At 69.6% G+C, this 113,636-nt stretch carries 103 protein-coding genes, 5 tRNA genes and 1 pseudogene (1 of these 109 running past the window's edge); 66 read left to right on the top strand and 43 right to left on the bottom strand.

The genetic code is table 11. The annotated features are described in order from the left end of the window. On the top strand, positions 1-54 hold the final stretch of the coding sequence (locus C9J87_RS14030; protein ID WP_107705822.1) for a helix-turn-helix domain-containing protein. It extends 144 nt beyond the left edge of the window; only the last 54 of its 198 coding nucleotides appear in the window; the start codon falls outside the window, past its left edge; its stop codon occupies positions 52-54. A 101-nt stretch (positions 55-155) separates the two neighbouring features. Here C9J87_RS14030 and C9J87_RS14025 read toward each other — a convergent pair. From C9J87_RS14025 to C9J87_RS14015, 3 genes are all read right to left on the bottom strand, one after another. Beyond that, a tRNA-Val gene (locus C9J87_RS14025) sits at positions 156-227 on the bottom strand. A gap of 27 nt (positions 228-254) precedes the next feature. Beyond that, a tRNA-Cys gene (locus tag C9J87_RS14020) sits at positions 255-328 on the bottom strand. A 48-nt stretch (positions 329-376) separates the two neighbouring features. Then, a tRNA-Gly gene (locus C9J87_RS14015) sits at positions 377-449 on the bottom strand. 135 nt (positions 450-584) lie between these two features. Here C9J87_RS14015 and C9J87_RS14010 point away from each other — a divergent pair. The 13 genes from C9J87_RS14010 to pyk all read left to right on the top strand — a co-directional run bounded on the left by C9J87_RS14010 (position 585) and on the right by pyk (position 15,029). Next, positions 585-1,409, top strand: a complete 825-nt coding sequence (locus tag C9J87_RS14010; protein ID WP_107705821.1) for an aminotransferase class IV — start codon at positions 585-587, stop codon at positions 1,407-1,409. Between the two features lie 10 nt (positions 1,410-1,419). Continuing rightward, on the top strand, positions 1,420-1,761 hold the full coding sequence (gene hisI / locus C9J87_RS14005; protein ID WP_107705820.1) for a phosphoribosyl-AMP cyclohydrolase: 342 nt from the start codon (positions 1,420-1,422) through the stop codon (positions 1,759-1,761). Beyond that, positions 1,754-2,350, top strand: a complete 597-nt coding sequence (locus C9J87_RS14000) for a Trp biosynthesis-associated membrane protein (RefSeq protein ID WP_107705819.1) — start codon at positions 1,754-1,756, stop codon at positions 2,348-2,350. The genes hisI and C9J87_RS14000 overlap by 8 nt, the downstream gene beginning before the upstream one ends. Before the next feature lie 38 nt (positions 2,351-2,388). Continuing rightward, positions 2,389-2,589: an HGxxPAAW family protein gene (locus C9J87_RS13995; RefSeq protein WP_036490862.1), complete on the top strand. Its 201-nt coding sequence runs from the start codon at positions 2,389-2,391 to the stop codon at positions 2,587-2,589. A gap of 16 nt (positions 2,590-2,605) precedes the next feature. Continuing rightward, entirely contained in the window at positions 2,606-3,010 is a 405-nt protein-coding gene (locus tag C9J87_RS13990; RefSeq protein WP_010833373.1) for a DUF2752 domain-containing protein, read from the top strand. A 43-nt stretch (positions 3,011-3,053) separates the two neighbouring features. Continuing rightward, positions 3,054-3,833 carry an indole-3-glycerol phosphate synthase TrpC gene (gene trpC / locus C9J87_RS13985; protein WP_107705818.1) on the top strand — a complete coding sequence of 260 codons (780 nt, stop codon included), beginning with the start codon at positions 3,054-3,056 and terminating at the stop codon, positions 3,831-3,833. Beyond that, entirely contained in the window at positions 3,830-5,056 is a 1,227-nt protein-coding gene (gene trpB, locus C9J87_RS13980; RefSeq protein WP_010833375.1) for a tryptophan synthase subunit beta, read from the top strand. Before trpC ends, trpB begins: the two co-directional genes overlap by 4 nt. Continuing rightward, on the top strand, positions 5,053-5,850 hold the full coding sequence (gene trpA / locus C9J87_RS13975) for a tryptophan synthase subunit alpha (RefSeq protein ID WP_010833376.1): 798 nt from the start codon (positions 5,053-5,055) through the stop codon (positions 5,848-5,850). The genes trpB and trpA overlap by 4 nt, the downstream gene beginning before the upstream one ends. Continuing rightward, the gene (locus C9J87_RS13970; protein ID WP_010833377.1) at positions 5,843-6,463 is read left to right on the top strand and encodes an SCO family protein; all 621 of its coding nucleotides are present in this window, start codon (positions 5,843-5,845) and stop codon (positions 6,461-6,463) included. The genes trpA and C9J87_RS13970 overlap by 8 nt, the downstream gene beginning before the upstream one ends. A gap of 5 nt (positions 6,464-6,468) precedes the next feature. Further along, on the top strand, positions 6,469-7,347 hold the full coding sequence (gene lgt / locus C9J87_RS13965; RefSeq protein ID WP_036492984.1) for a prolipoprotein diacylglyceryl transferase: 879 nt from the start codon (positions 6,469-6,471) through the stop codon (positions 7,345-7,347). Between the two features lie 142 nt (positions 7,348-7,489). Next, complete coding sequence (gene gltB / locus C9J87_RS13960) at positions 7,490-12,079, top strand: glutamate synthase large subunit (RefSeq protein WP_036490864.1); 4,590 nt, start codon at positions 7,490-7,492, stop codon at positions 12,077-12,079. Then, positions 12,072-13,529 (top strand): glutamate synthase subunit beta, encoded by a 1,458-nt coding sequence (locus C9J87_RS13955; RefSeq protein ID WP_010833380.1) that lies wholly within the window; start codon positions 12,072-12,074, stop codon positions 13,527-13,529. The genes gltB and C9J87_RS13955 overlap by 8 nt, the downstream gene beginning before the upstream one ends. A 51-nt stretch (positions 13,530-13,580) precedes the next feature. Continuing rightward, positions 13,581-15,029, top strand: coding sequence for a pyruvate kinase (gene pyk / locus C9J87_RS13950; protein WP_036492986.1), 1,449 nt, complete (start codon positions 13,581-13,583; stop codon positions 15,027-15,029). Position 15,030: 1 nt separating this feature from the next. Here the strand turns inward: pyk and C9J87_RS13945 are convergent, their stop codons facing one another. Together C9J87_RS13945 and C9J87_RS13940 are read right to left on the bottom strand one after the other, a co-directional pair. Beyond that, the gene (locus C9J87_RS13945) at positions 15,031-15,810 is read right to left on the bottom strand and encodes a hypothetical protein (protein ID WP_036490866.1); all 780 of its coding nucleotides are present in this window, start codon (positions 15,808-15,810) and stop codon (positions 15,031-15,033) included. A 34-nt stretch (positions 15,811-15,844) separates the two neighbouring features. After that, positions 15,845-15,927 (bottom strand) — tRNA-Leu (locus C9J87_RS13940). Between the two features lie 39 nt (positions 15,928-15,966). Here C9J87_RS13940 and C9J87_RS13935 point away from each other — a divergent pair. The 7 genes from C9J87_RS13935 to C9J87_RS13905 all read left to right on the top strand — a co-directional run bounded on the left by C9J87_RS13935 (position 15,967) and on the right by C9J87_RS13905 (position 22,392). Beyond that, entirely contained in the window at positions 15,967-16,584 is a 618-nt protein-coding gene (locus tag C9J87_RS13935; protein WP_010833383.1) for an ANTAR domain-containing response regulator, read from the top strand. Between the two features lie 165 nt (positions 16,585-16,749). Continuing rightward, positions 16,750-17,910, top strand: a complete 1,161-nt coding sequence (locus tag C9J87_RS13930) for a branched-chain amino acid ABC transporter substrate-binding protein (RefSeq protein ID WP_051204205.1) — start codon at positions 16,750-16,752, stop codon at positions 17,908-17,910. Positions 17,911-18,012: 102 nt separating this feature from the next. After that, positions 18,013-19,008: a branched-chain amino acid ABC transporter permease gene (locus C9J87_RS13925; RefSeq protein WP_010833385.1), complete on the top strand. Its 996-nt coding sequence runs from the start codon at positions 18,013-18,015 to the stop codon at positions 19,006-19,008. Further along, positions 19,005-20,156 (top strand): branched-chain amino acid ABC transporter permease, encoded by a 1,152-nt coding sequence (locus C9J87_RS13920; RefSeq protein ID WP_051204206.1) that lies wholly within the window; start codon positions 19,005-19,007, stop codon positions 20,154-20,156. The genes C9J87_RS13925 and C9J87_RS13920 overlap by 4 nt, the downstream gene beginning before the upstream one ends. Next, positions 20,149-20,952 carry an ABC transporter ATP-binding protein gene (locus C9J87_RS13915; protein ID WP_010833387.1) on the top strand — a complete coding sequence of 268 codons (804 nt, stop codon included), beginning with the start codon at positions 20,149-20,151 and terminating at the stop codon, positions 20,950-20,952. The genes C9J87_RS13920 and C9J87_RS13915 overlap by 8 nt, the downstream gene beginning before the upstream one ends. Continuing rightward, positions 20,942-21,661: an ABC transporter ATP-binding protein gene (locus tag C9J87_RS13910; RefSeq protein ID WP_010833388.1), complete on the top strand. Its 720-nt coding sequence runs from the start codon at positions 20,942-20,944 to the stop codon at positions 21,659-21,661. Before C9J87_RS13915 ends, C9J87_RS13910 begins: the two co-directional genes overlap by 11 nt. A 164-nt stretch (positions 21,662-21,825) precedes the next feature. Beyond that, positions 21,826-22,392 carry a GNAT family N-acetyltransferase gene (locus C9J87_RS13905; RefSeq protein WP_157953209.1) on the top strand — a complete coding sequence of 189 codons (567 nt, stop codon included), beginning with the start codon at positions 21,826-21,828 and terminating at the stop codon, positions 22,390-22,392. Positions 22,393-22,398: 6 nt separating this feature from the next. On the opposite strand, the gene C9J87_RS13900 is transcribed toward C9J87_RS13905, so the two are convergent. After that, complete coding sequence (locus tag C9J87_RS13900) at positions 22,399-22,836, bottom strand: hotdog fold thioesterase (protein ID WP_010833390.1); 438 nt, start codon at positions 22,834-22,836, stop codon at positions 22,399-22,401. Between the two features lie 63 nt (positions 22,837-22,899). On the opposite strand from C9J87_RS13900, the gene polA reads away from it, so the two are divergent. Then, the gene (gene polA / locus C9J87_RS13895; RefSeq protein WP_198652363.1) at positions 22,900-25,608 is read left to right on the top strand and encodes a DNA polymerase I; all 2,709 of its coding nucleotides are present in this window, start codon (positions 22,900-22,902) and stop codon (positions 25,606-25,608) included. Here polA and C9J87_RS13890 read toward each other — a convergent pair. Further along, the gene (locus C9J87_RS13890) at positions 25,605-26,858 is read right to left on the bottom strand and encodes a lipopolysaccharide biosynthesis protein (RefSeq protein WP_107705816.1); all 1,254 of its coding nucleotides are present in this window, start codon (positions 26,856-26,858) and stop codon (positions 25,605-25,607) included. The two genes, polA and C9J87_RS13890, sit on opposite strands and share 4 nt — an antisense overlap. 183 nt (positions 26,859-27,041) lie before the next feature. Between C9J87_RS13890 and C9J87_RS13885 the strand changes: the two genes are divergently transcribed. Continuing rightward, complete coding sequence (locus C9J87_RS13885; RefSeq protein WP_051204208.1) at positions 27,042-27,602, top strand: hypothetical protein; 561 nt, start codon at positions 27,042-27,044, stop codon at positions 27,600-27,602. A 74-nt stretch (positions 27,603-27,676) separates the two neighbouring features. Then, positions 27,677-30,235, top strand: coding sequence for a YhgE/Pip domain-containing protein (locus tag C9J87_RS13880; RefSeq protein WP_198652362.1), 2,559 nt, complete (start codon positions 27,677-27,679; stop codon positions 30,233-30,235). A gap of 53 nt (positions 30,236-30,288) precedes the next feature. Here the strand turns inward: C9J87_RS13880 and C9J87_RS13875 are convergent, their stop codons facing one another. From C9J87_RS13875 to C9J87_RS19700, 4 genes are all read right to left on the bottom strand, one after another. After that, complete coding sequence (locus tag C9J87_RS13875; RefSeq protein WP_232820054.1) at positions 30,289-31,101, bottom strand: class I SAM-dependent methyltransferase; 813 nt, start codon at positions 31,099-31,101, stop codon at positions 30,289-30,291. A 92-nt stretch (positions 31,102-31,193) separates the two neighbouring features. Then, positions 31,194-32,750, bottom strand: a complete 1,557-nt coding sequence (locus C9J87_RS19705) for a binary toxin-like calcium binding domain-containing protein (RefSeq protein WP_157953208.1) — start codon at positions 32,748-32,750, stop codon at positions 31,194-31,196. Between the two features lie 224 nt (positions 32,751-32,974). After that, positions 32,975-35,014 (bottom strand): Ig-like domain-containing protein, encoded by a 2,040-nt coding sequence (locus tag C9J87_RS13865; protein ID WP_157953207.1) that lies wholly within the window; start codon positions 35,012-35,014, stop codon positions 32,975-32,977. Then, on the bottom strand, positions 34,969-35,574 hold the full coding sequence (locus C9J87_RS19700) for a hypothetical protein (protein WP_157953206.1): 606 nt from the start codon (positions 35,572-35,574) through the stop codon (positions 34,969-34,971). Before C9J87_RS19700 ends, C9J87_RS13865 begins: the two co-directional genes overlap by 46 nt. A gap of 424 nt (positions 35,575-35,998) precedes the next feature. Between C9J87_RS19700 and rpsA the strand changes: the two genes are divergently transcribed. Continuing rightward, positions 35,999-37,489 carry a 30S ribosomal protein S1 gene (gene rpsA / locus C9J87_RS13860; RefSeq protein WP_010833398.1) on the top strand — a complete coding sequence of 497 codons (1,491 nt, stop codon included), beginning with the start codon at positions 35,999-36,001 and terminating at the stop codon, positions 37,487-37,489. 68 nt (positions 37,490-37,557) lie between these two features. On the opposite strand, the gene C9J87_RS13855 is transcribed toward rpsA, so the two are convergent. Together C9J87_RS13855 and C9J87_RS19695 are read right to left on the bottom strand one after the other, a co-directional pair. Then, complete coding sequence (locus tag C9J87_RS13855; RefSeq protein WP_107705812.1) at positions 37,558-38,826, bottom strand: class I adenylate-forming enzyme family protein; 1,269 nt, start codon at positions 38,824-38,826, stop codon at positions 37,558-37,560. Between the two features lie 34 nt (positions 38,827-38,860). Further along, positions 38,861-39,019: a hypothetical protein gene (locus tag C9J87_RS19695; RefSeq protein ID WP_157953205.1), complete on the bottom strand. Its 159-nt coding sequence runs from the start codon at positions 39,017-39,019 to the stop codon at positions 38,861-38,863. Between the two features lie 93 nt (positions 39,020-39,112). Here C9J87_RS19695 and C9J87_RS13850 point away from each other — a divergent pair, with 93 nt between their 5' ends. The 3 genes from C9J87_RS13850 to C9J87_RS13840 all read left to right on the top strand — a co-directional run bounded on the left by C9J87_RS13850 (position 39,113) and on the right by C9J87_RS13840 (position 42,274). Next, positions 39,113-40,060 (top strand): GlxA family transcriptional regulator, encoded by a 948-nt coding sequence (locus tag C9J87_RS13850; protein ID WP_107705811.1) that lies wholly within the window; start codon positions 39,113-39,115, stop codon positions 40,058-40,060. A gap of 90 nt (positions 40,061-40,150) precedes the next feature. Next, positions 40,151-41,416 (top strand): aminotransferase class I/II-fold pyridoxal phosphate-dependent enzyme, encoded by a 1,266-nt coding sequence (locus C9J87_RS13845; protein ID WP_107705841.1) that lies wholly within the window; start codon positions 40,151-40,153, stop codon positions 41,414-41,416. Positions 41,417-41,419: 3 nt separating this feature from the next. After that, positions 41,420-42,274 carry a sulfotransferase domain-containing protein gene (locus C9J87_RS13840; RefSeq protein ID WP_107705810.1) on the top strand — a complete coding sequence of 285 codons (855 nt, stop codon included), beginning with the start codon at positions 41,420-41,422 and terminating at the stop codon, positions 42,272-42,274. 34 nt (positions 42,275-42,308) lie between these two features. On the opposite strand, the gene C9J87_RS13835 is transcribed toward C9J87_RS13840, so the two are convergent. Continuing rightward, positions 42,309-44,120 (bottom strand): ABC transporter ATP-binding protein, encoded by a 1,812-nt coding sequence (locus C9J87_RS13835; protein WP_107705809.1) that lies wholly within the window; start codon positions 44,118-44,120, stop codon positions 42,309-42,311. An 88-nt stretch (positions 44,121-44,208) separates the two neighbouring features. On the opposite strand from C9J87_RS13835, the gene C9J87_RS13830 reads away from it, so the two are divergent. The 4 genes from C9J87_RS13830 to C9J87_RS13815 all read left to right on the top strand — a co-directional run bounded on the left by C9J87_RS13830 (position 44,209) and on the right by C9J87_RS13815 (position 47,157). Further along, a complete protein-coding gene (locus C9J87_RS13830) occupies positions 44,209-44,631 on the top strand; it encodes a MarR family winged helix-turn-helix transcriptional regulator (RefSeq protein WP_036490879.1) in 423 nt (140 codons plus the stop codon). 2 nt (positions 44,632-44,633) lie between these two features. After that, a complete protein-coding gene (gene coaE, locus C9J87_RS13825) occupies positions 44,634-45,224 on the top strand; it encodes a dephospho-CoA kinase (protein ID WP_107705840.1) in 591 nt (196 codons plus the stop codon). Between the two features lie 73 nt (positions 45,225-45,297). Continuing rightward, the gene (locus tag C9J87_RS13820) at positions 45,298-45,822 is read left to right on the top strand and encodes a DUF2231 domain-containing protein (RefSeq protein WP_157953204.1); all 525 of its coding nucleotides are present in this window, start codon (positions 45,298-45,300) and stop codon (positions 45,820-45,822) included. Positions 45,823-45,876: 54 nt separating this feature from the next. Further along, entirely contained in the window at positions 45,877-47,157 is a 1,281-nt protein-coding gene (locus C9J87_RS13815) for a glycoside hydrolase family 3 N-terminal domain-containing protein (RefSeq protein ID WP_107705807.1), read from the top strand. 76 nt (positions 47,158-47,233) lie between these two features. Here the strand turns inward: C9J87_RS13815 and C9J87_RS13810 are convergent, their stop codons facing one another. Together C9J87_RS13810 and C9J87_RS13805 are read right to left on the bottom strand one after the other, a co-directional pair. Then, positions 47,234-48,247 carry a sigma-70 family RNA polymerase sigma factor gene (locus C9J87_RS13810; RefSeq protein WP_010833408.1) on the bottom strand — a complete coding sequence of 338 codons (1,014 nt, stop codon included), beginning with the start codon at positions 48,245-48,247 and terminating at the stop codon, positions 47,234-47,236. A 582-nt stretch (positions 48,248-48,829) separates the two neighbouring features. Next, complete coding sequence (locus tag C9J87_RS13805; protein WP_107705806.1) at positions 48,830-50,134, bottom strand: DNA polymerase IV; 1,305 nt, start codon at positions 50,132-50,134, stop codon at positions 48,830-48,832. Between the two features lie 143 nt (positions 50,135-50,277). On the opposite strand from C9J87_RS13805, the gene C9J87_RS13800 reads away from it, so the two are divergent. Beyond that, positions 50,278-51,243, top strand: coding sequence for a DUF4192 domain-containing protein (locus C9J87_RS13800; RefSeq protein WP_084622862.1), 966 nt, complete (start codon positions 50,278-50,280; stop codon positions 51,241-51,243). A gap of 48 nt (positions 51,244-51,291) precedes the next feature. After that, positions 51,292-52,755: a glutamate--cysteine ligase family protein gene (locus tag C9J87_RS13795; RefSeq protein ID WP_010833411.1), complete on the top strand. Its 1,464-nt coding sequence runs from the start codon at positions 51,292-51,294 to the stop codon at positions 52,753-52,755. On the opposite strand, the gene C9J87_RS13790 is transcribed toward C9J87_RS13795, so the two are convergent. Further along, positions 52,756-53,193: a hypothetical protein gene (locus C9J87_RS13790; protein ID WP_010833412.1), complete on the bottom strand. Its 438-nt coding sequence runs from the start codon at positions 53,191-53,193 to the stop codon at positions 52,756-52,758. It lies immediately after the preceding gene. A 132-nt stretch (positions 53,194-53,325) separates the two neighbouring features. Between C9J87_RS13790 and C9J87_RS13785 the strand changes: the two genes are divergently transcribed. From C9J87_RS13785 to C9J87_RS20275, 4 genes are all read left to right on the top strand, one after another. Next, the gene (locus tag C9J87_RS13785; protein ID WP_010833413.1) at positions 53,326-53,727 is read left to right on the top strand and encodes a universal stress protein; all 402 of its coding nucleotides are present in this window, start codon (positions 53,326-53,328) and stop codon (positions 53,725-53,727) included. A gap of 37 nt (positions 53,728-53,764) precedes the next feature. Further along, on the top strand, positions 53,765-54,337 hold the full coding sequence (locus C9J87_RS13780; protein WP_036490883.1) for an HhH-GPD-type base excision DNA repair protein: 573 nt from the start codon (positions 53,765-53,767) through the stop codon (positions 54,335-54,337). A 124-nt stretch (positions 54,338-54,461) separates the two neighbouring features. Then, complete coding sequence (locus tag C9J87_RS13775; RefSeq protein ID WP_036490887.1) at positions 54,462-55,994, top strand: RNA polymerase sigma factor; 1,533 nt, start codon at positions 54,462-54,464, stop codon at positions 55,992-55,994. A gap of 12 nt (positions 55,995-56,006) precedes the next feature. Then, positions 56,007-57,338, top strand: a complete 1,332-nt coding sequence (locus C9J87_RS20275) for a M28 family metallopeptidase (RefSeq protein WP_232211500.1) — start codon at positions 56,007-56,009, stop codon at positions 57,336-57,338. A 4-nt stretch (positions 57,339-57,342) separates the two neighbouring features. On the opposite strand, the gene C9J87_RS13765 is transcribed toward C9J87_RS20275, so the two are convergent. The 4 genes from C9J87_RS13765 to C9J87_RS13750 all read right to left on the bottom strand — a co-directional run bounded on the left by C9J87_RS13765 (position 57,343) and on the right by C9J87_RS13750 (position 60,060). After that, the gene (locus tag C9J87_RS13765; protein WP_010833417.1) at positions 57,343-58,407 is read right to left on the bottom strand and encodes a CapA family protein; all 1,065 of its coding nucleotides are present in this window, start codon (positions 58,405-58,407) and stop codon (positions 57,343-57,345) included. A gap of 16 nt (positions 58,408-58,423) precedes the next feature. Beyond that, the gene (locus C9J87_RS13760) at positions 58,424-59,254 is read right to left on the bottom strand and encodes an EamA family transporter (protein ID WP_010833418.1); all 831 of its coding nucleotides are present in this window, start codon (positions 59,252-59,254) and stop codon (positions 58,424-58,426) included. Next, complete coding sequence (locus C9J87_RS13755; RefSeq protein WP_010833419.1) at positions 59,254-59,733, bottom strand: DUF456 domain-containing protein; 480 nt, start codon at positions 59,731-59,733, stop codon at positions 59,254-59,256. The genes C9J87_RS13760 and C9J87_RS13755 overlap by 1 nt, the downstream gene beginning before the upstream one ends. Positions 59,734-59,808: 75 nt before the next feature. Beyond that, positions 59,809-60,060: a DUF7455 domain-containing protein gene (locus C9J87_RS13750; protein ID WP_198016834.1), complete on the bottom strand. Its 252-nt coding sequence runs from the start codon at positions 60,058-60,060 to the stop codon at positions 59,809-59,811. 256 nt (positions 60,061-60,316) lie between these two features. Here C9J87_RS13750 and C9J87_RS13745 point away from each other — a divergent pair, with 256 nt between their 5' ends. Together C9J87_RS13745 and C9J87_RS13740 are read left to right on the top strand one after the other, a co-directional pair. Then, a complete protein-coding gene (locus C9J87_RS13745) occupies positions 60,317-62,389 on the top strand; it encodes a DNA gyrase/topoisomerase IV subunit B (protein WP_232820053.1) in 2,073 nt (690 codons plus the stop codon). A 72-nt stretch (positions 62,390-62,461) separates the two neighbouring features. Further along, a complete protein-coding gene (locus tag C9J87_RS13740) occupies positions 62,462-62,680 on the top strand; it encodes a hypothetical protein (RefSeq protein ID WP_198652361.1) in 219 nt (72 codons plus the stop codon). 59 nt (positions 62,681-62,739) lie between these two features. Here the strand turns inward: C9J87_RS13740 and C9J87_RS13735 are convergent, their stop codons facing one another. The 5 genes from C9J87_RS13735 to C9J87_RS13715 form a co-directional block, all read right to left on the bottom strand. Beyond that, entirely contained in the window at positions 62,740-63,525 is a 786-nt protein-coding gene (locus C9J87_RS13735) for a helical backbone metal receptor (protein WP_332248892.1), read from the bottom strand. A gap of 40 nt (positions 63,526-63,565) precedes the next feature. Beyond that, positions 63,566-66,751 (bottom strand): fused isobutyryl-CoA mutase/GTPase IcmF, encoded by a 3,186-nt coding sequence (gene icmF / locus C9J87_RS13730; RefSeq protein WP_107705803.1) that lies wholly within the window; start codon positions 66,749-66,751, stop codon positions 63,566-63,568. 60 nt (positions 66,752-66,811) lie between these two features. Continuing rightward, positions 66,812-67,330, bottom strand: a complete 519-nt coding sequence (locus tag C9J87_RS13725) for a MarR family winged helix-turn-helix transcriptional regulator (RefSeq protein WP_010833424.1) — start codon at positions 67,328-67,330, stop codon at positions 66,812-66,814. Positions 67,331-67,393: 63 nt separating this feature from the next. Beyond that, positions 67,394-67,888: a beta-class carbonic anhydrase gene (locus tag C9J87_RS13720; protein ID WP_010833425.1), complete on the bottom strand. Its 495-nt coding sequence runs from the start codon at positions 67,886-67,888 to the stop codon at positions 67,394-67,396. Between the two features lie 10 nt (positions 67,889-67,898). After that, a complete protein-coding gene (locus C9J87_RS13715; RefSeq protein WP_157953203.1) occupies positions 67,899-69,101 on the bottom strand; it encodes a sigma-54-dependent transcriptional regulator family protein in 1,203 nt (400 codons plus the stop codon). Positions 69,102-69,189: 88 nt separating this feature from the next. Here C9J87_RS13715 and C9J87_RS13710 point away from each other — a divergent pair, with 88 nt between their 5' ends. After that, on the top strand, positions 69,190-71,025 hold the full coding sequence (locus C9J87_RS13710) for a flavin-containing monooxygenase (protein ID WP_107705801.1): 1,836 nt from the start codon (positions 69,190-69,192) through the stop codon (positions 71,023-71,025). A gap of 15 nt (positions 71,026-71,040) precedes the next feature. Here C9J87_RS13710 and C9J87_RS13705 read toward each other — a convergent pair whose 3' ends face one another. From C9J87_RS13705 to C9J87_RS13680, 6 genes are all read right to left on the bottom strand, one after another. After that, positions 71,041-72,843, bottom strand: coding sequence for an MFS transporter (locus C9J87_RS13705; protein ID WP_332871071.1), 1,803 nt, complete (start codon positions 72,841-72,843; stop codon positions 71,041-71,043). Then, complete coding sequence (locus tag C9J87_RS13700; protein WP_157953202.1) at positions 72,840-73,538, bottom strand: LppX_LprAFG lipoprotein; 699 nt, start codon at positions 73,536-73,538, stop codon at positions 72,840-72,842. Before C9J87_RS13700 ends, C9J87_RS13705 begins: the two co-directional genes overlap by 4 nt. 17 nt (positions 73,539-73,555) lie before the next feature. Beyond that, positions 73,556-76,051: a DNA gyrase/topoisomerase IV subunit A gene (locus C9J87_RS13695; protein WP_107705799.1), complete on the bottom strand. Its 2,496-nt coding sequence runs from the start codon at positions 76,049-76,051 to the stop codon at positions 73,556-73,558. A gap of 446 nt (positions 76,052-76,497) precedes the next feature. Further along, positions 76,498-76,914, bottom strand: a complete 417-nt coding sequence (locus C9J87_RS13690; protein ID WP_010833431.1) for a VOC family protein — start codon at positions 76,912-76,914, stop codon at positions 76,498-76,500. Next, positions 76,907-77,305, bottom strand: a complete 399-nt coding sequence (locus tag C9J87_RS13685; RefSeq protein WP_010833432.1) for a VOC family protein — start codon at positions 77,303-77,305, stop codon at positions 76,907-76,909. The genes C9J87_RS13690 and C9J87_RS13685 overlap by 8 nt, the downstream gene beginning before the upstream one ends. Further along, a complete protein-coding gene (locus C9J87_RS13680; protein ID WP_010833433.1) occupies positions 77,302-77,586 on the bottom strand; it encodes an ArsR/SmtB family transcription factor in 285 nt (94 codons plus the stop codon). Before C9J87_RS13680 ends, C9J87_RS13685 begins: the two co-directional genes overlap by 4 nt. Positions 77,587-77,970: 384 nt before the next feature. On the opposite strand from C9J87_RS13680, the pseudogene C9J87_RS20565 reads away from it, so the two are divergent. The 10 genes and pseudogenes from C9J87_RS20565 to C9J87_RS13630 form a co-directional block, all read left to right on the top strand. Then, positions 77,971-78,255 (top strand): annotated as a pseudogene (locus tag C9J87_RS20565) (hypothetical protein); the annotation flags it as partial. Positions 78,256-78,619: 364 nt separating this feature from the next. Further along, complete coding sequence (locus tag C9J87_RS20270; RefSeq protein ID WP_107705798.1) at positions 78,620-79,492, top strand: MEDS domain-containing protein; 873 nt, start codon at positions 78,620-78,622, stop codon at positions 79,490-79,492. A 100-nt stretch (positions 79,493-79,592) separates the two neighbouring features. After that, positions 79,593-81,482: a molecular chaperone DnaK gene (dnaK, locus tag C9J87_RS13665; RefSeq protein WP_107705797.1), complete on the top strand. Its 1,890-nt coding sequence runs from the start codon at positions 79,593-79,595 to the stop codon at positions 81,480-81,482. A 5-nt stretch (positions 81,483-81,487) separates the two neighbouring features. Then, entirely contained in the window at positions 81,488-82,030 is a 543-nt protein-coding gene (locus tag C9J87_RS13660) for a nucleotide exchange factor GrpE (RefSeq protein ID WP_107705796.1), read from the top strand. Beyond that, entirely contained in the window at positions 82,030-83,004 is a 975-nt protein-coding gene (locus C9J87_RS13655) for a DnaJ C-terminal domain-containing protein (RefSeq protein ID WP_107705795.1), read from the top strand. Before C9J87_RS13660 ends, C9J87_RS13655 begins: the two co-directional genes overlap by 1 nt. Continuing rightward, positions 83,001-83,321: a chaperone modulator CbpM gene (locus C9J87_RS13650; protein ID WP_010833309.1), complete on the top strand. Its 321-nt coding sequence runs from the start codon at positions 83,001-83,003 to the stop codon at positions 83,319-83,321. The genes C9J87_RS13655 and C9J87_RS13650 overlap by 4 nt, the downstream gene beginning before the upstream one ends. Next, positions 83,312-85,948: an ATP-dependent chaperone ClpB gene (gene clpB / locus C9J87_RS13645; RefSeq protein WP_107705794.1), complete on the top strand. Its 2,637-nt coding sequence runs from the start codon at positions 83,312-83,314 to the stop codon at positions 85,946-85,948. Before C9J87_RS13650 ends, clpB begins: the two co-directional genes overlap by 10 nt. A 122-nt stretch (positions 85,949-86,070) precedes the next feature. Next, positions 86,071-86,397 (top strand): thioredoxin, encoded by a 327-nt coding sequence (trxA, locus tag C9J87_RS13640; protein ID WP_232820052.1) that lies wholly within the window; start codon positions 86,071-86,073, stop codon positions 86,395-86,397. Then, positions 86,394-86,672 carry a UBP-type zinc finger domain-containing protein gene (locus C9J87_RS13635; protein ID WP_107705792.1) on the top strand — a complete coding sequence of 93 codons (279 nt, stop codon included), beginning with the start codon at positions 86,394-86,396 and terminating at the stop codon, positions 86,670-86,672. Before trxA ends, C9J87_RS13635 begins: the two co-directional genes overlap by 4 nt. Before the next feature lie 7 nt (positions 86,673-86,679). Next, positions 86,680-88,329 (top strand): FAD-dependent oxidoreductase, encoded by a 1,650-nt coding sequence (locus C9J87_RS13630; RefSeq protein WP_198652359.1) that lies wholly within the window; start codon positions 86,680-86,682, stop codon positions 88,327-88,329. Positions 88,330-88,491: 162 nt separating this feature from the next. Here the strand turns inward: C9J87_RS13630 and C9J87_RS13625 are convergent, their stop codons facing one another. Next, positions 88,492-89,709: a hypothetical protein gene (locus C9J87_RS13625; RefSeq protein WP_232820051.1), complete on the bottom strand. Its 1,218-nt coding sequence runs from the start codon at positions 89,707-89,709 to the stop codon at positions 88,492-88,494. 190 nt (positions 89,710-89,899) lie between these two features. Beyond that, a complete protein-coding gene (locus C9J87_RS13620; protein WP_010833303.1) occupies positions 89,900-90,712 on the bottom strand; it encodes a class I SAM-dependent methyltransferase in 813 nt (270 codons plus the stop codon). A 111-nt stretch (positions 90,713-90,823) separates the two neighbouring features. On the opposite strand from C9J87_RS13620, the gene C9J87_RS13615 reads away from it, so the two are divergent. From C9J87_RS13615 to C9J87_RS13600, 4 genes are all read left to right on the top strand, one after another. Continuing rightward, positions 90,824-91,084: a ribbon-helix-helix protein, CopG family gene (locus C9J87_RS13615; protein WP_036490812.1), complete on the top strand. Its 261-nt coding sequence runs from the start codon at positions 90,824-90,826 to the stop codon at positions 91,082-91,084. Beyond that, positions 91,081-91,320 carry a hypothetical protein gene (locus tag C9J87_RS13610; protein ID WP_232820050.1) on the top strand — a complete coding sequence of 80 codons (240 nt, stop codon included), beginning with the start codon at positions 91,081-91,083 and terminating at the stop codon, positions 91,318-91,320. Before C9J87_RS13615 ends, C9J87_RS13610 begins: the two co-directional genes overlap by 4 nt. 231 nt (positions 91,321-91,551) lie before the next feature. Further along, positions 91,552-91,935, top strand: coding sequence for a nuclear transport factor 2 family protein (locus C9J87_RS20560; RefSeq protein ID WP_107705790.1), 384 nt, complete (start codon positions 91,552-91,554; stop codon positions 91,933-91,935). Then, entirely contained in the window at positions 91,932-92,453 is a 522-nt protein-coding gene (locus C9J87_RS13600; protein ID WP_198652358.1) for an AAA family ATPase, read from the top strand. The genes C9J87_RS20560 and C9J87_RS13600 overlap by 4 nt, the downstream gene beginning before the upstream one ends. A 256-nt stretch (positions 92,454-92,709) precedes the next feature. Here C9J87_RS13600 and C9J87_RS13595 read toward each other — a convergent pair whose 3' ends face one another. Further along, positions 92,710-93,636, bottom strand: coding sequence for a hypothetical protein (locus tag C9J87_RS13595; RefSeq protein ID WP_157953200.1), 927 nt, complete (start codon positions 93,634-93,636; stop codon positions 92,710-92,712). A gap of 214 nt (positions 93,637-93,850) precedes the next feature. On the opposite strand from C9J87_RS13595, the gene C9J87_RS13590 reads away from it, so the two are divergent. The 3 genes from C9J87_RS13590 (at position 93,851) to C9J87_RS13580 (ending at position 97,700) form a co-directional block, all read left to right on the top strand. Further along, a complete protein-coding gene (locus C9J87_RS13590; protein ID WP_198652357.1) occupies positions 93,851-94,474 on the top strand; it encodes an RNA polymerase sigma factor in 624 nt (207 codons plus the stop codon). Between the two features lie 295 nt (positions 94,475-94,769). Beyond that, the gene (locus C9J87_RS13585) at positions 94,770-95,372 is read left to right on the top strand and encodes a hypothetical protein (protein WP_157953199.1); all 603 of its coding nucleotides are present in this window, start codon (positions 94,770-94,772) and stop codon (positions 95,370-95,372) included. Positions 95,373-96,809: 1,437 nt separating this feature from the next. Further along, positions 96,810-97,700 carry a hypothetical protein gene (locus tag C9J87_RS13580; protein ID WP_010834816.1) on the top strand — a complete coding sequence of 297 codons (891 nt, stop codon included), beginning with the start codon at positions 96,810-96,812 and terminating at the stop codon, positions 97,698-97,700. Here C9J87_RS13580 and mobF read toward each other — a convergent pair. After that, positions 97,680-101,357: a MobF family relaxase gene (mobF, locus tag C9J87_RS13575; RefSeq protein ID WP_232820049.1), complete on the bottom strand. Its 3,678-nt coding sequence runs from the start codon at positions 101,355-101,357 to the stop codon at positions 97,680-97,682. The two genes, C9J87_RS13580 and mobF, sit on opposite strands and share 21 nt — an antisense overlap. Here mobF and C9J87_RS13570 point away from each other — a divergent pair. Then, a complete protein-coding gene (locus tag C9J87_RS13570) occupies positions 101,341-101,556 on the top strand; it encodes a helix-turn-helix domain-containing protein (RefSeq protein WP_051204282.1) in 216 nt (71 codons plus the stop codon). The two genes, mobF and C9J87_RS13570, sit on opposite strands and share 17 nt — an antisense overlap. Before the next feature lie 27 nt (positions 101,557-101,583). Here the strand turns inward: C9J87_RS13570 and C9J87_RS13565 are convergent, their stop codons facing one another. From C9J87_RS13565 to C9J87_RS13545, 5 genes are all read right to left on the bottom strand, one after another. After that, positions 101,584-101,877 carry an addiction module antidote protein gene (locus C9J87_RS13565; protein ID WP_010834818.1) on the bottom strand — a complete coding sequence of 98 codons (294 nt, stop codon included), beginning with the start codon at positions 101,875-101,877 and terminating at the stop codon, positions 101,584-101,586. Further along, the gene (locus tag C9J87_RS13560; protein WP_107705784.1) at positions 101,870-102,178 is read right to left on the bottom strand and encodes a type II toxin-antitoxin system RelE/ParE family toxin; all 309 of its coding nucleotides are present in this window, start codon (positions 102,176-102,178) and stop codon (positions 101,870-101,872) included. Before C9J87_RS13560 ends, C9J87_RS13565 begins: the two co-directional genes overlap by 8 nt. A 61-nt stretch (positions 102,179-102,239) precedes the next feature. After that, positions 102,240-103,514 (bottom strand): tyrosine-type recombinase/integrase, encoded by a 1,275-nt coding sequence (locus C9J87_RS13555; RefSeq protein ID WP_084622960.1) that lies wholly within the window; start codon positions 103,512-103,514, stop codon positions 102,240-102,242. Positions 103,515-103,726: 212 nt separating this feature from the next. After that, positions 103,727-104,473, bottom strand: coding sequence for a PIG-L deacetylase family protein (locus C9J87_RS13550; protein ID WP_010834821.1), 747 nt, complete (start codon positions 104,471-104,473; stop codon positions 103,727-103,729). Between the two features lie 24 nt (positions 104,474-104,497). Continuing rightward, on the bottom strand, positions 104,498-105,229 hold the full coding sequence (locus tag C9J87_RS13545) for a thermonuclease family protein (protein WP_010834822.1): 732 nt from the start codon (positions 105,227-105,229) through the stop codon (positions 104,498-104,500). 71 nt (positions 105,230-105,300) lie between these two features. On the opposite strand from C9J87_RS13545, the gene C9J87_RS13540 reads away from it, so the two are divergent. From C9J87_RS13540 to C9J87_RS13530, 3 genes are all read left to right on the top strand, one after another. Further along, positions 105,301-105,374, top strand: a tRNA-Ile gene (locus tag C9J87_RS13540). A gap of 127 nt (positions 105,375-105,501) precedes the next feature. After that, positions 105,502-106,758: a PepSY-associated TM helix domain-containing protein gene (locus C9J87_RS13535; protein ID WP_010834823.1), complete on the top strand. Its 1,257-nt coding sequence runs from the start codon at positions 105,502-105,504 to the stop codon at positions 106,756-106,758. After that, on the top strand, positions 106,755-107,084 hold the full coding sequence (locus tag C9J87_RS13530) for a hypothetical protein (RefSeq protein WP_010834824.1): 330 nt from the start codon (positions 106,755-106,757) through the stop codon (positions 107,082-107,084). Before C9J87_RS13535 ends, C9J87_RS13530 begins: the two co-directional genes overlap by 4 nt. A 16-nt stretch (positions 107,085-107,100) precedes the next feature. Here the strand turns inward: C9J87_RS13530 and C9J87_RS13525 are convergent, their stop codons facing one another. Next, the gene (locus C9J87_RS13525; RefSeq protein ID WP_010834825.1) at positions 107,101-107,853 is read right to left on the bottom strand and encodes an IclR family transcriptional regulator; all 753 of its coding nucleotides are present in this window, start codon (positions 107,851-107,853) and stop codon (positions 107,101-107,103) included. A 157-nt stretch (positions 107,854-108,010) separates the two neighbouring features. Between C9J87_RS13525 and C9J87_RS13520 the strand changes: the two genes are divergently transcribed. Both C9J87_RS13520 and C9J87_RS13515 read left to right on the top strand, forming a co-directional pair. Further along, positions 108,011-108,232 carry a ferredoxin gene (locus C9J87_RS13520; RefSeq protein ID WP_036491563.1) on the top strand — a complete coding sequence of 74 codons (222 nt, stop codon included), beginning with the start codon at positions 108,011-108,013 and terminating at the stop codon, positions 108,230-108,232. Further along, positions 108,225-109,397, top strand: a complete 1,173-nt coding sequence (locus tag C9J87_RS13515) for an NAD(P)/FAD-dependent oxidoreductase (RefSeq protein ID WP_107705783.1) — start codon at positions 108,225-108,227, stop codon at positions 109,395-109,397. Before C9J87_RS13520 ends, C9J87_RS13515 begins: the two co-directional genes overlap by 8 nt. Positions 109,398-109,403: 6 nt before the next feature. Here C9J87_RS13515 and C9J87_RS13510 read toward each other — a convergent pair whose 3' ends face one another. Then, positions 109,404-110,795 (bottom strand): serine/threonine-protein kinase, encoded by a 1,392-nt coding sequence (locus C9J87_RS13510; RefSeq protein ID WP_157953198.1) that lies wholly within the window; start codon positions 110,793-110,795, stop codon positions 109,404-109,406. A gap of 120 nt (positions 110,796-110,915) precedes the next feature. On the opposite strand from C9J87_RS13510, the gene tyrS reads away from it, so the two are divergent. Further along, entirely contained in the window at positions 110,916-112,181 is a 1,266-nt protein-coding gene (gene tyrS / locus C9J87_RS13505; RefSeq protein ID WP_198652356.1) for a tyrosine--tRNA ligase, read from the top strand. Between the two features lie 5 nt (positions 112,182-112,186). Continuing rightward, positions 112,187-113,215, top strand: coding sequence for an alpha-hydroxy acid oxidase (locus tag C9J87_RS13500; protein ID WP_010834829.1), 1,029 nt, complete (start codon positions 112,187-112,189; stop codon positions 113,213-113,215). The last annotated feature ends 421 nt before the right edge of the window (positions 113,216-113,636 follow it).

The following is a 113,636-nucleotide window of genomic DNA, read 5'->3' as shown; positions in this document are numbered from 1 at the left end:
GTCGACTCGATCGAGCGATTCATCGACGCCCGGCCGGTTGGAAACTGGCGGTGAGCCGTGACAGAACGAGCCAGATGTGCCAGTTCCTTGTTCCACGCATGTTCCCCGAAACGGAAAGAGCCCCTCGAAAGGGGCTCTGACCTGCAGTTTCTCTGTGGGCGATACTGGGTTTGAACCAGTGACCTCTTCCGTGTCAGGGAAGCGCGCTACCGCTGCGCCAATCGCCCGAGGTCGTGCTCTTCACTTGTGGAGCGTGGAGGTGGGTACGGGATTTGAACCCGTGTACACGGATTTGCAGTCCGTTGCCTCGCCTCTCGGCCAACCCACCACGGAGGCCTTCCCAGGAAACAAGAAGGCACGGGGAGAGACCTCTCCGAGCGGACAACGAGACTCGAACTCGCGACCTCAACCTTGGCAAGGTTGCGCTCTACCAACTGAGCTATGTCCGCACGCATTTTCACCCGGCGAACCGGCTTCAAGTGCGAGCAGAACAGTAGCCGATGGGTAGACGGCTGCCAAAATCGGGTGGGTGATCGCGTGTCCCGGGGCCGGTTCCCGGGGGTTTGCATGCCTACAGTGGCGGCATGCGCGCCTGGCTCAACGGACAGCTCCTCGACGACCCGACGGGGGCAACCCTGAGCGTCACCGACCACGGCTTCACCGTCGGAGACGGGGTCTTCGAGTCGATCAAGACCCTCGACGGCGAACCCTTCGCCCTGACCCGCCACCTCACCCGGCTGGCCAGGTCCGCGACGGGCCTGGGACTCGAGGCACCTGACGAGACGGACGTACGCCGCGGTGTGGCCGCGGTCCTCGACGGCACCGACGACCCGCTCGGCCGGCTGCGCATCACCTACTCCGCCGGTCCTGCACCCATGGGCTCCGGCCGGGGCGACGGGCCGGCCACCCTGGTCGTCGCCTACTCCGCCATCGAGCCGATGGGGGCCAGCACCACGGTCAGCACCGTGCCCTGGCCCCGCAACGAGCGGGGTGCGACCGCCGGCCTCAAGACCACGTCGTACGCCGAGAACGTCATCGCCCTCGCGCACGCGGCCGAGCAGGGTGCGACGGAGGCGATCTTCGCCAACACCGTCGGCAACCTCTGCGAGGGCACCGGCTCCAACGTCTTCTACGTCGTGGACGGCGAGCTGCGCACGCCGACGCTCGCCAGCGGCTGCCTCGCCGGTGTCACCCGGGCGCTGGTGCTCGAGTGGTGCGGGGGAGTGGAGCTCGACGAACCCATGGCCGAGGTGGCCGAGCGGATGAGCGAGGCCTTCCTCGTGTCCACCACGCGCGACGTCCAGGCGATCAGCCGCTGGGACGACCGCGAGCTGCCCACACCGGGCCCGGTGACCGAGGAGTGCGTGCGCACGTGGGCGCGACGCGAGGCCGAGCACCTCGACCCCTGATACTGGACGGGTGACCGATCTCGATCCCGCCATCGCCGCACGACTCAAGCGCACCCCCGACGGGCTGGTGCCGGCGATCGCGCAGCAGTTCGACTCCGGTGAGGTGCTGATGCTCGGCTGGATGGACGACGAGGCGCTCGCGCGCACGCTGAGCACCGGCCGGGCGACGTACTGGAGCCGCTCGCGCCAGGAGTACTGGGCCAAGGGCGACACCAGCGGCCACGTCCAGCACGTCCACGAGGTCCGCCTCGACTGTGACGGCGACACGATCCTGGTCAAGGTCGACCAGGTCGGCGCGGCCTGCCACACCGGCGAGCGCACCTGCTTCGACGCGGACCGGCTCGATGGCTGAGGGGACCGAGCAGCGCAGGACCTTCGGCCCCGTCATCCTGCTCGGTCTCGCGAGCGGAGCCCTCGCGGCGGTCGCCGGATCGAAGCCTTGGATCAGCGCCACGGGCTCGAGCAGCTTCCCCGGAGGTGCGCGGCTGGCCCTCGCCGACGTGACGTCCATGCCGCTCGCAGCGGCGCTGAGCCTCGTCGTGCTCGCCTGCTGGGGGGTCGTCCTCGTCACCCGTGGCTGGGTGCGCCGATCCGTGGCCGTCCTCGGCGCCGTCGCGGCCCTCGGGCTGCTCGTCACCACGGTGGTCGGCTTCTGGACCCTGCCCGACCAGCTGCGCGCTGCCATGGAGCAGTTCGTCGCCGACGGCGACCACGACATCACCTTCACCGGGTGGTACGCCGCAGCGCTGGTCGGCGCGGTCGGCAGCGTCGTCGCCACGGCGCTGGCGGTGGTGAAGATCCCGTCCTGGCCGGAGATGGGCACGCGCTACGACTCGCCCACGGGCGAGTCCGCGCCCTTCGAGCCGGAGGGCAACATCGAGATCTGGAAGGCTCTCGACGAGGGTCATGACCCGACCGCGCCGGAGCGCCCCCTAGACTGACCGCCGCACCAGGTAGCCACGATCAGGGAGCTCTTCACATGGCGGACAACCACGGCAACACCCCCGCAGCTTGGACTGCCGTCGGGGTCGCCATGCTCGGATTCCTCGTCGGCGGCATCGCGCTGATGCTGACGCCGGTGAACATGCCGATCTTCTGGGTCGGGATCGCACTCGGCGTCATCGCCCTCCCGCTCTTCCTGATCCTGGCGAAGCTCGGCTTCCACACCGACCACCACTGATCGTCGGCCCGGGCCGATGAGCGAGCGAGCCCGACAGCTCGCCTCGCCGCTCGCGATCGGCGGCATCGCCGCGGCCGCGACGCTTGCGCTGCGCCTGCGGGACCCGCACGTCCCGGGTGCCTGGGGGCTGTGCCCCACCAAGGCGCTGACCGACCTCGACTGCCCGCTGTGCGGGTCGCTGCGCGCGGTCAACGACCTGACGCACCTCGACGTGGGCGCAGCCTTGTCGAGCAACCTCGTCCTCGTGCTCGCGGTCCCGCTGATCGTGTTCCTGTGGGGACGCCGGCTCGTCGCCTGCTGGCGCGGCGGCGAGGCGATGCGACCACTCACCGCCCCCGCCTGGGTGTGGGGTGCGGGGCTCGTCGCCCTCGGCGTCTTCACCGTCGTGCGCAACCTGCCCGGGTCCTGGCTCGCTGCCTGAACCACCCGCTCATCGGTTGGCGCCGCAGTGAGAGGGTAGGGCCATGTCCGTGCTCGATGAGATCATCGCTGGCGTCCGCGAGGATCTCGCGACCCGTGAGGCCGCCGTGCCCCTCGCCGAGGTGCGTGCTGCCCTCGCCGACGCAGACCCGGCCCGCGACCCGATGCCACACTTCCGCGCCGCTGGCTCGAGCGTGATCGCCGAGGTGAAGCGCAAGAGCCCGAGCAAGGGCGCGCTGGCCGACATCCCCGACCCGGCGGTGCTGGCGGCGGCCTACGCCCGAGGCGGCGCGGCCGCGATCTCGGTGCTCACCGAGCAGCGCCGCTTCAACGGCACCCTCGACGACCTCCGCGCCGTGCGCGCGGCCGTCGAGACGCCGATCCTGCGCAAGGACTTCATCGTCTCCAGCTACCAGCTCGTCGAGGCGCGGGCAGCCGGGGCCGACCTTGCCCTGCTGATCGTCGCGGCGCTCGACGACGACGAGCTGCGCCGGCTGTACGCCGAGGCGCGCGAGCTCGGCCTGACGGTGCTCGTCGAGGTCCACGACGAGCCGGAGACCGAGCGCGCGGTCGAGCTCGGCGCCGAGCTGATCGGCGTCAACGCCCGCAACCTCAAGACGCTGGCCGTCGACAACGACACGTTCGGAAGGCTCGCGAAGCTGATCCCGGACGACCGGGTCAAGGTGGCCGAGTCGGGCATCAGCGGCCCAGAAGACGTGCAGCGATTCGTCGAGGAGGGCGCCCGCGCGGTGCTCGTCGGCGAGGCGCTGGTCAAGGACGGCGACCCCGAGTCGGCCGTGCGTGCGATGACAGGAGTGCGATGAGTTCGCAGTACGACGCAGATGAGCTCGGCTACTTCGGTGAGTCCTGGGGCGGCCGCTTCATGCCCGAGGCGCTCGTCGCGGCGCTGGACGAGCTGACCGAGGCCTGGCAGCAGGCCATGGCCGACCCGGAGTTCGTCGCGTCCTTCGAGAAGATCTGCAGCGAGTACGCCGGCACCCCGAGCCTGCTCTACCACGCAGAACGCCTCTCGAAGCAGGTCGGCGCCCGCGTGCTGCTCAAGCGCGAGGACCTCAACCACACCGGCGCCCACAAGGTCCGCAACGTGCTCGGCCAGGCGCTGCTGACCAAGCGGATGGGCAAGACCCGGGTCATCGCCGAGACCGGCGCCGGCCAGCACGGCGTCGCCTCCGCCACCGCCGCGGCCTACTTCGACCTCGACTGCACCGTCTACATGGGCGCCGTAGATACCCGCCGCCAGGCGCTCAACGTCGCTCGCATGCAGCTCCTCGGCGCCAAGGTCATCCCCGTCGACTCCGGCAGCGCGACGCTCAAGGACGCGATCAACGAGGCGCTGCGCGACTGGGTCGCCAGCGTCGACCACACGGCCTACCTCTTCGGCACCGCGGCCGGACCACACCCGTTCCCGAGCATGGTGCGCGACTTCACGCGCGGTATCGGCGACGAGGCGCGGGCCCAGTGCCTCGAGCAGTACGGCGCCCTGCCGGACGCCATCGCGGCGTGCGTCGGCGGCGGCTCCAACGCGATCGGTCTGTTCACCGCGTTCCTCGAGGACGAGTCGGTGCAGATCTACGGCTTCGAGCCCGGCGGCGACGGGGTCGAGACCGGTCGGCACGCGGCGACCATCCATGCGGGGGAGTCCGGCGTGCTCCACGGTGCGCGCACCTACGTCCTCCAGGACGAGGACGGGCAGACGATCGAGTCCCACTCGATCTCGGCGGGCCTCGACTACCCCGGCGTCGGGCCGCAGCACGCGCACCTCGCTGCGACCGGCCGGGCGACGTACCTCCCGGTCACGGACGCCGAGGCGATGGACGCGCTCGCGCTGCTCAGCCGCACCGAGGGCATCATCCCGGCCATCGAGTCGGCACACGCGCTCCACGGCGGCCTCGAGCTCGCCCGCCGGTTGGGCGAGGAGAAGGGACCGGACGCGACGGTGATCATCAACCTCTCGGGTCGCGGTGACAAGGACATGGGTACGGCGATCGAGTGGTTCGGTCTCGGAGAAGCGGAGATCGACCAGTGAGCGCCAGCACCGCCTTCGCGAAGGCCCGCGCCGAGGGCCGCGCCGCGCTGGTCGGCTACCTCCCAGCCGGCTTCCCGTCCGTCGAGGGCTCGATCGAGGCCATGCGCGTCATGGTCGAGGCCGGCTGCGACGTGATCGAGATCGGCCTGCCCTACAGCGACCCCGTGATGGACGGCCCGACGATCCAGGCCGCCGCCCAGCAGGCGCTCGAGGGCGGCATCCGGACCAAGGACGTGCTCCGCGTGGTGGAGGCCGTCGCGGCCACCGGCACACCGACACTGGTGATGACCTACTGGAACCCCGTCGAGCGCTATGGGGTGGAGCGGTTCGCCGCCGACCTCGCGAGTGCCGGGGGCGCCGGCCTGATCACGCCCGACCTGACGCCCGACTCGGCCGCCGGGTGGATCGCGGCAGCCGACCAGCACGACCTCGACAAGGTCTTCCTGGTCGCGCCCAGCTCCACCCCCGAACGGATCGCGATGACCACGGCCGCGTGCCGCGGGTTCGTCTACGCCACCGCCGTCATGGGCGTCACCGGGGCCAGGACCTCCACCAGCGACCTCGCCGGTCCGCTGGTCGAGCGCACCCGCGCAGCGACCGAGCTGCCCATCGGTGTCGGCCTGGGCGTCAGCAACGGCGACCAGGCGGCGGAGATCGCTGCGTACGCCGACGGCGTGATCGTCGGCTCCGCCTTCGTCCGCACCCTGCTCGACCACGAGGGCGACCTCGCGGCCGGACTGGCTGCCCTGCGGACCCTCACCGAGGACCTGGCCGGGGGAGTGCGCCGTGGCTGACCGCCGGCGCTGGTTCGCGGTCGTCCTCGCCTCGGCGCTGGCCGGTGGACTGCTGTCCGGTTGCGGCGCGACGAGCGACGCCGGCGGGGAGCACCAGATGACGGGGACGCTGCTCGACCCGCCGTTCGCCGTCGCCGGTGACGCCCTCGTCGACGGGTCGCGGGCGCCGTACAGCCTGGTCGAGGACACCGACAAGCAGCTGACGCTGGTCTTCTTCGGCTACACCCACTGTCCCGACATCTGCGGGATCGTGATGTCGACGATGGCCTCGGCCATGACCCGGCTCAGCGACGAGGAACGCGCGGAGGTGGATGTCGTGTTCGTCACGACCGACCCGACCCGCGACACCCCTGAGGTGACGGCCGACTACGCCACCAACTTCGACCCGGGCTTCATCGGCGTCACCGGTCCGATCAGGACCATCATCGACGTCGCCAAGCCCCTCGGCATCTCCGTCGACCGGGGCGAGAAGCTGCCGAGCGGCGGCTTCGACGTCGCCCACGGCACCCAGATCGTCGCGATCGACGCTGCAGACGACGGCATCGCCTACTGGAGCGAGGACGTCTCGTCCGCCCAGCTGGCCGCCGACCTCCAACACCTCCTGAGCGAGTGAGCCTGATGCTGCCCCTGATCACTGTCCTGAGCATCCCCAGCCCGAGCCAGGGCACCTGGGAGATCGGGCCGTTCCCGCTGCGCGCCTATGCCCTGTGCATCATCGCCGGGATCATGGTGGCGATCTGGATCGGTGAGCGCCGCTGGGTGGCTCGTGGAGGCACTGCCGGCGAGATCGCCGACCTCGCGGTGTGGGGTGTCCCGTTCGGGCTCGTCGGCGGTCGGATCTACCACGTCCTGACCGACTGGCAGCTCTACTTCGGCGAGGACCGCAATCCCGTCACGGCGCTCTACATCTGGCGCGGTGGCCTGGGCGTGTGGGGCGCGATCGCCCTCGGCGCGCTCGGTGTCGTCATCGGTGCGCGGCTGCGCGGCATCCGGCTGCTGCCGGTGCTCGACGCGATGGCGCCCGGGGTGCTGATCGCGCAGGCGCTGGGCCGCTGGGGCAACTGGTTCAACCAGGAGCTCTTCGGCCGCCCGACGGACCTGCCGTGGGCGCTGGAGATCGACGAGGCGCACCGCCCGCTCGGCTACCTCGACGCCACGACGTTCCACCCGACCTTCCTCTACGAGTTCCTCTGGTGCGTGGCGGCCTTCGTGGTCGTGGTCTGGGCGGACCGGCGCTTCCAGCTGGGACACGGCCGGGTGGTCGCGCTCTACGTGATGACCTACACACTCGGCCGCTTCTGGATCGAGGGCCTGCGGATCGACGACGTGCAGCTCTCGGACGTCTTCGGCCTCCGGTTCAACGAGTGGACCTCGATCGTGCTGTTCGCCCTGGCTGCTGCCTACTTCCTCTGGGCGGGGCGCAAGCACGCCGGCAGGGAGGCCACGGTCTACCTCCGGCCGCCTGTGACGCAGCCCGCAGCGGAGTCTGCGGACTGAGATCGCTGTCTCACGGCATGGGCCGGCCGGTGATAGATTTCCCCTCGCGCGGGCCAACGCCGTCCCCTGCCGATCGCCATCACCTCCGTTCACGCCCGTCCCAGACGACCGCGTGAGCGCACGACGACGGGAGAAGCCCCAGATGCACGCCTTCTCGCCGCCTGCAGACCGAACCAGTTCGGGACTACTTGCAGGCCCCCAGGCACAAGGGCTCTACGACCCTCGCCATGAGCACGATGCCTGCGGCGTGGCCTTTGTCGCCACGCTGACCGGCGTCGCCAGCCACGACATCGTGGCCAAGGCCCTGACTGCTCTGCGCAACCTCGACCACCGCGGCGCCGCCGGCGCCGAGACCAACTCGGGAGACGGCGCGGGCATCCTGATGCAGGTCCCCGACGCGTTCCTGCGCGACGTGGTCGACTTCGAGCTCCCCGGCGCCGGCAGCTATGCCGTCGGAACGGCGTTCATCGCCGACGCCGACTCGCTGGCCAAGACCCAGGCCCAGATCGAGCAGATCGCGACCGAGGAGGGCCTGTCCGTCCTCGGCTGGCGCGAGGTGCCGATCAACCCCGACGTGCTGGGTGCCACCGCCAAGAGCGTGATGCCGAGCTTCCTCCAGCTGTTCGTCGCCGGCGCCGGCAAGCGCGTGGCCGGCATGGCGCTCGAGCGCCTCGCCTTCTGCCTGCGCAAGCGCGCCGAGCACGAGGCCGACGTCTACTTCCCGTCGCTGTCCGGTCGCACGCTCGCCTACAAGGGCATGCTGACGACCGACCAGCTCGACAACTTCTTCCCCGACCTGCGCGACGAGCGGGTCGCCTCCGCGCTGGCCGTCGTGCACTCGCGGTTCTCGACCAACACGTTCCCGAGCTGGCCGCTGGCCCACCCGTTCCGGTTCATCGCCCACAACGGTGAGATCAACACCGTCATGGGCAACCGCAACTGGATGCGGGCGCGCGAGGCCCTGCTCGACAGCGTCGTCATCCCCGGTGACCTCAACCGGCTCTACCCGATCTGCACCCCCGGGCACTCCGACTCCGCGTCCTTCGACGAGGTGCTCGAGCTGCTGCACATGGGTGGTCGCTCGCTGCCGCACTCCGTGCTGATGATGATCCCCGAGGCGTGGGAGAACCACGCCGAGATGGACGCCAAGCGCCGCGCGTTCTACGAGTTCCACTCCTCGATGATGGAGCCGTGGGACGGCCCGGCCTGTGTCGTGTTCACCGACGGCAGCCAGATCGGCGCCGTGCTCGACCGCAACGGCCTCCGCCCCAGCCGCTACTGGGTCACCGACGACGGCCTCGTCGTGCTCGCGTCCGAGGTCGGCGTGCTCGACCTCGACCCCGCGACCGTCGTGCGCAAGGGCCGGCTCCAGCCGGGCCGGATGTTCCTGGTCGACACCGACGAGCACCGCATCGTCGAGGACGAGGAGATCAAGTCCGAGCTCGCCGGCGAGCACCCCTATGACGAGTGGCTGCACGCCGGCCTCATCCACCTCGACGACATCGTCGAGCGCGAGCACATCGTGCACACGCACGCCTCGGTCACCCGTCGCCAGCAGATCTTCGGCTACACCGAGGAGGAGCTGCGGGTCCTGCTCACCCCGATGGCCAACACCGGGGGAGAGGCGCTCGGCTCGATGGGCACCGACACGCCCATCGCCGCCCTGAGCGACAAGCCGCGCCTGCTGTTCGACTACTTCGCGCAGCTCTTCGCGCAGGTCACCAACCCGCCGCTCGACGCGATCCGCGAAGAGCTGGTCACCTCGCTCAACGGCACGATCGGCCCCGAGGCCAACCTGCTCGAGCCGGCGCCTGCGTCGTGCAGGCAGGTCGTGCTGCCGTTCCCGGTGATCTCCAACGACGACCTGGCCAAGATCCGCCACATCAACCGTGACGGCGACATGCCCGGCTTCATCACCCACGTCTCCCGTGGGCTCTACGAGGTCGACGGCGGCGGAGCCGCGCTGGCCAAGCGCATCGACGAGATCTGCGTCGAGGTCTCCGAGGCGATCGCCGACGGCGCGCGCGTCATCGTGCTCTCCGACCGGCACTCGACGGCCGACCTGGCCCCGATCCCGTCCCTGCTCCTCACCGGAGCGGTCCACCACCACCTCGTCCGCGAGAAGACCCGCACCCAGGTCGGTCTCCTCGTCGAGGCCGGCGACGTGCGCGAGGTGCACCACGTCGCGCTGCTCGTGGGGTACGGCGCAGCGGCGGTCAACCCCTATCTCGCGATGGAGTCCGTGGAGGACCTCGCGCGCGAGGGCTACTACGTCAAGGTCGACCCCGAGAAGGCCGTCGCCAACCTGATCAAGGGCCTCGGCAAGGGCGTCCTCAAGGTGATGTCGAAGATGGGCGTCTCCACGGTCGCCTCCTACACCGGCGCGCAGATCTTCGAGGCCGTCGGGCTCTCGCAGTCCGTCGTCGACAAGTACTTCACCGGCACCACGTCCAAGCTGGGCGGCATCGAGCTGGAGACGATCGCCGAGGAGGTGTCGCGGCGCCACGCCTCGGCCTACCCCCGCGGTGGCATCGCCCCTGCTCACCGCGAGCTGCAGATCGGTGGCGAGTACCAGTGGCGTCGCGAGGGCGAGCCGCACCTGTTCGACCCGGAGACGGTCTTCCGCCTCCAGCACTCGACCCGCACCGGCAGCTACGACATCTTCAAGCAGTACACCTCGCGCGTGGACGAGCAGTCCGAGCGCCTGATGACGCTGCGCGGCCTCTTCCGCTTCAAGGACGGCGAGGCGACCGGTCGCACCCCGATCAGCATCGACGAGGTCGAGCCGGTCAGCGAGATCGTCAAGCGCTTCTCGACCGGGGCCATGTCCTACGGCTCGATCAGCCAGGAGTCGCACGAGACCCTCGCCATCGCGATGAACCGCCTCGGCGGCAAGTCGAACACCGGTGAGGGTGGCGAGGACGCCGAGCGCCTCTACGACCCCGAGCGCCGCAGCTCGATCAAGCAGGTCGCGTCCGGCCGGTTCGGCGTCACGAGCGAATACCTCACCAACGCCGACGACATCCAGATCAAGATGGCGCAGGGCGCCAAGCCCGGTGAGGGCGGCCAGCTGCCCGGCCACAAGGTCTACCCGTGGGTGGCCAAGACCCGTCACTCGACGCCCGGTGTGGGCCTGATCAGCCCGCCGCCGCACCACGACATCTACTCGATCGAGGACCTGGCTCAGCTGATCCACGACCTCAAGAACGCCAACCCGTCGGCCCGCGTGCACGTCAAGCTGGTCTCCGAGGTCGGCGTCGGCACGGTCGCGGCGGGTGTCTCCAAGGCGCACGCCGACGTCGTGCTCATCTCCGGTCACGACGGTGGCACGGGCGCCTCGCCCCTGACGTCGCTCAAGCACGCCGGTGGTCCGTGGGAGCTCGGCCTGGCCGAGACCCAGCAGACACTGCTCCTCAACGGGCTGCGCGACCGGATCGTGGTGCAGGCCGACGGCCAGCTCAAGACCGGCCGTGACGTCGTCATCGCCGCGTTGCTCGGTGCCGAGGAGTTCGGCTTCGCGACGGCTCCGCTCGTCGTGTCGGGCTGCATCATGATGCGGGTCTGCCACCTCGACACCTGCCCGGTGGGCGTCGCGACGCAGAACCCCGTGCTGCGCGAGCGCTACAGCGGCAAGGCCGAGTACATCGTCAACTTCTTCACCTACATCGCCGAGGAGGTGCGTGAGCTCCTCGCCGAGCTCGGCTTCCGCACCCTCGACGAGGCCATCGGCCAGGTCGGTTCGCTCGACATCGAGCGAGCGGTCGGCCACTGGAAGGCGGCCGGGCTCGACCTGACGCCGATCCTGCACCAGGCCTCGGCACACGGTGAGTTCGGCCAGTTCGCCGACCAGGACCTGCGCAACACCAAGACGCAGGACCACGGCCTCGACAAGGCGCTCGACAACGAGCTGATCAAGCTCGCCGCCCCGGCGCTCGAGAACGGCGAGCCGGTCCGGGCACAGGTCGCCGTACGCAACGTCAACCGCACGGTCGGCACCATGCTCGGCCACGAGGTGACCAAGCGCTACCGCGGCGAGGGCCTGCCCGACGGCACCATCGACATCACCTTCACCGGCTCCGCGGGCCAGTCGTTCGGCGCCTTCGTGCCGCGCGGTGTCACGCTGCGCCTCGAGGGCGACGCCAACGACTACGTCGGCAAGGGCCTGTCGGGCGGACGCATCGTCGTACGCCCCGACCGCAGCGCGACCTTCGACGCCAGCGAGCAGGTCATCGCCGGCAACACGATCGCGTACGGCGCCACGTCGGGCCAGATCTTCCTGCGCGGCAAGGCCGGCGAGCGCTTCTGCGTCCGCAACTCCGGCGCCACCGCGGTCGTCGAGGGCGTGGGCGACCACGGCTGCGAATACATGACCGGGGGAGTGGTGGTCGTGCTCGGCCAGACCGGACGCAACTTCGCGGCCGGCATGTCGGGCGGCCACGCGTTCGTGCTCGACCTCGACGAGCGCCGGGTCAACCCCGAGCTCGTCGCCCTCGGACCCGTCACCGGCGACGCGGCCGAGCAGCTCAAGACCCTGGTCACCCAGCACGGCGAGGAGACCGGATCCACGGTTGCCGCCGCCCTGCTGGCCGACTGGGACACCGCGCTGGGCCGCTTCACCGAGGTGATGCCCCGCGACTACAAGCGAGTTCTCGACGCTCGGGCGGAGGCCCTCTCGGAGGGCCTCACCGAGGACGAGGCCAACGCGCGCATCATGGAGGTGCTGCATGGCTGACCCGAAGGGTTTTCTCAAGGAGGGCCGCCAGGTCGCCACGCGCCGGATGGTCGAGGAGCGGGTCAACGACTGGAACGAGGTCTACCCCGACGGGATCGGCCGCGCGCTGCTCCCGATCATCACGCCCCAGGCCGGACGCTGCATGGACTGCGGCATCCCGTTCTGCCACCAGGGCTGCCCGCTCGGCAACATCATCCCCGAGTGGAACGACCTGGTCTGGCGTGACGATTGGGAGGGTGCGATCGAGCGGTTGCACGCGACCAACAACTTCCCGGAGTTCACCGGTCGGTTGTGCCCGGCGCCCTGCGAGACCGCCTGCGTGCTGGGCATCAACCAGGACCCCGTCACGATCAAGAACGTCGAGGTCGCGATCATCGACAAGGCGTGGGAGTCCGGTCATGTCCGGCCCCAGCCGCCGGAGTGGCTCTCGGGCAAGACCGTCGCCGTCATCGGGTCGGGCCCCGCGGGCCTGGCCGCTGCCCAGCAGCTGACCCGCGCCGGCCACACGGTCGCCGTCTACGAGCGCGCCGACAAGATCGGCGGGCTGCTGCGCTACGGCATCCCCGAGTTCAAGATGGAGAAGAAGCATCTCGACCGTCGACTCGAGCAGATGAAGCGCGAGGGCACCGTCTTCCGCGCCGGCGTCAACGTGGGCGAGACGCTCACGGGTCCCCAGCTGACCGATCGCTACGACGCCGTGGTGCTCGCGATGGGCGCGACCGAGGCCCGCGACCTGCCGGCTCCGGGGCGTGAGCTCGCCGGCATCCACCAGGCCATGGAGTTCCTGCCGCAGGCCAACCGCGTCTCCACCGGCGAAGAGGTCGAGGACCAGATCCTGGCCACCGACAAGGACGTCGTCATCATCGGTGGCGGTGACACCGGTGCCGACTGCCTCGGCACCTCCATCCGCCAGGGCGCCCGCTCGATCACCCAGCTCGAGATCATGGCGCAGCCGCCCGAGGTCCGTCCCGGCAGCCAGCCGTGGCCGACCTACCCGATGACGTTCCGCGTCTCCTCCGCACACGAGGAGGGCGGCGACCGCGTCTACGCGGTCTCCACCCAGGAGTTCCTCGGTGACGAGTCCGGCCACGTGTCGGGCCTGCGCCTGGTCGAGGTGGACGAGAAGTTCCAGCCCGTCGAGGGCACCGAGCGGGTCATCCCGGCGCAGCTGGTGCTGTTCGCCATGGGCTTCACCGGCCCGGAGAAGCCGGGGATCATCGAGCAGCTGGGCGTGGAGCTCGACCAGCGTGGCAACGTGGTGCGCGACGCGACGTACGCCTCGAGCGTCGAGGGCGTCTTCGTGGCCGGCGACGTGGGTCGTGGCCAGTCGCTGATCGTGTGGGCGATCGCCGAGGGCCGCGCTGCCGCGGCTGCGGTGGACACCTACCTCACCGGAGCCTCGACGCTGCCCGTTCCGGTCAAGCCGACGGATCGTCCGCTCGTCGTCTGACGTTCGCGGGTCGGGCATTTGGATCGATCAAAGATCCGCTAGGGTCGAGTGGTGCGAAGAGCGAAGATTGTCTGCACCCTCGGCCCTGCGGTGTCCACCCCGGAGGCCATCCGTGAGCTCGTCGACGCGGGGATGGACGTCGCCCGGCTCAACATGAGCCACGGCGAGCACGCCGACCACGAGCGCAGCTATCACCTCGTGCGCCGGGCCAGCGACGAGTCCGGCCACGGGGTCGGCATCTTCGCGGACCTCCAGGGCCCCAAGATCCGGCTCGGCATGTTCGCCGACGGGCCGGTGCGGCTGGAGCCGGGCGCCACGTTCACGATCACCACCCGCGACGTCCTGGGCGACCAGCACCAGTGCGGCACCACCTACGCCGGGCTCCCGGGCGACGTGAAGACCGGCGACCCGCTGCTCATCGACGACGGCAAGGTGCGCCTGCGGGTGACGGCGGTGCAGGGCACCGACGTCGTGACCGAGGTGATCGTCGGCGGCAAGGTCTCCAACCACAAGGGCATCAACCTGCCCGGCGTCGCCGTGTCCGTGCCCGCACTGTCGGAGAAGGACACCGCCGACCTGCGCTGGGCGCTCAACCTCGGGGTCGACTTCATCGCGCTCAGCTTCGTGCGCAACGCGGCTGATGCGGAGGACGTGCGCGCGATCATGCGCGAGGAGGACATCTTCGTCCCGATCATCGCCAAGATCGAGAAGCCGCAGGCGATCGAGAACATCGACGAGATCGTGGACGCCTTCGACGGCATCATGGTCGCCCGCGGCGACCTGGGCGTCGAGTGCCCGCTCGAGGACGTGCCGATCCACCAGAAGCGGATCATCGACAAGGCCCGTCGCAACGCCAAGCCCGTCATCGTCGCCACGCAGATGCTCGAGTCCATGATCACGGCCCCTGCGCCGACGCGCGCGGAGGCCAGCGACGTCGCCAACGCCGTGCTCGACGGGGCTGACGCGGTGATGCTTTCCGGCGAGACCAGCGTGGGGGACTACCCCGTCATCGCCGTGCAGACGATGGCCCGGATCGTCACCTCCACCGAGCGGCACGGCCTCGGCCACATGGCTGCAGTGACCTGGCAACCCCACACGCGCGGCGGCATCATCGCCAAGGCGGCGGCCGAGGTCGCCGAGTCGGTGGGTGCGGCCTTCCTGGTGGCGTTCACAGTGAGCGGTGACTCCGCCAAGCGGCTCTCGCGCTACCGCGGACCGATCCCGATCCTGGCCTTCACCCCCGAGGCCCGCACCCGGTCCCAGCTCTCGCTGACCTGGGGGGTCGAGACCTTCCAGGGCGCCGAGGTCGAGCACACCGACGAGATGGTGCGCCAGGTCGACGAGGCCCTGATCCACATCGGGCGCGTCAAGGAGGGTGACCTCGTGGTCATCATCGCCGGCAGCCCGCCCGGGATCCCGGGCTCGACGAACGCCCTGCGCATCCACCGCATGGGTGATGCGATCAACGGAGCCGCGCCGGCCTATCGACGTACGTCGTGAGCTAGGTCTTCGGGCCGATCAGCGCGTCGAGGCGACCGACTGCCTCCCGGCGCGACACGGAGATGGTCCACGGACCTGACCTGCGCCAGGCGACGTCGACCAGGTCGAGCGCCCAGCAGCAGAGGTCGCGGATGTCGTCGGAGCGGTTGCTGAACTGCCAGCGGGGATAGTCGTAGCGACGCTTCTCCCCACCCACCATCCGCGTCGCCCAGTTGTGCACCCGTGCGCCGTCGGAGTGGAAGAGACCTCGCAGGAAGTCGGCCGGGAACGCTGTCACGATCTCCGCCTGCCACTCCTCGAGCACGATGGGTCGGTCGTGCTTGCGGCCGGGACCGTGCTGGGGGAAGAGGCAGGGCCAGTGCTTCCACGAAACGGTGGAGACGACGCATCCGGGCACAATCCTGGTGTGGGGTCGCGAGCCGGGCTTGACCGCGCGCATCAGCATCAAGATCTCTGCATTGAGACGCTCGTACGTCAGATCGTTGTAGACGTGCAGGTTGTAGACGTTGCGACGTCCCTTCGAGATGTAGCCATCGCCGAGATACCAACCGAGCAGTTCTGAGTATGCCGCCGGATCCAGCGGGCCCTCGTCGCACCGAGGACACGGCGGAGCGAGGTGCTGCTGTCCGCGCTCCTGCCCGCGACGTTGGTAGAGCCGGCGCCAACGTCGGATCGTCTTGACTGCCACGCCGTGGAGCTGTGCATTGTCGGCGTCGCGCATGCCAGCCGACGACGCAGCGAGGGCGCTGTCGACGACGGACTGAGGGCGGACGTGGGGCACAGCCTCATGTAAGAGGTCGCCACCGACATCAGGGTGCCGGGTGTGGGATTCGAACCCACACGCCCTTTCGGACAATGGTGTTTGAGACCATCGCGTCTGCCATTCCGCCAACCCGGCTGGGGAGCGAGGAAACCGTACCCGACTAGCCTTGGCGTCGTGACCGACCCCGCCGCCACGAGCATCCCGAGCCCCGCCGTACCCCGTCGCGTCGTCATCGCCGAGGACGAGGCGCTGATCCGGATGGATCTCGCCGAGATGCTGGGGGAGGAGGGCTACGACGTCGTCGGCCAGGCCGGCGACGGCCAGAAGGCGATCGAGCTCGCCCAGGAGCTCAGGCCCGACCTGGTCATCCTCGACGTGAAGATGCCGATCCTCGACGGCATCGCGGCCGCCGAGCAGATCGCCGGCGAGCGGATCGCGCCGGTCGTCATCCTCACCGCCTTCTCGCAGCGCGACCTGGTGGAGCGGGCGCGGGACGCGGGTGCCATGGCCTACCTCGTCAAGCCGTTCACCCGCACCGACCTGGTGCCGGCCATCGAGATGGCCGTGAGCCGCTTCGAGGAGGTCACGGTCCTCGAGCGCGAGGTCGCCGATCTCCAGGACTCCTTGGCGACCCGCAAGGCCGTCGAGCGGGCCAAGAGCATCCTGCAGGCGCAGCTCGGACTCAGCGAGCCCGAGGCATTCCGGTGGATCCAGAAGACCGCCATGGACCTCCGCCTGTCCATGCGCCAGGTGGCCGAGGGCGTCGTCGAACACGGCCCGGGACGGGATTGATCCCCGTTCTGCGGGACCTGGCCCCAAACTCTTCAGTCACAAATGCATCACGGCCGGAGGAAGTTGGTGCCTGAAGGGTGATTCAGGGCACATCGATGATGCTAGGTTTCGCTCCACCCGACCCGTGCAGGACCCCTGCATGGCCCCAAGTAAGACGGAGGACCAATGTTGCGAACCACGAGGCCCAAGCGCGCAGTGATCGCGCTCATCGCCACGGCGGGGCTGACTCTGAGTGCCTGTGGCACCACCGACTCGGGCGACGGTGGCGACAACGAGGCAAGCAGCGGCGGCGCGGCGTGTGACCTGACGCTGGCTTTCTTCGGCCCCCAGACCGGCCCCGCGGCCGGACTCGGCGAGCCCATCATCAACGGGGCCCAGCTGGCCATCGACCAGTACAACGAGGACGCCGAGTGCGAGGTGGCCTACGAGCAGATCGACTCGCAGGGCAGCCCCGACCAGGCGCCGTCGCTGGCCACCGAGGCCGCCGGCAACGAGGCCATCATCGGCATCGTCGGTCCCGCGTTCTCCGGTGAGTCTGCGGCCGCCGGTCCGATCTTCGCCGAGGCCGGTCTCCCGACCGTCAGCCCGTCGGCCACCAACCCGGCCCTGGCCGAGAACGGCTGGGACACCTTCCACCGGGCGCTCGGCAACGACGCCACGCAGGGTCCGGCCGCCGCGAAGTACATCCAGGACACCGTCGGTGCCAAGGCTGTCTTCGTCGTCGACGACGCCTCCGAGTACGGCGCCGGCCTGGCCGACATCGTCAAGGAGAACCTGGGCGACCTGGTCGTCGACGACGACACCATCCAGGCTGCGCAGACCGACTTCAGCGCCACCGTGACCAAGGTGCGCTCGTCCAAGGCCGACGCGGTCTTCTTCGGCGGCTACTACGCCGAGGCGGCGCTGATCGTGCGCCAGCTGCGTGACTCGGGCTACAAGGGCGAGTTCATCGTGGCCGACGGCGTCAAGGACCCGGGCTACCTCGACGGTGCCGGCGACTCCGCCGAGGGCACCATCATCACCTGCCCGTGCATCCCGGCCGAGGACCCGGCGGTCGCCGAGTTCGCGTCCGCCTACGAGGCCGAGTTCGGTGGTGCTCCGGGCACCTACGCCGCGGAGGCCTACGACGCCGCCCAGATCTTCCTGGACGGCATCGCCGAGGGCATCGACAACCGCGAGGACATGCTGGCGTTCGTCAACGACTACGACGCAGCCGGCGTGACCAAGCAGCTCTCCTTCGACGAGACCGGTGAGCCTGCCGACGTCCACGTCTACGCCTACACGGTCAAGGGCGGCGAGATCGTCTCCGACCAGGAGATCAAGTAGTCCGAGACGCATTGACATCGGTGTAAGAAACTGCGGCCGGGGGGTCCTCCTCCCGGCCGCAACCTTGCTCAACCTTGCTCAACCTGTGGCCGAGGAGGCCTGGTGAACTTCGACTTCCTGTTCAACAACTTTGCCGAGCTGACCGTGACCGGACTGGCGTTCGGCGCCATCTACGCCCTCATCGCCCTGGGCTACACGATGGTCTACGGCGTCCTACAGCTCATCAACTTCGCTCACTCCGAAGTCTTCATGTACGGCACCTTCGCGGCCCTGTGGACCACGATGCTGCTCGTCGGTGACAGCAGCGTCAGCACGATGAAGGGCATCGGCGTCCTGTTGCTCGCACTGGTGGCCGCGATGGCCATGTCGGCCACCATCGCCCTGGTGCTCGAGCGCGTCGCCTACCGTCGGCTGGTCAAGAACAACTCTCCCCGTCTCATCGCGCTGATCTCAGCGATCGGTGCCTCGTTCGTGCTGGCCGAGCTGATGGGCCTGCGTGATCGCATCGCCGGCTGGTTCGGGCTCGAGGACGACCTCCAGCGCTACGTCGCCGGCGCCCGGATCAACCGGAGCATGCCCAACGTCCTGGACAACAAGCAGCTCTTCCCGATCGGTGACTACCAGGTCACCTCGATCGACGTGCTGGTGATCGTGTCCGCCATCGTGATGATGGTGGTCCTCGACCAGTTCGTACGCCGCTCGCGGCTCGGCCGCGGCATCCGCGCCACCGCACAGGACCCCGAGACCGCGGCCCTGATGGGCGTCAACTCCACCCGCGCGGTGCAGATGACCTTCCTGCTCGGCGGGCTCATGGCCGGTGCGGCGGCCTTCCTGTACATGTTGAAGATCGAGACGACGAAGTTCGACGTCGGTTTCACCCTCGGCGTCAAGGCCTTCACCGCCGCCGTCCTCGGTGGCATCGGCAACCTGCGTGGCGCCCTGGTCGGCGGCCTGATCCTCGGTGTGGCCGAGAACTGGGGCTCCGCGCTGTTCGGGTCGGAGTGGCGAGACGTGGTGGCCTTCGTGATCCTGGTCGTCATCTTGTTGTTCCGCCCGACCGGAATCCTGGGTGAGTCGCTCGGAAAGGCACGCGCATGAGCAAGACACCTGCAGTGAAGAAGCTCACCGGCAGCCTCGGTGAGCGAGTGGCAAGCCTCCCCAAGCCGGTGAAGATCGGCCTGTGGGTCGCGTTCGCTGTCCTCGCCTACGCCCTGCCCCTCCTCGAGCCGCCGTTCATCTCGCCGCCCGGCACCGACTTCGGCGGCGTGCTGTTCACCGTCACCATCTACTGCCTGGTCGCGCTCGGGCTCAACATCGTGGTCGGCTATGCCGGCCTGCTCGACCTGGGCTATGTCGGCTTCTACGCCGTCGGCGCCTACACCGCCGCGATCCTGACCACGTTCCACGCCAACTGGCCGCTCCTGCTGGCGCTGCCGATGGCGGTCCTGGCCTCCACGATCTCCGGTGTGCTGCTCGGCTGGCCGACGCTGCGCGTGCGCGGCGACTACCTGGCGATCGTGACCCTGGGCTTCGGCGAGATCATCCGGCTGGTCGCGGTCAACACCGAGTGGCTGGGTGCCTCCAAGGGCATCAACGACATTGCCCGCCCGCCGGGCAAGGCGCTGTTCGAGATCCCGCACCTGAACTGGGAGAGCGGTGTCCCGCTGCTGGACTTCAACGACACCACGAAGTTCATCGAGTTCGGGGTGCTCGACCAGATCCCCTACTACTGGATGGGCCTGACGGTCGTCATCCTGGTGCTCTTCGCCGACCGGTTGATCAAGGACAGCCGGGTCGGCCGCGCCTGGGAGGCGACCCGCGAGGACGAGGACGCCGCCGAGCTGATGGGCGTCCCGACCTTCCGGTTCAAGCTGCTGGCGTTCGCGACCGGTGCCTTCATCGGTGGTCTCGCCGGAGCCCTCTACGCCAGCCGGCAGTCGTTCATCAACCCGCTGTCGTTCCTGCTGCTGTTCTCGATCATGTTCCTGGCCGCTGTCGTCATCGGTGGCCAGGGCAACCGCTGGGGTGTGCTCGTGGGCGCCGTGGTGGTGGCCTACCTGCCCGAACGGTTCCGCGAGTTCACCGACTTCCGGGTGCTGGTCTTCGGCGCCGCCCTGATGGCGCTGGCCATCTTCCGTCCCGAAGGCTTGTTGCCCCCGCGCCGCACGGTGCGGGCCAAGCAGTCCGAGGCTGAGATCGAGGCGCTCGAAGAGGGCGCCGAAGGAGAGGAGACGTCCCGTGTCTGACGACACCACGCAGAGCCCGGGCCGACGCGTCCTGGAGATCAAGGATCTGACCTTGAAGTTCGGTGGCCTGACGGCCCTCGACGAGGTGACGTTCCACATCAACGAGGGCGAGATCCTCGGCCTGATCGGTCCCAACGGCGCGGGCAAGACCACGTGCTTCAACGCGGTCACCGGCATCTACGCGCCCACGAGCGGCGACATCGTCTTCGAGGGCTCCTCGATCGCAGGCCGCAAGCGCTACCAGATCGCGCGCCTCGGCATCGCCCGGACCTTCCAGAACATCCGCCTCTTCAAGTCGATGACGGCGCTGGAGAACGTCCTGGTCGGCGCCGACGCCCAGCACTCCACCGGCATGGCGAGTGCGCTGTTCCGACTCCCCAAGCACCGTCGTGAGGAGCGGCACGGACACGACCGGGCGATGGAGGTGCTGAAGTTCATGGGTCTGCACCGCAACCCCGACGAGCTCGCGGCCAACCTGTCCTACGGCGACCAGCGGCGCCTGGAGATCGCCCGGGCCATGGCCACCGGTCCCAAGCTGATCTGCCTCGACGAGCCGGCCGCGGGGTTCAACCCGGCGGAGAAGGTCCAGCTGATGGAGCTGATCAAGCGGGTCCGCGACGAGGGCTACACCGTGCTGCTGATCGAGCACGACATGAAGCTCGTCATGGGCGTGACCGACCGGATCGTGGTGCTCGAGTTCGGGCGCAAGATCGCCGAGGGCAAGCCGTCGGAGATCCGTGACAACCCGGCGGTCATCGCCGCCTACCTGGGAGTGGATGAAGAAGATGCTTCTTGAGGTCGAGAACCTGTGCGTCAACTACGGGCACATCGAGGCCATCCGTGACATCTCGTTCGGGGTCAAGGAAGGCAGCATCACCAGCCTGATCGGCGCCAACGGCGCCGGCAAGACGACGACGCTGAAGACGATCTCGGGGCTGCGCAAGGTGCGGCAGGGCAAGGTCGTCTTCGACGGCAAGGACATCACCCACCTGCCTCCCTACGAGCGGGTCAAGCTCGGCATCTCGCAGTCGCCCGAAGGTCGCGGCTGCTTCCCGGGCATGACCGTGCGCGAGAACCTCGACATGGGGGCCTACGTCCGCAACGACCGACGCAGCGCCGCCTACCTGAGCGACCTGGACCGGGTCTTCGAGCTCTTCCCCCGGCTGAAGGAGCGCATCAGCCAGACCGCCGGCACCATGTCCGGTGGCGAGCAGCAGATGCTGGCCATCGGTCGGGCCCTGATGGCCAAGCCGCGGCTGATCCTGCTGGACGAGCCGTCGATGGGCCTCGCGCCCAAGTTCATCCAGCAGATCTTCTCGATCATCACCGAGATCAACCACCAGGGCACCACGGTGCTGCTCGTCGAGCAGAACGCCGCCCAGGCGTTGAAGCGCTCGGACTCGGCTCACATCCTGGAGACGGGCGCGATCGTCCGCTCCGGCACCGGACGCGAGCTCGCGGGGGACGACTCCGTGCGGGCGGCCTACCTCGGTGGCGACGTCTGAGCCGGAGCTTCAGCACACTCCGGCGTGGGCGCCGAACACGGCGCTCGCGGCGGACACCTCACCTGACACGGGTCATCAGGTCAGCGTAAGGTCATCGCACATGGCCGAGAACCTTCTCGGCACGGGGGACGCAGTATCACGGGGCTGATCCTATGGAGTTGAGCATGAGCAGGACCTCGGTCCAGGTGCGGGCAGCCGCGACGGCTGACGCGCCGGCGCTGCGTGAGTTGTGGACGGACATCCTGCGTCGCGGCAGCGCGGCGGAGCAGGAGGCCGACGTCCTCAGCGTCATCGAGGGATGCGCCGACCGCGACGACCGCTGCATCGCCGTGGCCGAGCTCGACGGGCGGGTGGCGGGCGCGGTCTTCCTCGAGGCGACCACCCTCACGCCGCTCAACCTCGACTCCGCCGTGCTGGCCGTCTCGCCGCACGTGCTGCCCGAGTTCCGTCGCCGCGGTGTCGGTACGGCGCTGATGGATGCCGCAACCCGGTTCGCCGAGGCCCACGGCATCGCCACGGTGGCGACTGCTGCGATGGCCAACTCCCGCGACGCCAACCGCTTCATGGCCCGGCTCTCGCTGACGCCGCAGGCGACGCTGCGTGCCGCCAGCACCTCCGCCGTACGCTCCAAGTTGTCGGGGCGACGCTCCGCGACCCGCAACCGCGGATCACGCCAGGTCGACAAGGTCCTGGCTGCTCGGCGACTGGGCCGCGAGCACGTCGCCTCCTGAGCGACCTCAGGGCTTGTCGAGGAGGGCGCAGGTGATGCGCGACGTGCAGACGCGCTTGCCCTCCTCGTTGGTGATGACGACCTCGAAGGCAGCCATGCTGCGACCGAGGTGGATCGGTGTGGCGGTGCCGGTGACCGTGCCCGACGTCGCCGCGCGGTGATGGGTGGCGTTGATGTCGACGCCCACGGCGATCTTGTCGGGAGCGGCATGGATCGCGGACCCGATGGAGCCGAGGGTCTCGGCCAGCACCACGGACGCGCCGCCGTGCAGGAGGCCGTAGGGCTGGGTGTTGCCCTCGACGGGCATCGTCGCCACGATGCGCTCGGCCGAGATCTCCGTGATCACCAGGCCCATCTTCTCGTTCAGGGCACCCATGCCCTGCGGCATCATCGCCACGAACTCGTCGATGGTGAGGCCCGTGGTCGGCAGCTTGAGGTCGCTCATGGAGGCATTGTGGCCGACCCCCGGTCGCTCGGCGTCGTCGGTGCCGGCGGATAGAGTCGCGTCGTGTCCGACACGAGCGCCGCCCCCACCACGACTCCCGCCCGCCTGCTCCTCCTCGACGGTCACTCGCTGGCCTACCGCGCGTTCTTCGCGCTGCCGGTGGAGAACTTCTCGACAGCTTCGGGCCAGCACACCAACGCCGTCTACGGGTTCACCTCGATGCTGGTCAACGTGCTGCGCGACGAGGTGCCGACCCACGTCGCCGTGGCGTTCGACAAGTCGCGCCAGACGTTCCGGCTCGAGGAATACCCGGAATACAAGGCGAAGCGCAACAAGACCCCCGGCGAGTTCAGCAGCCAGCTCCCGCTGATCCAGCGGGTCCTCGACTCGCTGCGCATCCAGCACCTCGAGCTCGAGGGCTACGAGGCCGACGACATCATCGCCACCCTCGCCACCCAGGCCCTCGCCGAGGGCATGGAGGTCCTGATCCTCACCGGTGACCGCGATTCCATCCAGCTCGTCACCGAGAACTCCACGGTGCTCTATCCCATGCGCGGGGTCAGCGACCTCGCCCGGCTCACCCCCAACTACGTCGAGGACAAGTACGGCGTCCCGCCCTACCGCTATCCCGAGCTCGCGGCCATCGTGGGGGAGACCTCCGACAACCTGCCGGGCGTGCCCGGCGTCGGCCAGGGCTATGCCGCGAAGTGGATCAACCAGTTCGACGGGCTCGACAACGTGATCGCCCGCGCCGACGAGATCACCGGCAAGAAGGGCGAGGCGCTGCGCGCCCACCTCGGCGACGTGATCCGCAACCGCCACCTCAACGCGCTGATCCGCGACCTGACCCTGCCCGTGCGCCCCGGCGAGACGGTGCGCCAGCCGTGGGACCGCACTGCTGCTCTCGAGCTGCTCGACGAGCTGGAGTTCCGCGGCGAGCTGCGCACGCGGCTGATGGACACCATCGACCCGGCCGCCGGCGACGAGATCGACGAGTCCGGCTTCGAGCTCGACGGTCAGCGGCTGGCGTCCGGCGGCGTTGCCGCGTGGTTGGCGGAGCACGCCAGCGACGCGAAGCGGGTCGGCGTCGCCGTACAAGGCAGCTGGCGGGCCGGCACGGGCGACGTCGTCTCGGTCGCCCTGGCGGCCGGTGCCAGTGCCGGGGCCTGGATCGATGTCACCGAGATCTCGCCCGAGGACGACGCAGCGCTGGCCGGCTGGCTGGCCGACGCGGCCCTGCCCAAGGTCATGCACGACGCCAAGGGCCCCACGCTCGCCCTCGCGGCGCGCGGCTGGGAGCTGTACGGGCTGGCCGTCGACACCGCGCTCGCGGCCTACCTCGTCCAGCCCGACCAGCGGTCCTACGACCTCGCGGACCTGACGTTGCGCTACCTCAAGCGCGAGCTGCGCCAGGACACCGGCGACGCCGACCAGCTGAGCTTCGACACCCTCGACGACACCGGCGCCAGCGACGTCGCGATGCTGACGGCGCGCGCGATCCTCGACCTGGCCGATGCCCTCGACGACACGGTCGAGGAACACGGCGGGACCACGCTGCTCGCCGACGTCGAGCTGCCGCTGGTCGCCACGCTGGTGCGGATGGAGCAGACCGGCATCGCGGTCGACACCGACTACCTCGAGGGGCTCGAGTCCGAGTTCGGCGACCAGGTCAAGGCGGCCGCCGCCGACGCCTACGACGTCATCGGCAAGGAGATCAACCTCGGCTCGCCCAAGCAGCTGCAGGTGGTGCTCTTCGACGAGCTCGACATGCCGAAGACCAAGCGCACCAAGACCGGCTACACCACCGACGCCGACGCCCTGCAGTCGCTCTACGAGAAGACCGAGCACCCGTTCCTGCAACACCTGCTGCGTCACCGCGACGTCATCCGGCTGCGCCAGACCGTCGAGGGGCTGCTCAAGACGGTCGCCTCCGACGGGCGGATCCACACGACGTACAACCAGATCATCGCCGCCACGGGGCGCCTGTCCAGCACCGACCCCAACCTGCAGAACATCCCGATCCGCACCGAGGCCGGTCGTCGCATCCGCGAGGGGTTCGTGGTCGGCGACGGCTACGAGTCGCTGATGACGGCCGACTACAGCCAGGTCGAGATGCGGATCATGGCCCACCTCTCCGAGGACGCACTGCTGATCGAGGCGTTCCGCTCCGGTCACGACTTCCACTCGATCACTGCAGCGCGGGTCTTCGACATGGACGCCGACGCGGTCGGCACCGAGGAGCGCGCCAAGATCAAGGCGATGAACTACGGCCTGGCCTACGGCCTGTCGGCGTTCGGGCTCTCGCAGCAGCTGCGCATCGAGCCGTCCGAGGCCCGCGGGCTCATGGACGAGTACTTCGAGACCTTCGGCGGCATCCGCGACTACCTCGGCGGGATCGTCGACGAGGCGCGCCGATCCGGCTTCACAGAGACGATCCTGGGCCGGCGTCGCTATCTCCCCGACCTCACCAGCGACAACCGGATGCGGCGTGAGACGGCTGAGCGGATGGCGCTCAACGCGCCGATCCAGGGCTCGGCAGCCGACCTGATCAAGGTCGCCATGCTGAACGTGGAGAGGGCGATCCTCGAGCAGGGCCTGTCGTCACGGATGCTGCTGCAGGTCCACGACGAGCTCGTGTTCGAGGTGGCGCCGGGGGAGAGCGACGCGCTGGCCACGCTCGTGCGCGAGCAGATGGGCCGCGCGGCCGACCTCGCCGTGCCGCTCGACGTGTCGGTCGGGACCGGTCGCAGCTGGCACGACGCCGCGCACTAGGACTGGAGCGTCGTGGCGGCGGGTTCCTCGGGGGCGGGCGCGCCGTCGCGCAGGAACCACGCGCTGACTCCCAGCAGGACGAGCAGCAGCGCGACGTCGACCAGCACGACGGTCGTCACCAGGCCGAGCACGGTCTCGGTCGTGAGGCCCACCGCGACCAGGGTCACCAGGGCCAGCCACACGACGTAGACCGAGCGCTTGCCCTGGCGGGCGAGCACCGAGTAGACGAGCAGCTGGATCATCGAGAGCAGTGTGCCGAGGATGGCGAAGATCCACAGGCGGGGCTCGACCTCGGCGTACTTCACGCCGCCGGCGAAGCGGATGGCGATGCCCGAGAGCAGCCAGGCGGCGAGCGTGCCGACCGTGCCGAGCGCGGCGACGAGGGACAGGCTCACGACCAGGGCCTTGCGGCGCCCGCTGCCGGTGGCCATCGTCGGGAAGGCGACGATCACCACGAACTGCGGCAGGAACAGCATCGCCTTCGCGAGGATGAGCCCGCCGGCGTAGAGCCCGGACTCGTGGTTGGACAAGACGTTGCGCGCCACGACGATGTCGACGCTGCTGAGCGCGAAGAACGCGAACAGCGCCTGGCCGTTGCTGATGCTCTCCTTGAGCATGGCCATGCCGGTGTGCCCGGCGGCCTCGTCGCTCGGGTGGCGCCTGTTGCGCAGCGCCCACCAGCCGACCAGCACCGGCGCCCAGAAGCTGACGGCGATCCCGGCGAGGGCCCAGAGCTCCGTCGGGCGCCAGGCGATGAAGGCGGTGCCGATCACCAGTCGGGGGACACCGGATGCGATGTAGAGCAGGCCGAGCGCCGCCCAGCGCCGCTCGCCCTGCAGGATCCCGGCGAAGCCGCCCACGATCGTCAGCGGCACGGTCGAGATCGCGATGAGCAGGGCGACGCCGATGTGGTCGAGGTTGAGCAGGCGCTGGATGGCCGGGCTCAGTACGAGCATGATGACGCCGAGCGCGGCGGCGGCGCGGTAGGTGACGCGCAGGATCGAGTGCTCGATCTGGGCGACGTGCTGCGGGTCCGCGGAGATGCGTCGAGCCGCGGTCGCCTGCAGCCCGAGCGCGCCGACGCTGATGACGAGCAGCACGTTGAGCGAGGCCGCGACGGCGCCGTACGTCTCGGTGCCGAGCAGGTCGGAGCCGAGCAGCACGAAGCCGTAGGTCGCGACGTTCATGATCGCCATCGACACCGCGATGCCGGAGCTGCTGTTGGCGATGCGTTCGACCGCGACTCTCATTCCCACGCGGGCGAGCCTAGATGGTGCTTCGCTCCGAGTTGTCATGCGGCGTGCGCGGCCGGTCAAGGTCACTGACACAAACATTGCGTGCGCATAGCTACTGAAGGGTATATTCGTGCGATCGCCCGTCTGGGGTGATCACGTGGTCAGGGAGGCCACGGCACTGGGAGGACTGTTATTCGCATGCGCAAAACTTTGTTTGCCGGGGTGTTGCTGGCTGCATCAACCGGCCTCACGATCATCGTGGGGGAGACATTCGACCTCGAACTCGAGGCGGTCGCCCTGCTCGGGATGACGGCAGGCGCCATCGTCGCGCTGGTGCCGGACGCCACCCCGCCCCGGCGCCTGGGCGCTTACGCGCTCGGCTTCGTCGCGGGCCTAGTGTCATATCTGGTTCGCGCCGGCCTGATGCCGGACACCTCGACGGGGCGTGCTGGGGCGGCTTTCCTGGCTGTTCTCCTGTGTGTCGGCCTCGTCGCTCTGAGCGCTGGGCGGCTCCCATTGTGGGCAGCCCTTCTGGGCGCGGGCAGCTTTGCCGGTGCATACGAGTTCACGTACGCCGCAGCACCGCCACAGGTCCTCGACACGTCGATCAGCACCGGCACGGCTCTGGGGCTGTGCGTAGCTGTGGGATTCCTCGTGACTGCCTGGCTGTCGGACACAGCTGAGCCTTCGCCGCCGACCCGCGACGCAGAAGACGAGAGCCGGACCCGGATCGACGACACGATGGAGATCGCAAAGTGAGCGCGAACATGTACGGCGGAGCCGGGCCCCGACGAGCGGGCGCCGTGGTCGCAGGACTGACGACCCTCGCGTTGATGACGCTCTCATCCGCACCTGCTGCCTTCGCGGCCGATGGTGACGTCGAAGTGGTCAACACCGAGACCGTGCAGGTCTACCTCGACTCACATGGTCAGATCCAGAGCCAGCGCGTCTATGAGCAGCTCACGTTGACTGGCCAAGGCAGCGTCGATGTTCTGAACCCGATCGAGGAATCCGGTCTCCGTAACCTCGATGGATTCTCGGGCTACGACGTCGAGGATGGGCTCCAGCAGGTCAGCGTCGATGTCGACGGAGTCGAGCGCCTTCGCTCCGTCAGTGACTACGACGGTGACCTTCCCCTTCAAGTGTCGGTGGAGTATCGCCTCGACGGCGAACGGATCGACCCTGACAACCTCGTGGGCGCTGACGGTGCACTGGAGGTCGAGTACACGGTCCGCAACGTGACGTCCAGCCCACAGGAGATCAGCTACCCGGACGGCAAGGGTGGCACCGTCACCGAGACCGCCGAAGTGCCGATTCCGATGGTGGGTTCGTTGAGCACCGTCGCTCCCGCGAACTTCACCGAGGTGACCTCGGGGCAAGCCAACATGGCTGGCGACGGCAAGGGCGGCACTCGCCTCTCGTTCACGATGACTCTGTTCCCGCCCCTCGGCTCCGACGAGGTGTCGTTCGGCTACACAGCCAACGTCACTGATGGTGTCGTGCCGGGCGCCTCCATCTCCGCGCTCCCGGTGAACCCGCTCGAGAGCCCCACGTTCCGGACGGCGGGTGACAGCTACAAGTCGGGATCTGACACCGGCGTCAAGCTCGCCGATGGCGCGACGGAGATCGACACCAACCTGCTGCGTCTGCGCGATGGTGCTGGAGAGCTCCTGGCCGGGTTGATCCAGCTCAGCGACGGCGCGGACCAGCTCAATGCCGGTCTCGCCGGCGAGGCCGCGCCGGGCGCGGCGCGGTTGGCGTCCGGTGCGCTGGAGCTTGACGGCGGCCTCGGCAAGATTGACGAGGGCGCCGGGAAGCTGGCTGACGGTGCACAGCGACTGCGCGTCGGTGCGGGCAAGCTGGACGACGGTGCGGGCAAGCTGTCCGCGGGAGCGGGCGAGCTGAACGCCGGTGCCAGGAAGCTCAACACCGGCGCAGGCCAGCTTGCCACGGGCACGGGCGCGGCGCTCACGGGAAGCGAGAAGCTCGAGGACGGGCTGAAGCAGATCAGCGGTGGGCTGGGAACTCTCGCCGACAACAGCACCGGTCTGCCGACGGCCGTCGCCGGAGTCGACACACTGCGCACAGGCGTGAACCAGATGCTCGCCGGATTCGGGTCCACGACGCAGGACGGCACTCTGCTCTTCGGGCTGAACAGCCTGGAGGCCGGTCTCACGGTGCTGGAGGGCGGCGCCACCCAGCTCGCGGGTGGGCTCGGTCAGCTGCGCGGCGATGCCGGCGTGCTCGCCGACCCGACCGACGGGAGCGGTCTCGCCAAGGCGCAGAACGCCACGGACGCGATCAAGGCAGGACTCGACTTGGCCCTGGCGCCCGCCAACGGGCCGATGCAGCCGGGCGGCGGACTGGAGGAACTGCGCATGGGGCTGGAAAGCGTGCGCACGACCTTCTGCGCCACGCATCCGACCCTCGCACCACAGTGCACTGGCACCGTCAATGCGTTGATCGATGGAGTAGCTGCCAGTCGGACCGACCTCGGGCAGGCTTCGGGAGGGCTCGGGCAGGTCTCGGTCGGTCTTGGCGATGCGCTGGCCGGACTCGACACGAAGCTGATCCCCGGCGCCCGGCAGATCGCGGGTGGATTGACGGCGGCCAAGGCTGGTGCCACGAAGACGAAGGCTGGCGCGATCGCCCTCCGGGACGGCACGGCGAAGGTCGGCGGTGGACTCGATCAGCTCAAGATCGGCCTGACCAAGGCCGTGGCGGGTGTCCTGCAGCTTTCGTCCGGGGCGACAACGGCCTACACCGGTTCGGGTGCGCTGACCGACGGCCTCGTCAAGATCGACGGTGGAGCCGGTCAGCTCGCTGATGGCAGTGGCCTCCTGGCTACAGGCGCGGGCAAGCTCGCTACTGGTGCGGGCAAGCTGGCGGACGGCACCGGCCAGCTGCGCGCGGGCTCGGGCGAGCTCGCCGCCGGTGCAGGTCAGCTCGCCGACGGCACGGGCAAGGCCAAGGACGGCTCGGGTCAGCTCGCCGCTGGAGCCGGCCAGCTGTCTGAGGGGCTGGGCGACGCGGCCGATGGGTCGGGTCGACTGTCGGACGGTCTGCACCGGGCGGCCAGCGGTGCCCCTGCCCTCCGGGACGGTGCGACACGCCTTTCCACGGAAGGGATGTCGCAGCTGATCGAGGCGGGTCGGGCGACAGCTCAGGACTACGGCAAGCTCTACGCCGTGATCGGGGCCGGTGCCGAGCGTGCCGACACCGAGCGAATGGCCTACGGCGCACCCGAAGAGGCTTCGGGCATGACGGCCTACTCGTTCGAGCTGCTGGGTGACGACGGTGAGGGTGGACGCAACATCCAGCGAGGCGCGGCGGGTCTGCTGCTCCTCGGTTTGGGGCTGGGGGCGCTCGGCCTGCGCCGCCGCTTCGCCTGACGGATCAACCGACGGCGGTGTCGCTCTGTGAGCGGCACCGCCGTTCGGTGTGCTCAGACCAGGTCAGCCACGAAGATCGCGGTTCCCGGTGTCAGCATTCCGCGTGTCCGTGACCAGCCGCCCCAGACACGGTCGTGGTCGGCAGGCCACTCGGGCTCCACCAGGTTGATGAGCACGAACCCGCGGGCGGCCAGGAGCCGCACCCAGTCACCGAGGGTGCGGTGGTGCTCGACGTACGACACGACGCCGGACGCGTCGTCGATCTCGACGTAGGGGGTGCGGTCCCAGTAGGACTGCGAGGCGGTCAGGCCGCCGACCCCCGGGTCGTCAGGGAACATCCACCGCGTCGGGTGGGTGATGGAGAAGGCGAACCGGCCGCCTGGGCGCAGCACGCGGGCGGTCTCGTCGAGCGCCTGCTCGATGTCGGCGACGAACTGCAGGGCTCCGAACGAGCAGAAGACGATGTCGAAGGAGTCGTCCGCGAAGGGGAGGTGGGTGGCGGTCGCCAGCACCGAGGGCACCGGGACACCGGTGTTCTCGTCGAGGCGACGACTGTGCTGGAGCTGGCGGTGCGAGAGGTCGAGGCCGATGGCCCGCCCGCCATGGGTGCGGACCCAGCGCGAGCACTGGCCGGCACCCGATCCGACCTCGAGCACGTCCCGGTCGGCCACCGGGCCGAGGACCTGCAGGTCGGCCTCGGTCTGGCCCTCGGGCCCCCACACGAACCCGGCGTCGCCGAGGAAACCCCCGTGGGTGGCTTGGTACTCGTCGGCGTAGCGGTCCCAGTCGGGGCCGTTGGCCCTGCGCGACTCGTCCTCGTCCACGGACCGGCGCTCGACCCGGACGGACTGCGGCAGATGATCCACGGGCTGACGGTATCCCTTGCTCGGCAGCGACGTGCGAGGACCGCCCATCGGGGTTCGATGGGCGGTCCGTCGGCACACGTGCGGTTCGGCTGTCAGCCGCGGGTGTCGTCAGGCCCGGACTTGATGCGGGTCGGGTCGGACCCGAAGCGCACCTCGCGGCCGTCGCTGGTCCCACCGGTGTCGGTGTCGCACAGCATCGGGCTGGTCTTGCGACGCTTCCACTTCTTGTTGCGACGGCCCGTGCGCTCGTCACCGTCGGTGAGCTTGTCGCGGTCGGTGTCGGCCTTGGCCGGGTTGCTGCGGACACGGCCGATGTTGACCGTCTTGCCGTTGCGCTTGACGACGACGCGCTGCTTGATCCGATAGCCCTTGGCCTCGACGCGGTCGTTGATCTTGTCGCCGTCGGTGTCCTTGGAGAGGGGGTTGGTCTTCACGAAGATCGATCCCCTCGTGCGCGTGCGGCACGCCTTGAAGGGGCCCTTGATCCGGATGCCGCTGACCTCCTGGCCGTCGGTGAGCCCGTCGCCGTCGGTGTCGGGGTTGTTGGCCTTCGTGCCCAGGTCCTTCTCGGTCTCGTTGGACAGGCCGTCACCGTCGTCGTCGGGGTCGCACAGCACGCCGCCGGCAGGAGCAGCGGCACGCACCGACATGGGCGCGATCGAGATCTGCAGGTCGGCGATGGGCGTGGTTGCGGCCATCACGTCGACGTCGACGCGCAGGAGGGCCTGCGAGCCGCCGGCCGCGAGCGCACCAGCGCTCTGGTCGGTGAAGTTGAAACCCGTCACCGTGACGCTCGTGTTGAGGCCGGGGACCACGATCGGGATCGACACCGGCGTCCCGTTGAGGGGTACGGCGATGGCCTGCCCCGAAGCCGGCACGACCTGGATCGTGGGCGGCGAGTCGTAGGCGACCTTGCCCTTCGTGCCGTCGGTGTGGGCACGCAGCACCACGGGACTGGTCACCTTGACGACGGCCTGGCCACCGAACAGGGAGACGTCACCCACGGAGGTGGTCGTCACGGACTCGACGTCCGACCCGCCGATCTTGTCGTCGACGAGCTGGGTGGTCGCGCGAGTGCGCGAGGCGCCGATCGAGGCGATGTGGGCGGGCGCACCGGGCACCGCGGAGAGGTCGCCGACCACAGCCGACGCGAGGGTCGTCAGCGCGTCCGAGTAGGTGCGGATCCCCTTGACCGCGGCGGGGCAGCTCGATCCGGTGCCGTAGTCGGCCGACACGGTGCCGACGAGGAGGCCGGGGGTGATGAGCGGGTTGGCCGGCACCGGGAGGAGGTTGCGACTCGTGGGCCCCGAGCGCGGGGCGGCGGTCGCCGTCACCCGGTCGATCGGGAGCGGGACCCGGCCGAGCAGCAGCTCGGCGTCGAGGTTGGCCGAGGTGGCGCGGACGTTGTCGCGCGGCAGGGTCGGGTCGACCGCGCCGCTCGAGCGGCCGACGGCGAGCTTGGCCGGTGAACCTGCGGTCCCCAGCTCGCTGCCGACGGCCACGACGTCGGAGGAGGCCGAGGCTGTGAACGCGGGTGGCTTGGCGTCCGGTGGGGCGGCGGTGCTCGGTGCGGTGCTGACGACAGCACCGAGGGCCGGGACCAGCAACAGGCTGGAACAGATGGCAAGGCTGGAACGACGCGTGCGCATGAGATGTCCTTTCGTCCGGAGACGGCACCGCCTCGTCGACTCTGTCGGTCGTGGTGGGTCCCCGGTTTGTTGCAAACGACCCCGATGATCGTCCGACCCCTCCAACGACGGAGAGCGATCGGTGTCACGCCTGCACGAGCAGGGTCGAGGGGTGGGTGGAAACTGAGCGCTGGGCGCCGGACCTGTGTCCGACGCCCAGCGTTGGTGCGGAGAGGAGCCGAGGATCAGCCGCCCAGGGGGAAGCCCCTGCCGGCCATCCGCGAATTGAGGTCGTTCGGGCCCGACATGATGCGGGTCGGGTCCGATCCGAGCTTGACCTCACGGCCGTCACTGACACCGCCGCCGTCGGTGTCGCACTTGGTCGGGTCGGTCTTGCGGCGCTTCCACTTCTTGTTCGCCGAACCGGTCTTCTCGGCCTTGTCCGACAGCCCGTCCTTGTCGGTGTCGGCCTTGGTCGGGTTGGAGCGGGTCTTGCCGATCGTGATCGTGTCGCCCGAGCGGGTGACGAAGACGACCTGCTTGATCCGGTAGCCGTTGACCTCGCGGCCGTCGGTCAGCCCGTCCTTGTCGGTGTCCTTGACCAACGGGTTGGTCGTGACCCGCATCTTGTTCTTGACCCGCTTGCCGCAGACCTCGAAGCGCTCCTTGAGGGTCATGCCGAGGACCTCGGGACCGTCCTTGAGCCCGTCGTTGTCGGTGTCGGGGTCCAGCGGGTCGGTCTTGGTCGTGTTCACTTCCTGACCGTCCTTGAGCCCGTCACCATCGGTGTCCGCCTTCAGCGGGTCGGTGCCCGTGCCCTTGTCCGGACCGGCGCCGTCGTGGTCGACCTCCTGGCCGTCGGTGAGGCCGTCCTTGTCGGTGTCGGGATCGTCCGGGTTGGTGCCGGCCGCAGTCTCGATGCCGTTGGGCAGACCGTCGCCGTCACGGTCCGGGTTGCCCGGAGCCGCGATCGTGAACGTCACCGTGTCAGCAGGCGAGGTGTTGCCCGCTGCGTCGGTAGCAGTGGCGCCCAGGGTGTGCGAACCAGCTGTGAGCGGCGTGGTCGGGGTGCAGCTCCAGGTGCCGTCGGCAGCCACGGTCGCGGTGCAGATCGTGGTGCCGCCTTCCGTCACCGTGATCGTCGCTCCCGGCTCGCCGGTGCCGGTGACCGTGGGAGTCGTGTCGGTGGTCGACGTGCCCTCAGCCGGACCGGTGATCACCGGGGCTGCGGGTGCGGTGGTGTCCGCGGCTGCGGCGATGGTGAAGTCGGCCTGGGCTGAGGCGGGTGAGACGTTGCCCGCGGCGTCGGTCGCGGTTGCGGTGGCGGTGTGCGGACCTTCGGCCAGAGGTGTGACCGGGGTGCAGGTCCAGCTGCCGTCAGCGGCGGCCACGATCGGCTCACCGACGCATGCGATGACCACGCCGTCGACGGTGACCGTGACGGTCGAGCCCGCCTCGGCGGTGCCGACGATGTCCGGCGTCGTGTCGCTCACGGTCCCGGTCGGACCGGTGATCACCGGGGCTGCGGGTGCGGTGGTGTCCGCGGGTGCGGCGATGGTGAAGTCGGCCTGGGCTGAGGCGGGTGAGACGTTGCCCGCGGCGTCGGTCGCGGTTGCGGTGGCGGTGTGCGGACCTTCGGCCAGAGGTGTGACCGGGGTGCAGGTCCAGCTGCCGTCAGCGGCGGCCACGATCGGCTCACCGACACATGCGATGACCACGCCGTCGACGGTGACCGTGACGGTCGAGCCCGCCTCGGCGGTGCCGACGATGTCCGGCGTCGTGTCGCTCACGGTCCCGGTCGGACCGGTGATCACCGGGGCTGCGGGTGCGGTGGTGTCAGGTGCGACGCACTCGACTCCACCCGTGGGTGCGGTCGCGTCGGCGGTGAGCGGCAGCAGGCCGATGTGCACGTCAGCGAGCGCGGTGCCGAGCACCAGGGCGTCGATGGTGACGTCGATCGAGAGCACGGCGGGAATCGTCGCGCCGGTGGCGGTCGTCGTCGGAGCGTCGAGGACGCTCACGTTGATCTCCGCTGTCGCGACGCCGGGGATCGTGATCGGACCACTGCCGTCGCTGCCACCATTGCCACCGCTGGAGATGATGAGCGGGGCCTGACCGGCCACGGTGAGTGTCACGTCGGGCGCCGTGTAGTCCACGGTGCGGGTCGCGCCGTCGTGGGTCACCACGAGCTTCGTCGGGTTGGTGACGGTCACGGTCGCGGTGGGAACTCCCGCGACTGTCAGCAGGTCGATGTCTCCGACGGTGCCTTCGGCCGTGGCGCGCACGCTGTTCGTGCTGCCGCTGGGATCAGCTCGACCGTGCCGGTGGTCGTGATCACGCCGAGCTCGGCGGCCGTGAGGGTGGGCACCACGTTGTCGGCAACCGTGGTCGCGTCCACCTGGGTGAACGACTGCGCGAGGGGTGTGCCGGCCGGAACGCAGGCGAGGTCGCCCGCCCAAGCGGCAGACGTCGCGCCCGACCCTGCCTCCAGCGAGACCGCCGGTGCCAGCTCGGTCACCGGCAGGAACGTACCCGAGTCGGCGGCAGGCCCGGCGGGCTGCTCGGAGTGGTATTCCTCGATCGGGATCGAGGTGCCGAGCACCGCCGGATCGAGGTTGGATGCGGTCGCCGCGCTCTTCACGGTGGCGTCGCTGTCGACCGCCGTGGTCGCGTGACCGGAGATGACGTGGGTCTCGTTGGCGCCGCCCAGCAGGACCGTGATGTCTTCGATGTCGCTGTGGGTGGAGCCGGAGTACGAGGCGGGCAGCTGTTCGGCGGCGGCCGGAGCGGCCAGCGAAACCGCTGCGAGTCCCGGCACCAGCGCCAGGGTCGTGAGCGAGGCCAAGACACTTCTGAAGCGAGGTTTCGCCACGATGGTTCCTCTCGGTTGTGCAGCCGTCCCGATGAGAGCTGCTTATTGAACAAACGGCTTCTCGGCGGTCCCGTGATGTCGTCCACCGCAAATATCTGGGCAAACGTCCAAGAACGGGGGCAGATCTCGCGTGTTGGCGAATATCGGACGGACTGGTCTAGACCGATCGGGTCTGCGGTCCACCCCGCCTGGGTCAGAAGTCGTGTGAGAGGAGTGGGGGCCGAGGGGCCTCCCAGTTGGACGTGCCTCGCGGCACCCGCGTAGTCTCGGGCGTGCGCCAGAGGTCTGCCTGCGTCCCATACGGAGCGGACTCTCGCTCGTCATCTCTCATCGGTGGTGAAACCGGCTTCTGCGCGTGTCCGAACGACTTCTATCCATCCAAGGAATCACTTCCCTTATGACGAGTACCATCTCCGCTCTTCCCGATTACGACGCGCCCCAGGTCGCGATCAACGACATCGGTTCTGAAGAGGACTTCCTCGCGGCCATTGACGCGACCATCAAGTACTTCAACGACGGCGACATCGTCGAAGGCACCATCGTCAAGGTGGACCGTGACGAGGTCCTCCTCGACATCGGTTACAAGACCGAAGGTGTCATCCCGTCCCGCGAGCTCTCGATCAAGCACGACGTCGACCCCTCAGAGGTCGTTTCCGTGGGCGATGTGGTCGAGGCCCTCGTTCTCCAGAAGGAGGACAAGGAAGGCCGGCTGATCCTGTCCAAGAAGCGCGCACAGTACGAGCGCGCCTGGGGCACCATCGAGCAGGTCAAGGAAGAGGACGGCGTCGTCGAGGGCACCGTCATCGAGGTCGTCAAGGGCGGCCTCATCATCGACATCGGTCTGCGCGGCTTCCTGCCTGCGTCGCTGGTCGAGATGCGTCGCGTCCGCGACCTGCAGCCCTACGTCGGCCAGGTCCTCGAGGCCAAGATCATCGAGCTCGACAAGAACCGCAACAACGTGGTCCTGTCGCGCCGTGCCTGGCTCGAGCAGACCCAGTCCGAGGTTCGCCACGGCTTCTTGACCCAGCTCCAGAAGGGTCAGATCCGCAAGGGTGTCGTCTCCTCCATCGTCAACTTCGGTGCGTTCGTGGACCTCGGCGGCGTCGACGGCCTCGTGCACGTCTCCGAGCTGTCGTGGAAGCACATCGACCACCCGTCCGAGGTCGTCACCGTCGGTGACGAGGTCACCGTCGAGGTCCTCGACGTGGACATGGACCGCGAGCGCGTCTCCCTGTCGCTCAAGGCCACCCAGGAAGACCCGTGGCAGCACTTCGCCCGCACCCACCAGATCGGTCAGATCGTGCCCGGCAAGGTCACCAAGCTGGTGCCCTTCGGTTCGTTCGTCCGCGTCGAAGAGGGCATCGAGGGCCTCGTGCACATCTCCGAGCTGGCTGAGCGCCACGTGGAGATCCCCGAGCAGGTCGTCCAGGTCAACGACGACGTCATGGTCAAGATCATCGACATCGACCTCGAGCGTCGCCGGATCTCGCTGTCGCTCAAGCAGGCCAACGAGACGGCCACGGCCGCTGACGTGGAGGAGTTCGACCCGACCCTCTACGGCATGACCGCGACCTACGACGAGCAGGGCAACTACGTCTACCCCGAGGGCTTCGACCCGGAGACCGGCGAGTGGCTCGAGGGCTTCGACGACCAGCGCGCCGTCTGGGAAGAGCAGTACGCCAAGGCTCACACCCGCTGGGAGGCGCACGTCAAGCAGCAGGCCGAGGCGAAGGTTGCCGAGGCCGAGGCCAGCGAGGCGACGTCCTACTCCTCCGGTGGCGACGACCTCGCCGAGACCGGTGGCGACACCGGCACCGGTGGCGGCTCGCTCGCGTCGGACGAGGCGCTCCAGGCGCTTCGCGAGAAGCTCACGGGCGGCCAGGCCTGACGGTCTGACGCTCCACTTCGAACGGCCCACCGGCTCGCCGGTGGGCCGTTCGGCATTTCCGACGCGGATCAGGCCAGGAGTGCGGGCAGCTGGTCGCGACGAACCTTCCCGGTGGCGGTGAGCGGCAGCTCGGCCACGTGCACGTACGTCTTCGGTCGCTTCGCCGGAGCCAGTACGGCGACCGCGTGCTCGCGCAGGTCGGCCTCGGTCGCCGTACCCACGACCGCGGCGCAGACGCGCTGGCCCCAGGCGGGATCGGGCATCGCGAAGACACCCACGTCCTCGACGCCGGGCACCTCGCGCAGTGCGTTCTCGACCTCGAGCGGATAGACGTTGACGCCGCCACTGATGACCAGGTCGTCGCGGCGCCCGTCGAGATGGACGTAGCCGTCGGCGTCGATGCGACCGACGTCGCCGACGGTGAAGGCCGGACCGGCGGGGGTCTCGCGCCAGGCCTGCGCGGTCTTCTGGGGATCGCCGAGGTAGGTGAAGCGGGCGTGCGCAGGCACCACGCACCAGAGCCGGCCCTCGTCGTCGACGGTGATCGAGCGACCGGGGCGGGCGCGGCCCACGCTGCCGGGGTGGGTGAGCCACTCCTCGGACCGGCAGGCGGTGAACTGTCCTTCGGTGGACCCGTAGAACTCCCAGGTCGACCCGGCCGGGAACGTCTCGATCAGGCGGTGCTTCACCGCCACCGGGCAGGGGGCGCCGGCGTGCGCGACGAGCCGGAACGACGACAGGTCGGGAGTGCCGAACTCGTCCCAGTGGGCGAAGAGTCGCTGGAGGTGGGTCGGCACGCAGAACATCGTGGTCGGTCGTTCGGTGCGGATGGCGTCCGTGACGCGCTCGGGGTCGAAGCGTCCCGGCACCACGATCCGGCCACCGGCAAGCAGCGTGCCCATCGCGAACCGCAGCGGCGCGGAGTGGTGGAGCGGGCTGAGCACGAGGTTGACGTCGTCGGGGGAGAAGCCCCACAGGTCGCGTTCCTCGGCGAGGAGGGCCTGGGCGTCCGAGCGGGGCAGCAGGCCGGAGAACACTCCCTTGGGTGTGCCGGTCGTGCCACTCGTGCAGTGGATAGGCCTCCCGAGCGGCAGACCGCGACGGAGGTGGTCGGGAGCGCTGGCCACCATGGTGGCGACCTGCTCGGTCGTGGTCACCACCAGGTCGGGGGCGATCGGTGCCAGGACCCGCTCGCGCTCCGCGGGCGTCAGCGCGGGGTCGAGGGGCACCGGGAAGATGCCGGCCGCCAGCAGCGAGATGACGAGGTCCACGTAGTCGTGGGAGCCGGGCACCAGCAGGGCGACCCGGGATCCCTCGCGCAGGTCGACGTGGTCCATGGCGCCATCCAAGCAAAGCCCGGACGGCGCGGGCTCAGTGGCGGGGGACGAGGTGGTGGCGGAGCTCGACCGGACCGAGCTCGTCGAGGTCGTCGGCGCGGGTGGCCGGACCGGCGAACAGGTCGTGGCGTGCGTAGCTGACGAGCAGTGCTGCGATGGCGGTGGTCACGAGGATGAAGAGGAAAGTGGTCATGGCAGAAAGTTTGCGCTCGTTCCATTGCTGCCACCAGTGGCAGGAATGACAGGGTAGGTTGATTTACTGCCATCGGTGCGGCAGGGTGTTCCCATGCACAAGGTCGCGGTCGTGGTCCAGGACGGTGCCGAGCCCTTCGGGCTGGGCGCGATGTGCGAGGTGTGGGCTGAGCCCTACCACCCCGAGGACGACAACCCGGTCTTCGACTTCGTGGTCACCACCCCCCGCCCGGGGCGGGTCCAGGGCAGCGTGTTCGACCTGCACGTCGACCTCGGCCTGGAGGCGGCGGCCGATGCCGACCTGGTCTGCGTCATCCCCAAGCGCGGCTATCTCGACCCTTCGCCCGAGGTCGTCGAGCTCGTCCGGCACGCCCACGACCGTGGCGCCTTCGTCTTCGCCCACTGCACGGCCGCGTTCGTGCTCGGCGAGGCCGGGCTGCTCGACGGCAAGCGGTGCACCACCCACTGGCGACACGTCGACGAGCTCGCCGCCCGCCACCCGCTCGCCCAGGTCGACGGCAACGTGCTCTACGTCCAGGAGGGCACCGTGGTCACCGGCGCGGGCTCTGCGGCCGGGCTCGACGCGGCCCTGCACCTGATGCGCCAGCAGTTCGGCTCCCGCGTCGCCGCGTCGGCTGCTCGGCGCATCGTCGTGCCCCCGCACCGCGACGGCGGCCAGGCGCAGTTCATCGCGCGGCCGGTCCCGGTCTGCGAGTCCGAGGCCCTGTCACCGCTGCTCGCCTGGATCTCGGCCAACCTCGCCGAGGAGCTCACCGTCGAGGCGCTGGCGCGGCAGATGCACATGTCGCCGCGGACCTTCGCGCGCCGCTTCAAGGACGAGACCGGCACGACGCCGTACAGCTGGGTGCTGGCCCAGCGCGTGCAGGCGGCCGAGGAGCTGCTCGAGCAGACGGATCACTCCATCGACTGGATCGCGGGCGAGGTCGGCTTCGGCAACGCGGCGACCCTGCGCCACCACTTCGGCCGCTCGCGCGGCGTGAGCCCGGTCGAATATCGCCGTACGTTCAGCCAGACGGCCTGAGCCCCGGGCGTTCCATCCCTGAGCCTGCACCGCGCGGACGAACCGGCGCTCGGTAGCCTTGCGCGTGTGACGCACCAGCCGCTCTCCGCCATGTCCCGTGACGACCTCGCCAGCCTGCTCCAGGAGCAGCAGGCGGCCTACGCCGAGCTGAAGGCCAAGGGCCTCAAGCTCGACCTCACGCGGGGCAAGCCGTCGGCGGCCCAGCTCGACCTCGCGGACGAGCTGCTCAACCTGCCGCGAGGCTTCAAGGACAGCAGCGGCACCGACGTGCGCAACTACGGCGGCCTCACCGGCCTGACCGAGCTGCGCGAGATGTTCGCCGAGCTGTTGTGGGTCGAGCCCGAGCAGGTCGTCGCCGGCGGCAACTCCAGCCTCACCATGATGCGCGACTGCCTGATCTACATGCTGCTCTTCGGTGCCCGCGACAGCGACCGTGCGTGGAGCAAGGAAGACACGATCAAGTTCATCTGCCCGGTCCCCGGCTATGACCGGCACTTCACGCTGCTCGAGTCGCTGGGCATCGAGATGATCACCGTGCCGATGAACGACGACGGGCCCGACGCCGAGGCCGTGGCCGCGCTGGTCAAGGCAGACCGGTCCATCAAGGGCATGTGGGTCGTGCCGACCTATGCCAACCCGGCCGGCTCGATCTGCAGCCAGGAGGTCGCCGAGCGTCTCGCCTCGATGGAGACCGCGGCTACCGACTTCAAGATCTTCTGGGACAACGCCTACGCCCTGCACCACCTCACCGAGGAGGAGGCCAAGAGCGCCGACATCCTCACCCTGGCGGCCGCGGCCGGTCACCCGGACCGCCCGATCATGTTCGCCTCGACCTCCAAGATCACCTTCGCCGGTGCGGGCGTCGCGTTCCTCGCGGCCTCCGTGGGCAACATCGCGTGGTACCTCGCCCACCTCGGCAACGGCTCCATCGGCCCGGACAAGGTCAACCACCTCCGCCACGTGCAGTTCTTCGGCTCCGCCCAGGGTGTGCGCGACCACATGGCCAAGCACCGCGCGATCATCGCGCCGAAGTTCGACGAGGTCGACCGGGTCTTCTCCGAGCGCCTCGGTGCCTACGACGTCGCGACCTGGAACAAGCCCGCCGGCGGCTACTTCGTCAACCTCGACGTGGTCCCCGGCACGGCGGCGCGCGTGGTGGCGCTGGCGAAGGAGGCCGGCATCGCCCTGACGCCCGCCGGCTCGTCCTTCCCCCACGGTGACGACCCCAACGACGCCAACATCCGGATCGCGCCGACGATGCCGCCGCTCGACGAGGTGACCGAGGCCATCGACGCCGTGGCCACCTGCGTGCTGCTCGCGGCGGCCGAGCAGCTCGCCGGGCAGGCGCAGGGCTGAGGCGTGCCGTTCCTGCCCTTCACCTTCTCCATCGTCGGCGTGCAGAAGGCGGGCACGTCGACGCTGCAGTGGATGCTCAACCAGCATCCCGAGGTGGCGCGACCTCCGCGCAAGGAGATGGGCTGGTTCGACGTGGACGGCGCGACCTGGCGCGACGTCGACCACTCGGCGTACGGCATCGAGCACGCGCGTCCGGTCCACATCGCGCTGGGCGACGCCACCCCGCGCTACCTGCTGATGCCGGGATCACTGGAGCGGATGCGTGAGCAGCGACCGGACATGCGCCTGATCGCGGTGTTCCGTGACCCGATCGACCGGCTGGTGAGCCAGTGGGTGATGGTGCGCGACCGCCAGCCCGACAAGGCCCCGGACTGGCCGGAGATGATGGCGTGGCGCCCCGAGGACTTCCCGACCGAGATGCCGCCGCAGTTCGAGGGGCCGGGCGGGCGCGCGCGCTTCATGCGCGCGTCGGGGGTGATCCGCGGCTACTACGGCGGCCAGGTGCGCCACGGGCTGAGCGTCTTCCCACGTGAGCAGTGGCTCTTCCTCGACTTCGCCACCCTGCTGGCCGAGCCCAACCCGACGCTCGACCGGGTGACCCGCCACATCGGCGTGGGCAGGTTCAAGCCCTACCCGCCGCTGAAGCGGCTGATGGCCGGTTCGCCGACCATCGTCGGCACCCCGCCCACGGGCGAGGACCTGATGACGCTCGCCCGCGCCCTGGAGCCCGAGCTGGCGGAGTACGTCGCGCTCACGGGGCTGTCCGTGGACCACTGGACGACCGAGCGCCTGCTCACCGGCGAGCTGGACGCCGACGAGCAGGCAGAGGCCTACGCCCGGAAGGCCGGCCTGGCCTGAGGCTCCCTCGGCGCCGTACGGCGACCAGCGATGCTCAGGCAGCCGCGACGAGGCTGCCGCGGACCAGCGCGGCGTAGTGGCCGCCGCGGAGCAGCAGCTCCTCGTGGGTGCCGAGCTCCACTATCCGCCCGTGGTCGAGCACCGCGATCCGGTCGGCGTTGCGCACGGTCGAGAGCCGGTGGGCGATGGTGATCGTGGTGCGGCCCCGGGCGAGGACGTCGAGGGACTCCTGGATCGCACGCTCGGTCTCGTTGTCCAGGGCGCTGGTGGCCTCGTCGAGGACGAGGATCGCCGGATCGCGCAGCAGCGTGCGGGCGATGGCGAGGCGCTGCTTCTCACCGCCGGAGAACCGGTGGCCGCGGGAGCCGACGACGGTGTCGTAGCCGTGGGGGAGGCTCGCGACCAGGTCGTGGATCCGGGCACGGCGGCAGGCCGCCTCGATCTCTGCGTCGCTCGCGCCGGGCCGGGCGTGCAGGAGGTTCTCGCGGATGCTGGTGTGCATCAGGTAGGTCTCCTGGGTGACCATGCCGATCCTGCTCGCGAGGTCGGTGGCGGCCGCGTCGCGCACGTCGACGCTGTCGATGAGCACGCGGCCCGAGGTCGGGTCGTGGAGGCGGGCCACCAGCCCGGCGAGGGTCGACTTGCCGCTGCCGGTCGTGCCGACGAGCGCGAGGCTGGACCCGGCGGCCACGGTGAGGTGGATGTCGGTGAGGACGTCGCGGTCTTCGTCGTAGCCGAAGCCGACGTGCTCGAAGCGGACCTCGCCGCCGAGCCGGGGGAGCGGCGTGGGGTCGACCGGCTCCGGGAGGTCGATCGGCAGGTCGGCGTACTCGAAGATCCGGGAGAACAACGCCATCGAGGCCGTGATCTCGACGCCGACGTTGAGGAGTCCCATCAGTGGGCGGAACAGCGTGCCCTGTAGGGCGATGAAGGCGACGAGGGTGCCGATGGTCATGCCGCCGGACGTCGCGGGAAGGCCCGCGGCGAGGTAGATCGCGGCCGGGATGGCGGCGAAGACGACGTTCATCGTGGCCATCCGCCAGCGACCGGCGAGGCGGGAGCGGATCTCGAGGTCGACCAGGTCGGCCGAGGTCTCCTCGAAGCGCGTGCTGAGGGCGCCGCCGACACCGAGCGTCTTGGTGAGGAGCACGCCGCTGACGGAGAGTCCCTCCTCGATCTGCACGTGCAGGTCGGCGAGCCGGCGCTGCCGCTGGGCGGTGATCGTGTGGCGCATGCGAGCGACCTGGCGGGTGAGGAGGACCGCCGGCGGCAGGACGACCAGCGACAGCAGTGCCAGCCGCCAGCTCAGCGCCGCCATGGCGACGGCCGTGCCGACGACGACGGTGACGTTGGCCGCGATCGAGGTGGCGGTGCTGGTGACGACGCTCTGCATGCTGCCGATGTCGTTGACGAGGCGCGACTGGACGTCGCCGCCGCGGGTGCGGGTGAAGAAGCCGAGCGACTGACGCTGGAGGTGGGCGAAGAGGTCGCTGCGCAGGCGGTGCATGACGCGCTGGCCGACGGAGGTCGAGAGCCAGGTCTGCACGACGCCGATGGCGGCGGTGGCGATCGCGACGCCGAGCATGGCGAGCACGAGCAGGACGAGCAGGCGCACGTCCTGTCGCGGCAGGGCCTCGTCGATGACGTGGCGCACCAGGAAGGGCTGTGCGAGGCCGATGGTCGAGCTGACCATGATCAGTGCGATGACCAGGGCGAGGGTGCCGCGGTGCGGCGCGAACAGGCGCGCGATCCGGGCGAGGGGCACGGGGTGGTCCGCGAGCTGCCGCTTGTCGGCGGGGTCGGGACGGCCGCTGCGGGAGCGGCGGGAGCCTGAGTGGTCATCCACGCGACCAGCTCCTCTCTGATTCGGGAAAAGTATTCGTGAGGTAACCTCACTATGAGGCTACAACGCAGATGCCACTACAGTTGTTCCCATGGATTCGCCCGCGTCCGACTCGACCGGAGACCTGCTGATGGCAGCCGCCCGGATGATCCGTCGCGAGACGGCCCAGGAACTCGACGCGTGGGGGATCACCCCGGCGCAGTCGAGAGCGCTGAAGGTGATCGCCTCCTCCGAGCCGGTGCGCCCCTCCGTGCTCGCCACGTGGCTGCGGATCACGCCACGCTCGGCGACCGAGGTCGCCGACGCGCTGGAGGGGCACGGTTGGATCGCCCGTGCCGCCGACCCCACCGACCGGCGGGCGACGACCTTGGCGCTGACCCCCGCGGGCCGGCTCCTGCTGCGGCGCATCGAGGACGTCCGCGGGCAGGCCGCGGAACGCGTGCTCGACGTCCTGAGCGAGCGCGATCGCCGTACCCTTGACCGGATCCTCACGAAGTTGGGAGAGCAGGCGTGACGTTGCGGGTGGGACTGACCGGGGGCATCGCCTCCGGCAAGAGCACGGTCTCGACGATGCTGGGCGAGCTGGGCGCGGTGGTCATCGATGCCGACGCGCTCGCCCGCGAGGTCGTGGAGCGGGGCACGCCCGGGCTGGACGCGGTCGTGGCGGAGTTCGGTCCGGGGCTGCTGACGCCCGAGGGCGACCTCGACCGGGCCGCCATGGGGTCGCTGGTGTTCGGCGACGCCGCCGCCCGCAAGCGCCTCGAGGCGATCGTGCACCCGCTGGTCTTCGAGCGCATGGTGGCGCTCGAGCAGGCCGCGGGCGACGACGACGTGGTCGTCCACGACATCCCGCTGCTGGCCGAGGGCGGCCGCGCCGACACCTTCGACGCCGTCATCGTCGTCGACTGCCCGCCGGAGCTGCAGATCGCCCGCATGGTGTCGGACCGTGGCTGGAGCCGGGAGGACGCCGAGTCGCGGATCGCGGCCCAGGCCTCCCGCGAGCAGCGACTGGCGATCGCGACCCACGTCATCGAGAACACCGGCACCATCGACGAGCTCCGTGACCGGGTCGTCGCGGTGTTCGTGTCGCTGCGGTCCGAGGCCTGAAGACATCCCCGCGGGCCTGTTGCCTACGCGGGAAGTGTGCTCGACTGGCTGGATGCTGTTGCGTGCGCAGTCAGTGAGCAGGGCCGAACAGGCCGTCCGACGCATCGAGCGTGCCGAAGGGATCGATGCCCTGGCCGACCGCGTCCGCGCGGGTGCCCAGGACGCGCTGGTCGCCCCACCCGGCCTCGACCGCCTGCTCGGCGGTGACTGGCTGGGCCACCGGGTCCACCCGGTCGCGGCGCAGGTGCCCCTCGGCGCCTGGCTGATGGCCACCCTGCTCGACGTCACCGGCTCGGAGAAGCACGCGGCTGCGGTCGACGCCCTCCTGCTCACGGGTTGCCTGTCCGCGCTGCCGACGGCCATCACCGGCGCCCACGACCTGGCCACCACGTCCGGGAGCGAGACGCGGGTGGCGCTGGTGCACGCGATCGCGATGGACGCCACCTTGGCGCTCTTCGTGACGGCGTTGGTCAAGCGCCGCCGCGGGGACCGGCGCGCCGCGCGTCGCCTCGCGCTCGCCGGGACCGCCCTGGCCGGCGCGGGCGCCTACCTCGGAGGACACCTGGTCTTCCGGATGGGGGTCGGCGTCGAGCCGTGACCGGGGAGACGGCGGGTTTCGGGCGCGTACGGCGACGCGGGTAGCCTTCGCGCCGTGCGTACCCACCGAGCCGCGATCGTCCTGACCGTCGTGGCCTTCCTGTTCGCCGGGTGCACGTCGCAGGCCGAGGCTCCCGACGCCCCGGTGAACGGACCGGCGACGTCGTCGGCGCCGAGCGAGACGCCCGTTGACCCGGCGACGCCGCTCGGCTGGGGTCCCACCGTCGGTGAGCTCGACGAGGCACGCGCCCTCGTCGCCGACATGTCGAGCGAGCAGCTCGCCGGTCAGGTCATCGTGGGTCGCTACCTCGGCACCGATCCCGCCGAGGTCGCCACGATGCTGCGCGAGCACCACCTCGCCGGCATCTCCATCACCAACGGCAACATCGTCGACGAGGCGCAGGTGCGGGAGATGACCGCCGCGCTGACCCAGGCGTCGCTCGACGACGGGCGGGACTACCCGCCGGTGCTCGGGGTCGACCAGGAGGGCGGCTACGTGTCGCACCTGCGCGGCATCGCGACCGAGTTCCCCGCCTTCGACGCCGCCGGGGAAGCGATCGAGGCGGACGGTCCCAGCGGCCGGGAGGTGGTGCGCCACGCGGCGTACGCCACCGGGCTCGAGCTGCGCGACCTCGGCTTCACCTGGGTCTTCGCCCCGGTGGCCGACGTGACCATCGGTGCGGCCGACCCGACGATCGGCACCCGCTCCGCCAGCGAGGACCCCGCGATCGCCGCCAAGGCGACCGCCGCCGCCGTACGCGGCTTCGACGCCTCCGGCGTCGTCTCGACGGTCAAGCACTTCCCGGGCCACGGTGCCGCCACCAGCGACAGCCACGACACCTTGCCGGTGCTGGAGTCGTCGCTGGCCGAGATCGAGGCGCACGACCTGCCGCCGTTCGAGGCGGCCATCGACACCCACGCGCCGGCGGTGATGCTCAGCCACCTCGACCTCACGGCGATCGCCCCGGGCGTGCCTGCGTCGCTGGCGCCGGAGGTCTACCGGATGCTGCGCGAGGACCTCGGGTTCGAGGGGGTCGCGATCACGGACTCCCTGGGCATGGGCGCGGTGGCCTCCAGCTTCAAGCCGGCCGTGGCCGCGCTCAACGCCGGGGCCGACCTGCTGCTGATGCCGGTCGACACGGTCGAGACGCACCGCGTGGTCACCAAGGCCCTCGAGGCCGGGGAGATCTCCCGCGAGCGGATCGAGGAGGCCGCGGCCCGGGTCGTGGCCGTGCAGCTGTGGCAGCAGCGTGCTGCCGCCCAGGAGCCGGTGCCGGCCGACGTGTCGACGCTGACCCAGGACGCCGCTGCCGCGCTGAGCGCTGCGGCGTACTGAGCGAAATCACCAAGACCCGCCCCGATGCGTGATCTGGGCGGGTCTGCTGCCTGGGAGGAAGGCTGGTGGAGCGGTCCTATGCGGCGGTGCTGCCGGTCGCGAGGTCCGGGTCGCCGATGCGGCGCAGCTTCTGCAGGGCCTCCCGCTCGAGCTGGCGGACCCGCTCGGCGGAGATGCCGTGCTTGGCACCGATGTCGGCCAGCTTGTGCTGGCGGCCGTCGTTGAGGCCGTAGCGCGCCCGGATGATGTCGGCTGCCCGCTCGTCGAGGTGGGAGACGAGGTCCTCGAGCCGCTGGCGCGCCTCGACGTCGAGGAACTCCAGGTCGGGCCCGGGCGCGGTCTCCTGCGCCATCAGGTCACCGAGCGAGGTGTCGCCGTCCTCGTCGACCGGGGTGTCGAGCGAGACGTGGTCGCGTCCCCACGACATGAGGTCGAGGACCCGGTCGACGTCCATGTCGAGCTCGGTGGCGATCTCGTGGGGCTCCGGGTCGCGGCCGAGCTGGCGCTCGAGGGTGCGACGGGCACCGGAGACCTGGTTGAGCTCCTCGACGACGTGCACGGGCAGGCGCACGACGCGGGCCTGCTGCGCGATGCCGCGCGTGATGGCCTGTCGCACCCACCACGTGGCATACGTCGAGAACTTGTAGCCCTTGGAGTAGTCGAACTTCTCGACCGCCCGGATCAGGCCGGTGTTGCCCTCCTGGATCAGGTCGAGCATCGGCATCTGCGAACGGCCGTACTTGCGGGCGATCGACACGACGAGGCGCAGGTTGGCGGAGATGAACTGGTCGACGGCCTTGCGGCCCTCCTCGGCCAGCCACTCCAGCTCCTCCTCGGTGGCGCGGCCCGGGGCGCCGCCCTTCTTGCGACCGACGCGGCCCTCCTCGAGCAGCTTCTCGGCCAGCAGGCCGGCCTCGATGGTCTTCGACAGCTCCACCTCGGTGATGGCGTCGAGCAAGGGCGTGCGGGCGATCTCGTCGAGGTAGAGCCCGACGCTGTCGCGACCTTCGATCTCGCGGGTCGCGCCGCGCGTGCCCCGGCCCGCCGCGCTGCGCGCCGGTGCGTTCTTGGTGATCTGTGTTGTGGTCATGGTCGCCTCCTCCGTGTGACGCGTTTCCCCGTTTGCATCACGTCGTGTTCAACGGCCCACGGTGCCCGGAGATTCCCGGTCGGTGTGGTCGCCCTTCATCTGCACTGACGTTCGGCAGTTCCGCAGAGTTGCAAGGACCGGCAACTCTCAGGGACTTCTCAGGGCTGTTCGGAGCGAACACGGATCCGGATCGCCCGGAGGGGTGGAGCACGCGGGCCGTCCACAGGGTGATCCACATCTGTGTGGAGAAGTGACTGTGTTCTGTGGAGCACAGGAGAACTTCTGTGGACACGCCTGTGGGACCGAAGGTTTGTTCGTCCAACCCCTTGCGCAGCCGGTGCGTGACGGCATAGAACTCTCTCTACCGGCACCGCTTGCGGAGCCGGGGATCAGACCGAAACGCAGAACTCTTCACGGCGAGCTTGCTCGCTGCGGGGGCCCGGTGACGGGGACCTCGGAGGTCGGCGGAGGTCGTGATCGATCGGACGTCACCGCAACCGGTCAAATCTGAGGGGCTCCTGACGCTCATACCGCCAGGAGCCCCTCACCCATTTCCGGCGAGCCACGCTCACCGGCCGGTGCTCAGTCCTCGGCGGGTCGGGCCGCGGGTGCGAGAGCGGGATCGTCGACGGAGAAGGACCGCACGGGCCCCGGCGGGGTCTCGGCCGTCTCGAAGCGCACCGTCACCACGCCCTTGCCGGACCCCCAGACCCAGCCCGCGCCCATCTCGGTGTGCTCGACGTCCATCCCGGGCGCGTAGCCGCGCCGGGCGGGCTCGACGGCCGGGAGCTCGATGTCGGGCTCGTCGGGCTCGGTGTCGCCGAAGAGGTTTTCCTGGATCCAGTCGGCGAGCCCGGAGACCCCCACCCCCAGCAACCGGACGCCGCCCGAGGTGTCCAGGTCGGTGAGCAGGCTCTTGGCCACGCGGGCGATGGTCGGGCCGCTGTCCGTGGGGGAGGGCAGCGTGGAGGAGCGGCTCACGGTGGTGAAGTCGTGCAGCCGCACTTTGATCGTCACCGTGCGCCCGGACAGGCCGTGCTTGCGCAGGCGCTCGCCGACGTGGCTTGCCTGCCGCGCCAGCAGGCCCTCCATCAGCCGGCGATCGGTCAGGTCGGTGTCGTAGGTGCCCTCCGAGCTCACCGACTTCGTCTCGCGGTCGGGCACCACCGGGCGGTCGTCCTGCGCCCGCGCGAGCCGGAAGAGGCCGTGGCCGTGCGCCTTCCCGAGCAGCCGGACGAGCTCCTCCTCGCTGACGGCCTCGAGGTTGGCGATGGTGTGGATGCCGGCTCGCCGCAGCCGCTCGGCGGTCGCGGGGCCGACACCGGGGATCACGGTCACCTTCATCGGTCGCAGGAGGTCGCGCTCGGTGCCGGGCGGCACCACGGTCAGGCCGTCGGGCTTGTCCAGCTCGCTGGCGATCTTGGCGATGAACTTCGAGGAGCCGATGCCCACGCTCCCGGTCAGCCCGCCGGTGACCTCGGCGACCTGCGCACGCAGCGCTTCGCCGTACGCCACGACCGTGGGGACCTCGAGGTCGGGAAGGCCGGCCTGCGCGAGGTCGACGAACGCCTCGTCGAGGGAGAGCGGCTCCACGAGCGGCGAGGCGGCACGCAGCACCGCCATCACCCGGCTGCTGGTCTCGCGGTAGGCGTGGAAGCGCCCGCTGAGGAAGGCGGCGTGGGGGCAGCGGGCGCGCGCCTCGCGGCTGGACATGGCCGAGCGAACGCCGAAGGCGCGGGCCTCGTAGGAGGCCGTGGCGACGACGCCCCGGCCACCGACGCCGCCGACGATCACGGGCTTGCCCCGCAAGGACGGCTTGTCACGCTGCTCGACGGCGGCGAAGAACGCATCGAGGTCGAGGTGCAGGACGGAAGCGGTGCTCCTCACAGGCTCACCGGTCGTCCCACGTCACCCCGGCATTCTCGCAGTCGCGTCCGCCTGCGCACCGCGCCGCTCCGCCCGACCCCCGGTTTTCCACAGGACGAAACCGGCCGGCATCCACCCGGCGGTGCCGGGGAAGCGTGTCGAGCATGACCACACCAGATCCCGTCTCCCGCCAGATGAAGGCCACCTGTCCCGAGGACCTGCTCGCCTTCGTGCCCGTCGCCATCGGCTTCGCGCCCACGAGCTCGGTCGTGCTGCTGAGCATCGAGGGCGCCCGGCCGTTCCATGCCCGCATCGACCTGCCCGCGGACGAGTCGGACGTCGACGACGTCCTCGAGGCGCTCCTGCGCCCGGCCTGCCGCAACCAGGTCACCAAGGTCGTCCTGGTCGTCTACGACGACGACACCGCCGTCGCCGACGAGACTGCCTGGTGCCTGCACGAGGGCTTCACCGAGGCCGGCATCGAGGTCTTCGAGCTGCTCCGCGTCCACGACGGCCACTACTTCGCAGTCCTGCCCGGCCGGAGCCCGGAGGCCTACCGCGGGATTCCCTTCGACGTCGGACACCACCGGTTCGCCGTCGAGTCGGTGTTCGGTGGGCGGGTGACGCATCCCTCGCGCGAGGCACTGGCCGCAACCGTGGCCTGCGACCCGGTCGGATCGGGGATCGTCGCCGGGCTGGTGCCCGAGGCCGTCCCCCTGCCCCCGGCGGCGGTGCGCCGGCTCATCGCCACCCACGCCGTGTCCGGCGCGACGGCACCGGCCGAGGAGGTCGCGGTGCTGGCCGTCTCGCTGGCGCTCCCCGACGTGCGGGACGAGGCCTGGCGCTGGCTGCGCCGGGAGAGCGCACGGTCGTACGTCGAGTTCTGGAGCGACGTCGTCCGGCGCACGCCGGAGGAGCTGGTCGCGGGACCGGCCGCGGTGCTCGCGTTCACCTGCTGGCTGGCGGGAGAAGGAGCGCTCGCGTGGTGCGCGGTCGACCGCGCCCGTGCGGTGGCTCCTGCGCACTCCCTGGCCGGCCTGGTGGCGGAGATGCTGACGTCCGCCACCTCGCCGGAGCTGTGGGAGGAGACCGCCCGGCGGATGGGCGAACGGGCGGACGGGGCTGCCTGATCGCTGCGCGGGTCCCCACGGCGCCCCGCGCATGGCTATCGTCTCGACATGGGCGAAGAAGTGGAGCAGCAGGAGTTCTCACGGGCCGACCGCACCGCGTACCGGGAGAAGGTGCGACGCAACCTCGACGTGTTCGCCCGGATGCTGCGCGAGGCCCGCTTCGACACCGATGACCCGATGACCGGGCTGGAGGTCGAGCTCAACCTCGTCGACGACGAGGGCAACCCCGCGCTGAAGAACGCCGAGGTGCTGGACGCGATCGCCTCACCCGAGTTCCAGACCGAGCTGGGCCAGTTCAACATCGAGATCAACGTCGCGCCCGCCACCCTGCGCGAGGGCGGGTTGACCATCTTCGAGGACAGTCTGCGGCGATCGCTCAACGAGGCCGAGTCCAAGGCCGCCCGGTCCGGTGCCCACCAGGTGATGATCGGCATCCTGCCCACCCTGGACGAGGGCCACATGACGGTGCACAGCCTCAGCTCCAACCCCCGCTACAAGCTGCTGAGCGAGCAGATCCTGTCCGCGCGGGGCGAGGACATCACCATCAACATCTCCGGTCGCGACCGGCTCTCGACGACGGCCGACTCGATCGTGCCGGAGGCGGCCTGCACCAGCACCCAGTTCCACGTGCAGACCTCGCCCGACGACTTCGCCGCCTACTGGAACGCCTCGCAGGCGATCGCCGGCGTGCAGCTCGCGGTGGGCGCCAACTCGCCGTACCTCCTCGGCAAGGAGCTGTGGCGCGAGACCCGGATCCCGCTCTTCGAGCAGGCGACCGACACCCGCAGCGACGAGCTCAAGGTGCAGGGGGTCCGGCCCCGGGTGTGGTTCGGCGAGCGCTGGATCACGTCGGTGTTCGACCTGTTCGAGGAGAATGTCCGCTACTTCCCGGCGCTGCTGCCCATCACCGACGACGAGGACCCGCTCGAGGTGCTGGAGGCGGGCGACACCCCCACCCTGTCGGAGCTGCGACTGCACAACGGCACGATCTACCGCTGGAACCGGCCGGTCTACGACATCGCCGGGGGAGTGCCGCACCTGCGCGTGGAGAACCGGCTGCTGGCCGCCGGGCCGACCGTGGCCGACACGATCGCCAACGCGGCCTTCTACTTCGGGCTCGTCCGCTCCCTGGCGGAGAGCGAGCGGCCGCTGTGGTCGCAGATGTCCTTCTCGGCCGCCGAGGAGAACTTCCACGTCGCCGCCCAGCAGGGTGTGGACGCGCAGATCTACTGGCCGGGCATCGGCCAGGTGCGCGCGACCGAGCTGGTCCTGCGCCGCCTGCTGCCGATGGCGCACGAAGGGCTCGATGCCTGGGGCGTCGAGGCCTCGGTGCGCGACCGGCTGCTGGGCATCATCGAGCAGCGGTGCCTGACGGGCACCAACGGTGCGGAGTGGTTCGTCGCCCGGATGCAGGCCCGCGAGGGCGAGGAGCGGTTCGACGCCTTGCGGGCCACGCTGCAGGACTATCGCGAGCGGATGCACACCAACGAGCCCGTGCACACCTGGGACTAGTCAGCTGCCCGGCGCGCCCGAGCGTCGGCGCAGCCGGCTCCACTCGCGCAGCACCTCGCTGCGGGGGTCGCGCCAGCCGGTGCGGGTGACCACGACGAACGGCACGTCCACCTCGGACTCCGCGCAGGCGGCGTACCACGCTGCGGACCAGGCGACGTCGGCGTCGTGCAGCGACAGCGAGCCGCTGCGGCTCAGCCACGCCCACCGGTGAGGGGCGGCGGCTCCTGTGCGCTGGAGGAGGGCGGCGCAGATGTCGGTGCGCAGGGCCTGGTCGAGGAGCTGTCCTCGCTCCACCACGTGTCGCGCGACGGCCAGGCCGGGGGCTCCCACCTGCACCGACACCGGCGCGCGCCCACGCGGTGCGGACTCCTTGAAGTCGATCACCGCCGCTCGCAGCACGGCGTGCTGGATGCGGGTGATCGGCGCGGACAGGGGCATGGGTCCACCATGCCCCGAGTGGACCGGTCGTGCGTCGCGTCGTCCACAGGCTCCCGCCGGGACCGCGGATTGGGTACGGTGCCGGGGAAGCCGGACGCAACGACGCGTGCGGCACCGCGAAGAGGAGACGCCATGGGCACCGTTGTCGTCGGATATGTTCCCAAGCCTGAGGGCGAGGCCGCCCTGGCCACCGCCATCTCGGAGGCCAAGCTCCGCGGCAGCAAGCTCGTCGTGGTCAACTCCCACCGCGGCGGGAACGACTTCGACCAGGGCAAGGCTCGCGCGGCCGAGGACGACATGGACGCCGTGCGCAAGACGCTGGACGCGGCCGGGGTCGAGTACGACATCCGTCAGCTCGTCCGCGGCTTCGAGCCGGCCGAGGACCTCATCAGCCTGGCCGAGGCCAACTCCGCAGAGCTGCTCGTGATCGGGCTGCGCCGCCGCTCGCCCGTCGGCAAGCTGATCCTGGGCTCCAACGCGCAGCGCATCCTGCTCGACGCGCACTGCCCGGTCCTGGCGGTCAAGGCCGACTGAGCCGGGCACGGTGGACGTCGTCGGGCAAGATGTGCGCATGGCCATCCAGATCACCGGCGACGCGAGTGCCGACAAGATCCTCGACGAGTCCCCCTTCGCCCTGCTGGCGGGGATGATGCTCGACCAGCAGTATCCGATGGAGCACGCGTTCCGCGGCCCGGCGAAGGTCACCGACCGCTTCGGGTCCTTCGACCCGGCGGCGATCGCTGCTGCCGACCCCGAGGAGTTCGCCGCGATGGCAGCCACGACGCCGGCGATCCACCGGTTCCCCGGCTCGATGGCCACCAAGCTCCAGGAGCTCGCCCGCATCGTCACCGACGACTACGACGGCGACGCCTCGCGGCTGTGGACCGAGGCGGCTGACGGCAAGGACCTGCTCAAGCGGGTGATGGCCCTGCCGGGCTTCGGAAAGCAGAAGGCGCAGATCTTCGTCGCCCTGCTGGCCAAGCAGCTCGGGGTGCGGCCCGACGGCTGGGAGCAGGCCGTGGGCGACTACGCGCTCGAGGGCTTCCGGTCCGTGGCCGACGTCGTCGATCCCGCCTCCTTGCAGAAGGTGCGCGACTACAAGAAGCAGAAGAAGGCGGCCGCCAAGGTCGCCTCGTCGGCCTGACGAGCACCGCGTGGAAACGCTGTGGAGGCGCCGTTGCCGGGCCTTGACCAAGACCGTGGCAGAATGACAACGCGGCTCTTGACTTGACCGGGCCTTGCCGCGCCCCGATGCCGTTTGACGAGAGGTGTTCGTGTCCCCGCACGCACGCAAGTTGCTCCCCGCAGAGGTGCTCACGCACCCGTCCATCGTTGCGCTGATCGAGCGCGGTTCCCCGGCCGGGAGTGTGACGCCCGAGGAAGTTCGACAAGCCAGTGACGACGCGGCCGTCGAACCCCGACACCTCAAGGCTCTGCTGGTCCACATCAGTGGCCTGGGCATCACCGTGAACGTCGATGCGGCGAGCACCCGGGCGGTGGCAGCCACGTCGAGCACCCGCAAGACGACCACGGCGGCCGCCAAGAAGACCGCGGCCAAGGCTCCGGCCAAGAAGGCCGCCGCCACCAAGGCCACCGCGGCGAAGCCGGCTCCGGTCGACGACGTCGAGGCGCCCGCCAAGAAGGCGCCCGCCAAGAAGGCCCCGGCGAAGAAGGCCGCGGCCAAGAAGGCTGACACGGTCGACGTCGCCGTCGACCTCGTGCCGGCCGTCGTCGGCCCCGACGGCAAGAAGCTGCTCCCTGACCTCCCGGACGAGCAGTTCGAGAAGGACGTCAAGGTCGACCCGACGATCAAGGAGGACGAGAAGCAGGCCTTCACCGTCTCCGCGTCGGACGACACGGACGAGCCCGAGCAGCAGGTCATGGTCGCCGGTGCGACCGCCGACCCGGTCAAGGACTACCTCAAGCAGATCGGCAAGGTGCCCCTCCTCAACGCCGAGATGGAGGTCGAGCTCGCCAAGCGGATCGAGGCCGGCCTCTTCTCCGAGGAGAAGCTCAACAAGGGCGGCAAGATCACCCCGAAGGTCCTCGAGGAGCTCGAGTGGATCTCCGAGGACGGCCGCCGCGCCAAGAACCACCTCCTCGAGGCCAACCTGCGTCTGGTCGTCTCGCTGGCCAAGCGCTACACCGGTCGCGGCATGCTCTTCCTGGACCTCATCCAGGAGGGCAACCTCGGCCTGATCCGCGCGGTCGAGAAGTTCGACTACACCAAGGGCTACAAGTTCTCGACCTACGCCACGTGGTGGATCCGTCAGGCCATCACCCGCGCGATGGCCGACCAGGCGCGCACCATCCGCATCCCGGTGCACATGGTCGAGGTCATCAACAAGCTCGCTCGCGTCCAGCGGCAGATGCTCCAGGACCTGGGCCGCGAGCCCACGCCCGAGGAGCTCGCCAAGGAGCTCGACATGACCCCCGAGAAGGTCATCGAGGTCCAGAAGTACGGCCGCGAGCCCATCTCGCTGCACACGCCCCTGGGTGAGGACGGCGACTCCGAGTTCGGCGACCTGATCGAGGACTCCGAGGCCATCGTGCCCGCCGACGCGGTCAGCTTCACGCTGCTGCAGGAGCAGCTGCACGCCGTGCTCGACACCCTCTCCGAGCGTGAGGCGGGTGTCGTGTCGATGCGCTTCGGTCTCACCGACGGCCAGCCCAAGACGCTCGACGAGATCGGCAAGGTCTACGGCGTGACGCGCGAGCGCATCCGTCAGATCGAGTCGAAGACGATGAGCAAGCTGCGCCACCCGTCGCGCTCGCAGGTGCTCCGGGACTACCTGGACTGATCGAGACCTCTCGTGCGAACCGCGGTCGCCCTGCTCTGTGCGGGGTCGGCCGCGGTTGCATTTGGCTGTACGGCGCCAGCAGACGAGCCCCGCGACCCGCCCGTCCAGCTGCCGTCCGTGGGCTTCGTGCTCTTCGACCCCGAGCTCGACGGCGCGCAGCCGGTCACGACCACCGTCGACCCCGACCACGTCTCCACGACCTACGAGTGGGCCGAGCACCAGGGGTTCACGCTCTCGCAGCAGCCTGACCCCGGCAGCGACCTGTGCGAGGCGCTGGCCGCTCGCCGGATGGCGGGGGACTCCTGCACGGTCACCGACGGGGTGATGGTGACGCGGATGGAGGAGATGAGTGGCGTCGCGCTGGTGCGCGGCGCGACCCTGCTCTTCGCCAGCGGGCTGGTCACCGAGGCCGACGCTGGGTTGCTCGACCGCGCGACGGAGGCGCTGCGGGCCGCCCCGGAGACGACCCTCGACGACCTGGGCGACGTGCGTGCGGGCACAGCGGCACCGGCCGAGCCCGTCACCGCACCGGTGGTCCCGGACGACTTCGAGGTCGCGACCGCGATGAAGGCGGTCCGGCACCTGGCCGGCACCATCGGTCCGCGGGAGGCGACGAGCCCGGCCTACGCGCGCGCGGCCCGCTGGGTGGGCAGGCAGTTCGACCGGCTCGGCTACACCGTGCAGCGGCAGCGCATCGCCGTACCCGCCGGAAGCTCGTGGGGCGTGCCCGTCGACGCGGGACGGTCGCTGAACGTCGTCGCCCGGCCGCCCGGGTTCGAGCCGGAGCAGCCCCACCTCGTCGTCGGGGCCCACCTCGACACCGTGCCGCAGGCGCCCGGGGCCGAGGACAATGCGTCGGGCATCGGCGTCATGCTGGCCGTCGCCGAGGCGACGGCGCTGCGCCACACCCGGCTGCCGGTCGTCTTCGTCGCCTTCGGGGCGGAGGAGCCGCGGAGCGGGACCGATCCCGAGCAGCACCACTTCGGGTCACGGGCCTACGTGCGGACGCTGTCGCCGGGGGAGCGCGACGCGATTCGCGGCATGGTCTCGCTCGATCGCGTCGGGGTCGGCGCGCGGGTGCCGGTGGGTTCGGCCGACGACACCGACCCGGTCCAGCGGCAGCTGCTCGCGGCCGCTCGACATGCCGGTGTGCCGACGACTCCCGACCCCGACCAACGCAGCAGCGACCACTGGTCCTTCGTGCGTACCGGGCTGCCGGGAGCGCGCTTGGGCAGCACGCCGTACGTCGGCTACCACTCGGCGCAGGACGTGGTGTCCGTCGTCGAGCCTGCCCAGGTCGAGCGGGTGGGCCGGCTGCTGCTGGCCTGGCTGGCCCCGCGCTGACGCGTCAGAAGCCTGCGCAGCGTCGGAGCGCTGCCAGGTCTGCCTCGAAGCCGGCCGCACTCGTGAGCTCTTGCGGCAGGCCGTCGGTGCCGATCCGGGCCGGCGCCCACTCGCGGTCGACCACTCGCGCGCGACCGGAGGGATCGGCCGGCGGCCGGACGGTGAGGGTGAGCACGCCGGTGGTCGCAGTGGGGGTGTACCAGGCGTAGTTGCCCAGGCCGTAGGCCACGTAGCCGGGTCCGAGCCGTCCGTCGCCCTGGAGCTGGTGCGCGTGGCTGCCGACGACCACGTCGGCGCCTCGATCCACCAGGTCGGCGGCGAGGGTGCGCTGGTCGTCGGTGGGGCAGTCCTCGCCCTGGATGCCCCAGTGCAGGTAGACGACGACCACGTCGGCGGTCTCGTCGGCAGCGGCGACGGCGCGCAGCAGCCGCCGCGGGTCGACGGCGTCGGCGGTGCCGGGGGAGCCGTCGGTCGCGGCCCAGTGCCCGGTGGGGTCCGCGGTCGGGTCGGTGGCGGCGAGCGTGGCCCCGATGGTCGCGACGGTGGTGCCCCGGATCTCGGTGAGGGCCGGTGCGAAGGCGTCGTCGCGGTTGCGGCCGATCCCGACGACCGTCAACGAAGGCTCGGTCTCGTCGAACGTCTCCTTCAGGAGTGCGAGGCCGAAGTCGAGCGCATGGTTGTTGGCCATCGAGGCCACGTCGATCCCGGCCTCGGCCAGCGCCCGGAAGGCTGTGGGCGGCGCCTGGAAGGTGAACCTCTTGGCCGGGTCGGGGCGGCCGCCGGTCCCGACCGAGGTCTCCAGGTTGACGATCGCCAGGTCAGCGGCCGCGAGCGTGCCGGTGACCGGCGCCAGCGCCGTGGCCGGGTCGTCGAGCCGCGCGCGCAGCGCGCCCTCGAAGTGGATGTCGCCGGCCACCGCGATCGTCAGCGTGCGCGGGGTGCTGGGGGCTGCCGTGGCGGGGCTGGTGGTCCCGGTCGTCGCTGCGTGCACCTCGGGGGCCTCGTCGGCTGGTGGCGTCGCCGTACAGGCAGGCAGCGCGAGCATCGCGACGACGAGCGGCCACCTCATGGCCTCACAGTAGGGGTCAGCCGGCCGCGACCAGGGCGACGCACAGGCCGCAGAACCCCAGGCCGAGCGCCTGGCCGCGATGGATGTGCTCGCGCAGGACGGTCGCCGCCAGCAGGATCGTGAAGGCGGGGTAGAGCGAGGTGAGCACGGCGGCCACCGTCAGCAGGCCGGACTGGGTGGCGAGCAGGAAGGCGAGCGCGGCAGCGCTGGCCAGCACGCCGGCCAGCAGGCCGCCGGTGACCTCGGACCGTGCGGTCGGGCGCCAGGGGGCCCTGAGCATGGTCGCGGTGAGGACCACGGCGACCAGGGCCGCCGCCTGGGCGACAGCGAGCGGCCAGAAGCCGGCACCGTCGGGGACCTGGCCGATGGCGGCGAAGAGCAGGCCGAAGCCGAGGCCGGCGAGGATGCCGTCGACCAGACCTGCGGCCAGGCTGCCGTCACCACCCGGCTCGCGGCTGACCAGCCAGATGCCGGGGACGGCGGCGGCGATGCCGAGCCAGACGAGCAGCTCGGGCCGCTCACCGGCAGAAACGCCCACCGCGACGGGCAGGATGGCCGCGCCAACGGCCGAGATCGGCGCCACGACGCCCATCCGGCCGGCGGCGAAGCCGCGGTAGAGGAAGGCGCCGCCGAGGCCCGACCCGACACCGCCCAGGGCGCCCCAGGCGAGGTCGGTGCCGCTGGCGTGGCCGGCGGTGCCGAGCGCGATCAGGACCGAGCAGGCGAAGGCGCCGATCGCGCACATGAACGCCACCGGCCAGGCGGAGGTGCGACGTGATGCGAGGCCACCGGCGAAGTCAGACAGGCCGTAGGCCAGCGCAGCGGCCAGGGCCAGCACGATGCCCATCAGCCGGTCACCACGATGCCGACGATCCAGGTGGCGACGGCCAGCAGCGACGCCGTGAGCTCGATCACGATGGAGAGGCCGACCGCACGGAGGGCGTGCCGGGTCGCCGGGCCGGCGGCTGCCGCACCGAGGCGGCGGCGCTCGGCGGCGTACACCCCGAGGACGAAGCCGATGAACAGCCCGACGACCGGGACCACGAAGAAGCCGACGATGCCAACCACGCCGCCCACCACGAGCGTGGAGCGCGGGACGCCGGCTGCCTTGAGGCGGCGGCCGGGGACGACGTACTTCACGATCGTCCCGATGGCCAGGAACCCCAGCGCGATCGCGACGACGACCCAGCCGGTGGAGGTGTTGAGGTCGATTGCCCAGAGCAGCAGCCCGCCGACGAGCAGGAGCAGCCCCGGGATCACCGGGACGATGATGCCGGCGATGCCGACCGCGAGCAGCGCGGCCACGACGAGTTCGGTGAAGGTCACGGGGGGAGCCTTCCACAACGACGACGGCCCCCGACCGGATGGTCGGGGGCCGTCGTGGCGTAGGTGGGTGGCGGCTCAGTCGCTGTCGCGAGCACCGGCCGGCGTGGGCTCGAGCTTGTGCGTCTCGTCGTGCACGTGGGACGCGATCGAACGGAGCTTGTCTCCGTGCTCCCGGGCGTGGTGGGCACAGAAGAGCAACTCACCGCCGGTCTGCAGCTCGACACGCAGGTAGGCCTGGGCACCGCAGCGGTCGCAGCGGTCAGCTGCCGTCAGGGCGGCAGGCTGGGGGGCAATGGCTGTAGTCACATCGGCCTCATTTCTCTCCATCGGTGTCTGGCCCAACGTAGTCACCGGGTCAAAGATTCCCGGCTGGTGCAATCGGGGTGGGACGTGGCCATCCAATCATTGATACGTGTACCCCGTTGGGCGTATCCCCAACCGTGGGACGTGCCTGGTGTTCGTTGCGTTGCGGTCGAACGGATTGCGTGATGCGAATGTGATCACGCTAGACCTGTCATGTCCTCGAGGGCGGCAAGCGTGCCCTGCGCCGCTCCACGGCGTGTCGCGGGTAGGTTTTCTCCTTGTGGCAGCACCGGCAGACAACACGTACAACGCGGCACACCTCCTCGTCCTCGAGGGGCTCGATGCGGTTCGCAAGCGCCCCGGCATGTACATCGGCTCGACGGACACCCGCGGGCTGATGCACTGCCTGTGGGAGATCATCGACAACGGTGTCGACGAGGCGCTCGCGGGCGTCGCCCACCGCGTCGAGATCACCCTGCACCCCGACGACTCGGTCGAGGTCTACGACGACGGTCGCGGCATCCCGACGGACAAGGAGCCCAAGACCGGGCTCCCCGGCGTCGAGGTGGTCGCCACCAAGCTGCACGCCGGCGGCAAGTTCGGCGGCGGCTCCTACGTCGCGACCGGTGGCCTGCACGGCGTCGGACTATCGGTGGTCAACGCGCTGTCATCGCGGATGGACATCGACGTCGATCGTTCGCCCACCCAGCAGGGCCTGTCGTTCCAGCGCGGCGTGCCCGGCGTCTTCGACGGCGAGGGCCCCACGGCTTCCTTCAAGCCGCAGTCGGGCCTGACCCGCAAGGGCAAGCGGGTCGCGAAGGACAAGACCGGCACCCGCATCCACTTCTGGCCGGACCGGCAGATCTTCACCAAGGACGCCGGCGTCGAGATCGAGGGCCTGCTGGGCCGCGCCCGCCAGACGTCGTACATCGTCCCCGGCCTCGAGCTGGTCATCAACGACCAGCGCGGTCCGGAGCCCGTCTGCGAGAAGTTCCTGCACGAGGGCGGCATCAGCGAGTTCGCCGACTTCCTCTCCCAGGGGGAGCCAGTCACCGACATCCTGCGCCTGCAGGGCATGGACACCTTCACCGAGACCGTGCCGTTGCTCGACGACAAGGGGCACATGACGCCGCAGGAGGTCGAGCGCGAGCTGACCGTCGACGTCGCGCTGCGCTGGTCCAACACCTACGACACCCAGGTCCGCTCCTTCGTCAACGTGATCGCGACGCCCAAGGGCGGCACGCACGTCAGCGGCTTCGAGTCGGCGATCACCTCGACGTTCAACGACGTGATGCGCTCGGCCAAGGTGCTCAAGGTCAACGACGACAACGTGATCAAGGACGACGTGCTCGAGGGCATGACCGGCGTCGTGACGGTCCGGCTGGCCGAGCCGCAGTTCGAGGGCCAGACCAAGGAGATCCTCGGCACCCCGGCGGCTCGCAACGTCGTGCGCAAGGTCGTCGCCGCCGAGCTCAAAAACTTCCTCACCTCCACCAAGCGGGCCGAGAAGGCCCAGGCCAAGCTGGTCATGGAGAAGGTCGTCGGCGCCTCCAAGACCCGGATCGCGGCCAAGCAGCACAAGGAGACCCAGCGCCGGAAGAACGCGCTCGAGTCCTCCGCGCTGCCGGCCAAGCTCGCAGACTGCCGCTCGGCCGACAACGAGCGCACCGAGCTGTTCATCGTCGAGGGTGACTCGGCGTTGGGTACGGCGAAGTTCGCGCGTGACTCCGAGTACCAGGCGCTGCTCCCGATCCGCGGGAAGATCCTCAACGTCCAGAAGGCCTCGGTGGGCGACATGCTCAAGAACACCGAGTGCGCCTCGATCATCCAGGTCGTCGGCGCCGGCTCGGGGCGTACCTTCGACCTCGAGTCCGCCCGCTACGGGCGGATCATCTTCATGGCCGACGCGGACTCCGACGGCTCGCACATCCGCTGCCTGCTCGCCACCCTGTTCTTCAAGTACATGCCCGAGCTGCTCAAGGAAGGGCGGGTCTACACCGCCGTACCCCCGCTGCACCGCATCGAGCTGACCAACCCCAAGAAGGGGATGGACAAGTACGTCTACACCTACTCCGACGACGAGCTGCACCGCCGCCTCGCCGAGCTGAAGAAGAAGAACGTGCGCTGGAAGGAACCCCCGCAGCGCTACAAGGGCCTCGGTGAGATGGACGCCGACCAGCTGTCCGAGACGACCATGGACCCCCGCCACCGCACCCTGCGCCGGCTGACCGTCGACGACGCCGAGGTCGCTGCCCAGGTCTTCGAGCTGCTGATGGGCTCCGACGTCGCGCCGCGCAAAGAGTTCATCGTGCAGGGCGCCTATGAGGTCGACGTCGAGACCCTCGACGCCTAGGACGCGTGAAGCGCACGCGTTCTGACGCGTGGAAACGCACGCGTTCGCTGCGTCGTCACTACGCTGCTCGCCATGATGAGAGCTGCAGAAGATGTCGCCCTGGGAACGCAGATGGCTGTTGGTGGTCTGGAGTTCCTGGCCCTCAGCCTGGTGATGTGGGCAGTCGCGGCATACGTCGCCTACTGGGTGCTGCGGAAGGCGATCGCGCACGGGATCCAGGACGCACAGCGACATGGCGAGAACCGGAGCGACGACGAGTTGCGCGCCCCGGACGCACCCCTCGATCGCTAGGTGCCCGACTGTGTGGCTTCGGTGTCACATGGAGACACCGAAGCCACACGGTCGTCGCGTCAGGGGAGGAGGGTGCGCAGCGACGCGTGCGCCTCGACCAGGGACGGGCCGTACCACGTGATCAGCCGGCCCGACACGAGCTCGGTGGGCGTCGTGAAGGCCTCCGGGCCGTCGTCGGCGGTGAAGACGTAGGGCTCGTCGGGCAGCAGCACCGCGTCGGCTCCGGCGCCGTCGATGACGGCCAGGTCGAGGCTCGGATAGCGGTCGGGCTGGTCGGTGAAGACGTTGACAAGGCCCGCGCGGGCGAGCAGGTCACCGGTGAAGGTGTTGCGGCCGACCACCATCCACGGATCCCGCCAGATGGGTACGGCGACGCGCGCACGCGCCACCATCGGCTCCCCGCACCACAGCTCACGAGCCTGGGCGAGCCAGGCAGGTCGCTGCCAGCGCAGCACGTCGTCGAAGAGCTCCTCCATGGCGTCGATCGCCTGAGGGACGGTCTCGATGACGCTGACCCACACCTCGACGCCAGCATCGCGCAGACGGCGTACGTCGAGCTCGCGGTTCTCCTCCTTGTTCGTGATCACCACGTCCGGAGCCAGGGCGATGATCGCCTTGGTGTCGGGATTCTTGGTGCCCCGCACTCGCCGTACGTCGAGGTCGGCCGGGTGGGTGCACCAGTCGGTCACGCCGACCAGGGCACCCGCGTCGACGCTGGCGATCGCCTCCGTCAGCGACGGGACGAGGCTGACCACCCGGCGCAGGCCGCCGTGGCCACTCTCGGGCTCGGTTTCGTCCCGCCCGTCGCCCGGGCTCGCAGGCTCGCCCGGGCGGGGCTTGCTCAACCCCTTCGCCTTCGCGTGCTCGCTTCGCGAGTCCGCGCGCTCAGACATTGCGCCGGTACTGCCCGCCCACCTCGAAGAACGCCTCGGTGACCTGCTGCAGCGAGCACACCCGTGCGGCGTCCATCAGCACGGCGAAGACGTTGTCGCCGTTGACCGCGGCCTCCTTGAGGCGCGCGAGCGCCTCGGCCGCCTCGTCGGCGTGCGCGGACTGGAAGGCGCGGACCCGCGAGAGCTGCGACTCCTTCTCGGCCTCGGTGGCGCGGGCGAGCTCGACCTCGGGCGGGGAGACATCGGAGTCGGGCTTCACGAACGTGTTGACGCCGACGATCGGCAGCGAGCCGTCGTGCTTGCGGTGCTCGTAGAGCATCGACTCGTCCTGGATGCGACCACGCTGGTAGCCGGTCTCCATGGCGCCCAGCACGCCGCCGCGCTCGTTGATGGAGTCGAACTCGGCCAGCACCGCCTTCTCGACCAGGTCGGTGAGCTCGTCGATGATGAAGGAGCCCTGGAGCGGGTTCTCGTTCATCGCGAGGCCCCACTCGCGGTTGATGATCAGCTGGATCGCCAGGGCCCGGCGCACGGATTCCTCGGTGGGCGTGGTGACGGCCTCGTCGTAGGCGTTGGTGTGCAGCGAGTTGGCGTTGTCGTAGATCGCGATCAGGGCCTGCAGCGTGGTGCGGATGTCGTTGAAGTCCATCTCCTGCGCGTGCAGCGAGCGGCCGCTCGTCTGCACGTGGTACTTCAGCTTCTGCGAGCGCTCGTTGGCGCCGTACTTCTCCTTCATCGTGACCGCCCAGATGCGGCGGGCGACGCGACCGATGACGCTGTACTCGGGGTCCATGCCGTTGGAGAAGAAGAAGGACAGGTTGGGCGCGAAGTCGTCGATGTCCATGCCGCGCGCGAGGTAGGACTCGACGTAGGTGAAGCCGTTGGACAGCGTGAAGGCGAGCTGGCTGATCGGGTTCGCCCCGGCCTCGGCGATGTGATAGCCGGAGATCGACACGGAGTAGAAGTTCTGGACCTCGTTGTCGATGAAGTACTGCTGGATGTCGCCCATCATCCGCAGCGAGAACTCGGTGGAGAACAGCGCGGTGTTCTGGCCCTGGTCCTCCTTGAGGATGTCGGCCTGCACCGTGCCGCGCACCTGCTTGAGCGCGTCGGCGGCGGAGATGCCGCGCTCGGCGGCCTGGTCGATGGCGGTGTTGAGGAAGAAGGCCAGCACCGTCGGCGCCGGGCCGTTGATGGTCAGCGACACCGACGTCGAGGGCGCGATCAGGTCGAAGCCGTCGAACAGGACCTTCATGTCGTCGAGCGTCGCGACGGAGACGCCCGAGGTGCCGACCTTGCCGTAGACGTCGGGACGCGGGTCGGGGTCGCGGCCGTAGAGCGTGACCGAGTCGAAGGCGGTCGACAGGCGCGTGGCCTCGCCCTCGTGGCTGAGGATCTTGAAGCGGCGGTTGGTGCGCGCCGGGTCACCCTCGCCGGCGAACATCCGGGCCGGGTCCTCGCCGTCGCGCTTGAACACGAAGACACCGGCGGTGTAGGGGAAGTAGCCCGGGAGGTTCTCGTTGCGCCAGAACTTCACCAGCTCGCCGTGGTCGGTGAACCGGGGGAGGGCGACGCGGGGGATCTTGTTGCCGGACAGCGACTCGCGGGTCAGCTTGGTGTGGATCTCCTTGCCGCGTACGACGACGACCTGCTCGTCTCCGGAGTAGGACTGCACGACAGCGGGCCACGCGGCGATCTGGTCGGAGACCTCGTGGGGAAGCTGGCGCTGGGCGGACTCGAGCAGGTCCTCCACGCCGCTGGTGTCCTTGTCGGCGGACACCAGCTCGCCCTGCACGATGTCGAGCCGCTGCACCCGACGCGCTGCCTCGGCGAGGCGGTCGGTCTGTGCGTGGTAGCCGCGCACGGTCTCGGTGATCTCGGCGAGGTAGCGCACGCGATCGGTCGGGACGACCTGGCGGATTCCGGACGAGTGGCGTACGTCGACGTGGGGGAGCGTGCCCTCCTCGATCGGCAGCCCGCTGGCCCCGAGGGTGTCGCGCAGGTGCTGGTAGAGCGCCGTGACGCCGTCGTCGTTGAAGGTGGCCGCGCTGGTGCCGAAGACCGGCATCTCGTGGGGCTGCTTGCCGAAGGCGCCACGGTTGCGGACCAGCTGCCGACCGACGTCACGCAGCGCGTCCTTGGCGCCACGGCGCTCGAACTTGTTGATCGCGACGGTGTCGGCGAAGTCGAGCATGTCGATCTTCTCGAGCTGCGAGGCGGCGCCGAACTCCGGCGTCATGACGTAGAGCGAGTGGTCGACGAAGGGCACGATCGCCGCGTCACCCTGGCCGATGCCGGGTGTCTCGACGATCACCAGGTCGAAGCCGGCGGCCTTCATCACCGCGATGACGGTGTCGAGGTGCTCGGGGACCTCGTGGGCGCCACGGGTGGCGAGCGAGCGGAAGAAGATCCGGTCGCCGTCGAGCGAGTTGGCGCGGATGCGGTCACCCAGGAGGGCGCCCCCACCCTTGCGGCGCGTCGGGTCGACCGCGATCACGGCGACGCGGAGCTTGTCCTGCTGGTCGACGCGGAAGCGCCGCACGAGCTCATCGGTCAGCGACGACTTGCCCGAGCCGCCGGTGCCGGTGATGCCGAGCACGGGGGCGGTGTGGGCGGCAGCCGCCTGGTTGATGCGGGCGAGCATGTCGTCGCTCAGCTGGCCGGTCTCGGCGCCGGTCAGCGCGCGCGCGATGGCGTGCCGGTCGCCGGCCAGGACACCGTCGATGTCGGCGGGCGCGGTCTGCCACGGGTCGAAGTCGCAGTCGGCGACGACCGAGTTGATCATCCCGACGAGGCCCATCCGCTGGCCGTCCTCGGGGGAGAAGATGATGACCCCGGACTCGCGGAGACGCTTGATCTCGGCTGGCACGATGACGCCGCCACCACCGCCGACGACCTTCACGTGGTCGGCACCGGCCGCCTTCAGCGACTCGACGAGGTACTCGAAGTACTCGACATGGCCGCCCTGGTAGGACGACACAGCGATGCCCTGGGCGTCCTCCTCGAGCGCCGCGTCGACGACCTCCTGGACGGAGCGGTTGTGACCGAGGTGGATCACCTCGCAGCCCTGGCTCATGAAGATCCGCCGCATGATGTTGATCGAGGCGTCGTGCCCGTCGAACAGGGCTGACGCCGTGACGAGGCGGACCGGGTGCTGGGGCTGGTGGAGCTCGACCATGAGGATCCTTGCGAGAGTAGTTGGATGTCCTACTACCGCAATAGTAGGACATCCAACTAACTACTGTGAAGTAGCCGACGCCGTCACGTGGTCGCCGGCAGCCTCACGCAGCTCGCCGAGCAGATCGGTGAGCTGCAGGACCCCCGCGGTGGGGAGTCCGGGCTGCTCGAACACCTGGGTGTTGAGGCCGAGGGTGGCGCGGTCGACGACGTCGCGACCTGCGTCGGTCAGGGAGGCCAGGATCACGCGACGGTCGTCGTCGCGGCGCAGGCGTTCGACGTAGCCCTGCTTGACCAGTCGCTCGACCGCGCTGGTGACGCTGGTGGGGTGCACCTGGAGCAGGGACCCGAGCCGGGTCATCGGCATCGCGCCGGACTGGGCGAAGGACAGCAGGCGCAGCACCTCGTAGCGGGCGAAGGTCAGCTCGAGCGGGCGCAGGACCGCGTCGATGCGCTCCATCAGCAGCTGCTGCACGCGCACGATCGAGGTGACCATCGCCATGCCGTCGGCAGCGTCGTCCCAGCCGTGCCGGATCCACTGGCCGCGCGCCTCGTGGATCGGGTCCCTGTCTCGTGCCATGCGAACAGGCTACGGGAGATTCCTAGGACGTCCTAGGAACTGCCTTCGCGCCGAGCGGGCGCGTCAGAACTTCTGGTCGATCAACCCGGAGTCCACGTTGTAGAGGAACCCGCCGATGGCGACCGACTCGGGGATCAGCGGGTGCGAGCGCACCATCTGGACGTCCTCCTGCAGGGCCGCCACCTGGTCGGAGATGACGTGGAACTGCTGCCAGGAGGCGTCGACGCCCGCCGACCTGCCGACCTTGACGCGCAGGTCGGCCTCGGTGTTGGAGGCCATCGCGCACTTGGTGTGGGGCACGATCAGGATGCGGTTGACCCCGAGCAGGTGGACGCCGAGGACGAGCGCCTCAAGCGCCGCGCTGGTCACGCGGCCGCCGGGGTTGCGGAAGATCTTGGCATCGCCGTGGTGGAGGCCGAGCATACGCAGTGGGTCGATCCGGCTGTCCATGCACGTGACGATGGCGACGCCCGCATGGGCAACACCGTCGAAGTCGCCGAGCTCGAAGCTCTCCGCGAACTCCTGGTTGGCAGTGATCAGGTCGCTGAAGTCGTCCACGATCGCGAGATTAGCCGAGGTCAGGAGTCGGGATGTGCGAGGGCCACAGTGTGGACGCCTCGCCCGGGTCGAGCACCGTCGCGCGCACCGACGACGCGATGCGATAGGGCTGGGCCTCCAGCAGGGAGCCGAGCGCACGCCGCAGCCGCGACATCTCCGCCCGCACGGTGACGACCCGCGTCTCGTCGGCGAACAGGTCCTCGGCGAGCTGGGCGGCCGTGCGCCCCTGCGGCGAGCGGATGAGCGCCAACAGGATCTGGGTGTGCCGCGGGCTCGGGTGGTGCTGCCACGAGTGGCTGGCGGAGCTGACCCGCAGCTCCGGTCGTCCGCGCAGGTCCAGCACCAGCTCGGTGGCCTCGAGGTCGTCGTTGCCGAGGCGCAGCAGCCACCCTCCCGGCAGCGGCTGGACCGTCACGGCGCCCAGGGCGGGCAGCCAGGTCGACCCCGACGACAGGTCGGGGGGCAGCACCAGCCGGTCGGGGGCCGTGAAACCGGTGACCGCGGCGACGTGTCCACCCGGGTCGACCGCCAGTGCGCGCCCACCGACGCGAGCCACGACGGGAGCGGCATAGGCGCGGAGCCGTTCGAGTGCGATGGCGTGGTCGGTGCGGAGCTCTGCCTCGGCCAGGCGCGCGGTCACGCCGACGAGGGCGAGCACGGATCGGCGTACGGCGAAGCCCGGGCCGCTGATGTCCACCGCGCCCAGGCTCTCGCCCGACCACGGGTCACGCACGGGCGCAGCGGCGCAGCTCCAGCGGGTGTGGGACTGGACGTAGTGCTCCGGGCCCTGGATGTGCACGGGCTGGCCGAGCACCAGGCAGGTGCCGATGGCGTTGGTGCCGACATTGGCCTCGGTCCACGCGGACCCGGGCACGAAGCCGAGCCCGTCAGCCAGGCGGCGTACGCCCGAGCCGCCCCGACGCCACAGCACGCGCCCATCGGTGTCGGTCACCACGACCAGCAGGCCGTCATCGACGGCGGGCGACAGGGAGCCGGTGATGCCCGGCAGCAGCGGCACCATGGCGCTGGTGCTGCGTCGGGACTCGACCTCGCTCTCCGTCAGGGGAGCGACGGCGGGCTCGGCGCCCGGCGCGAGCCCGCTGGCCCGGACCCGGCGCCACGACGCGCTGATCTCGGGGCGGACCTCCTGGGGCGATCCATCGCCCGACAGCACCCGCTCACGGGCGCGCCATGGCTCGAGCTGGTCGCCCATGGCACCTCCGATCCCTTGCAACCCGGCTGCAACCCTCCCGCCGATGCTACGTCTCGGTGTGTCGTGGGTCACGTCGGAAGGAGACATCATGACCGAGACCCTCAACGCCCCCGTCGTCACCTCAGAGCAGGACCCGAGCGCCACCGCCACCGCCTGGCTCGACAGCTTCGAGGCGGCCCTGGCCGCCCGGGACGTGCCCGCCGCGGCCGCGCTGTTCGCCACCGAGTCCTACTGGCGAGACCTGGTGTCCTTCACCTGGAACATCACGACCGTGGAGGGGAGGGAGGGGATCACCGACCTCCTGGAGAACACCCTCGCCGGCACCGATCCCTCCGGCTTCACGCTGGAGGAGCCCGCGGACGAGGCGGACGGCATGATCACCGCCTGGATCCTGTTCGAGACGGGGGCCGGCCGGGGCCGTGGGCTGCTGCGGCTGGTCGAGGAGGACGGTGAGCGCAAGGCCTTCACCTTCCTGACCACGCTCTACGAGCTCAAGGGCTTCGAGGAGCCGAGGAACGAGCACCGGCCCCGCGGGGCCGAGCACGGCGCCGACAAGCAGCGCCAGACCTGGCTCGAGCGCAGGCAGGCCGAGGCCGAGAGCCTCGGCAGCACCACCCAGCCCTACGTGCTGGTCATCGGCGGCGGGCAGGGCGGGATCGCGCTCGGAGCCCGCCTGCGCCAGCTCGGTGTGCCCAGCCTGGTGATCGACAAGCACCCGCGACCCGGCGACCAGTGGCGCAACCGCTACAAGTCGCTGTGCCTGCACGACCCGGTCTGGTACGACCACCTGCCCTACCTGAAGTTCCCGGACAACTGGCCGGTCTTCGCGCCCAAGGACAAGATCGGCGACTGGCTCGAGTCCTACACGAAGATCATGGAGGTGCCCTACTGGTCGAGCACGACGGCGACGAGCGCCACCTGGTCCGAGGAGACCGGGGAGTGGACCGTCGAGGTCGAGCGGGAGGGCAAGCCGCTCACCCTGCGCCCGACGCAGCTGGTGTTCGCCACCGGGATGTCCGGCAAGCCCAACGTCCCTGACGTGCCGGGCACGGACGTCTTCGAGGGCGACCTGCACCACTCCTCGGCGCACCCCGGGCCGGATCCCTACCGGGGCAAGAAGGTCGTCGTGATCGGGAGCAACAACTCCGCCTTCGACATCTGCGGCGCACTGTGGGAGAACGACGTCGACGTCACGATGGTGCAGCGCAGCTCGACGCACATCGTCAAGAGCGACAGCCTGATGGAGATCGGGCTCGGTGACCTCTACTCCGAGCGGGCGGTCGCTGCGGGTGTCACGACGGAGAAGGCGGACCTGATCTTCGCGTCCCTGCCCTACCGGATCCTGCACACCTTCCAGATCCCGGCCTACGAGGCGATGGCGGAGAAGGACAAGGACTTCTACGAGCGGCTGGAGGCGGCCGGCTTCGAGCACGACTGGGGCGACGACGGCTCCGGCCTGTTCATGAAGTACCTGCGTCGCGGCTCGGGCTACTACATCGACGTCGGTGCGGCCGACCTCGTCGCCAACGGCGACGTGAAGCTGGTCCGCGGCCAGATCGACCACCTCACCGCGAACGCGGTGGTGCTGGCCGACAGCACCGAGCTGCCCGCCGACGTCGTCGTGTTCGCCACCGGCTACGGATCCATGAACGGCTGGGTGGCCGACCTGATCGACCAGGAGACCGCCGACCGGCTCGGCAAGGTGTGGGGCCTCGGCTCGGACACGACCAAGGACCCGGGGCCGTGGGAGGGCGAGCAGCGCAACATGTGGAAGCCCACCCAGATCGAGAACCTCTGGATGCACGGTGGCAACCTGCACCAGTCGCGGCACTACTCGCTCTACCTCGCGCTCCAGCTCAAGGCGAGGTTCGAGGGCATCGACACCCCGGTGCACGGACTGCAGGAGGTGCACCACACGGGCTGAAGCCCGCGGCAGGTCTCAGTGGATCGACAGGGCGTCCCTCGTGGAGAGGGGTGTCGCTGTCGCCGTACGGAACAGGACGAGGGCCAGGACGGCGGCGACGACCGCGCAGACGGCCGCACCGTAGAACACGGTGTGCTCCTGGGCGATGCCGGCGACGCGGAGCAGGTCTGAGAACTCCTTGCAGCGGGTCCTGCCGTCGCAGACTTCGCGCACGGGCGGGATGACGCCCTGCTCGGAGTAGTAGCGGCGCAGGCCGATCGTGGTGAGCGCGGAGATGCCGACGAGCATGCCGACCATCCGCGAGACCACGACGAAGGCGCTCGCGACGCCGTGCACGTCGTCGTCGGTGAAGGCGAGCAGGGCGGCGTTGACGGGCGCCAGCGCCAGCCCGAAGCCGAGCCCGCCGGTGATCAGCCCGAGGTTGGCGATCGGCTCCTCGACGGTCGTCAGCCCCCACTGCGCCATCAGCACGAAGCCGGCCGCGGCCAGCAGCATGCCGGCGGCGGTGACCACGCCGGGGGAGAGGCGTCGGATGAGGTAGCCGCCGATCACGGCCCCGACGGGCAGTGCGACGAGGAAACGCACGAGCACCAGCGCGGCGGCGAGCTGGGAGTCGGGATAGACCGTGGTGCGCGCGAAGAGCGGGATGTCGATCAGGGCAGCGATCAGCGCGGCCCCGATGAAGAAGCTGACCAGCAGCGCTCCCCACGCGGGGGTACGCCGCAGCGCACCGCGCGGAAGCAGGGGTGCCGCGGCCCGGCGCAGGTGCGCGACGAACAGCACGCTCGCAACCGCCGACCCGAGCAGGAACCACCAGCCGCGGTCGGAGAACACCTGGATCTTCGGATCGGCCGTCGCGAAGGCGAGGATCACGCCCGCGAGCGCGACCGCCAGCAGCAGGGCGCCGACCAGGTCGGCCTCGACGAGGCTGGCGCCCCAGCGGCGCAGGTCGAGCAGCGGCCGCTTCGCGACGAGGCAGCGCGCGACGAGCAGGAGCGCGGCACCGATCGCGATCAGGCCGATCGGGGTCAGCCAGCGACCGGACCCGACGTAGGGGATGAAGAGCTGACCCCACGTGAGGTCGCGCAGGAGCTCGGCGGGGCGGACGAAGACGAGGGCTCCGGCGACCAGGGTCGCCACGAGGAGGAGTGCGCCGAGGAGGTCGGGGCGTTTCACCTTGGTCTCGACACGGCGCTGGCGCGCCTGCTCAACCAGCGGTGAGTCGGCCGGCAGCTCAGCCAGCGGCGAGGCGATGGAGCGCAGGGCGGCCGCCAGCAGCAGGCCCACCGCGAGGTTGATCAGGAAGATCGCCCGCCAGTCGGCGAAGGCCAGCACCACCGCACCGAAGAGCGGGCCGATGACCGAGCCGATCTCCTGCACGGCCGAGACGATGCCGAGCGGGACGCCGCGGCGCTCCTTGGGATAGAGGTCGGCGACGAGTGCCAGCGTCGCCGGCACCAGCCCGCCACCACCGACGCCCTGGAGGAACCTGCCGATCACCATCGAGGGCATGTCGTAGGCCAGCGCGGTGACGAGCGAGCCCAGCGCGAAGAGCACGAGCGAGAAGACCAGCACCGGCACGCGACCGCGGAGGTCGGCGATCCTGCCGATGAGCGGGAGCATGGCGACGTACCCCAGCAGGAAGCCGGAGATGATCGGCGCTGCTCGCTGGAGCTGGTCGATCGGGACGCCGACGCTCGTCATCATGTCCGGCAACGCCAGCACGACGACATAGGTGTCGGCGGCGGCGAAGGCGACCGCGACGGCCGCGAGGCTCAGCAGCGCCCGGGTCGGAGCCGACCCGGTCACCTCGCTCACGGGGCGACGATGTCCTTGCTCGTGCCGTAGTCGGCGAAGTCGACGGTGTAGGTCATCGCATCGCTCTTGGCGTAGAACACCCCGGTCAGGACGGCCTGGCGGAGCTCGCCGTCGTCGGAGACGAGGTATTCCGCCTCGAAGGTGTCACCCGACGAGCTGGGGATGACCTTCTTCATCGCGTCGCCCGGGACCGTGCCGGTGTAGGTGGTGAGGACCTCGGAGTTGTCGGCTCCGCCGCGGACGCTCTCGCCCTCCTCGAGGTCGGTGGTGACACCGAGCAGGGAGGCGAAGCCGGTCTCGGAGTTGACGAGCTGGGCCGGGTCGGGCGCGCCGTAGTCGCCGGGGTCGACGTCCTGCCAGCCCTCCGTGAACGGGATCTGGGCGTAGACGGTGCCGTCGACGGCCACCACCGGCACGTCGACGCTCTGGCCGGAGATGACCACGGTGATGGTGCCCTCGAAGGCGGGTGCGTTGGTGGCCACACCGGCGGCCCTGGTGATGCCGGTGACGCCCGCGGGCAGGTCCTCGGTCGACAGCGTGAGGTCGACGCCGCTCGTGTCACCGAGGGTGGTCGCGGCCGCGGCCAGCACCTCCTCGGGCGACGTGTCCTCGGAGGCCTTCTGCTCACCGTCACCGGTGCACGAGGTCAGGGCGAGAGCGGCGAGGAGGGACAGCGCAGCGGCGCGAGCAATCATGCGTTCAGCCTTGCACATCAGGCCCCGTCAGCAGGGGCACTCGCGACCGCGTCCACCGTCCGGTCCTTCAGGAGTACGGCGACCGGCCCTGCGACAGCGGCGATGGCCTGCGACCCCGGGATGCCCGAGCCGTCGCGGCGACCGGTCGCGGCCGGAAGCTCGATCGGTGCGCCGCTGGCAGCGGCTGCGCGCGCGGGCGCGGAGCCGGCCCAGGCGGTGACGAGGGTGTCCTCGCCCTTGAGGAAGCGGTGGCAGCGCACACCACCGGTGGCGCGGCCCTTGGCGGGGTACTCGCTGAACGGCGTCACCTTGACCGCGCCGGCCTCGGTGCCCGGCAGGGCGGTCGAGGCACCGGAGGCGGTCACGACGACGGAGTCCTCCGCGTCGACCACACCGAACCAGGCCACCCGCTCGCCGGGCGTCAGCCGGACCCCGGCGATGCCGCCCCCGGAGCGACCCTGCGGGCGCACGCCGTCGGCACCGAAGTGCAGCAGCTGGGCATCGGTGGTGATGAAGCACAGCGTCTCGTCGCCGGTGGTCAGCTCGATGGCACCGACGACCTCGTCGTCGTCCTTGAGCGAGATGACGTCCCAGTCGTCCTTGCCGAGCACCTCGGGGTTGACCCGCTTGACCACGCCGTCGCGGGTGCCGAGCGCGAGTCCGGGCCCCTCGGTCGCCAGGGACGTGAGGGCGAGCGCACGCTCGCCGCTGTCCAGTGAGAGCACCTCGCTGAGCGGCAGCCCGCCCTGGAGGTTGGGGTCGTTGGCGGAGTCGGGGAGGCCGGGCATGTCCAGCACGCCGACCTTGATCAGCCGACCGCGCGACGTCAGCACGCCCACCTCGCCCCGGACCGTGGTGCGCACCGCGGAGGTGATGACGTCGTGGTTGGCCCGGGACTCGCCCTGTCCGGGCAGGGTCGCGTTCGCCGTTCGCGCGACGAGGCCGCTGGAGGACAGGAAGACGAAGCACGGGTCGTCGGCCACCTCGAGGCTCGCGGCGGTGACCGTGGTGCCGGCGGAGGCGAGCAGGACGGTACGGCGCGGGGTGCCGTAGGTCTTGGCGACCTCGGCCAGCTCGTCGGAGACGACCTTCCGCAGCAGCTTCTCGTCGTTGATGATCGCGTCGAGCTGCTCGATCTCGCGCTCGAGCTCGGCCTTCTCCTTGTCCAGCTCGAGCCGGGAGAACTTCGTCAGCCGGCGCAGCGGCATGTCCAGGATCCAGTCGGCCTGGATCTGGCTCAGCTCGAAGATGTCGATCAACCGCTCCTTGGCCTGCGACGCGTTGTCGGAGGAGCGGATGACCTGGATGACCTCGTCGATGTCGAGGATCGCGATGAGCAGTCCCTCGACCAGGTGCAGCCGGTCGGCGGCCTTGGTGCGGCGGAACACCGAGCGGCGGCGTACGACGTCGAAGCGGTGCTGGAGGAAGACCTCCAGCAGCTCCTTGAGCCCGAGCGTGCGCGGCTGGCCGTCGACGAGCGCGACAGTGTTGATGCCGAAGGAGTCCTCCATCGGCGTCATCTTGTAGAGCTGCTCGAGCAGCGCCTCGGGGACGAAGCCGTTCTTCACCTCGATGACCAGGCGCAGCCCGTGGCTGCGGTCGGTGAGGTCCTTGAGGTCGGCGATGCCCTGGATCTTCTTGGACAGCACGAGCGCCTTGATCCGCTCGATCACCCGCTCGGTGCCGACGCCGTAGGGGAGCTCGGTCACGACGATGCCCTTGCGGCGCGGCGTCACGGACTCGATCCGGGCGGTGGCGCGCATCTTGAAGGTGCCGCGCCCGGTCTCGTAGGCGTCGCGGACGCCGTCGAGGCCGACGATCTTGCCGCCGGTCGGCAGGTCGGGGCCGGGGATGAAGCGCATCAGGTCGTCGAGGCCGGCCTTGGGGTGGGTGATGAGGTGGCGCAGCGCCTGCACGACCTCGACCAGGTTGTGCGGCGCGATGTTGGTCGCCATGCCGACCGCGATGCCGGTCGTGCCGTTGACGATGAGGTTGGGGATGGCCGCGGGCAGGACCGTCGGCTCGGTCTCGCGCGAGTCGTAGTTGGGCTTGAAGTCGACCGTGTCCTCGTCGATCGAGGCGGTCATCGCCACCGCGGAGGGCAGCATCCGGCACTCGGTGTAGCGCATGGCGGCGGGGGAATCGTCGGGCGAGCCGAAGTTGCCGTGGCCGTCGATGAACGGCACCCGCATCGACCACGGCTGGGCCAGGCGCACGAGCGCGTCGTAGATGGCGTTGTCGCCGTGGGGGTGCAGCTTGCCCATCACCTCGCCGACGACGCGGGCGCTCTTGACGTGGCCGCGGTCGGGCCGCAGGTTCATCTCGTCCATCGTGTAGAGGATCCGCCGCTGGACGGGCTTGAGCCCGTCGCGGGCGTCGGGCAGCGCGCGCGAGTAGATTACGCTGTAGGCGTACTCGAGGAACGAGGAGCGCATCTCGTCACCGACGTCGATGTCGAGGATGTGCTCCTCGAAGTCGTCGGGGAGTGGTTGCTTGGTGGTACGTCGAGCCATGCGGGCATTGTCCCGGTCCGCGAGTCGTTCCGTGACTGGGGCACGCCGGTGGGCTGTCGGTATCAACGCAGGTTGACCCCGCGTCCGTGGCCGCACGGCGTCCCGTCACCGGGAATCACTGCGGACGGGTCATCCGGGACGCCGCGGCGGTGGTGGCGGATATGCCCGTATTCGTCCCCCAGGAGGTACGGCTTGCGGGACGTCCAGACTTCGCAGAATCCCGGAACGAGCAAAGTCGTGAATCGGCAGGCACGGTGCGGTCCAGGGCCTGGATCTGAGACTTCTCATCGACGCAGAGCACGATCGCGGACCCGCGGTATCAGTGAGTTCCAGCGTCATTCGGTGACCCTTGGATCCCTTTCTCAAGGCGGTAGCGCCGGTTCGAATCCGGTCGGGGGTACAGCACCACGAAGGGCCCGGTCAGCAGACCGGGCCCTTCGTCGTCCTCAGACCACGAGGCAGAACGGGTGGCCCGCTGGGTCGGCAAGCACGTACAGGGGGGCGTCCGTCACGTCGGTCCGGTCGTGGAGCAGGCGGGCTCCCAGGGCGATGGCGCGGTCGCGGTGCCGTTCCAGCTCGATGACGTCACGCACTGCGAAGTCCATGGGCATCTGCATGGGGACCGCCTCGGAGGGCCACGTCGGGGGGACGGTGTCGTCCTTGCGCTGGATGGTCACGACCCGGCGACCCGCCTCGTCGAGCAGGACGATCCACGTGGGCGCGTCGTGGCTCCCGTCGACGGGCGGCAGGTCGCGGTCCCGGTAGTGCAGCCCGAGCAGCTCACGGTAGAACTCGGCCAGGGCTCGCGGGTCGCGAGCGTCGATCGCCGTGTGGACCAGGGTGGGGTAGGCGGAGTCAGTCACCGGTGGGGATCCGGTCGACGATCTGGATCAGGTTGCCGCAGGTGTCGTCGAAGACGGCGACGGATCCCACGCCGATGGCTGTCGGCGGCTGCGTGAACACCACTCCCAGTCGGGACAGCCGCTCGTGCTCGGCGGCGACGTCGTCGACGGCGAGCTGCGCGAGCGGGATGCCGTCGCTGACGAGAGCGTCGCGGTACGGCTTGACCGCCGGGTGGTCCGCGGGCTCCAGCAGGAGCTCGGGCCCCTCGGTGTCGTCAGGTGACACCACGGTCAGCCAGGAGTTGTCTCCCAGCGGGACGTCGTGCTTCGTGATGAATCCCAGGATGTCCGTGTAGAACGCCAACGCCGCGCGCTGGTCGTCGACGTAGATGCTGGTGAGGCGGATCTTCATGGCGGTTTCTCCTCGGTGAGGGGCCAGCGTCGGGCGATGGCCGCGAGCGGTTCACGGTTGAAGTGGTGCACCTTGGTGCGGCCGCGTCGTTCACTGGCGACCAGGCCGGCATCCTCGAGCACCGCGAGGTGTTGCGAGATCGCCTGACGCGAGGACCCCACGCCGTGGCGGGTGGTGAGCATGGTGCAGATCTCGAACAGGGTCTGACCGTCCCGCTCGGCCAGTCCGTCGAGGATGAGCCGGCGAGTCTCATCGTCGAGCGCCCTGAACACGTCGACCATGTCTGGACTATAGGCAAGTGAACACTTGCCTGTCAATGGTCGCGTGGTGGTGTGCCGGCTCAGGAGGAGCCGGGCGGAGCGGGAGCGCGCGACAGCAGCAGCGTGGCCCGCGGGCCCGTGGGCGTCGCGTCGACCTCGACGCGACCGTCATGGGCGAGGGCGACGGCCTCCGCGAGCGCCAGGCCGAGACCGGTGGGGACCGACCGGAAGGCCTCGACGTTGTCCGAGCCTACGGCGCACTCTGCTGCGCGCTGCTATCACGACACCTCTTACTGCACCCGATGCGATCTGCTCGTCGGCCTCGGCGACCTGCACGTGACCGCGGTCGAGTACGACCACGACGTCGGACTGCTCACCGTTGGCGTTGAGTCGACGCGTGCGCCGATGGGCTGCACGACCTGTGGCGTGATCGCGCACAGCCACGGTCGCAGCGACGTCACGCTGGTCGACGCACCGTGCTTCGACCGGCCGGTGAGGTTGGTGTGGCGCAAGCGGACCTGGCGCTGCGAAGAGACTGCCTGCGCCACGAGGGTCTTCACTGAGCAAGACGAGCAGGTGGCCCGGCCGCGAGCGTTGCTGACCACGCGGGCATGCTGGTGGGCGATCAACCAGATGCGTCGCGAGCACGCCTCGATCAGCGGGATTGCACGCCAGCTCGGCACGACGTGGAACACCGTGTGGACCTCGATCCGCCCACTGTTGCAGGAGATGGCTGACGACGAGACACGGTTCGGCGGCGTGAAGCGCCCCAGCGTCGATGAGCACGTGTGGCACCACGTCAGCGAGTTCCCGATCGCCGACGGCGGTCGTGGGCCGAAGCTGCTGACCGGGATGGTCGACCTCACCCCCCGACAAGGACGGCCACGCCCGCTGAGGAGGGCGTCTGCCGACCTCCTGCCGTTGACGGAGCTTGCGGGCGTGACAGCCTCCGCTCGTGTGGGCGCTCACCCAGCCGACTCGGGCACGGGATGCCGTCCGTGCCGGATGCGCTACGGTGCGATCCATCCATTGGATCCATCGAACGGTGACGAGCATGAGCGGTCTGAGTCTCGGGATCCCCGGGGTCGACGCTGTGAGTTCGGGAACTCATTTCTGCGCGCTCTACTCGGGTCCGGCCGAGCGCGACCGGTTGTTGTACCCCTTCCTCGAGGAGGGGCTGAGGCACGGCGACAAGTGTTTGTGCCTGATCGACGACGTCGACCCGGCGCTGGTCCGGGAGCGCCTCGTCGGGCAGCCCGGCGCCGACTACTCGCGACGCTCGGCGCAGCTCGACGTTGAACGCTCGTCAGACGCATACCTCCGCTCGGGGGAGTTCAGCGTCGAGGCCATGGTGAGCTTCCTGACTGGCAGGGTGGACAAGGCGATCGCCGACAACTTCGACCTCATCAGAGCCGCCGGCGAGATGTCGTGGGTGCTGCCCGGCGTTCCGGGCTGGGACGACCTGTTCGTCTACGAGTCGTCCCTCAACCGCATGGTCGAGGAGATGCCCGCCATCCTCATCTGTCTCTACGACCTCGAGAAGTTCGGGGCGCAGATGCTCGTCCAGGTGCTCCAGACGCACCCCAAGGTCCTGCTAGACGGCATGGTGATCGACAACCCTCACTACCTGCGGCCGGACGAGTACCCCGCGGCCCGCCTCACCGAGGCGAGGCGGTACCCCATGGTCAGGGTGGGTTCGCACGGCGACGAGGACCTGGACCGAGGGTGGGGTTCGCTCACCGACGGCGAACTGCGCGTCGTGGCCGGTGTCGCTGCGGGCATGACCAACCGCGCTATCGCCACGGAGCTCCACCTCTCGCGCCACACCGTGGACGCCCACCTGAAGCACGTGTACCTCAAGCTCGACATCCACACGCGAGTCGAGCTGACCGTGCTGGCGCTGCAGCATCACCTTCCCATGAGATAGCCGGAGACCTGCCCCTCAAAGGTCACCCGTTCACGGGATGCCGGTGACGTGGCCCCTGAGGAGCATGGTCACACACGAGCTTCCGGCGAATGGAGTGGTCATGGGCAGGGCAGTCGGCATCGACCTGGGAACGACGAACTCGGTGATCGCAGCGATGGAGGGTGGGCAGGCGCAGGTGATCCCGAACGCGGAGGGCAACCGGACGACGCCGTCCGTGGTGGCTTTCCTGGAGAACGGTGAGCGCCTGGTCGGCCAGATGGCGAGGCGGCAGTCGATCCTGAATCCGAAGGGGACTATCTACTCCGCGAAGAGATTCATCGGTCATAAGTACGACGAGGTCAGCAGCGAGATGAACACCGTCTCGTTCGATGTGGTTGCGGGGTCCGACGGTGCGGTGCGCTTCAAGGTCAACGACAAGATGTACGCCCCGGAGGAGATCTCCGCCCAGGTGCTGCGCAAGCTGGTCGACGACGCCGGGAAGTTCCTCGGTGAGCGGGTCACCGAGGCGGTCATCACCGTCCCGGCGCACTTCAACGACGCGCAGCGTCAGGCCACGAAGGACGCCGGCCGGATCGCGGGGCTCGAGGTCCTCCGGATCATCAACGAACCGACGGCCGCTGCCCTCGCCTACGGGATGGACAAGCTCGAGAACGAGACCGTGCTGGTCTTCGACCTCGGGGGCGGCACCTTCGACGTCAGCGTCCTCACCGTGGGGGACGGCGTGGTGGAGGTCCGGTCGACAGCGGGAGACACCCATCTCGGCGGCGATGACTTCGATCGCCGGATCGTGGACTACCTGGCGGACGAGTTCAAGAAGTCCAATGGCATCGACCTGCGCGACGACTCCCAGGCATTGCAGCGACTGTTCGAGGCTGCCGAGAAGGCCAAGGTCGACCTATCGGCCGTCAGTCAGACCGCGGTCAACCTCCCGTTCGTCACCGCGGATGCCTCCGGACCGAAGCATCTCAACGTGAACCTGATGAGGTCGTCGTTCGAGCAACTGACCGCCGACCTCGTCGAGCGCTGCCTCGGCCCGGTCAGGCAGGCGATGGAGGACGCCAAGGTCACCACCGACGACATCGACGAGGTCATTCTCGTCGGCGGCTCGACGCGGATTCCGGCCGTACAGGCATTGGTGCGCCGCCTGACCGGGGGCAAGGAGCCCAACATGACCGTCAACCCGGACGAGGTCGTGGCCGTCGGTGCAGCCGTCCAAGCGGCGATCATCAAGGGCGACGTGAAGGATGTGCTGCTGCTTGACGTCACGCCCCTGTCGTTGGGGCTGGAGACGATGGGCGGGGTGATGACCAAGGTCATCGAGCGCAACACGACAATTCCGGCCCGGCGGACCGAGATTTTCAGCACCGCGGAGGACAACCAGTCCGCCGTCGACGTCGTCGTGCTCCAGGGCGAGCGGGAGAGGGCGGCCGACAACCGGGTGCTGGCACGGTTCCGTCTGGAGGACATCCGTCCCGCCCCGCGTGGGGTGCCCCAGATCGAGGTGACCTTCGACATCGATGCCAACGGCATCCTGCACGTCTCGGCGCGGGACAAGGACACCGGTGCCGAGCAGGAGGTGACCATCAGCGAGTCCTCCACGCTGAGCCAGGAGGAGGTCGAGCGGATGGTCAGGGACGCCGAGACCCATCGCGGTGAGGATGCTGCCCTGCGTGAGCGGGTCGATGCTCGCAACCAACTCGACTCCGTGGCCTACCAGGTGCGCAAGACCCTCGACGAAGCCGGCGCGTCCGTGCCCGAGCACGACCGCGCTCGTGCCGAGATGCTGGTCGAGGAGGCGCGCCAGGCCGTGGAGGGCGACGAACCGGTGGACCGCCTCCGCGCCTTGACAGGGGAGCTCCACCAGCTGAGCCAGGCGCTCGGCGCCGCCGCCCGGGATGGCGGGCCGTCGAGCGGGTCGGCGAGCTCCGCCGCCGAGCCGTCCGACAGCGGCGACGACGACGTCATCGACGCCGAGTTCACCTCCCACTGACCGCCATGTCCGACCACGAGGCACCCACGACCGAGACCCCCTCGACCGAGACCCCCACGACCGAGGCCCGGTCGGGCGACGCGCCGGACGATGCCACGCCCGAGACTGTCGGCCAGTCGCGCCAGGTCGCCGAGCTCGAAGACGCGTGGCGGCGCACAGCTGCCGAGCTCGACAACTTCCGCAAGCGGTGCGCACGCGACGTGGTGCGCGCCCGCGAGCAGGAACGGGCGGCCGTGGCCACCAGGTGGCTGCCCGTCCTGGACAACCTCGAGCGAGCGCTCGAGCACGCGTCGGCCGACCCCAGCTCGGTGGCCGAGGGCCTGCGAGCAGTGCTCGCGCAGGCGGTCGGCGTCCTGGCCGACCTCGGCTACCCGCGTCGTGAGGACGACGGCCGGGCCTTCGACCCCGCCGTGCACGAGGCGGTCAGCACCGTGTCCGGTGAGGGGCTGACGCCCGGCACCGTGGCCCAGGTCGTCCGCCCCGGATACGGACCCGACGACAAGCTCCTGCGTCCGGCTGCTGTCGTGGTGGCAACCAGGGCTTCCTGATGGCCAAGGACTTCTACGAGGTCCTCGGTGTCTCTCGCGATGCCGACCCGGCCGAGATCCAACGCGCCTACCGCAGGCTTGCGCGCCAGAACCACCCCGACGTCAACAAGCAGGCTGGGGCCGAGGAGAGGTTCAAGGACATCGCCGAGGCCTACGACGTGCTGTCGGACCCCGAGCAACGGCGGCGCTACGACGCCTTCGGCGAGGACTTCCGACGTGTGCCACCCGACGCGGACCCGGCCGCCTGGCGCCAGGGCCGCGCCTATGCCGATGCGGCGGCAGGCGCACGCGGCCGATGGTCGGGGGGCGGGCCGTCCGGCGGCTTCGGCGGGGCCGACTTCGGTGACGAGATCGACATCGAGGACCTGCTCGGGGGGATCTTCGGTGGGCGAGGGCGGGGCGGCCGGGGCCGGGCCGGCTGGGGACCCGGCCCGGTCCCGGGCGCCGACCACGAGGCGGAGGTGGAGATCTCGGTCGAGGAGGCCTACCGCGGCACCGAGCGCAGCCTCACGATCACGGGTCCGGACGGCCCCCGCACGCTCGACGTCACCATCCCGCCGGGAGTCGTCGACGGCCAACGGATCCGACTGCGGGGCCAGGGCGGACCTGGCAGCGGCGACGCGGCGGCCGGAGACCTCTACCTGGTGGTCCGGATCGCCGACCACCCGCGCTACCGGGTCGAGGGTCGTGACGTGCACGCACTCCTGCCGGTCGCTCCCTGGGAAGCCGCTCTCGGGGCGTCGGTGTCCGTCGACACGCCCGGAGGAGCGGCCACGGTCAAGGTCCCGGCCGGGTCGTCCAGCCACCGCCGCCTGCGGCTCAAGGGCCGTGGGCTCCCTCACCCGAAGGGCACGCCCGGGGACTTCTACGCGGAGCTGCAGGTGCGCGTGCCCCGCACCCTGTCCGACGACGAGCGGCGGCACTTCGAGGAGCTCGCGAAGGTGTCCCGCTTCGACGCGAGGAGTAGACGATGACCGCGACCACGCGCTTCGAGCTGGCCCGACCCCACCGGCTGAGCCTGGAGAGTTATGCGCAGGTCACCGGCGTACACCCGGAGCTGGTGCGCCGCCTGGTCGCGCTCGGGCTGCTGCAGGTCACCCGCGACGCGCAGGGTCGCCTGTGGTTCGACCCGTCCCAGGTGAAGGAGATGGCCAGGATCCAGCGGCTGCGGATGAGCCTGAACCTCGGCTACAGCGCCACCGGGCTGGTGGTCCAGCTGCTCGACCGGATCGCGGAACTGGAGAACGCACAACGGCGCACGACACGACGAGGAGGCGCTCCATGGACATGAATAGACTGACCCAGAAGTCGCAGGAGGCGCTGCACGACGCGCAGACCAAGGCGCTGCGCTTCGGCCACACCGAGGTGGACGGCGAGCACCTGCTGCTCGCGCTGCTCGACCAAGCCGAGGGGCTCGTCGCGCCGCTGCTCGCACGCGCCGGGGCCGACCCGGACCGACTGCGTGAGGAGCTCGAGGCCGAGCTCGGCCGGCGCCCGCGGGTCAGCGGGCCGGGCGTGACGCCTGGGCAGGTGCACGTCACGCAGCGGCTCTCGCGGCTCCTCGACGCTGCCGACGGCGAGGCGCGCAGGCTCAAGGACGAATATGTCTCGGTCGAGCACCTCGTGATCGCGCTGGTGGAGGAGGGCTCGCAGTCAGCCGCCGGGCGGCTCCTGCGGGACCAGGGCCTGACCCGCGACACGTTCCTGGCTGCGCTGACCGAGGTGCGCGGCCACCAACGAGTCACCTCGGCGACGCCCGAGGGGACCTACGAGGCGCTGGGCAAGTACGGCCGTGACCTCGTCGAGGCCGCGAAGGCGGGAAAGCTCGAGCCGGTGATCGGCCGGGACTCCGAGATCCGCCGGACCGTCCAGATCCTGTCCCGCAAGACCAAGAACAACCCGGTCCTCATCGGCGAGCCCGGAGTGGGCAAGACGGCGATCGTCGAAGGCCTCGCCCAGCGGATCGCCGACGGGGACGTCCCCGAGGGCCTGCGGGACAAGACCGTCTTCGCCCTCGACATGGGTGCCCTGATCGCCGGCGCGAAGTACCGCGGCGAGTTCGAGGAGCGGCTCAAGGCCGTGCTCAACGAGGTGCAGAGCGCCGAGGGCCACATCCTGCTGTTCGTCGACGAGCTCCACACCGTCGTGGGCGCAGGCGCCGGCGAGGGTGCGATGGACGCCGGCAACATGCTCAAGCCGTTGCTCGCACGTGGCGAGCTGCACATGATCGGCGCGACCACGCTGGACGAGTACCGCACGCACATCGAGAAGGACGCCGCCCTCGAGCGCCGGTTCCAGCCCGTGCTGGTCGACGAGCCCAGCGAGGAGGACGCTCTCTCGATCCTGCGCGGGCTCCGCGAGCGGCTCGAGGTCTTCCACGGCGTGAAGATCCACGACGGAGCCCTCGTGGCAGCGGTGACCCTGAGCCACCGCTACATCTCCGACCGATACCTGCCCGACAAGGCCATCGACCTCGTCGACGAGGCCTGCGCCATGCTGCGTACCGAGATCGACTCGATGCCGGCCGAGCTCGACGAGCTCACCAGGCGCGTGACTCGGATGGAGATCGAGGAGGCAGCGCTGTCGCAGGAGGAGGACGCCGCGAGCAAGGCCCGGCTCGAGGAACTCCGCAAGGAGCTGGCCGATGCCCGGGCCGAGGCCGACGCGCTGCGCGCACAGTGGGAGGCAGAACGGTCGGCGCTCCGCGAGGTGCAGTCCCTGCGTCAGGAGCTCGAACAGGTACGGCTGGAGAGCGAGCGGGCCGAGCGCGAGTACGACCTCAACCGGGCAGCGTCCCTGCGGCACGGCCGGTTGCCGGAGATTCAGCGGCGGCTGGAGGCGGCCGAGTCCCGGCTCGCCGGCAAGCAGGGCGGTCGCCGGCTGCTGCGCGAGGTCGTGACCGCCGACGAGATCGCCGACATCGTGTCACGCTGGACCGGGATCCCGGTCACCCGCCTGCAGGAGGGAGAGCGCGACAAGCTGCTCCGCCTCGACGAAGTGCTCCACGAACGTGTGATCGGCCAGGACGAGGCCGTCCAGCTGGTGGCCGACGCGGTCGTCCGCGCCCGCTCCGGCATCAAGAACCCCCAGCGCCCCATCGGGTCCTTCATCTTCCTCGGCCCCACAGGCGTCGGGAAGACCGAGCTGGCCAAGACCCTGGCCGCTGCCCTGTTCGACACCGAGGAGAACATGGTCCGGATCGACATGAGCGAGTACCAGGAGCGGCACACCGTCAGCCGGCTGGTCGGAGCACCCCCGGGCTACGTCGGCTACGAGGAAGGCGGTCAGCTCACCGAGGCCGTGCGCCGCAAGCCCTACTCCGTCGTCCTGCTCGACGAGATCGAGAAGGCCCACGTTGACGTCTTCAACACGCTGCTGCAGGTGCTCGACGACGGCCGCCTGACCGACTCCCACGGCCGCACCGTCGACTTCCGCAACACCGTGCTGATCATGACCTCCAACATCGGCTCCGAGCACCTCCTCGAGGGGATCACCGCGGACGGCGAGGTCAATGACGAGGCCCGCTCGATGGTGATGCGCACCCTGCAGTCGCACTTCCGCCCCGAGTTCCTCAACCGCGTCGACGAGATCGTGATGTTCAAGCCACTGACGCTCGCGGAGATCGAACGCATCGTCGACCTCCAGCTCGAGGAGCTGCGGGTCCGGCTGGCCGGCATGCGGATCAACCTCGAGGTCACGGACGCCGCACGCCGGTTCATCGCCGACCAGGGCTTCGACCCGGCGTACGGCGCCCGCCCGCTGCGACGGTACATCTCCCGTGAGGTGGAGACCCAGGTCGGCCGAGCGCTGATCCGCGGCGACGCGGCCGACGGGGGCACGATCTGGGTGGACGTGGCCGACGGGGAGCTCGTGGTGACCGCGTCCAGCAGTCCGACAGAGGGGCAGACAGTGGCATGACCGCGACCACGGAGAGGACGACGACGGTCGTGTGCGGGAACTGCGGAGCCAGGAACCGCGTCCCAGCGGTTGCCGAGGGCACGCCACGCTGCGGGAGGTGCAGCACTCCGTTGCCCTGGGTGGTGGACGCGAACGACGCTGACTTCCACGCGGTCGTGGACGAGTCGAGCATCCCGGTGCTGGTCGACGTGTGGGCTCCGTGGTGCGGCCCATGCCGGACGGTCAGCCCGGCCCTGGAGAAGCTGGCTGGGGAGCTGGCCGGCAACCTCAAGCTGGTCAAGGTCGACGCTGACGAGAACCCGATCGTGAGCCGTAGGTTCGCGGTCCAGTCGATCCCGACGCTGGTCCTCCTCGACCACGGAGAGGTGGTCGACACCCAGATCGGCGCCCTTCCGGAGCACCTACTGCGCTCGTGGCTCGAGTCGAGGCTGCCGAAAGGGGAGCGATGACCGCGCACCCGAGGGGCCTCGGCGCCGACCCGCACATCCGCGTCATCCGGCCCGTGCCGCCACCCACCCAGCACGCCTGCGCGGAGTGCGTGCAGCTCGGCACCCCCTGGGTGCACCTGCGCCAGTGCCTGACCTGTGGCCAGATCGGGTGCTGCGACTCCTCACCGATGCGACACGCGCGCGCTCACGCCGCCACGACGGGTCACGTCATCGTGCGCTCGATCGAGCCGGGAGAGAACTGGAGATGGTGCTATGTCGACGAACAGTTCGTCTGAGCTCGAAATGGCGGACCTGCCCGAGACCCCCGACACCACCGGCGCCTATCCCCGGCTCAATGACGAGCAGATCCTGCTGCTCACGCAGCACGGCGAGCGGAAGGCGCTGGCCGAGGGCACCACGCTGTTCTGCGCGGGAGACCGCGACTGCGGCGTGTTCGTCGTCCTGGACGGCAAGGTCCGGGTCGTGCAGGAGGAAGGTCCCGGAGGGGAGGCGCGAGTGATCGCCGTCCACGGGCGAGGCCGCTTCGTGGGTGACCTGTCGATGCTGACCGGCCACGCGGTCTACGTCACCGCCGTCGCCCAGACCGACGTGGAGGTCCTCGAGGTTCTCTATGACGGCCTCAAAGAGGCGGTCACCCAGGACCAGGCGCTCGGAGATCTGATCCTGCGAGCCTTCATGCTCCGACGCAACATCCACGCCGGCCTCGGCGCGGGCTTGAGGATCATCGGCTCCCGCTACTCAGCCGACACCCGCCGGTTGAGGGACTTCGCGAGCCGCAATCGCATCCCGTCCCGGTGGGAGGACCTGGAGGATGACCTGGATGCCGAGGCGACCCTGCGAGCCCTCGACATCCCGCCCGACCAGACACCCGTCGTGATCTGGAAGGCGCGTACGGTCCTGCGGAACCCCAGCAACACGGAGCTGGCCGAACTCCTCGGTCTTCGCGCGGCGCCGAGCCGGTCGGCGTACGACCTGATCGTGGTCGGCGCAGGCCCGGGTGGTCTCGCCGCGGCGGTGTACGCCGCCTCCGAAGGACTCTCGACGGTGGTCGTGGACGCGCTCGCCACCGGCGGGCAGGCAGCCACGTCGTCCCAGATCGAGAACTACCTGGGGTTCCCCGCCGGTATCTCCGGGGCGGAGCTGGCCGACCGGGCCGTGGTGCAGGCGCGCAAGTTCGGCGCCGCCTTCAGCATCCCCGGCGAGGCGACCTCCCTCACACACGCAGACGGCTACCACATGGTGGGGTTGGCGGAGGGGGAGGATCTGGTCGCGCACGCCGTCGTCGTCGCGACGGGTGTGCGCTACCGGCGTCTCGACGTCCCCGGGTTGGATCGACTCGAGCGCAGCAGCGTCTACTACGCCGCTACGGAGTTCGAGGCCCGGCTGTGCCAACAGGACCCCGTCACCGTCGTCGGGGGTGGCAACTCGGCGGGCCAGGCGGCCTGCTTCCTGGCCCGCCGTTCACCGGTGGTCAACCTGGTCATCCGCCACGACGACCTGGGAAGGGACATGTCCCGCTACCTGGCCGACCGCGTCGAGCAGTCACCACGCATCAAGATCTGGCGCCGCAGCGAGGTGAGCGAGCTCCTCGGACACGAAGCGCTCGAGGAGGTGGTGTTGCACGACCTCCGCACCGACGCGAAGCAGCGCGTCGCGACCACGGCCATGTTCGTGCTGATCGGAGCGACCCCGTACACGAGCTGGCTCGAGGGGCAGATCGCGCTGGACGCGAAGGGGTTCATCCTCACCGGGCCCGTGGCCGACGGCTCCGACGGCTCCGACGGGGGCATGTTCGAGACCAGCCGTCCGGGCGTCTTCGCCGTAGGCGACGTACGCAGTGGGTCGCTCAAGCGCGTCGCCTCCGCCGTCGGCGAAGGCTCGGTCGCGATCCGCCAGGTGCACGGTTTCCTGGAAGCCGAGGGTCGCCGGTGAGCAGGGGCAGACCCGTAGAGCCCTCAGCGTCATGGAGGAGCGGGAGCTCGAGACCAAGGTGATGCGGTTCGTCCGTGAGATCGGCATCGCCCCCGGCGGGCAAGGTGCACACCGTGGCCTTCGACGTGGTGTAAGGCGAGGTCGGCACCCGGTAGATGTCTGTCACCCGTTCCGCAGGACCTCGCCCGGCTCCTGCCGGTACGTGTACGCGGCGGCCCGGACCGCCTCGTCGCTCTCCAGGCCCGCACCCATGGCTCCGCCGACCGTCGCCAGGGCGCTGGCCAGCAGCGCCAGCTTGAGGTAGTCGCCGACTCGAACCGCGTGTCCGAGGTTCTCCTCAAGCAAATGCACAGGCACCAGGAGTGGGGTGATCAGAAGTGCGAGGAGCAGGAGCGCTGCATACAGGAAGAACACGCCCAGCACGACCGTTCCCGTCGTGGCCAGGTTGAACAGGGTGACGTGCTTCCCACCCGCCGGATTCGAACCGCGCTCCCACAGGCCCGCTCCCAGGATCAGGGCGGCCGTGATCGCCGTGACGGCGCCAACCCCGATCGCCGCGAGCCTGGTCCAGCTGAGCGCGTCGCCCAGCTGCCAGATATCGGATGTGACCAACGCGAAGACTCCGGCTGCCAGAGCGGCGGTCAGAGCCTTGGAGAGTCCCATGGCAAGCCGCCAGGGCTGGTTTGCTCGGATCATCCCGACCAGGAGTCGCACGTTCCCGCTCAGGACCCTCGCCGTGAACATGACGCTGCCGTCTCCCGCTTCCTGCTGACTCCCGAGCTCGCGAGCGCGGCGCCGCAGGGCGGCCTCCGAGCTGGAGGGCGCGTGATCCTCGGCCTCCCCGAGCAAGGTGCGCACGAGACCGACGACTACGTCACGGGCGCGTCGACGCAGTCCCACCACCCCGAGCGCCGGCAGGCACACGACAGCCACTCCGTGCAGCGGGCTGGCATGGGCGACCACCGGCCGGCGACGAACCCTGAGCGGCAGATCCGTGAGGCAGACGATGAGGTCCCAGGCCTCCGCCAGGAGCCGCTCCCGCGCCGCGCCGACGAGCACGGCGTCGTCAGCAGGTGGGTGGACGAGGGCATCTACCACCGTTGGCACCCGCCATCGGACGGTCGGCATCAGCACACTCAACTCTGCGCGCAGGTCCTCGGCGAGATCAGCCGCGACCTCGGCGGCCGTGCCCGGAGCCGAGATGAGCCCGATCACCACCTCACCGGCACTCATGGGCAGCCGGCCGGGCTGCACGAATGGGCCCGAACGTTGTACGTCATGCACACGAGTGTCGCCCAGATCGACAGATCGTGGGACCCGCGCCAGCATGCTCAGGCCGACTGTGAGCATCCACTCACTGGCCGCACCCTCGGCGAACACGCGGGACAGGCGCCGGTCGTAGTGGGGGCACTGCGGACTTAAAGGCCCAGCCTCGTGAGGCTGTCCAAGTGGCGTCGTCAACGTCGAGTGCTCGTCGGAGAGCTTGTCGCCCGGACGTGACCACGGAGCGTGCGGCTCCGCTTGAGCGCGGCTACCGGCGAGAGGCAAGCAGGAACACAGCGCGATCGGGCTATGGGGCGTCTGGGAGGTCGCGTCGCCGGGCGACGTGTAGGACGGCTCCCCAGCCGCGGCGGAGTAGCCCGTCTGCGCGCTCGTCCATTCGGCGCCGGATTTCCGAGTACAAGCGCCGCCGCTTCCACGGCTCCATCGCGATATGGCCCGAGAACGTGTCGAGCAGCCGGGTGTAGCCGTCGGCGTCGTAGGCGACCTCCCAGTCGAAGTGGCGCACCAGGACCGGTTCGAACAGTCCGCTCGCCTCGATGTCCTCGCGCTGGTCGGGTAGCTCTCCGGGCCGGGGGCACGTCACCCCGTCGGGCAGCCCTTCGCCGATTTCGTCGTAGATCTCCTGTAGGTCGACGAAGAAGCTGTCTCCGCCCTCCGGAAAGACGTGGGTGGCACTCCAGAACGCCAAGTGGCCTCCCGGGCGCAGCAACTCCCACGTGCGCCGGTAGCGAACCGCTGGATCGAGCCAGTGCCAGGCGGTGGCCGCGAACACTAGATCGAACCGCTCGTGCGCCGAGGGGTCTATGTCTTCGAACATGCTCTGGACGACCTCGACGTCGGGGAATCTCGCCAGGTTTCGCCGCGCCGCGGCGGCCAGCGCTGGGCCAGGCTCGACGCAAGTGATGCGAAAACCTCGGCGCACTAGGGGCAATGTCGCCTTGCCGGAGGCGCTCCCAATCTCCAACAGCCGGTTGTCCGCACTGAGCCCAGCGGCGGCGATCATCGCCTCGTAGAGATGCTCGGGGTACTCGGGCCGGGCCTGCTGGTAGAGATCAGCGGCCGAGTCGAAGGTCATCCGCAGCCCGCACTGATCAGTCATGCAGCGATCATCCCCTTTCCCCGTTGCCGTCAGCGATCCGCAACCGGAACGCAGTCAATGCGGCTCAGGCGGCCCCTTGGCGCACACAACTCTTCGTATTACGATGAGTTCATGAAGCGAACGATTCAGGGCCAAGAGGTCGACGAAACTCAAGTCGATGATTGGGTCGCCGAAGCCGAAGTGGGCTACGACGTAGATGAGTTGCGGGCTCGCTGGGGCCGTGCCCCGCGGGGGACCGCAGCCGCGCAGGTAGTGCCTGTTCGACTCACTGCGGAAGAGCTTGCGGCAGTGATGGCGCGCGCCGAACGCGAGGGCTTGAACCGCTCCGAGGCCATCCGAGCGGCTCTCGAAGCGTGGTCGCACGTCGCGTGATCGTCCGTCCCTCAGCACGCAAGCACGGAATTGACGACGCAGACATTGTCGTCGTGGCGCTTTCTCCGCTGGCCTCAGGTCCCTTGGACGAGGAGGTGCCACAGCGTCAACTGCGCATCGGTTTCGACACCCGTGCGCGGCTACTTGAGATCGTGGTGCTCGTGTGGGACGACGGCACCGAAGAAGCCATCCATGCAATGAAGTGCCGCCCGATGTACCTGCACCTGCTCGATTGACGCCGCCGCCAAAGCACTCAACTCAAGCATGTCCGGACGTCCCGTTCGGCGATCCGCTTGCGGTGATCGATCGTGAGATTCAGCGGCAGCCTGGTGGCCGCCCTACGCGGTTCGGCTGACGGGACGTCCGGACATGCCGCTGACGGGTGCGCGGAACAGCCGGTGTGAGCCCGAGCAGGGTGCCGCCGGGTCAGTGGTGGCTACGCTCGTCGAGTGGGACCCACTCCCGAAATGCCGGACTCAAAACGACAGGTCATCGCAGCGTCAGAGGCTCGCGCGCAGGCCCTCGTAGAGCGTGACGTAGATGCGTTGTCCCAGCTGCTGCACCCTGACTTCGTCTGGACCACGCACACAGGAGAGGTGATGGACCGCGTCCGCTACCTCGCTAACAAGGACTCGAGCCGAAGCCGGTGGGTGTCACAAACCTTGGCGGACCCCGTGGTCGTCGTGGTTGGTGACGCTGCGGTCCTACGCGCCCTGGTGACCGATGTTGTGCGCGGACCTGAGGGAACCGTGAAGTTCCGTATGCCGATGACTCAGGTGTGGGTGCGGGGCGATCCGGGATGGCGGTGCCTCGCCGGCCACGCGGGTCCTCGAATGACTGCCGAACCGTGACGACCATCAAGCAGGGATATGTACTCGTCGGCGGGTGGCCGGGCTCCGGCAAGACCACCCTCGCGCGGGCGCTGGCCACCGAGCTGGACTGGCCGTACCTGGCCAAGGACGAGATCAAGGAGGCCCTCATGGACGAGCTGGGCGCACCCTCGACCGTCGAGGAGTCACAACGACTGGGACGCGCAGCCGTCAATGCCGTCCTCAGGGTCGCGCAGGGCCACCACAGCGCGGTGATCGACAGCACCTGGTTCGCGCGGACCCTGCCTCTTGTGAACGCACTCGGCGGTCCGTTCGTGGAGGTGCGATGCACAACCACCCTCGACATCGCCCGACGTCGCTACCAGACCCGGGCGCGAGACAGTCGACACCTCGACCACCAACGTAGTCCCGACGAGCTATGGGGCTCCGAGGTCCTTCCGCTGGGAGTCGGCCCGCTCCTCGAAGTCGACACCAGTCGCCCCATAGACGCTCCGTGGATAGCGTCTGAGATCACGCACCTGCTGACCAGCCAAATCTGAGCGTGCATCCTGGCGTCCCGAAAACCGATCCCGTTACGGCGCCGGCGCGGCACGGAGCGGGTGCCGGCCGGTTGGGCGGGAATGCCGGGTGGCGGTCACCAGCCGGCAGCCTCGACCGCTGGTCGTTCATGCCCGGCAGGACGACCGGACCGGTGGCAATGGAAGCGGCCCCGTCACCTCGGTGGGGAGGTGGCGGGGCCGCTTGGCTACGGCATGACCCCTGTTGGGGTGGCGCCGGTGCCGGGCGCGGAGAGGGTCATGCGTACAGCTGGATCTCCTCCAGGGTGCCGGTCTCGTCGTCGAGCTCGATCTCGGCGACCTGTGTGCCGGGCAGGAGGTCGGCGGTGGTGCCATCGCGGTCCTCCTGCTCCTCGGCGGACTCATCCGAGCCGGTGGCGGTGCCCGGGGCCGGGTCGCCTTCGATTTCGATCTCGGTGTCCGCGGTGACCTCCACGCTCAGGAGGTCACCGGCCGCGGACTGGAGAGTGAGTACGCCGCTGGCCTGGTCGAACGAGACGATCGAGCCGAAGAGGTCCTCGCTGTCCTCGTCGGCCTCACCGTCACCGTCGAAGTCACCGTCGCACCGGTCCACCGCGGCGTCATCCTCGTCCTCGTTGGCCTCGCCGTCCTCGTCGGTGTCCTCGTCACCGTCGACCACGCCGTCACCGTCGGAGTCGGCGGCGCGGACCCCCGTGCCCAGCTCGTTCTCGTCCTCGTCATCGACGTGGTCGCTGTCGCGGTCGTCGTCATCTCGACCACACGCCTCGCGGGCGTCGTCCTCGTCCTCATTGTCGATGCCGTCGCGGTCGGCGTCCTCGTCACCATCGAGGCGGCCGTCATTGTCGGTGTCGGGGTCAGTGACGCGGGTGCTCTTGAAGCCGTCCAGGATTTCGTCACCGTCGTCGTGGCCGTCGTTGTCGCTGTCCTCGTCGCGGATCAGGCTCTTGAGTCGGTACTCGACCAGGTTGCTCAGCGCGTCGCGGTCGAAGTCGGCCTTCGCATCGGCGGCCTTGCTCGGGTTCATCCCGTGGGTGCGCTCCCAGCGGTCCGGGATGCCGTCCCCATCCCGGTCGCCGGTAGCGGCGTGGGCGGGGCTCAGTGCGACAGTGGCGGGAAGACTCAGGGCGAAGACGGTGCCGGTGACGGCAGCCACCACGCGAGCGCCCACGTTGGATCGTGACATGTTGGTTCCTCTCAGGGTTGGCCAGCTCTGCTGGCTCCGGGTGTATCGAGCCGCTCGACACCGTGTCGTTGGCCGGAGTTGGGAGCTGGGTCGATCCCTCTCGTTAGGTCTAATCGGCGGAAGTGGCCGCAGGGGTACGGGTTTCTTGTTACTTTCTTAACAAATTCTCCAAGATGGTGACCCCGACGTGTCGGCGCCCCGGGAAGAGGAATCGGTGTTCTGGCTCCAGTCGGCACCTGGATCTGCCGACAAAGACGACGTGAAAGTAGCCGTGCCATTCGAGGAGGTGCTGGCGGCTGCCCAGACCGACGCTCCTTGGGCATGCACAGAGATCTGGGTCAAGTGGTCTCCCCGGGTGGCCGGCTATCTGCGTGCTCGTGGTTCAAGCGATCCCGAGGACCTGACCAGCGAGGTCTTCTTGACCGTGTTCTCCAAACTGCCGTCGTTCGTCGGTGACGAGAAGGCGTTCAGGGCATTCGTCTTCACGGTGGCGCACCGGCGACTCGTCGACGAGCTGCGCGCGCGATCACGCCGGGGAACGCACGTGGAGTGGACGAGTGAGGAAGACCCACGTCAGGCCAGCAGTGCCGAAGACGATGCCCTCCGATACCTCGGTGACACCGACGCCAGGACTCTGCTCGACGGTCTATCCGGCAACCAGCGTGAGGTCCTGGTCTTGCGGATCTTCGCCGACCTGACCATCGAGCAGATCGCTGACATGCTCGGCAAGCGCCCCGGTGCGGTCAAAGCCTTGCAACGGCGGGGCCTTCAGGCGATGCGCAACAAGCTGGATCAACCGCGTACCCCTATAGGGGTCTCGAACGATGAACCACAGTGAGATGAACAGCCAGCCTCTGTCCCACGACGACGCGATGGCCCTGACGGGAGGTTCGCTGCCCCCCGACCGTCCGGACCTCGTGGCCCTGGCCGTGGCGATCGACGACTTTCGAAAGACGTTCACCGAGCCGGCGCCACAGCCATCGGCGACGTTGGTCGGCTGGATGACCGGCGCTCCAGCGCGCCCACCGCACGCCATCGGGACGACAGTGACGGTTGCGACACCTGCGCACACACGCACAGGTTCCCTAAGGCGGTGGGTCCGGACGGCTACCAGCGCACTGACGGGTTTGGGTGTGACTGCCACGATCGCTCTGGGTGGAACGGCGGCGGTGGCTGCCGTCACGACAGCCGGAGCGATGGGGGTGCTGCCCGCGGGGCCCCAGGCCGTGTTCGACCGAATCCTCAACGACGACCGGACCGACGCGCCGCCCCCCGGTCCACCATCGACCCCCGCCACCCCACCTGACGACGCCGGCTCCGGTGCCCGACACCACCACGAGCACCGCTTTCCGATCGCAGACACCACGGAACCACAAGGTGGTGGCGGCGTCGACACATCCCAGGACGTGACCAGTGAACCGGCGCCCGACCTGAACGCCCCCACCCCTGAGCGGGAGGAGGAGAATTACCCCGAGACTGACGACGAACGCCTGGAAAACCCCGACCCTGACTCCAACGACGAGCCCGACGAGTCCGACGAGGGGCTGTCCGCTCAGGACTCCGACGATGAGCCCGAGCGCAGTCAGGATGAGGATGCGGAACAGACTGACGGCTCCAGTGAGGACGCCGTCGACGTGAGCGGCTCGGGAACCGACAGCCATGACACGGATGACGGTGATGCCGCGACCGAAGGGGAGGATTCAACGAGCGGAATCGCGACCGCTGAAGTCAACTAATATGACCACGGCCCGCCTCACGACACGTGTGCAGCTTGCAGCTATGGCGTAACGCCCCCGGCCGTCGGCTGGATTGCGTCGCCAGTCCCTCAGGTCGACCGCGCTGCTGTCGGCAAGCTTCGTACGCCCCGCGGCAACTCAGACGGCTACCACTCAGCGTCGACGCGACGCCTACAGGTTTTCCACTTGATCCGCCAGGTGAGCGTCCGAACTAACCACCTCACGGACGCAACCGAGGGTCTCGCCGGGACGCACGTTGCAGGAATAGCACGTGGTCCCGGCGAGCCGTTCGGTACCGCCGACCTTCCTCCGCACGACTCGGGCCGCGGAAGAGCGGCCAGGGGGATGGCGGTGACCTTGCGCAGAATCTGGCAGATGGGGCGTTGATTACGGGCAAGTACGACGTAATGTGACGTCGATCACAATGGCCGGCCTGCCAACGAATGGTGCGGGGGCGCTTGGCCTACTGGTTGCACCCCAGCCCCTTGAACCCTGCCGCTCCGTCCACTGGAGGAGCGCGACATCTAACGGAAACCTCGCTCGCCAGTCAGCGCAGGTTCACCGGACGCATCGGCCGTGCAAGCTTGAGCGGACGACTCGAGCGGACGACAGTCGTGGCCACCCGAGCCATCACGCACTGCGCTACCGTGAGAACGGCAACGAGAGCCGTGTGCGTAGAACAGCCAGGCGAATTCTCACTGACTCCCGCATCGGCCCCGAAGAGGCGACCCCAACGCAGTCCATGCCACGCAGGGAGCCACGAGCGACACTTCGACTGCTCGCTCGCCAATGAGGTCCGCGTCGAGGCCGCCGACGAACAGCGCGGGAACTGTGACCAGGCCCACCCCCAACGGCGCAGATGTGCTCCCAGGCGACCCACGCATGCTCAGCCCGGCGGCAACAAGGCCGACAAGGATCCAAGAGACTCGCGCCGGCCTCCCAGCGAAGTGGGCGCATCGCCGACGGCAGCTCCGGTCAGAGAACCTGCTCCGGCAACGTCGCAAGGTCACGCGTCACTACCGACCGCTCGTGTCCCGCAAGACCCGTCCGAAGACCTTCCCGGGAACGGCGCGCTTAACGGACTGGCGCCTCCGCCACGCTTTCCATCAGTCTCACGGAACTCGGGGAGCCACGGCTCCATGTCGCGATCGCGATCCAGGAGTTCTCAGTTCGGACTGTGCTGGCTAATGCTGAACGTCTCGGATTGTCCCTGAACGTCTTGTGCTGTCCCTCGGCCGCCGAACCGGGCCTTGACGAGCACGATTGTCCCGTTCACGCTAGAAGGTCCCTGCTGATCGTCGGGGCAGGGATGTCCCTCGGGAGCACACCATGTCCGTTGCTGGTTGCCTTGGCCTCCTGGACTGCGACGGTGCACTCATGTGCGAGGCACGAGAGGCCTGGCGCCGGTGGGCTCGGGAGAGGCCGGAGATTGCCGTCGTGGAGGACTTGGTCGATATGCCCGAGTGGGCACTGGCGGCGCCGAACGATGCGAATGCCGTCCTCGGCGTTCTGGCATCCATGACTGAGTTCGAGCCGGAGGCGATCACTGCGCTCGTGTGGGCGCTGCTCCCCGGAGCCGAGAAGGTAGCCAGGCAGGCGACCGACCTCTCGGACGACATCGACGGCCTGGTGGCGAGCCAGCTGTGGGTCGAGGCGTCTGCGGCGTACCGACTTGCAACGCCGAACATCGCGGGCGCCATCGTCGGGCAGACCAGGCGCGAGGTTCTGGCGGACCTTGGAGTCGGTAACTTCGCGAGACGTCGCGACCGGGCCATGACATGCGCCACCGGCGATCCGGACCTGCTCAACGAGGTCCCATGCGTCGAGCCTGAGGCCGACCCCGGCCCGGTCCTCACCGAGCTCTTCCAGACCGGCTTGGCGGAAGGGGCGATCAACGGCCTCGACTATTGGCTGCTGTGGGCGCTCGCCGCCGAAGCAGATCGACAGAATGTGCCGGCGCACCGCGGGCGGCTGGGTTTGACCGCGCCGGCCGTCGTGGAGGCGGTCGCGGATGAGGCCAATCTTGCCCCGAGGTCGCTGAGGAAGCGGGCGGCGAGGGCACTGGATCGGCTCATTGAATACGTCGACGCTCGAGACGACTCAAAGCAGTACGCGGAGTGGAAGGCGCAGCATCGTCGTCGCGAGTTGACGGTCTGGGATGAGATGGAGCTCTCGCTCGTCGAGGCCGAACTTGAGCGGTTCCGCTTGGACCATTCGGAGATGACACCGAAGCAACTGCGTGTCGCTTTCAACGTTGTGCTGGGGACCAGGCAGCGGAGTCGTTCGGCGCGGGAATGGCAGGCGCTCCTAGAGTCCGATGCCGGGTGACCGTCGACCCGATTGATGGCGCTCAGGCCGGTGCGCGGCGTCGTTGGCCGCCATGCGCTCGATCCGGTAGGCGAGCGCTTCAACCTTGCGGTCCTCAGGAAGCGGGCGCCGCAGATGGGCCGCCCGGCGGAGGATCTGCGCCGGATTGAGGCCGCTGACCTGCAGCCGGTCGAGTTCGCGGGCCAAGTCGAGGATGTGGCCGTCGCGGTGCTGCGGATCGCCGATCGCCATGGCGATCTCGGACTCCCAGCGGCGTACGGACGCCGGGTAATGGGAGTCGACCTGGCGTTGCAGGTGACGGGCGTAGCGGGCGGCGGCCAGATCATTGGCTTCCGGGACGGAGCCCAGCAGGCTGCGGTCGGCATCGGGGATGCCGTTGGCCGCCCGCCAGGTCAGGATCTCGCTGCGAAGTTCGGCCGTCAGGACGTCATCGAAGCGGCGCAATGCCGGCGGAAGTTCGACATCGTGTCGCATGGCCTCGACGAGATCGGCGACCCGGTCCCCGCGCGCTTTCAGGTAGACGGCCCACTCTCGGTGCTCGTGGAGCTCGCCGGGGATACCGGGCAACCACGGGAGCGGTCCTGGTCCAGCGGTTTCGAGCGCATCATCGGCTTCGCCGCGCAGGAGCTGGTGAGTGGCGGTGGTGACGGAGTCGACATATCTGCCGACCGCTTCGTGGAGGCGGGTCGCGGGGCTGGTGGCGCGCGCGAACTCCGTGGTCGCTGAGACCGCGGCGCCATCGCGGCCAACGATGCGATCGAAGGTATCGACGGCGGTGAGCTGTTCTTCGATGCCGGGCAGGAAGTCCTCCTCGGCGTCGGGCTGTTCGGTGATGAGGTGGAGGTGGTTGGCGGCGCGGCCACGGGTGAGCATCGTGTAGAGCAGCTGTCGGTCTTCGTGACCCGTGACGATGCCGTGCATGACGTCGGCCGTGCTGCCCTGGGCGGCATGGACCGTGGTGGCGTAACCGAGCTCGACGTGCTCGCCGACGTAGGCCGGCGGAAGGGTCGCCTGCAGCCCGGACCGCAGGTGGCGCACACGGATCGCGCCGCTCATGTCGACCGCGGTGACCGTCCAGCGGTCGCCGTTCTTGACCCAGTCAGTGCCGGTGATCCCGAGGCGGCGGTCATTTCGGCGGGTGAGGATGACGTCTCCCGCCGACGCGTTGTTGCCGTCCGCCAGCGCCACCTGGTCCTTCGGTTCGGCTCCGTTGAGGCGGGTGTTGCGCGCCGCCTTGTTCAGGCGGCCAACGAGGTCGCGAGTGGGGGCGAGCATCAGGCACTCGCGTCCAGCCTCCGTCTCGTCCTGCCAGGCAACCAGGACCTCGGTGAGACTGGTGAGTTCGTCGCCCGAATGGATTCGGTCGTGGTCGAGGTAGAACCCAATCGCCGACTTGTCCCCGTCCCGGAGCGCGAGGGACGCGGAGGCTTCGATGGCGTCGTCGAAGCGCACCACCTCACTGAGCCGGACGGCGCCGTGGGTGCTGGCGATGTCCCTGAGGACCCCACCGGCGCCGACAGCAGCGAGTTGTTGGTCGTCCCCGATCAGCCGCACACGTGCGCCCATCCCGGTGCAGGCCGAGATGATCCGGTCCAGCGTCAGGGTGTCGGCCATCCCCGCCTCGTCGATCACGACGATCGTGTGCGGCCCGAATCCGGGATCAAGACCGGCGCCGAAGGTGTGGTCGAGCTTCGCGAGCGTGTCGGCGGGGATACCGGTCGCCTCGGTGAGCACGGCTGCGGCGGCTGCGGACGGCGCGAGACCCACCACCTCGTAGCCGAGGTCGTGGGCTGTGCCGGCGAGGACGCTCATCGCGGTCGTCTTCCCGGCACCTGCCGGAGCCAGCGCGAGGGCGACCTGTCGAGAGTCGGCGACGAGCGCCAAGACGAGTGCGCGTTGCCCCTCGTTCAGCGAGGGTTGCTCCAGGTTGGCGGCCATGAGCGCCAGTTCGACGTCCACTGGGTCCGGAGCCCGCGGGCCGACGGTGCCCGCGGCCTCCACAATGCGCTGTTCGGCGGCGAGCATCGCGTGGCTGGTGAAGTGGTCGGCGCCGGTGTGTCGGTAGACGCTCATCCCGTCCGAGCGCCGCAACGCGGTGGGCTCGGTGATCGGGTCGAGATCCGGTGTCAGGTTGATGAGCCGGGCAGTGACGGCGTCGACGAGATGCTCCACCGCCTCAGCAACCCGATCGGGAGGAACGTCGAGGTCGCGCACCTGGCGTTGCGCTTCGGCGTACATGTGCCAGGACTGCCAGGTCGCACGGTGCGACTCGAGTTGGCCGATGACCTGATCGGCGGCCTGCGCGAGCCAGAGGGAGGTGAACTCTGGTCGTGACCGCTGGTCCGGGGTCAGGGCAGAGTCGAGCATGATTCGGATGCCTCCTTCGCCGAGGAGGTCCGCGGCTTGGTGGTGCCAGCCCTGGCGTTGCTCCGCCTCCGACCGCGGATCGTGCTTCGCCTCGCGGGTTTCGAGGTTCGCCCGCTGCGCCAGTCCGATTGATTCCTTGTCGGTTGGCGAACGGCCGTGGACCTCGGTGAACTCGCGCGTGAGCACGGCGACCCTGTCCTCGATGTCGGCACGACGGCTCGACCACCGCCTCATCAACTCCGGATCCACTCCGGAGATCTCCCGCACCGGCCGCTTCCCACCCGGACGAGCGACGTCCACGAATCGCAACCCCAGCTGACTGTGGAGGTGGGCTTCGAGTGCGGTGTTGTACGCCTCGGACGCGGCGACGACGTGCTCATGAAGGATCGTGCCGTAGATCGACAGCCACTTGCCCTGCCTGGTCTGAACCTTGTTCGCGACCGCGACGTGGGTGTGGAGGTCAGGATCGCCGGCACGCGAGTCGCGATGCAGGAACGCGGCCGCGATCAGCCCACGTGTCTCGACCTGGCGTGCACCGCCGGCGCCCTCGCGGGTGAAGATCGCGTGCGTCTCCAAGAAGTCGAGGGCGTCGAGGACGGCCGCGTTGTGCGCCATCTTGATCTGCCTCGCGACGTCGGGCGACGCGACAGCCCAGAGGGTTGAGACCGACTTCGCGGGACTGAAGGTGAGGTCGAACCCGGCCACCGACCCCTTGCCGAACCTTCTTCCCAAAGCGGTGCCGGTGACCGGATGGCAGCCCTCGCCGAACAAGTGCTGCATCTGCTCTGCCGTCACGATGTCGCCGTAATCGATGCCGCCGACCTCGGCCGGGCAAGAGCCAACCCAGCGACCAGGGGCCTCGCCCTTCGCCTCGTAGTAGTCCGACAGTGGCATTCCTCGGAGCTCGGTCGAGTCCGCCGCTGCAACTTGCCGGGTCAGGTACTCATAGCCCGAGCCAGCGGCGAGCTTCTTCAACGACATCGTCATACCCCTCAAGGCCGGGACCGGGCCCTGAGTGGCCACCCCGAATGGAGTGAAAGAGGTGTGTCCGGGAAGGGATGGGACTGAGAGATGTCGAGGGGAGGCGGAGGAGGCGCTTGCTGGGAGGAGTGGGGGCTGGGAGGTGAGCTGGTGAACGGGCGAGGAGGGGCAGGGCGCAAGCGTCAGGAGGGGCGACGGGAGACGGGGCGAAAATGGGGTGGCCACTGGATGACAGATCCGGGCCTTGTGGGATGAAGGCGGCCAATCGGGTCGCCCCGACACAGGAGTCGTCATGACCACGACCGCCACGACCCACCGCCGCCTGATCTCGCTGACCGAGGCCGCCGACGCGCTCGCTGTCTCGACCAAGACCGTGCGCCGCTACATCGCCGCCGGCGAGCTCGATGCCGTACGCCTCGGTCGGCGAACCATCCGGATCAAGGTCGAGTCACTCGACCGGCTGGTCGACGCGCACCCGGTAAACACGTGGCACAACAGAAGCGCGTGATCGGGTGTGCCCTACCAGCCGGACTCATCAAGCGACGGCGTGGAACTCGAGCTTCAGCCCGAGGGCGCGGCTCACCCTGTAGATCGTGGCAAAGCTGGGGTTGCCCTCATTGGACAACGCCTTGTAGAGGCCCTCGCGGCTCATCCCCACCTTGCGGGCGAGCTCGCTGAAATTCTGGGAGCGGGCGATGACGCCGATCGCGTGGGTGATGAAGGCAGGATCGTCGCCGGCCTCCTCAAGTGCGGCCTCGAGGTAGTAGGCGATGTCCTCAAGCGAGTTGAGGTAATCCGCCGAGTCGTAGGGTGAGAACTTCTCAGCCATGGTCCTTCCACTCCTTCGCTATCTCGTGGGCCTTCTCGATGTCCTTCGTCTGTGTTGACTTGTCGCCACCGCAGAGGAGGACGATGAGCACGTCATCGTGGTGTTGGTAGTACACCCGGTAGCCGGGACCGACATCGATCCGCAGCTCGGAGATTCCGTGGCCAACCGGCTTGGCGTCCCCTGGGTTGCCGTTGGCGAGGCGATCGAGCCGGACTTGGATTCGCGCGGCCCCACGCCTGTCCTTGAGGCTTCTCATCCATCTGTCGAAAGTCTCGCTTCGAACGATCCCTATCGTTGTCAACTGTAGTTCACACTCCCGAGATTGCCAATGGCGTTCTGCCGGAAGGCACCGACAGCTCTGTTCACCGCGTCACCCCGCCGAAGTCGAGACCGTCGAACGCGAGTGCGGTCAGGTCGTCCATGCGGGTTTGGGTGGCGCGCACGTAGCGTTCAGCGGCATCTGAGGAGGAGTCGCCCAGAAACGTCTGGACCTCAGCGACGTGGGCACCACGTTGCGCCAGTCGGGTTGCGCCAGTTGCGCGAAGGTCGTGGAAGTTGATGTTGCGCCCGACCGCCTCGCGCACGTCGGTCCACCCGCCCGACAGATCCCGAAACCGAGTCGGCTGCAGCCAGTTGCCAGATGGCCCCGGGAACGCGAGCCCGTCGCGGCCTGTGACGTAGCTGTTGAGGTGTTCACTCAAGACGGTGACCACGGAGGCGGGGACACGTTGGTCCCTGATGCCAGCCTTTGACTTCGGTTCCTTCTCGTATCGTTTGCCACCCGGCCCGGTGCCGATGGCGCGACGGATGTGCAGCACCGGCACCTTTGCCTTGAGATCGATGTCAGATCGGCGCAGCGCAACGAGTTCACCGAACCGCAGACCGCAGCCCAGCGCCAGGGCGACCATTGCTCTCCACTCGGGGCGGATCGTCGCCATGATGATCGCCAGGTCCTCGTCCTCGATCACTTCGGTTCGCTTGTCGGATTTGCTGCCGATGGTGCCGGCCCCGTCGATGGTGAACGGGTTGACGGCACCCGGCAGGATGCCGTCCGCTGCGGTCGCTGATTTCATGATCCCTTTGGCGAGTGAATAGGCCTCGCGGACCGTCTTGGGCTTGTCGTGGGGGAGTGAGTCGTACCAAGCCAGCACGTGGGTCGCGGTGATCGTGTTCAGCGGCATCTCACCGAACGTCGGCAACAGATACTTTCGCAACCAGATCAGATAGCCGCGCCGGGTCGACTCCTGCAGCGGTTTGCCGCCCTTGACCTTGCGCGCCTGTAGCCAGATCTTCGCGTACTCCTCGAACGTCGCCACGCGCGCGGCCTCAAGTACCGCCCGCTCGGCCTCGGCCTTCTCGGCAATGGTCTTCCATTCGGCGCCCTCGACCTGCAGACGCTTCTCCTCGTCGCGCAGCCAGTCTCCAGCCGCCTCCTTGCCGTAGGCGCCTGGCTCAAACGTGTGGGGCGCCGTCACGATGTGTCCACCGCGGCCGGACTCGTGAGCCAGCGGCACTGCGTAGCGGGCCTGCCAGCGACCCGACCGCATCTTGGTGATCTGACCGAACCGGCGCCGATCTGCCGTGCGTGCCATGCCGTTCTCGCCCTTCGTCGCTACCGATGTGGACGGATTCTGCATCGGCTATGCATCGGAGCGTACGTCATAATTCGTCCAAATGTGGACTGTTGGACCTGCATCGGTTGGACATGTTTCCGCAGGTCAGAGCCTTGTTATGACTCGTTGTGTCCACGGGTGTCCAACAGTCGTCCTTGTTGGTTCGAGTCCAATCGGGGGAGCAAACGAAGGGCCCGACGTCCATGACGTCGGGCCCTTCGCTCTGTCCGGGGAACTCACTCACCGAAGCCCAGGGAGTAGACCTCGAACGACGCGGCGAAGGGGACCCCGAGCCGCTGGCCGCTCTGCCGGGCGAACCCCTCGAGGAACTCTCGCGGGTCCCAGTTCTCCCAGCCGAGCCCGTCGATGTAGGCCCCGTGCGCCTCAAGAGATGCGACCCCGAGGTCGAACGTGTCGGTCGTGTCGACGCCGTGCTTCGCCTCGGGGGAGCCGGAGGCCCAGACGGCGCGGACCCCGCCCCAGGGCTCCAGCGTGGAGGACAGCTGTTCGGGGAAGATCCAGCGGTTGCCGGCGTCGCGTGCCGCGTCCAGCACTGCTCTGCCGACGGCGATGTGGTCGGCCTGGTTGAGCGACGTCCCGCCCCACGAGTCGCGGAAGTTGCCGGTGATGACGATCTCGGGCCGGTGTCGGCGGATCACCTCCGCGAGGACGCGCCTCAGAGCGACGCCGTACTCCACGATGCCGTCCGGCTCCCGCAGGAAGTCGACCTTGTGCACGCCGACGACTCGCGCGGAGGCGATCTGCTCGGCCTCGCGCAGCGGGGCGCACTCGTCGGGGTGCAGGCCGTCGATGCCCGCCTCACCGCTGGTCACCATGCAGTAGGCGACGTCCTTGCCATGCCCGGTCCAGCGGGCGACGGCCGCGGCCGCGCCGAACTCCAGGTCGTCGGGGTGCGCGACGATGCACAGCGCGCGCTCCCAGTCCTCGGGCAGTGCTTCCAGCGGAGGTGGAGTCTGGGTCATGCTCCGAGCATCGCAGGGTTCAAGTCACCAGCACAGGGCCCAGGATCCGCGCAGCAGGTTGTGCGCGATCTTCTCGGTGCGCTGGTAGGCGCGGGTCCGCCGGAACGGGTCGTTGCGATAGACGTACGTGCGCGCCAGTCCGCGACGGATCTGCTCGCGCCCGACGTCGAGCCCCCGACGGGAGACGTAGCGCAGCCAGCGGCCGTAGCGGTCGCGGTCGGCCTGGCTGGGGTCGGACTCCAGTCGCACGCGGGAGCCGACCGGCGCCAGCTGCTCCATGTGGGACGAGGCGGCGCCGCCGCCGCACTCGCGTCCGCCGTACACCTCAGGGGTGTCGATGCCGAGGATGCGCACGGACCGCACGCCGACACCGTTGATGCGGATCTTCAAGGTGTCGCCGTCGGTCACCTTGACGACGTTGCCCGTGTGCCTGCGGACCGGACCGGAGCTGCCCGAGCCGTTCGGGTCGGTGTCGCTGTCCTGCGTCGGCGCCGGCGGCGACGTCTGGGTGACCAGCGGCACGGGCTGCCCGCTGCCGATGCACGGGCAGGGGTTGGACTCGCAGACCACCCGGTCCCCGTCGGCGTCGAGCCGGTGCGGGTCCCCGGCGCCGGCGTTGAGGAAGAAGGTCTGCGCAGCCGCCTGCGTGGGGAAGTCGGCGCAGTCCATGTCGGCCGCCGCTGCGGCCGGCGAGACCGTCGCCAGGCCGGTGACCAGCAGGGCGAGCAGGACGAGTGGTGACAGCAGGCGTCTCATCGGCCCATGCTCGCCCTCGCCGGCCGCGGTGTCCGGCGAATGGAGTGATTGCGTAGGCTGCGGCCCGTTCGGGGGCGGTAGCTCAGTCGGTCAGAGCAGAGGACTCATAATCCTTGGGTCGTGGGTTCGAGCCCCACCCGCCCCACCTGAGGCCAAGCGTCGCTCCGCCCGGCCTGTCTGTGATTGCAGACTCGAGGTGGTCGTGAGGCCTATCTCCTGCCCGGTCGCGCTGCTGTGCTTCACCACACCCCCGCAGACCAACAGGAGACACCATGGCCCAGACCCTCGTCCAAGGCCTTGAGTCCGGGACCGCCAGCCCCCGGCGACGACCCGGAGTCCGGCCAGCCGTGGCGGCCGCGCACAGGTGGACCTCGATCGTCGTCGCCGGGTTCCTGATCGTGATCATGACCTCGGGCGTGCCGCTGCTGTTCGGCTCCGAGATCTTCCGCGTCTCCAACCCGGAGATCTACCAGGCCACCTCCAGTGACAGTCCGCTCACGCCGCAGCAGGCGCTCGAGGTCGTCAACGAGGCACACCCGGAGTTCGTCGCGGGCAACGTCATCGACGACGAGGGCGTCTACCTCGTCACGGACTCGCGGCTCAACCAGGTCTACGGGGTGGATGCCGGCAGCGGCGAGATCACGGGCGAAGGCTCCTACTACGGCGGGTTCCCGGGCCTGATGGAGAACCTGCACGCGTTCGGGCTCTCCAGCCCGAGGTTCCCCGGCTACGTCCCCTGGCTCGGCGAACCGATCCCGACGCTCGGGGTCGACAGCCTCGAGGGCACGACCCGCGGCGTCGCGATCGTCGGCGTTGTCGGCATCCTGGCGGTGCTGCTCGTCATCTCGGGCGTCTACCTGTGGTGGCCGGGGCTGCGGCGCATCGGCAGCGGGTTCCGCATCCGGCGCTCCTCGGCGCGCTACGTGCGTCACCGCGAGGTGCACAAGGTGGTCGGCATCATCTCGGTCCCGTTCATGCTCATGTGGGCCTTCACCGGCGCCGCAGCTCAGTTCCCCCAGCTCCAGCAGGGGTTGATGACGATCACCGGCGGCGAGCCCGACCAGCTGCGGCGGGTCAGCTGGGACTTCGCGAGCGTGCCGGGCGCGGAGACGATCGGCCTGGACGAGGCACGCGCCGCCGCGCTCACGGTCGTCCCGGGCGACATCAGCAACCACACCCTTCCCGATCCCGAGGACCCGGCGGCCGCCTACCTGTTCGAGATCAGCGGAGCCGGTGGCGTCGATCCGTACGACAACGCGATCCTGCACGGCAACGACTGGGTCTACGTCGACAAGTACGACCCCTCCCACACCAAGGTCGTCTACAGCGGTGACGGCGTCCCGGTGCAGAACCGGTTCTACGAGGAGGCCGTCTACCCCAGCCACTTCGGCTGGTACGTCCCGACGTGGGCGCGCGTCCTGTGGGCGGTCTTCGGTCTCGCACCGGCAGTGCTGTTCACCACCGGTCTGATCAGCTGGGGAATCCGCGCGCGCAAGCGTCGTGCCCGCCGGGCGCGGGCGACGGCATGACCGGGGTCGCGGCCGGAGCAGCGACCTTCGCTGTGCTGGTCGCGGGATGGTCGTTGCTGGTCGCGATCCGTGGCACGAGCGGCGGTTCGCTGGGCTGGGGGCTGCTCGCCCTCGAGCTGGCCATGCTGGCGCTGGTCGGGACCCGGCTGCTCGCCCTCGACGGATCACCGACCGCGGTGCAGGTCGGCTACCTCGCGGCCGGGGCCCTGCTCCTGCCAGCGCTGATGCTCGGTGCCGGCGACGACCCGCGGGGCCGTCCCCTGACCGCGGCCGTCGCGAGCGCGGCGCTCGTGGTCCTCGTGCTGCGCATCGAGTCTGTGCTGTGAGGACTGGGACCCGCGCTCAGTCCTGACGTCGACCGATCCGACGGCTGAGCTCGTCCGCAGTCCGGCGGGCCTGCTCCACGAGCACGGGCACCTCGGCCGACTGCTCGGTCGGGAACGTGATCGCCACACTGGCGATCGGGTGCTGCTGATGATCGGTGACCGCCACCGCGACCGACGACAGGTCGGGCGTCACCTCTCCGTCCTCGACGGCATAGCCGTCCTGACGCACCTTGCGCAGCAGCTCGCGCAGCTCCGCCAGACGAGCCCGTCCCTCGCCACGGTCCAGGCCGGGATGGGCCGTGAGCAGTGCCCTGACCTGGGCAGCGGACATCCGTGCCAACATCGATCGCCCGCTGGCAGTGCGCACCGCCGGCAGCCGCACGCCCACGCCCGTCACCAGCGGGCGCTTCTCCGGACCCTGTTCCTCCAGGACGTAGACCACGTCGCGGCCGTGGATCACCGAGAGGTGCACCGTGTGCCCGACGAGGTCGCGCAGCGCCGCCACCGGCAGTCGGGCCACGCGCTGCAGGGGAAGCTGTCGGGTGTAGCCCGCGCCCAGCTCGTAGGCAGCGACTCCCAGGCCGAAGCGGCGTTCCTCGAGATAGTGGACGACGAAGCCCTGAGCCTCCATGGTGGCGAGCAGCTGATAGGTCGTGGACCTGGGCAGCCCCGTCCTCGTGGCGAGCGTCGCCGCCGAGACCGGGCTCGGCTGGGAAGCCAGGTAGCGCAGGATGGCCAGGGTGTGGGCCGCGGCCGGGACCTCTCTCATGTGACCTGAACCTACGGGCGGCTCCCCGTGCGCCAGTGGCCGCCCGACGGGGAAGTGTCTGCCATCCCAGACCCTGACCTGCGCGTGGGCGTGGCGGACCAGGGCGGTGTGGGGTGCCATGGACGAACACCCACTTCACCAACCGGAAGGACGCCCGATGAGGTTCGCCATCGATCTGCGCCAGTGCCAGGACCACGGACACTGCGCCTTCACCTCCTCGGCGTTCGACCTCGACGGTCGAGGACGGTTGGCCGTGCGCAAGCCCGGCCTGCAGCAGTTCGTCTCCGAGCCCCTCCCCGCGTCACTCCGCGACGAGATCGAGGAGGCGGTCTTCGCCTGCCCGGCGCAGGCCATCGACCTGCTCGACGACGATGCCTGACGACCCCGTCGTGGTCGTCGGCGCCGGCCTCGCGGGCCTGCGTGCCGTCGAAGGACTGCTGCGGGAGGACCACCCGGGGCGGGTCCTGGTCTTCGGCGACGAGCCGCACCCGCCGTACAACCGTCCGGCGCTCTCCAAGGACCTCCTCGACGACGGCGATGTCGCGCGGCTGGGCTATCGGGTGGCGGAGGACCCGCGCGTCGTCTGGCGCACCGCGAGCCGCGTCGCTGCCGCCCACCTGACCGACCGGACGCTGCGGCTGGAGGACGGGGACGCCTTCGCCTACACCGGTCTGGTGATCGCGAGCGGCATCCGCCCCCGGCGCCTGCTCGTCCCCGGCCCGACGGCTGGCCGGTTCACGGTCCGGACGATGGACGACGTGCTGGCTGTACGGCGAGCGCTCGGTGCTGCGTCGCGGGTGACCGTGGTGGGCGGCGGTGTCCTCGGCTGCGAGCTGTCCTCGACGCTGTGCCGGCTTGGAGCCCACGTCGACCTGGTGCTCGGACCCGAACCCGTGCCGCTGCGGGCTGTCGCCGGCGAGACCGTCGGCACCGAGCTGATGCGGCGCCATCGCGCCGAGGGCACCCGGGTGCACCCGGACGAGAGCGTGTGCGCCTACACGGGGATCGGTCGGGTCGACGGGCTGCTGCTCAGCTCCGGTCGGCACCTGGCGGCGGACCTGGTGATCGAGGCGGTCGGAAGCGTGCCCGACCTCGGCTGGCTCGTGGGCCACCGTCTCGACGTGGCCGACGGCGTTCCCTGCGAGGCCGACCTGTTCGTCCAGGGTCACCCGGAGGCGGTGGCGTGCGGTGACGTCGCGCGCCTCCCCGACGGACGGGCCGAGCACTGGGCGCGCGCGAGCGAGACCGGCCGGCACGCCGGTCGTGCTCTCGCACGCCGGCTCCGAGGGACCACCCCGCTCCACGCGTTCCGACACGTGCCGACCTGGTGGAGCGACCAGGTCGGCGTCAGGCTGCACGGGCTCGGTCGTCTCTCGCCGACCGCCGACCTGCGCGTCCTCGAAGGTTCGCTCCACGAGTCAGCCGTCGTCGGCTACCACGACGCGGAAGGCCTCAGCGGCGTGCTGCTCATCGATGCGCCCGGACGGCTGCCGCACTATCGTCGGCTGCTCTCGCAACAACCCGAGCGGGTGGCGTCGGCGTGACCCGCGTCAGCTCTCGCCGGCGATGAGGTAGCCGTCCCCCGAGCGCTGGAGCCGGAGGTTCACCGAGTCGCTGGTGTCGTCACCGTCGGTCGTGCGATAGGCGACGTCGTAGGAGACGGTCAGCGCCTCCGGGTCCACCTCGATGTCGCTCGGGGTGGCCGACTCGATGGTCCGCCAGAAGCCTGAGTAGCTCCCGAACCCGCCCGAGTCGGCCTGGAAGCCGGGCGTCAGCATCGCGAAGGCAGCCCGTCGGTCGGTGGTCACGGTGGCGAGGTAGGTCGTGATGAAGTCCGTGACCTCCGCGCGGGTGTCGACGGTCGGGCTCGTGGTGGTGGGCGAGTCGCTCGTCGGGCGGCTGGATGGCGAGTCGCTCGTCGGCTCGCCGGCGGTCGGCTCCGGCGTGTCGTCCCCGGTCAGCGTCAGCGCCAGGACGACCGCGACCAGGGCCGCGCCGAGCCCCGCCAGCCACAGCCAGGGCGCGCCGCGCTTGTCGTCCGTGGGTTCCGCCGGCCCCGCTGGCCCCGCCGGGGCGATGGGCGCCAGCACCTCGGTCGCCGGCGCCTGCTCGCCGGCCAGCACCTGGGTCGATGTCACGCCGACGGCAGCAGGGTCCCTGCGGATCTGGGCCAGCCGGTCCCGGACGCGTTCCATCGGCCAGCGCTGCGCCGGGTCCTTGGCCATCGTCACGCGCAGCAGCTCCTCGAACGCACCTGCGTCGGCCAGCCGCGGCGGCTCCTCGTGCACGATCTTGTAGAGCCCGCCGATCATGTTGGCGCTCACGTCGTACGGCGGCCTGCCGGTCAGCACGTGGAAGAGCGTCGCTCCCAGCGACCAGACGTCGCTGGCCGCGCCGGCGCCGCTGCCCGAGGCGACCTCCGGTGCGAGGTAGGCCGGTGAGCCGGTGACCAGACCGGTCTGGGTGAGGCTGACGTCTGCCTGCGACCGGGCGATGCCGAAGTCGGTCAGCTTCGCCTGCCCGTCGGTGGTGAGGAGGATGTTGGAGGGCTTGACGTCGCGGTGCGTGATGCCCGCCTGGTGCGCGGAGGCGAGGCCGTCGGCCACCTGCCACATGACCTGGGCCGCTTCGGCGTGGTCGAGCCCGCCACCCGTGCGGATCCTCTCGGCGAGCGACTCGCCCTCGACGTACTCCATCACCAGCCACTGGTGGTCCTGGTCCGCGACCACGTCGAAGACCGAGACCACGTGCGGGTGGTTGAGCATGGCCGCCAGTCGGGCCTCGCGTTCGGCGCGGGCGAGGTCGGGACTGCTCTCGCCGGGCAGCATGCCGATGCGCTTGAGAGCGACCTCCCGGCCGAGCACCTCGTCGCGCGCGAGGTAGACGGCGCCCATCCCGCCGCGACCCAGCTCGCGACCGAGCGTGTACCTGCCTGCGATCAACGTCGTGCCTTTCGGTCGGGTGGATCCCCGCGTCGGGAGATCTCACATGCTAGGCGCGGTGGCCATCTGGCAGGCTTGGGCCGCCAGCGCACTCGGCAGATCCCCACCGGAAGGACCAGCGTGTCAACCCCGAACGTTCTCGACGAACTCGTGTGGCGCGGCCTCGTCGCCCACTCGACCGACCCGGCCGAGCTCCGCGAAGCCCTGGGTGCCGGGAGTGTTCGCTTCTATGTCGGCTTCGACCCGACCGCGCCGAGCCTGCACATGGGCAACCTCGTCCAGCTGATCACCGCCCGCCGCCTGCAGGACGCCGGCCACACGCCGTACATCCTCGTCGGCGGCGCCACCGGGATGATCGGCGATCCGAAGGACTCCGGGGAGCGCTCCCTCAACAGCCTCGACATCGTCAAGGACTGGACCGAGCGCGTACGCCGCCAGGTGTCCGGCTTCGTCGTGTTCGACGGCGCCAACGCGGCCACGGTGGTCAACAACTACGACTGGACCGCGTCCATGTCGGTCATCGACTTCTTGCGCGACATCGGCAAGCACTTCCCGGTCAACCGCATGCTCGCGCGCGACACCGTCAAGCGCCGCCTCGAGTCGGGCATCAGCTACACCGAGTTCTCCTACGTCCTGCTGCAGTCGATGGACTTCCTCTCGCTGCACCGCGAGCACGGCGTGACGCTGCAGTTCGGCGGATCCGACCAGTGGGGCAACATCACTGGCGGCGCCGAGCTGATCCGGCGCGCGACCAGCGGCCAGGCACACGCGTTCGCGACGCCGCTCGTCACCAAGGCCGACGGCACCAAGTACGGCAAGACCGAGGGCGGGGCCCTGTGGCTCGACCCGGAGATGATGTCGCCCTACGCCTTCCACCAGTTCTGGCTCAACGTCGAGGACGAGAAGGTCGTGGAGATGCTCAAGATCTTCACCTTCCTGACGCGCGACGAGATCGAGGACCTCGAGGCCCAGACGGCGGAGAAGCCGTTCCTGCGGGCCGCCCAGAAGCGGCTGGCCGACGAGGTCACGACGCTGGTGCACGGGGCCGACGAGACCGAGCAGGCCAAGGCCGCGGCCAGCGCGCTGTTCGGGGGCGGCGACCTGCACGCGCTGAGCGCCTCCACGCTCGCCGCAGCCCTCGGCGAGGCCGGCAGCGCGTCGCTCAAGCGTGACGAGCTGCCGTCGGTGGTCGACCTGTTCGTCGAGGCCGGGCTCGCCAAGAGCAAGGGCGAGGCCCGCCGGACCGTCTCGGAGGGCGGCGCCTACCTCAACAACACCCGCATCGAGGACCCCGACCTCGTGCCCACCGAGGGCGACCTGCTCGGCGGGTCGTGGCTCGTGCTGCGCCGCGGCAAGAAGAACTTCGCGGGCGTCGAGGTCAGCTGACGCCGATGACGCGCTGGCTGGACGGACTCGAGGAGCGAGCGCGGCACCACGTGCCCGCGCACATCCTCGAGTACGTCCTGCAGGGCGCGGGCGCCTCGGTGTCCACCGCGGAGGCGCCGCACGCCTGGGCCGGTGTCCGGCTCGTCCCGCGCGTGCTGCGCGACGTCACGCACATCGACCTGACGACGCGGCTGCTCGACACCACCTACCAGGTGCCGTGGGGAGTGGCGCCGACGACGCTGCAGCGCTCGGTCCATCCCGACGGCGAGGTGGCGATGGCGCGCGCGTGTGCGGAGGCCGGCTCCCTGCTGGTGGTCTCGAGCAATGCCGGCACCAGGTTCGAGGAGATCGGTGCCACCGGGGTCGACTGGTGGCTGCAGGCCTACCTCCCCAGCGACCGTCGTCTCGCGGAACCCCTGCTGGAGCGAGCCGTCGAGGCCGGCGCCAGGGCAGTGGTGCTGACCGTCGACACACCAGTGGTCGGCACCAAGATCACCGAGAGTGGCCGCTCGATCTTCGAGCTGGTGCCGAGCGAGCACCTGCGCGTCAACTTCGATGCGGACTACGCCGACCAGCCGGGTGCGGAGAAGGCGACCGACCTCGGCCCCGCCGACCTCGCCCACCTCGGAGAGCTGACCGGCCTGCCCGTCGTGGTCAAGGGAGTCCTCAGGGGAGCGGACGCGCGGATGTGCGTCGACGCCGGCGCCGCCGCCGTCTGGGTCTCCAACCACGGGGGGCGCCAGCTCGACCGGGTCGTCTCCACGGCGACGGCACTCCCACGGGTGCGAGAGGCAGTGGGGGAGTCGGTCCAGGTCTACGTCGACGGGGGAGTCCGCTCGGGCCTCGACGTGCTGGCCGCCCTGGCCCTGGGTGCCGACGCGGTCCTCCTCGGGCGCCAGCCCCTGCTCGCGCTGGCAGAGGGAGACGGGGGCGTACGCCGCTGGCACGCCGAGCTCCGCACCGAGCTGAGCGAGGCGATGCGCCTGGCCGGCGCCGTGACACCGGGCGACACGCACGGGCTGGCCACGCCCTGAAAGTCGCTCGCAGGCCGCTGACCTGCACAAACAGCGTTTCGCAACCCTCTGTGGCCGCCGTCACACCATTTGGATTTGCAAGATCGCCGGCATCTGCCTAATGTTCTCTTTGTCGCCGGGTGCGGCGGGAAGCAAGGCCAGAAGGCCGGGCTTCCGGCTCCCGAGTCGGCCACTCTCTCTCACCACTTCGAGCCTTGCAGGTTCGAGACGCTGAGAGGGGCGAGGTGCGAAAGGCCCAGGACTTGCTCCTGAGGAAACACGCCTCATACAGTACGACCATCAGCTGCCGCAGCGAAGTCACGAAAGTGAATTAGCGCGGTGTGCGCCTGATGTTTGAGAACTCAACAGTGTGTCATAGTCGACGAATTAGTTTGTTTTGCCCCGTCACCGTGACTTGATTCTGGCCTTTTGGTTGGGGTTG

This window comes from Nocardioides allogilvus (assembly GCF_003047285.1).
GTDB lineage: Bacteria > Actinomycetota > Actinomycetes > Propionibacteriales > Nocardioidaceae > Nocardioides > Nocardioides allogilvus.
Note: the sequence above shows the minus strand (reverse complement) of the source record. Positions and strands in the feature narration are given on the sequence as shown.

What these genes read in the sequence shown, in the direction of transcription:
- C9J87_RS13520 (WP_036491563.1), top strand. Translation starts at nt 108,011, where the DNA reads ATGAGGTTCGCCATCGATCTGCGCCAGTGCCAGGACCACGGACACTGC.
- C9J87_RS13905 (WP_157953209.1), top strand. Translation starts at nt 21,826, where the DNA reads ATGAGCAGGACCTCGGTCCAGGTGCGGGCAGCCGCGACGGCTGACGCG.
- C9J87_RS13900 (WP_010833390.1), bottom strand. Translation starts at nt 22,836, where the DNA reads ATGAGCGACCTCAAGCTGCCGACCACGGGCCTCACCATCGACGAGTTC.
- gltB (WP_036490864.1), top strand. Translation starts at nt 7,490, where the DNA reads ATGCACGCCTTCTCGCCGCCTGCAGACCGAACCAGTTCGGGACTACTT.
- C9J87_RS13780 (WP_036490883.1), top strand. Translation starts at nt 53,765, where the DNA reads ATGGCCATCCAGATCACCGGCGACGCGAGTGCCGACAAGATCCTCGAC.
- C9J87_RS13845 (WP_107705841.1), top strand. Translation starts at nt 40,151, where the DNA reads ATGTCCCGTGACGACCTCGCCAGCCTGCTCCAGGAGCAGCAGGCGGCC.
- C9J87_RS13800 (WP_084622862.1), top strand. Translation starts at nt 50,278, where the DNA reads ATGACCACACCAGATCCCGTCTCCCGCCAGATGAAGGCCACCTGTCCC.
- C9J87_RS13790 (WP_010833412.1), bottom strand. Translation starts at nt 53,193, where the DNA reads ATGCCCCTGTCCGCGCCGATCACCCGCATCCAGCACGCCGTGCTGCGA.
- trpB (WP_010833375.1), top strand. Translation starts at nt 3,830, where the DNA reads ATGAGTTCGCAGTACGACGCAGATGAGCTCGGCTACTTCGGTGAGTCC.
- C9J87_RS13550 (WP_010834821.1), bottom strand. Translation starts at nt 104,473, where the DNA reads ATGACCCAGACTCCACCTCCGCTGGAAGCACTGCCCGAGGACTGGGAG.
- C9J87_RS13680 (WP_010833433.1), bottom strand. Translation starts at nt 77,586, where the DNA reads ATGGTCGACGTGTTCAGGGCGCTCGACGATGAGACTCGCCGGCTCATC.
- C9J87_RS13655 (WP_107705795.1), top strand. Translation starts at nt 82,030, where the DNA reads ATGGCCAAGGACTTCTACGAGGTCCTCGGTGTCTCTCGCGATGCCGAC.
- C9J87_RS13530 (WP_010834824.1), top strand. Translation starts at nt 106,755, where the DNA reads ATGACCGGGGTCGCGGCCGGAGCAGCGACCTTCGCTGTGCTGGTCGCG.
- C9J87_RS13700 (WP_157953202.1), bottom strand. Translation starts at nt 73,538, where the DNA reads ATGATTGCTCGCGCCGCTGCGCTGTCCCTCCTCGCCGCTCTCGCCCTG.
- dnaK (WP_107705797.1), top strand. Translation starts at nt 79,593, where the DNA reads ATGGGCAGGGCAGTCGGCATCGACCTGGGAACGACGAACTCGGTGATC.
- C9J87_RS13880 (WP_198652362.1), top strand. Translation starts at nt 27,677, where the DNA reads ATGACGCTCTCATCCGCACCTGCTGCCTTCGCGGCCGATGGTGACGTC.
- C9J87_RS13535 (WP_010834823.1), top strand. Translation starts at nt 105,502, where the DNA reads ATGGCCCAGACCCTCGTCCAAGGCCTTGAGTCCGGGACCGCCAGCCCC.
- C9J87_RS13740 (WP_198652361.1), top strand. Translation starts at nt 62,462, where the DNA reads ATGATGAGAGCTGCAGAAGATGTCGCCCTGGGAACGCAGATGGCTGTT.
- C9J87_RS13750 (WP_198016834.1), bottom strand. Translation starts at nt 60,060, where the DNA reads ATGGAGAGAAATGAGGCCGATGTGACTACAGCCATTGCCCCCCAGCCT.
- C9J87_RS13765 (WP_010833417.1), bottom strand. Translation starts at nt 58,407, where the DNA reads ATGAGGTGGCCGCTCGTCGTCGCGATGCTCGCGCTGCCTGCCTGTACG.
- C9J87_RS13525 (WP_010834825.1), bottom strand. Translation starts at nt 107,853, where the DNA reads ATGAGAGAGGTCCCGGCCGCGGCCCACACCCTGGCCATCCTGCGCTAC.
- C9J87_RS13715 (WP_157953203.1), bottom strand. Translation starts at nt 69,101, where the DNA reads ATGGGCGACCAGCTCGAGCCATGGCGCGCCCGTGAGCGGGTGCTGTCG.
- C9J87_RS13890 (WP_107705816.1), bottom strand. Translation starts at nt 26,858, where the DNA reads ATGAGAGTCGCGGTCGAACGCATCGCCAACAGCAGCTCCGGCATCGCG.
- C9J87_RS19695 (WP_157953205.1), bottom strand. Translation starts at nt 39,019, where the DNA reads ATGACCACTTTCCTCTTCATCCTCGTGACCACCGCCATCGCAGCACTG.
- C9J87_RS13565 (WP_010834818.1), bottom strand. Translation starts at nt 101,877, where the DNA reads ATGGCTGAGAAGTTCTCACCCTACGACTCGGCGGATTACCTCAACTCG.
- C9J87_RS20560 (WP_107705790.1), top strand. Translation starts at nt 91,552, where the DNA reads ATGCCGGACTCAAAACGACAGGTCATCGCAGCGTCAGAGGCTCGCGCG.
- C9J87_RS13660 (WP_107705796.1), top strand. Translation starts at nt 81,488, where the DNA reads ATGTCCGACCACGAGGCACCCACGACCGAGACCCCCTCGACCGAGACC.
- C9J87_RS13830 (WP_036490879.1), top strand. Translation starts at nt 44,209, where the DNA reads ATGGATTCGCCCGCGTCCGACTCGACCGGAGACCTGCTGATGGCAGCC.
- C9J87_RS20270 (WP_107705798.1), top strand. Translation starts at nt 78,620, where the DNA reads ATGAGCGGTCTGAGTCTCGGGATCCCCGGGGTCGACGCTGTGAGTTCG.
- C9J87_RS13930 (WP_051204205.1), top strand. Translation starts at nt 16,750, where the DNA reads ATGTTGCGAACCACGAGGCCCAAGCGCGCAGTGATCGCGCTCATCGCC.
- C9J87_RS14010 (WP_107705821.1), top strand. Translation starts at nt 585, where the DNA reads ATGCGCGCCTGGCTCAACGGACAGCTCCTCGACGACCCGACGGGGGCA.
- lgt (WP_036492984.1), top strand. Translation starts at nt 6,469, where the DNA reads ATGCTGCCCCTGATCACTGTCCTGAGCATCCCCAGCCCGAGCCAGGGC.
- clpB (WP_107705794.1), top strand. Translation starts at nt 83,312, where the DNA reads ATGGACATGAATAGACTGACCCAGAAGTCGCAGGAGGCGCTGCACGAC.
- C9J87_RS13545 (WP_010834822.1), bottom strand. Translation starts at nt 105,229, where the DNA reads ATGAGACGCCTGCTGTCACCACTCGTCCTGCTCGCCCTGCTGGTCACC.
- rpsA (WP_010833398.1), top strand. Translation starts at nt 35,999, where the DNA reads ATGACGAGTACCATCTCCGCTCTTCCCGATTACGACGCGCCCCAGGTC.
- trpC (WP_107705818.1), top strand. Translation starts at nt 3,054, where the DNA reads ATGTCCGTGCTCGATGAGATCATCGCTGGCGTCCGCGAGGATCTCGCG.
- C9J87_RS13555 (WP_084622960.1), bottom strand. Translation starts at nt 103,514, where the DNA reads ATGCAGAATCCGTCCACATCGGTAGCGACGAAGGGCGAGAACGGCATG.
- C9J87_RS13760 (WP_010833418.1), bottom strand. Translation starts at nt 59,254, where the DNA reads ATGGGCATCGTGCTGGCCCTGGCCGCTGCGCTGGCCTACGGCCTGTCT.
- C9J87_RS13785 (WP_010833413.1), top strand. Translation starts at nt 53,326, where the DNA reads ATGGGCACCGTTGTCGTCGGATATGTTCCCAAGCCTGAGGGCGAGGCC.
- C9J87_RS13695 (WP_107705799.1), bottom strand. Translation starts at nt 76,051, where the DNA reads ATGGCTCGACGTACCACCAAGCAACCACTCCCCGACGACTTCGAGGAG.
- C9J87_RS13685 (WP_010833432.1), bottom strand. Translation starts at nt 77,305, where the DNA reads ATGAAGATCCGCCTCACCAGCATCTACGTCGACGACCAGCGCGCGGCG.
- C9J87_RS13855 (WP_107705812.1), bottom strand. Translation starts at nt 38,826, where the DNA reads ATGGACCACGTCGACCTGCGCGAGGGATCCCGGGTCGCCCTGCTGGTG.
- C9J87_RS13615 (WP_036490812.1), top strand. Translation starts at nt 90,824, where the DNA reads ATGAAGCGAACGATTCAGGGCCAAGAGGTCGACGAAACTCAAGTCGAT.
- C9J87_RS13650 (WP_010833309.1), top strand. Translation starts at nt 83,001, where the DNA reads ATGACCGCGACCACGCGCTTCGAGCTGGCCCGACCCCACCGGCTGAGC.
- C9J87_RS13635 (WP_107705792.1), top strand. Translation starts at nt 86,394, where the DNA reads ATGACCGCGCACCCGAGGGGCCTCGGCGCCGACCCGCACATCCGCGTC.
- C9J87_RS13920 (WP_051204206.1), top strand. Translation starts at nt 19,005, where the DNA reads ATGAGCAAGACACCTGCAGTGAAGAAGCTCACCGGCAGCCTCGGTGAG.
- C9J87_RS13795 (WP_010833411.1), top strand. Translation starts at nt 51,292, where the DNA reads ATGGGCGAAGAAGTGGAGCAGCAGGAGTTCTCACGGGCCGACCGCACC.
- C9J87_RS13910 (WP_010833388.1), top strand. Translation starts at nt 20,942, where the DNA reads ATGCTTCTTGAGGTCGAGAACCTGTGCGTCAACTACGGGCACATCGAG.
- C9J87_RS13995 (WP_036490862.1), top strand. Translation starts at nt 2,389, where the DNA reads ATGGCGGACAACCACGGCAACACCCCCGCAGCTTGGACTGCCGTCGGG.
- icmF (WP_107705803.1), bottom strand. Translation starts at nt 66,751, where the DNA reads ATGGTCGAGCTCCACCAGCCCCAGCACCCGGTCCGCCTCGTCACGGCG.
- C9J87_RS13630 (WP_198652359.1), top strand. Translation starts at nt 86,680, where the DNA reads ATGGCGGACCTGCCCGAGACCCCCGACACCACCGGCGCCTATCCCCGG.
- C9J87_RS13810 (WP_010833408.1), bottom strand. Translation starts at nt 48,247, where the DNA reads ATGACCACAACACAGATCACCAAGAACGCACCGGCGCGCAGCGCGGCG.
- C9J87_RS13595 (WP_157953200.1), bottom strand. Translation starts at nt 93,636, where the DNA reads ATGTCACGATCCAACGTGGGCGCTCGCGTGGTGGCTGCCGTCACCGGC.
- C9J87_RS13725 (WP_010833424.1), bottom strand. Translation starts at nt 67,330, where the DNA reads ATGGCACGAGACAGGGACCCGATCCACGAGGCGCGCGGCCAGTGGATC.
- C9J87_RS13850 (WP_107705811.1), top strand. Translation starts at nt 39,113, where the DNA reads ATGCACAAGGTCGCGGTCGTGGTCCAGGACGGTGCCGAGCCCTTCGGG.
- C9J87_RS13710 (WP_107705801.1), top strand. Translation starts at nt 69,190, where the DNA reads ATGACCGAGACCCTCAACGCCCCCGTCGTCACCTCAGAGCAGGACCCG.
- C9J87_RS13885 (WP_051204208.1), top strand. Translation starts at nt 27,042, where the DNA reads ATGCGCAAAACTTTGTTTGCCGGGGTGTTGCTGGCTGCATCAACCGGC.
- C9J87_RS13515 (WP_107705783.1), top strand. Translation starts at nt 108,225, where the DNA reads ATGCCTGACGACCCCGTCGTGGTCGTCGGCGCCGGCCTCGCGGGCCTG.
- C9J87_RS13990 (WP_010833373.1), top strand. Translation starts at nt 2,606, where the DNA reads ATGAGCGAGCGAGCCCGACAGCTCGCCTCGCCGCTCGCGATCGGCGGC.
- C9J87_RS13500 (WP_010834829.1), top strand. Translation starts at nt 112,187, where the DNA reads ATGACGCGCTGGCTGGACGGACTCGAGGAGCGAGCGCGGCACCACGTG.
- C9J87_RS13955 (WP_010833380.1), top strand. Translation starts at nt 12,072, where the DNA reads ATGGCTGACCCGAAGGGTTTTCTCAAGGAGGGCCGCCAGGTCGCCACG.
- C9J87_RS19705 (WP_157953208.1), bottom strand. Translation starts at nt 32,750, where the DNA reads ATGCGCACGCGTCGTTCCAGCCTTGCCATCTGTTCCAGCCTGTTGCTG.
- C9J87_RS13620 (WP_010833303.1), bottom strand. Translation starts at nt 90,712, where the DNA reads ATGACTGATCAGTGCGGGCTGCGGATGACCTTCGACTCGGCCGCTGAT.
- C9J87_RS14000 (WP_107705819.1), top strand. Translation starts at nt 1,754, where the DNA reads ATGGCTGAGGGGACCGAGCAGCGCAGGACCTTCGGCCCCGTCATCCTG.
- C9J87_RS13570 (WP_051204282.1), top strand. Translation starts at nt 101,341, where the DNA reads ATGACCACGACCGCCACGACCCACCGCCGCCTGATCTCGCTGACCGAG.